We start from the raw sequence: 115,343 nt of genomic DNA on the forward strand, positions 1-115,343 counted from the left end.
GGCAAAGCTCTGGTCCGTGCACAAATGCTCGTCGAGAGTGCGCAGTTTCAGCGTGTGTTCCGGCGCGGCCGGCGTGACTTGCGACGATGCGGATTGATTCACGGCGGCTCCCTCGTTGGTCTGAAATGCCTTTTCGGCATTCTAGCGGAACTCGAGGGGTGCCGGTGCCGCGCCCGGCTGGCGCATTTCCCGGCAACGGGAGCGACATGGTCCGTTGACGGGCAAGCGGCCAGCGTGCGGCCGTGCTGGCGGGAGCGCCGGTGGGCGCGGTCAGGCCGCTTCGATGGTGCTGGTGACGACGCCGACCAGCGCGACGACATCGGCCGATTCCGCCACCTGCAGCAGGACCTGGCCTCGTTCGAAGCCGACATCGAGCAGGTGGACCAGTTCCGATTTCTCGGCCGCGGTCGGGTCGCGGTGCAGGCCGCCATGGAACAGCTGGTCCACGAATGCGGCGTTGCTGACGACACCGGCTTCCGTGGAGGTGGCGAAACCATTGGCGATGCTGCTCATCGAGACACCGTTCGCACGCTGTGCCAGCCAGTAGTTCAGGCCGGCCTCATCCGGCGCACGGTCGAAGATCGTCTGGTACAGGCGCAGCAGCACGCCGATATCGCTATGGTCGAGATCGAGCTTCACCGCCTGCGACAGGTACTCCGGGGAATTGACGAAACCGAGCGCGACGTCGGCGCGGCTCGCACCATTGAGAATCGCGTTGACCCAGAAGGCGCCTTCTCCCTGCGAAGGCGTGCGGCCGAGGATACTTTCATACAGCGCCGTGACGAAACCGGCGATGCCGGAAGTAAGGAACAGCTCGCCGGCTTCCGGCGAATTGATGAACTCCGACGCAACGAATTTCGCCGTGGCGCCACTGTCCAGGACGCCCGCCCAGTAATCGATCTCGAAGGCGTTGCCTTCGCGGCCCAGCACCCCATGGTACAGCCGGGCAACCAGCTCTTCGTATGCGTTGCCCTGCCCGCCCGTGAAGACCAGCGTCTCGACATCGCTCATCTTGACGGTACTGCCGTCGATGGCGGACACGACGAGCGTGCCGTCCACCAGCGTCATCTTGTAATCCGACGCACGGCCCGCCAGCTGCACGGTATCGCTGCCGGCGCCGGCGAGGATCGTGTCGTGGCCTTTGCCCGGCGTGAAGATATCGCTGCCACTGCCGCCCTTCAGGATGTCGTCTGCCGTACTGCCGGTAACGACGGCATCCGGGTCCGTCGTGGCGCCGCCCTGAGGCGCGCCTGCCGAAGGCGTACCTGCGGCCGGCGCTGGTGCGGGAGCCGGCGCTGGTGCGGGAGCCGGGGCCGGTGCTGGTGCGGGAGCCGGGGCTGGTGCGGGAGCCGGGGCCGGGGCCGGTGCTGGCGCCGGGGCCGGTGCTGGCGCCGGGGCTGGTGCAGGAGCCGGTGCTGGCGCAGGAGCCGGTGCGGGAGCTGGAGCCGGTGCAGGAGCCGGCACAGGTTCCGGGGCTGGCGCAGGTGCCGGGGCTGGCGCAGGTGCGGGGGCTGGCGCAGGTTCCGGGGCAGGCGCGGGTACCGGGGCAGGTGCGACCGGCACCGGCGGCAGTTCCGGCGCGGGTTCCGTTTCCGGCACCGTCACATCGCTCGGCGGCGGAAGTGCGATCGGCGCGTCGGCAAACGTCACCACCGCGCTGCCCGTCAATCCCGCTTCCCGGCTGCTCAGCACCAGCACATAGCTGACGCCCGCGCGCAGCGACACCGCGCTCAGTTTCGACAGCAGGTTGCCCTGAGCGCCGTCGCCGGTGAACGCGTCGATATCCTCGTTGGCCGCCACCAGATTGGCGAGCGGATTGGCCGGATCGAAGCTGCCTTCGTACAGCCAGAGCTGGGTATCGGCGTCCTTCGCGTCGCCGGTATAGCTGAAACCCGTCGCGCTCTGCACCGTCAGGTCGTAATTGCCGTCGGCCGGCGCCGTGATGGTCACCCTGGCATAGGCATAGTCGCTGGCATAGCCGCCGAAGTCGTAGTTGCTCGCCCCGTCGTCGCTGAGCCAGGTACTGACGGCGCGCAGATCGGCCCCGCTCCACGTGGCGGAGTAAGCATCGTCGGTGAACAGCAGATCGCCCGGCAACAGCGGCCGGTGAAAGGTCAGCGTACCGTTGGCATTCAGTGAATAGTTGACGCTGTTCATTTTTAGATGCTCCAAGGAAATTTTAGACAATTCTAGCAGAATTATTTCCATGGATCATCGCAAAACTCAATCACGGCAAGAGTTCGCCGATATTGCTGTTCCCGCGCAACATTTTTCAGTTGGCGCGGTTGGCGTAAGCTGGGCATTTTCTCCGAGTACGAAACTATGTCTGCCCGCTGATGTCGATTGTGGCCAGCGCCGTCGCTAGTTTCCCTCCGTCGCGAGCACCAGCGTCTCCTTGATTTCTTCCATGACCACGTAGCTTTTCGACTGTGCGGCACCCGGCAGGTTCAGCAGCATGTCGCCGAGCAGCTTGCGGTACTCGGCCATCTGATGGATCCGGGCCTTGATCAGGTAGTCGAAATCGCCGGACACGAGGTGGCATTCCTGCACCTCGGGAATGCGCAGCACTTCGCGCCGGAACTGTTCGAAGTGGCTGGCGGACTTCTGGTTCAGCGTGATCTCCACGAACACGAGCAGCGTGGCGCCGACCGCCGCGGGATTGAGCCGGGCGTGATAGCCGGTGATGACACCGTCGCGTTCCATCCGCTTGACGCGCTCGATCGCCGGCGTGACCGACAGGCCCACCTGCTCGGACAGATCCTTCATCGAGATGCGTCCATCGTCCTGCAGTATGCGCAGGATCTTGCGGTCGAGCTTGTCCAGGGCCCGCACGGACTCTTTTTGTGTACGCATGATTTTTTCCTGTTTTATCAGCGATATATAGTAACAACCACTACCAAACAAAACTTACCATAGGTGAATTCCCCGGGCAATCAAGCCAGACCAATTCTTATCTCTGAGGCAAGCATGCGCATCGTCATTCTTGGTAGCGGCGTCATCGGTGTCACCACGGCGTATTACCTGGCGCGGGAAGGACATGCGGTCACGGTGCTGGACCGCCAGCCCGGCCCCGCCCTGGAGACGAGTTTCGCCAACGCGGGCCAGATCTCGCCCGGCTATGCGTCGCCTTGGGCCGCGCCGGGCATTCCGCTGAAGGCCGTCAAGTGGATGATGCAGCGGCACGCGCCGCTGGCGATATCGCTCGACGGTTCGCTGTTCCAGCTGCAGTGGATGTGGCAGATGCTGCAGAACTGCAATGCCGACAGCTATGCGGTGAACAAGGAACGCATGGTGCGCCTGGCCGAATACAGCCGCGACTGCTTCAAGGCCCTGCGCGCCGCCACCGGCATCGCCTACGAAGGCCGCCAGGGCGGCACGACGCAACTGTTCCGCACGCAGAAGCAGATGGACGGCGCGGCCAAGGATATCGAAGTGCTGAAGGAAACCGGCGTGCCCTACGAGTTGCTGGGCGCGCGCGAATTGCTGTCGGCCGAGCCGGGCATCGCCAGCGAGCGGCTGGTGGGCGGCCTGCGCCTGCCGAACGATGAAACGGGCGATTGCCAGCTGTTCACCACGCGGCTGACCGGCATGGCACAGGAGCTCGGCGTGCAGTTTCGCTACAACGTCGACATCGATGGCCTCGATGTGGCCGGCGGTGAAATACGCGGCGTGCGCTGCGCCGGCGAAGTCGTGACCGCCGATTCGTACGTGGTGGCGCTGGGCGCCTATTCGACGCCCCTGCTGCGCGGCATTCTCGACCTGCCGGTCTATCCGCTGAAGGGGTATTCGATCACGGTGCCGATCGTCAACGCCGACCGGGCACCCGCCTCGACGATCCTCGACGAGACCTACAAGATCGCCGTGACCCGCTTCGACGACCGCATCCGCGTCGGCGGCATGGCCGAGATCGCCGGCTATGACAGGCGCCTGAACCCGCGCCGCCGCGCCACGCTGGAAATGGTCGTGAACGACCTGTTCCCCGGCGCCGGCGATACCGCGCAGGCCAGCTTCTGGACGGGCCTGCGCCCGATGACGCCGGACGGCACGCCGGTGGTCGGCCGCACGCCGCTGCCGAACCTGTTCGTCAATACGGGCCATGGCACGCTGGGCTGGACGATGAGCTGCGGTTCGGCACAGCTGCTGGCCGACATCATGTCGGCCAGGCGCCCGGCGATCCGGGCGGACGATTTGTCGGTGGAGCGCTACCACCGTAGCGCCGGCACGCGCCAACCGCAGCTCGCCGGCGCCTGAACGCCGCGCGGCGGGAAGGCCCGCGCGGCCCTGCCCCGGCCTCCTGCCCGCAGCCTGCGGCCGCGCTCCTCCCGGGCTCAATTGTGCGGGGAGAAGCGGGTGCGTATAATTCCGTCATGAATAAACTGGAAGCCTTCGGGCATATCGCGGCGCTGGCGATCCGGGGAGATCTGGTATTTCCCACCAGCGTCAACGCAGCGTTACGTGTGCAGCTGGCGCTCGAGAACCCCGACACCCCGATCGACGAGGCGATCCGCCTCGTGCTGGCCGAGCCGCAACTGGCCGCTCGCACTGTCGCGCTCGCCAACTCGGCCATGTTCAACCGCAGCGGCAACACCGTCACCAACGTGCGCGCCGCGATCACGCGCGTGGGTTACCACAACCTGTATGCACTGGCCGCCGCGATGGTGGTGCGCCAGTTCGGCGCCAAGATCACCGACCCGGTCGTGCGCGCCAAGGCCGAACAGCTGTGGCAGCACAGCGTATATGTGGCCTGCCTGGCCCGCATCATCGCCCGCGACGTGACCGAGGTAAACGGCGATACCGCGCTGTTCGCCGGTATCGTGCATGAAGTGGGCGGCTTCTACCTGCTGTCGCGGGCCGACGAGTTCCCCGGCCTGCTCGATCCCGATCCGGACAACTGGCAACCCGCCAGCGAGGAGATCATCATGCGCGAAGTGATGGCGAAGCTGGCGATTCCCGAAGAAGTCGCCACGGCGATCGAAGGCCTGCGCGACGGCTTCCTCGGCGTGCCGCCGGAAAGCCTGCTCGACACGCTGCTGCTGGCGAACCACTTCGCCCCCGTCGATTCCCCGCTGGCGCAGCCGCGCGAGGAAACGCCCCAGTCCGAATCCGTCGTCGACCTGTTCATCGACGAGCAGATGGCCGCGGAGATCCTGGACGAGGCCGAGCGGGACGCCACCTCGATGACCGCCGCGCTGCTGGTCTGAGGGCGGCGCAGGTGCCTGCGGCGCTTACGCCAGCGCGGCGGCCGGGCCGAAGAATTCGTGGTACGTCTGGCTTTCAGGCACGCCCAGTTCGCGCAGCGATTTCCTGACAACCTTCATGAACGGCTGCGGGCCGAGGAAATACGCGTCCACGTCGCGGCTTTCCGGCAGCCAGGCCGCCAGCAATTCACTGTCGAGCAGGCCCACCGCGTCCGGCGCGGCATGGCCCGCGTCTTCCGCATACAGGTAGTGGCGGCGCAGTTGCGGATGGCGGCTGGCCAGCGCGTCGACATGCGCGCGGAACGCGTGCACGCCGCCATGGCGCGCGGCGTGGATGAAGTGCACGTCGCGCCCGCTGGCCAGCGCCGCCGGCAGCATCGCCAGCGTGGGCGTGATGCCCACGCCGCCGGTGATGAACACGATCGGCCGGCTGGCGTGCGCGGCCAGGGTGAACACGCCCGATGGCGGCAGCAATTCGACCACGTCGCCTTCGTTCACCGCATCGTGCAGGTGGTTCGACATCGCGCCACCCCGCTCGCGCTTCACGCTGATCTGGTACGTGGCGCCGTCCGGCGCGGCCGACAGCGAATAGTTGCGGCGCTGGTCCACGCCGTCCACCACGGCGCGCAGGCCGATGTACTGGCCGGGCTGGAAATCGGCCACCGGGCCGCCATCTTCCGGCCGGAACACGAAGCTCGTGATCTCGTCGCTCTCGCGCCGCTTGCCGGCCACGACGAAGCGGCGCAGGCCGTTCCAGCCGCCCGGCGCGGCAGCCAGCGCGTCATAGGCCCGGCCTTCGGCACCGGCCAGAATGCCGGCCAGCTGGCCGTACGCCGCGCCCCACGCCTCGATGACCGCATCGGTCGCCACGTCGGCACCGAGCACTTCGCGGATCGCCTGCAGCAGGCTCGCGCCCACCATCGGGTAATGTTCCGGCCGGATGTCCAGCGCCACGTGCTTGCTGACGATCTGCCCCACCAGCGGGCCGAGGGCTTCCAGCCGGTCGATGTTCTTCGCGTACATCAGCACGGCGTTCGCCAGCGCGCGCGGCTGGGCGCCGTCGCTCTGGTGGGTCTGGTTGAAGTACGGTTTCACCTGCGGGTAATCGCGGAACAGGATCGGATAGAAGTGACGGGTCAGTGCCTCGCCGCCCTGTTCGAGGATGGGCACGGTGGCGGAAACGATGGCGCGGTGTTCGGCGGATAGCATGGCGGTTCTCCTTGGCTTGGTTGACTTGAAACTACCTTCGTTAAAACTTGCATTCAGTATGCATGTTTAAAAAAACGACGGGAACTGGACAAAATGTCCCAGGCAGGAACCGTGGTGTACCGTGCGCCGGGCGCCCCGCCGGCCGTCAGGAACCGGGGCGGCGCTCCGGCATGTGCAACAGGATGGCGTGCTCCTGGCGGCGTGCGCCGGGCAGCAGGTCGGCCAGTGTGACGCCGTCGAGCACGGCAAGGAAGGCTTCGGTGGCTTCGCGCAGCTTGCCCTGCAGGCCGCAGGCCCCGGCGAAGGCGCAGCCGGGCGCGGCAGCGTCGAAACACTCGGCCATGTGGAAATCCGGCTCGCTGGCCCGTACCACGGCGCCGATATTGATGTCGGCGGGTTCGCCGCGCAGGCGCAGGCCGCCGTTGCGGCCGCGCACCGTCTCGACCAGTCCCGACATGCCCAGCTGGTGGATCACCTTCGTGAGATGGTTCTTCGAGATGCCGTGCAGGTCCGCGATATCCTGGATCGTGGCCAGGCGGTCGCGGTGCATGCCCAGGTACATCAGGGAACGCAGCGTGTAGTCGGTGAAGGTGGTGAGTCGCATGATATCCAGGGCAAACGGCTGCGCCATTATAACGGCGGGGCGGCCGCGGCCGGGCGGCGGCGAGCGCTTCAGCGCCTGCGCTCGTATTCGTCGCGCACGTGGCGCGCGATGAACGTGGCCAGCCCCCTGCCCGCCCCGGCCAGCGCCTTCATCGTCTCCACGCGATCGCGGCCGGTGGCGCGGTAGGTGTAGTCGTACACCTCGCCGCTGGCGAATTTCACGGCGATTGCTTCGGGTCCGATGTCGTAGGCCACCACGCCCGAGTGGCCTGCGAGGTTGCGATAGCGTTTCATCGCGTCAGTCTAGCGCGCCGGATTTCTGCCGTGCGCACGGATGCGCCGGCCGCTCATCTGCATGCTCATTGCACAGTATCCGGCGTCAGCAACGACAGCAGATGCACCAGTTTCGCCGTATCCATCGGCTTCACGAAATACTGGTCGAAGCCGGCGGCGATCGATTTTTCCTGGTCCTCCTTGCGGCCATAGCCGGTCACCGCCACCAGCTGCGCGTCGGCCGTTTGCGGCAGAGCGCGCAATTGCCGGGCGAGCTGGTTGCCGTCGATGTCGGGCAGGCCGATATCGAGGAAGCACAGCTGTGGCGCATGCGCGCGTGCCAGCTCCAGCGCCTCGGTGGCGCGGTACGCCACGTGCACCAGGTGCCCGCCGGCCTCGAGGAACAGCGCCAGCGTCTGCGCCGCATCGACGTTGTCGTCCACCACCAGGCAGCGCAGCTTGCCGGGCCGGACGGCGGCCGCGCCGGCGGGCTGCGCGCCGCCCGGACCCGCCTGGACCGGCGTCTCATCGTAAGGCAGTTCGACGGTGAACGCGCTGCCCTGGTCCGGGCCGGCGCTCTCGGCGCGCAAGGTGCCGCCGTGCAGCGTCACCAGCGTGCGCGCCAGCGCCAGCCCGAGGCCCAGCCCGCCCTGCGAACGGTCCGACGTGCGCTCGGCCTGCGTGAACAGCTCGAACACACGCGCCACCAGCTCGGGCGCCATGCCGATGCCGTCGTCGGCCACCACCAGCCGCACGAGCGCCCCGTCGCGCTGCAGCGCCACGCGGATGTGACCGTATTCCTGGGTGTACTTGGCCGCGTTGTTGAGCAGGTTCGCCACCACCTGCACCATCCGCTTGTGGTCGGCATTGATGCCCATCGGCGCGTGCGGAATGTCCAGCTCGAGTTGCTGGCGCTTCGACTTGAACAGCGGGTAGGCCTGCTCCACCGCGTCCTCGACCACCGTGCGCAGGTCCAGCGGCTGCCGGTTCAGCTTCACCAGGCCGCGCGTCACGCGCGACACATCGAGCAGGTCGTCGATCAGCCGCGTCATGTGCTCGACCTGCCTGGCAATGATCTCCGCCGTGCGGGCGATCGCCGGGTTATCCGCGTGCGCCATCTTCAGCACCTGGGCGCCCGAACTGATCGGCGCCAGCGGGTTGCGCAGTTCGTGCGCCAGCATGGCCAGGAATTCGTCCTTGCGTCGGTCCGCCGCCTGCAGCGAGGCCGCCGCCGCGTCGCGTTCCACTTCCTTCTTCTGCAGTGCCAGCGCCATCTCGTCGAGCGAGCGCGCCAGCCCGCTGATCTCCTCGTCCTCGTAGCGCATGCCGGTGCGCGTATCGAGCGAACCGCTGGCGATGCGGTCGGCGGTGCGCACCAGCGCCTGCATGCGCCGCACGATCATCAGGTCGCCGCCGAACCACGCCGCCAGCAGCGCCAGCGTGATCGTCACCACCAGGCCCACCACCGCGATCAGCTGGTCCTGGGTGGCGGCGGCCACGATCTCGTCGTAGGGGATGCCGATCACCACGGTGTACTCGGAGATGTCGGGCTTGCCCACGCGCGCGAACGCGTACAGCCGCTGGACGCCGTCGTCACCGGTCAGCAGCACCGGCACCTTCGGGCGCGTGGCCAGCGCCGGCCGCAGCTCGGCGGGGATGGGCTTGCCGAACCAGCTGGCGGGGTCGGGCCGGCGCGAGATGATCGTGCCGCCGGCGTCGACCGTCCACAGCACCGAACCGGGGGACAGCTGCACGTCGAGCACGAACTTGTCGAGTTCCACCAGGTCCATGGCGGCGAACAGCACGGCCTTCACGTCGCCGTTCTTGATGACCGGGAAAGTCAGGTTGATCGTGTGCTTGCCGATCACGCGGCCAAAGATGTAATTGCCCGCGATGAAGCGGCGCTCGGCGATCGCGCGCCGGAAATGCGCCCGGTCGGCCAGGTTGACCATGCCGACCGACGACACGGCGCTGCACGTCACGTCGCCGTTGAGCTGGATCAGGCCGAAATTCACGTAATCGGTGTTCTTCGACAGGATGTCCGACAGCAGCACACTGCAGTCCTCCTGGTTCTCCAGCAGGTCGGGAATGCTGGAAAGGTCGCGCAGGATCTGGCGCGCCCCTTCGATGGACTGGGCCTCGTTGGCCGCCGCCAGGTTGGCGACCCGCTGCAGGTTCTCGCGCGCGACGTCGATCGCATGCTCGCGTTCGCGCACGCCGGTAAGCACCGTCATCGCCGCCATCGGCGCGATCGCCAGCGCAACGAGCAGGATCAGGCGGCCGCGCAGGCTGTTCAGGCGTGGCACCGGCGGCTCCTCAGTCCGCTGCCCGGACGGACGGGCACCGTGCCGGCGGTGCCGTGTCGCGCGCGCCCGCCAGCCGGTTGCCCAGCGCGATGACGGCCGCCACGCCGCGCCGCAGCGTGGCCTCGTCGTCGGCGATGTAGCCGATGCGGATGAAGCCGGGGCAGCCCAGCGCCTCGCCCGGCATGATCGCCACGCGGTACTCGTCGATCAGGGTTTCGGCAAATGCCGCGGTATCATTCGTGAGGCGCGAAACGTCGCCCCACAGGTAGGGCCCCGAGGCCGGCGCCGCCATCGCGATCCACGGCACCGGCGCGAACATGTCCACCACCAGGTCGCGGCGCGCGCGGTAATCGGCCAGCAGGTCGGGCACGGCGCCGATGGCGAACGCCGCTCCGGCCGCGACCTGGGTCAGCGCCGGCACCGCCGCCGTGATGGGCCCCTGCAGCGCTTCCATCGCCTTCATCCATGCGTGCGGCACACAGGCGAAGCCGGCGCGCCAGCCCATCATCGCGTAACCCTGCGACGCCGAGAAGATCGTGACGATGCCCAGCGCTTCCCAGTCCGGGCAGGCGGCCAGGCTGTGGTGCTCGCCGTCGAAGACCAGCTTTTCGTAGCTCTCGTCGACGATGCACGCCGTGCCCCGGCTGCGCAGCCAGGCGCGGATGCATGCCAGTTCCGCCGGCATGTACACCTTGCCGGTCGGGTTGTGCGGGTTGTTGACGATCAGGACCCGCGCGCGTGGCAGGCCGTCGAGGAACGCGGCATCGATCACGTCCGGCTGGTCGGCCAGCACGATGTTCAGGCCCAGCAACTGGGCTGTCGCCACGTAGGCGGGCCAGTGCGGGCGCAGCACGATCACCGTATCGCCCGGGTCAGCCATCACGAACAGCGACTGGTACAGCGCCTGCTTCGCGCCGTTGGTGACGATCACGTGCCGTGCCGCGGCTTCGATCCGGTTCTCGGCTTGCAGCTTGGCGGCGAGCCTGCCTCGCAGGTCCGGCAAGCCACCCACCGCCGTGTATGGCAACAGCGGCTCCTTGAGCGCGGTGCGCACGGCCGCGCGCACCTGGGCCGGTGCCGGGAAGTGCGAGATGGCGATCGAAAAGTCGATCACCCGCTTGCCCTGCGACTTCAGCAGGTCCACCCTCTCATGCATGGCGGTGGTCGCCAGGGGGCAGGCTGCCGCGATGCGCCGCGAAACCCCATGCCGGCATGGGCCATGGTTCGGCCGTCCCCGGGTCGACTGGTCCGGGGTCGACTGGTCCCGTGGTGTCTCAGCCCGAACCGACTGGTCCCGCGCTGATTGCTCCGCTGTTTGCTCCATGATCGCTATCTTTCTTATAGTTGACGGCAGCTTTGGCAGTCCGGATATTTTACCAAGATGCAATTTTTTATTGTACCGCCCATTCGTATCGTGCGCGTTTGCCGCCGCGCGGGGCGCCCGGCCACGACCGTCGCCGTGTGCTTTGCGCGGGCACCGCCGTGCCGCTAAAATGCCGCCATCGCATGGAGGACAGATGAACCGATATCTCGCGGGCACCGCCGCCGCTGCCGCGGTTGTGCTGGCGGCGCTGGCCGGCTGGGCGCTGTTCGGGCCGGAGACCGCGCCGCCGGCCGCGCCGGACGATACCGCGCAGCCGGCCGCGGAGGCTGTCGCGCAATATGGCCGCAACCTCGGTCGGGACGTGAAAGGCATGCGGTATGTGGGCATGGAAGAAGTTCTGGCGCGGCCGCGGCAGGGCTACCGGGTCACGTTCGCCACGGCCGACCCGCAACCGGCCACGGTGCGGGACGACGCCGCCAACGCGGCGCGGCAGGCTGACTGGCAGCGCCGCTTCTGCAGTGCGCAGCTGAAGGAGCAGATGGCTGCCCGGGGCGTGCACGTGGTCACCGGGCGCGTGGTGGACGGCGGCGGGCGCACGCAGTACGTGGCCGATTGCGTGGCCGGCCAGCCGCCTGCGCCGGCCGGTCCCGGCGGGCCGCTGCTGTAGGCGACGGCGTCGCATGCTGCATTGCCTGCATCTTCACGCGAGCATGCGCAGCGCCAGCATCGCGCCGATATCGTCGGGCGGCACGGGCTTGCTGAAAAGATAGCCCTGCATCTCGTCGCAGCCGTACTGGGCAAGGAACTCGCGCTGCTGCTCCGTTTCCACGCCCTCGGCGATCACGCGCATCTGCAGCTGGTGCGACAGCGAGATGATCGCGCGCGCGATCGCCTGGTCGTCCGTGCTGTGCGCCAGGTCGCGCACGAACGACTTGTCGATCTTCAGGCGGCTGATCGGGAACGACTTCAACGCCGCCAGGCTCGAATAGCCGGTACCGAAATCGTCGATCGACAGCGCGATCCCCATCGTCTCGAGTTCGCGCATCTTGTCGACGGCCTGCTGCACGTCGCGCATGATCAGGCTTTCCGTCACTTCCAGCTCGAGCCATCGGGCATCGAGTCCTGCCTCGGCCAGCGCGGCGGCCACCCGGCCCACCAGGCGCCGGTCGTCGAACTGGCGCGGCGACACGTTGACCGACATGCTGATCGGCGGCAGGCCCGCATCCTGCCAGCTGCGCGCCTGCCGGCACGCCTCGCGCAGCACCCATTCGCCGATCGCCACGATCATGCCGCTCTCCTCGGCCAGCGGAATGAACTGGTCGGGGCGCACCATGCCGCGCTCCGGGTGCTGCCAGCGCACCAGTGCCTCGACGCCGAACACGCGGCCGGTGACCAGGTCCACCTTCGGCTGGTACAGCAGGCGCAGCTGGCTTTCATCGACCGCGCGGCGCAGCCCTTCCATCAGCGCCAGCTTTTCCTCCAGCGACGCATTCATCTCGTGGGCATAGAACTGGCAGTTGTTCTTGCCCAGCTCCTTGGCGCGGTACATCGCCGCATCCGCGTTCATCATCAGCGTGTCGCGGTCGCGGCCGTCGGCCGGGTAGACCGCCGCGCCGATCGAGCAGCTGATCTGCACTTCCTGCCCGTCGAGCATCACCGGCCGCACCACCGCCGCCAGGATCTTGTCCAGCAGCGCCGCGCGGTCGGCATCGCCGGCAAGCGCCTGCGGCAGCACCAGCACGAACTCGTCGCCGCCGAAGCGCCCCACGGTGTCGCTCTTGCGCACGCACTCGCTCATCCGGCAGGCGATCGTCTTCAGCAGTTCGTCGCCGGCCGTGTGGCCCAGCGTGTCGTTGACGAGCTTGAAACCGTCCAGGTCCACGAAGGCCACCATCACGTGCTGGTCTTCGCGCGCGGCATGCCGGATCGACTGGTCCAGCCGGTCGCCGATCAGGCTGCGGTTCGGCAGCCCCGTCAATGCATCGTGGTGCGCCATGTGCACGATGCGGGCCTCGTCGCGCTTGTGCTCGGTGATATCGCGCAGGATCGCCACCACGCCGCCTTCGACGCCCACGACCTGCCAGTGCATCCACTCGGCGTCGAATTCCGGCATGTCGTTGTGCCACTCTTCCTGGTACACGCCGCCGGCCACCGTGATGCGGCACAGGCCGTCGAACATGCCCACCTCGCGCGCGCGCGGCAGCCACTGCAGCAATGTATTGTTGCGCATCTGTTCCTTGGTTCGCCCGGTGATCTGTTCGGCGCGCGTATTGACCGAGACGATGCGGAAATCGGTGATCCGTTTCTGCTTGTTCCATACTGCACGCAGCACGAAGAACGCATCGAGGTTCGCTTCCGACGCGGCGGCATACGTCTCCTGCGCGCGGCGGATGCGGCGGCGCGCCTTCGCGCCCTGCCATGACCAGGCCCACACGAGCGCGATGATCAGCAGCAGCACGGCCGAGGCGACGCCGGCTTCCCACAGGTGGGTACGGCGGCCCGCCTCGAAGGACGCCATCTGCTCGGCTTCGGCCAGCCCGACCATGGCGACCAGGCCATACGTGCGCAATGTGCGCATGGCGGTGTGGCGCGGCACGCCGTCCAGCGTGGACATCCACGGCTGCGCGGACGGCCGTTCCCAGGCCGCCAGGTCGACGTGCTGGCCCCAGGACGTGCGCTCGCCGATCCGCACCGAACGCATCACGCCGTCGGTGCCGGCGATGGCAAGCAGCCCCAGGTCCCCCTGGCGCGAGCGCTCGTAGCCGATGGTGAAATATGCCGGATCCACTTCGACGATCACCGCGCCGGCGAACAGCCCGTCCGGTCCGTTCAGGCGGCGCGTGAAGTGGATATGCCAGTCCGGGCGTGCCGCGTCGCGCGCGGTCTCCGTCACGAACGGCTGGCCGGTGTCGCGCTGGCGGTGGAATTCGAAATAGCGCTCGCCGGCCACCGACTGCCCGGGCGCCGCCGGGCTGCTGGCGATCACGCGGCCGGACGCATCGGCGATGCTGACGGCGAACACCACGCCGGGCGGCAGCAGGCCTTCCTGCGCCAGTTCCGGCAGCGCGGCGCCGGCGCCCTTGCGCTCGGCCGCGTACTTGATCAGCTTCAGCGTCTGGTCGATGCCGTTCAGGTTGCGCGCCACCTGCGCCTCGTACGTATCGAGCAGCTCCATCACGGAGTCGCGCGCCGCCGTTTGAGCGGCGGTCCGCTCGTTGCCGATGAAGTGGAACGTGGCGGCCCAGATCACGCCCAGCAGCAGCAGCATGAACAGCGGCAGCGAAACATAGGTCTCGAGGCCGAGCCGCAGCCAGCGCATGCCGCGCGGCTCGGAGCGCAAGGTGGAGTGCGAACTGGCGCGCAACCGGGCGCCCATCAGCGCACCATCAGCACCGGGCGCACGGTCGGGTCGAGCGCCGAGCGTTCGATGTAGCCGATCATGCCGGGATTCTCGGCCACCAGCTTGCGCACGGCGGCGCTGCCGGCCACCTCGCGCGGCGGCTGGGCGCGGCCGGTAAAGATCATCTTGGTCCAGTAGGCCTTCATCAACGCGGGCGAGCGGTGCGCCACCCTGTCGTAGAATTCGTCGCGCTGCGACGAGCCGATGTTCTGGTCGACCGCGATGGCCTCGCTGCCGTCCGGGAAGCGGTTCACTTCGGAGAGGAAGATATCGGCGACCTGGTCGGCACGCAGCGCCGTCACCGGCGCGCGGGCCGAGACGATGACCACCAGGTCGGCGGCATGCGCACTGCCGGCCGCCAGGGCGAAAGCCAGCGCCAGCGCATGGCGGAGTGTTCGTTTCGTCATCTGGGCCCCGTTCAGAACACGAAATCCACGCCGGCGCTGACCACGCCGAACGCACGGCCGGAACGGAAGCCCGGCTGCACGTTGATGAGCGTGCCTTCCGAGCCGCCGCGTGGCGTGACCCGGTCGAGCTGCAGCTTGAACGCATAGTTCGGGGCGAAATCCCAGCGTACGCCGGCGCTGACGGTATCCTGGATGCCGATCCGGCGCAGCCGGTGATTCAGCTCGTCGTTCAGGAACATCGCCATGGCGGCGGCCTGCGGCGGCAGGCCGGCGACCGGCAAGCCCGCCACCCGGTTGGCCATGTTCGCATCGACGCGTGCATAGGTGAGATACGGCGCCAGGTTGCCGGTTCGGTAGCCGGCCGAAAGGTAGGCCGCGGTCTGGTCGCCCAGCATCGAACGCGTGTCGATGCGGCCGACCTCGCCCATCAGGAACCAGTTGCCCGGGTCGTAGCTGAAGCCGGCGCCGAACACGCGCACGTTGCGCTTGGCGATGTCATAGCGGTCGGCCAGGGCCTGGCCTGGCGGTCCGAAGCTGCGGAAGGCATCGAAGAATGGCTCCGCGCCCTCGATCTCCAGCATCGAACGGGCCAGGGTGGCGCGCATGGTCAGCGCGCCGGCGGTGGCATTGTGCGTGAGGCCGATGACATTCTTGGTCTTGCCCCTCGCCTCCGCGCTCAGGCGCACCGATGCCCTGCCGATCGATATCTGGGTTTCATGCTTGAAACCGGCCGCGTGCCAGCGGTAGCTCGCATCGATGCCGTCGCTGTTCGAGATCGGCATCAGGCTGTACAGCTCGACCGGCGTGCGCAGCCACGGCAACGCGTAGCTGGCCTTGCGGTAATCGGCCGCCAGGAAAAGCGGCAAGGCGATGCGCCCCGCCCGCACGGACAATTCCGGCGTGACCTGGAATTTCACATTGGCCCAGTTCAGCGAGGGCCCGTACGAGTCCAGGCCTTTTTCCTGCACCACCTGGACGATGGCCGACCAGCGCTTGTCGAACTGCACGCCAAGCTGCGCGCCGATCCGGCTGTCCACGTCGAACGCCCATGCCTTGCCGTACCCGGCCCGGCCGGTCGAAATCGGGCTGGCGGAGTAGTCGGCCTGGTCCTCGGCCGAATGCACCGCCGCGAGGGTGCCGAAGCCGCCGAACGTCCACTTGGCCTGCGCATGGGCGCCGCCGTGCGCGCATGCGAGGGCGGCCGCCAGCGCGGCAGCGGGAAGGACGCCGCGGCGGCGCGGTGCATGGAGCATCGATGACATGTTTTCCTGGACCATGTGCGGTTGGTGCCGGTTGGCGGCAATGGGTTCAACGGGACGGCGAATCACGGCTGGCTGCTTCGGCGTGAACTGGCCGGATGGCGGTACGAGGATGGGGGACCGCGCGAAGGTATTACTTTAGTACAGAGTCTTGATGCCTGTCGACAAGTTTCCTAGAGGAACTAGCCCAAATCTTCAATGCAACGGGCTTTTGCAACAGTAAAATAGGCTTTTACCCATGGATTGGATGGCAATTGGATATTTCTTGCGGCACCTTGATCGTCGACGCGGCGGGCCGGCTGCTGCTGTGCCACGTGACCGGCACGAAGCATTGGGACATCCCGAAGGGATTGCGGGACGCCGGCGAGACGCCGCTGCAGGCGGCGCGGCGCGAACTGTTCGAGGAGGCGGGGCTCGAGATCGACGCCGGCCGTTTCACCGACCTGGGCGCATTCGATTATCGCCGCGACAAGCGGCTGCACCTGTTCCGCGTTGCCGCCGGCGACGACCTGTGCACGCTCGACCACCTGGTCTGCACCAGCTTCTTTCCGCATCATGTAACGGGCGTGCCGACGCCCGAGACCGACGCATTCCGCTGGGCCAGCCGCGACGAGGTACGCACGCTGTGCTGGCCCCGGATGGCCCAGCGCCTGCTGGCGCTGGACTGGTGAAGGCCGCGGCGGGCGCACTGCCGCCGCGAACGACGGCCGGGGGCCCGGTCAGTCCCTGTCGCGGCGCGACAGGAAATACCAGGCGACGCCGGCCACCGCCGCGCCGATGGCCACCTTCTGCGCCAGCCCCTTCTTGTTGTGCTGCCACTCGGCCTTGATGCCCATTTCGCCGAGGATATTGGGCACGTGGCCGCGCGCCAGGTCATCGACCAGGCCTTCGACCACGTCGATGCGGTCGGCCAGCATCAGCAGCAGCCAGTGCCGGATATCGTTCTCGGTTTCCTTGAACGCGGCGCGCCGTACCATGCCCGATACGCCGCGCGGCGGATTCGGGCTGCCGAACAGCGGCGTGATGTGCGGCCGCTCGAGCGACACCAGCACCTCCACGTTGCGCGGCTGCTGTTCGGGCTGCGTCAGCGGCGCGTCGATGCGGGGCGGCGTGCGCTCCATCGGGTAAGCGGGACGGTTCTTGTGGTCCAGGTCGGCGCCCCAGCCCTGGATCGACGAGCGGTCCACCGGCGGGCGGCCGTGCTGGAACACGGCCAGGTCGCTGCCATGGTCGTGGTTGCCGTCATGCTCATGCTTGTTGTCGGATTCGTGGGCCATGATGGTCTCCTCAATTCTTGGCGGTGGACGTGACGGCGCGCACCTGGTTCGCCGATGGCGGAATCAGCACCGTCTTGATGCAGTTGTCCAGCTTGGACGAGAAGATGTGGTAGGCGTCCGACACTTCTTCCAGCGGCACGCGGTGCGTGATGATCTGCTTCGGATCGATCCGTCCGGCCTGGATATGCTCGATGAGCCGCGGCAGGTGGCGCTTCACGCTGGCCTGGTTCATCCGCAGCGTGAGGCCCTTGTTCAGCGCATTGCCGATCGGAATCGCGTTGAAGGTAGGGCCATACACCCCCACGATCGACACGTTGCCGCCCTTGCGCACCGAGTTGATGCACCAGTGCAGCGCGGTGGCCGAGCCGGCCTGCATCATCGTATAGACGCCGGTGATCGTCTGCGCCGCGCTGCCGGCCGCCTCGCAGCCGACCGCGTCGATGCACACGTCCGCGCCCAGCCAGTCGGTCATCTTCTTGATGTGCAGCGCCATGTCGTCGACTTCGCGGAAGTTGACCACCTCGCACTGCGCATAGCGCCGCACGAAGTCGAGCCGGTATTCCACATGGTCGACGACGATCACGCGCCCCGCCCCCAGCAGCCATGCCGACTTGGCGGCAAAGATGCCCACCGGGCCGGCACCGAACACGACAACGGTATCGCCTTCGGAGATGTCGCCCATTTCGGCGGCCTGGTAGCCGGTCGGCAGCGCATCCGTCAGCAGCACGGCGTCGTCCTCGTCCAGGTCCGGCGGAATGACCGTCGGGCCGATGTCGGCCATCGGCACCCGCACGAACTCGGCCTGCCCGCCGTCGTAGCCGCCCGCGGTATGCGAATAGCCGTAGATGCCGCCCACGGCCGACGCCTGCGCGTTGGTGTTGTGGCAATTGCCGTACAGCTCCTTCTGGCAAAAGAAGCAGGAACCGCAAAACACGTTGAACGGTACCAGCACGTGGTCGCCCACCTTCAGCTTCTTCACCTGCGAACCCACTTCCTCGACGATGCCGACGAATTCGTGGCCGAAGGTGGTGCCGACGCGGGTATCGGGCACCAGGCCGTGATACAGGTGCAGGTCGGACCCGCAGATGCAGGACCGGGTCACGCGGATGATGGCGTCGCCGGGGTGTTCGATGACGGGATCGGGTTTGTGGTCGGCACGGACGCGGAAGGGTCCGCGGTAATTCATCGCCAGCATGGTATCTCCTGTTGCGGTTGATTACGAGGAATTGCGATCGCGCTACAATGACCTGCGACTTGCGCAAATGAGCGCAAAAAAGCCGCCTGGGGGCGGCTTCGCGACGTCACGGTCAGCGGGTCGGCAGCGGCGGCGTGGTGGTGCCGGTGGTGCCCGTTCCTGTCGTGCCGGTGGTGCCGGTACCGGTCTTGCCGGCGCCCGAGCGGGTCATGCCGGTGCCGGACGTGTCGGAACTGCCCGGCGAACCGGTAGCGCCGGTCGTGCCGCTGCCCGAAGTGCCCGACGTGGCCGAACTGCCGGAGGTGCCGCTTTCCGACGAGCCCGACGTGGCCGAACCGCTGGCGCCGGAAGTCGCCGAAGGTGGCGTGCTGTTCATGCCGCTCGTGCCGCTGGCGCCGCGCCACGAATCGGTGCCGCCGGTGCTGCCGGCGGCGCTCGTGCCGGACGCGCCCGATCCGCTGGTGGCGTTCATTTCAGTCGAGCTCGAGCCTGCCGTGCCGCTGGCGCCGGACGTGGTGGTGTCCTGGCTGCCGGTGCTGCGCTGCGTGGACTTGGTGGACTTGTGTTTCTTGTCCGTCGACGTCTGCTTGTCCGCGCCCGCGGCGTGCGAGCCGGTCGAGGTCGATTGCGCTGCCACACCTGCGCTGACGAGCATTGCTGCGAGAAGTACCGTGAGTTTCGTTTTCATGAAATTCTCCTTGTGCTTACCGGTGCATACGGCGAATTGAAATTCTGGCATCGACGGCAGGGGGATGACGTAGGAGAACGCGCCGTGCGGCAGTCGGAACTGCCCCAAGCAAAATGAAAATATTTCCAGGTTTTACCGCTTTTACCGCCTGAACCACCAGATCAGCAGCGATGGTGGATACAACGATGCGATCGACACGACGATGCAGGTGACGATCGGAAAGTGGAAGCTGAACCCTTCACGGACGACGTGTACGTCCCCGGGCAGGCGGCCCAGCGGCAGCCTGCGCAGCCAGGGCCAGGCGAGGCCGGCCGCCAGCAGGACGGCGCCGAGAACGATCAAGAGCTGTCGCATGGCATTTATCGCATGGCCGGTGGAAAAGCGCAGTGTAGCGCGGCGCCGCCCCCACCGGCGCCCGCCCGCCATGCGTTCGCTACACCCACAGCATCAGCGTGTTGGCGCTGGCCTGCAGCGCGGGAACGCAGCGGGCGGTCGCTTCGGCACGCGACACGCTCGAGATCATCATCGACACGGACAGCGCGCCGATCGGCCTGCCATGACGGTTCTTCAGCGGCACCGAGATGCCGCGCAGGCCCACCTCGTACTGGTTTTCCGTCACGCCGAAGCCCTGCTCGCGGATGACGTCCAGTTCGCGCCGCAGCACCTCCTTGTCGAGCACCGTCATGTGCGTGTAGGGCACCAGTTCGACGCGCGCCAGGTACGCGGCCAGTTCGCTTTCCGGCAGGCCGGCCAGCAGCACCCGGCCCGCCGTCGACGTGTAGGCGGGCAGCCGCGTGCCGGGCTCGAAACCCGGAGTCAGGTGGCGCGGCGCATTGACACGGCTGACATACACCACGTCGTCGCCGTCGAGCACCGAGTAGTTGGTGGATTCCTGCAACTGCGCCGTCAGGTGCTGCAGGTACGGCACGATGGCGCGCGGCAGCCGGGCCGAGTCCAGGTAGGAATGGCCCAGCGTCAGCACCTTCGGCGTCAGCCAGAACTGGCGGCCGTCGGTGGCCGCCATGCCCGTGTGCACGAGCGTGAGCAGGTAGCGGCGCGCCGCGCTGCGGCTGATGCCGATGCGTTCCGCAAGCAGGCTCGGTGTCAGCCGGGCGGTTTCGTCGTTGAACGCGGTGATCACGGCGATGCCGGTGACCAGCCCTTCGATGATGTCGCGCGGAGCGACGGCGATATCGGTCAGTGCCGGCTTTTTCATGGTCAAAAAAAGGATGTTTTGTGCGCTAATCGCGCACTATGAGCGATTGTCGCATTTTTGGCGGTTTGGCGGTGTTTTTTTGCTCACGGTGCCTTCCTATACTCGGACCATCGTTTCACACCAAGGAATGCCATGAGCCAGTCCCAACTGTCCGCCGACCCCGCCCGCCAGGCGGCTTGCCTGCCCGGCAATCCGCTCGGGATCGACGGCATCGAATTCATCGAATACGCCACCACCCAGCCGCAGGCGCTCGGCACGCTGCTCGAATCGATGGGCTTTGCCGCCGTTGCCCGCCATCGCTCGCGCGAGGTCACGCTGTACCGCCAGGGCGGCATGAACGTGATCGTCAACGCCGATCCGCGCACGCTGCCGCTGCTCGACACCGAGCCGCAGGCTACCGTGATCGGCGCCATCGCCCTGCGCGTGCGCGATGCCGACGCGGCCTACCGGCGCGCCGTCGACATGGGCGCCTGGCCGATCCCCACCCGTGCCGGCGTGATGGAACTGAACATCCCCGGCGTGCACTGCGCCGGCGATTCCATCCTGTATTTCGTCGACCGTTTCGGCGATTTCTCGATCTACGACGTGGACTTCAAGCCGATTCCGAACGTTCCCGCGGGCCTGTCGACCCAGCCGCCGGCGATCGCCGGCCTGCACTTCTTTGGCGTGGTGCAGGCAATCGGCGCCGGCCGCGCGCCGGAATGGACGGATTTCTACCGGCAGATGCTGGGGTTCCAGCCGCTGGCCGAGGGCCGCTGGTTCGGCGTGGTGCCGAAGGGCACGCTGCTGGAAAGCCCGTGCCAGCGCTTCTACATCCAGCTGGTCGAGCCGCCGGAAGGCGCCGGCGGCCTGCAATGGGAAGAACAGATGATCCGCGTGGGCCTGGGCACGCCGGATGTCGGCGACGCGGTGCGCGCGCTGAAGGAGCGCGGCATCGTCTTCCTCGATCGCGAACCGTCGCAGCGCGGCGCCCTCACCCAGCTCTACAAGGGCGGGGTCAGTTTCGAACTGGTGGCCAGCGACCTCGAAAAGAACAGGAACGGAGGCATCGATGAGTGAGATTTCCGGCACCACGCGCATTTTCCCGGTGATCGGCTGGCCGGTCGAACAGGTCAAGGCGCCCACGCTGTTCAACGCGTTCTTCGCGCGCCACGACATCGATGCGCGCGTGATCCCGCTGAAGGTGCCGCCCGAACACTACACGGCCGCGGTGCGCATGCTGATGGCGATGGAAAACGTGGGCGGCATCTTCGTGTCGATCCCGCACAAGCCGATGAGCGTGACCGCCGTCGACGAAGCGAGCCCGCGCGCCCTGCTGGCCGGTGCCTGCAACGCGATCTACAAGGGCAAGGACGGCCGCATCATGGGCGACCTGATCGACGGCGAAGGCTTCATCCGCGCCTTCGACCGCACCTGCGGCGACACGCCGTTCCCGTGGCGCGACGCTGGCGCGCTGGTGGTCGGCAGCGGCGGCGTGGGCTGCGCGGTGGCCGAGGCACTGGCCACGCGCGGCATCGCCCGCCTGGCCGTCTGCGACACCCGCGCGGAACAGGCCGATGCCCTGCGCGAGCGCCTGCAGCGGGCATTTCCCGCTGTCGAAGTCTCGGTCGGCACGCCGCACGCGGCTGGCCACGACGTGGTGGTCAACTGCACGCCGCTCGGCATGCATGCGGACGATCCGCTGCCGGTCGACCTCACGGGCATCGCGCCATCGGCCATCGTCGCCGATTGCGGCATGAAGATCGAGATGACGCGGCTGCTGCGCACGGCGCAGGAACTGGGCTGCCGCATCCAGAAAGGCAAGGAAATGATGATCGAACAGTCGCCGCTGTACCTGGAACTGTTCGGCTGGCACGGCATATCGGCGGACGAGTTCCGCGCACTGGGGGCATTATGAATCTGTCGAACTTCGGCATGGACACGATCACGCTGGGCGGATCGCTCGAATCGAAACTGGCCGCTTCGCGCGCCGGCGGCTTCACGCAGATCATGTTGTGGGCACGCGACCTGGCCACCTACCCCGGCGGCCTGGAAGCCGCGGTGGCGCTGGTGAAGGGCAGCGGCGTGCGCGTGACGGGCATCCAGGTGATGCGCGACTACGAAGGGCTGTCCGGCGCGCTGCACGAGTACAAGCTCGATATCGCGAAACAGATGCTGCTGGTGGCCCGCGCGGTGGGCGCGCCGCTGTTGATGGTGTGCTCCAGCACATCGAAGCACGCCAGCGGCGACATGGCGCACATCGCCCGCGACCTGGCCAGGCTGGCCACCCTGGCGGTGCCGCTGGGCGTGCGGATCGGCTACGAGGCATTGTCGTGGGGGCGGCATGTCAACGGCTACACGCAGTCGTGGGAGGCGGTCGCGCTGGCCGACCACGCCAACCTCGGCGTGATCCTCGACTCGTATCACATGCTGGCCAATGACGCCGACCTCGACGGGCTGGAGGAAATCCCCAGCGACAAGATCGCGCTGGTGCAGCTGTCCGACTACATGTGGCGCGACCTGCGCAACGCCGAGGAACGGCTGGAGACGGCACGCCACCTGCGCGTGTTCCCCGGCGAAGGCGCGCATTCGAAGGAGCTGTCGGACATGCTGCGCCGCCTCGACCGCGCCGGCTACCGGGGCGACTTCAGCTTCGAAGTCTTCAACGACGATTACGTGCAGCTGCCCCAGACCTTCGTGGCCCGGCGCGCCCTGGCCGGCGCGAAGTGGGTGACGGACCAGGTATTGCGCCGCAGCCTGCCGGTGCTGCGCGCCACGCCGCATCACGCGGCGATGGCCTGATGGCCGCGGCAGCGAAGGACATGGGATGAAGACGATCATGGTGCTGAACGGCCCGAACCTGAACCTGCTGGGCCGCCGCGAACCGGGCATCTACGGCGCCCACACGCTGGGCGACGTGGAAAGGCTGTGCGCCGAAGCCTGCGCGCGCGAAGGCTACGCGCTCGACTTCCGGCAGTCGAACCACGAAGGCGTGCTGCTCGACGCGCTGCACGAAGCGGGCGCCGCGCAGGCGGCCGGCACGCTGGCCGGCGTGGTGCTCAACGCCGGGGCCTACACGCATACATCGGTGGCACTGCACGACGCGATCAAGGGCGCCTCGGTGCGCGTGATCGAACTGCACATCTCCAACGTGCATGCGCGCGAGCCGTTCCGGCACCATTCGTTCATCGCGCCGGCCGCCGAAGGCGTGATCGCCGGCCTCGGGGTGCGCGGCTATGCGCTGGCGATCCAGGCCCTGGCGGGTTCGGTCCTGGCAAAATCGGCCCCTGCCGGACAACGGACCGCATGACCATGCCGCAAGCGCCGCTGCCCGTCGACCGGCACCCGGCCGGTCCAGGGTCGCCCGGGCCCCAACCGGCCGTGCCGCAGGCGGTCTTGCTGACGCTGCTGCTGGCGGCGCAACCGGTCGCCACCGACCTGTACCTGCCGGCCCTGCCGCATATCGCCTCGGGCCTGGGCGCCGCGGCGGGACATGTGCAGGCCACGCTGACGGTGTTCATCCTCGCGTTCGGCGTCGCGCAACTGGCCGCAGGGCCGCTGGTCGATCACCACGGCCGGCGCCGGGTGCTGCTATGGGGGCTGGCGCTGTACGTGCTGTCCGCGGGTGCCGGGGCGCTGGCCGGATCGCTCCCGCAGCTGCTGGCGGCGCGGGCCGTGCAGGGCATCGCCACGGCGGCCTCGGTGATCGCGGCGCGCGCCATCATCCGCGACCGGCACGCGGGGCCGGCCGGCATGCGCATCATGGCCAGGAGCCTGACGGGCCAGAGCGCCATCGGCGTGGCCTGCCCGCTGGCCGGCGGCCTCGCCGCCCAGTACCTGGGCTGGCAGGCCACGCTCGGCATGGTGGCGGGTTTCGGCGTGCTGGCCTGGGTGGCCGTGTACGCCGGCTACCGCGAGACCTGGACCCGGCCCACGGCGACAAGCCGCGCCGGCTGGCGGACCTTCCTGTCGAACCCGCAGTTCGTGGCATGCGCGCTGCTGGCGGGCCTCTCTTTTTCCGGGGCGCTGTGCTTCCTGATCCTGTCGCCGTTCGTGTTCATCGGCGAGTTCGGCATGTCGCGCCTGGCGTATGGCGCGTTGCCGGCACTGTGCTCGCTGGCGTTCCTGCTCGGCACCGTGCTGTGCGGCCGGCTGCTGCGGCACTGGAGCGTGCCGCGCGTGGTGCGGCTGGGCGCCTGCCTGTCGCTGCTCGGCGGCGCCGGCCAGGTGCTGCTGTGGCACGGCGGCGTGCATACCGTGTGGGCACTGGCCGTGCCGCAGTGCGTGTACATGCTGGGGCATGGTTTCCATAACCCCTGCGGCCAGGCCGGCGCGGTGGCGCCGTTCCCGGCCCAGGCGGGCCGCGCGGCCGCCCTTTCCGGCTTCGTGCTGACGGCGACCGGTTTCGTCAGCGGCCAGCTGGCCACGGCCAGCGGCGCATCCGCGTCGGACACGCTGGTGGGGGCGATGGGCTGCATTACCGCCCTGCTGGCCGCGGTCGCGCTGGTGTTCGTGCCGTTCGCGTATCGCGGCGGGCCGGTACTCCGCTCCGCGGGCAATTAGAACAATCCAGAACAATATTACATAACGGAGACAACATGAACGCGAAAAACCTCTTCGCATGGGCCACTGTCGCCTTCCCTGCCCTGGCGGGAGCGCAATCGGCCGGCGTTACGCTGTACGGCAATTTCGACGAATACATCGGCCACGTGCGCAGCAGCAGCGGCGCCCACGTCACGGGACTGAACGACGGCGCGATCCTGCGCAGCCGCCTCGGCGTGCGCGGCAGCGAAGACTTGGGCGACGGCCTGCTGCTCAAGTACAACCTGGAACTGGGCCTCAACGCCGATACCGGCACCGGCGCCGACAGCAGCCGGCTGTTCGACCGCCAGGCCTGGATCGGCCTCGCCACGAAGGCCGGCGAGTTCCGCGCGGGCCGCCAGAACACCGAGATCTTCATGATCGGCGGCGCCATCGACTACACCGACCGGACCACCTTCGGTTCCGTCATCAATACGTTCGGCATTCCGTCCCGGTACGACAACGACTTTTCGTACCGCACGCCGCGCATCGGCGGCGTGGAACTGACGCTGCATTACGCGTTGCCCGAGAACGGCGGCGGAGTCGGGCAACAACCCGCGCGGGGCAACGATCCGCTGGTGCAGCTGGCGCTCGACTACACGCGCGCGCCGTTCCGGTTCGGCTACGTGGGCCTGCAGGCCAGCCCGAACGATGCCACCGCCACGGTGCACGAGAAGGTGCGCTATCACAACGTGTACGCCAACTACCGCTACGGCCGGGGCACGCTGTACGCGGCCTTCGTGCGCAGCAATAACTCGACGGCCAGCGCCAACGGCAACAACGCCGCCACCATCCTCAGCAATGTGTCGATCCCGAACAACCACTTCGCCGGCACCGACCTGAACGCGGCACGCTACTACAACATCTGGCAGGTGTCGGCCGACTACCGCGTCGATGCGCGGCTGCGCGTGGGCGCCCTGTATGGCGCGATCCGCGACACGTCGGGCGGCAACGCCGGCGCGCGCGGCGCCAGCGTCGGGGGCTTCTACGACCTGTCGCGGCGCACGTCGCTGTTCGCCTTCGCCGCCTGGCTGAAGAACGACCCGGCAGCCGGCTTCCGCTTCAGCAGTTCGGCCGGGCCATCCGCCAACCTGGCCGGCGACGACGTCAACGGCCGGCGGCTGACCGGCCTGCAGCTGGGAGTGCTGCACAAATTCTAGAAGCACCAGTTCCGCGAAGAGAACGCATTTTCAGATCGCGCCCGAGGGCGCACACTAATACCTGGAGGAAGATATGTCGACTGCAATGAATATCAGAAATATCCCGGCAAGAAATACCAACGATCGGGGGCAGCCATGAAATCGCAAGCCAGAAAAGCCACGTGGAGCGGATGGATCGGGTCCGTGCTGGAGTACTACGACTTCTTCATCTACGCCACCGCGGCCACGCTCGTGTTTCCGCAAATCTTTTTCCCGTCGACCGACCCGAAGACGGCCATCGTCGCGTCGCTGGCCACGTACGGCGTCGGCTACATCGCGCGCCCGATCGGCGCGTTCATGCTGGGCCACTGGGGCGACACGCGGGGACGCAAGTACGTGCTGCTGATGTGCATGTTCCTGATGGGGATCTCGACGATGGCCGTGGGCCTGCTGCCCACGTATGAACAGGTGGGCGTGCTGGCGCCGGCGCTGCTGGTGCTGCTGCGCCTGGTGCAGGGCTTCGCCGTGGCGGGCGAGATTTCCGGCGCCAGCTCGATGATCCTGGAACACGCGCCGTTCGGCCGCCGCGGCTTCTTTGCCAGCTTCACGCTGCAGGGCGTGCAGGCCGGGCAGATCCTTGCCGCGGCGGTGTTCCTGCCGCTGGCCCACTTCATGCCCGAGGCGCAGTTCAATTCGTGGGGCTGGCGCATTCCGTTCCTGCTCAGCGCCGTGGTGATCCTCGCCGGCTACCTGATCCGCCGCAACGTGCACGAGACGCCGGCGTTTGCGCAGGAAAACAAGCGCGCCAAGGCGCCGATGGTGGAAGCCGTCACGGAAAGCTGGCGCGACATGCTGCGCGTGGTGTGCATGTCGTTCATGAACGTGATCCCCGTGGTGACGTCGATCTTCGGCGCCGCGTACGCGGTGCAGGCCGGCTACGGCATCGGCTTCTCGAAGGATGTCTACCTGTGGATTCCCGTGCTGGGCAACTGCCTGGCCGTGCTGGTGATTCCGGTCGTCGGCACCCTCGCCGACAAGTTCGGCCGCAAGCCGCCGATCATCGCCGGCGCCCTGCTCTCTGGCCTGCTGTCGTTCGGCTACCTGTACGCGATCAGCATCCACAACGTGCCGCTGGCGATCGCGATGTCGCTGCTGATGTGGGGCGTCGTCTACCAGGGCTACAACGCGGTGTTCCCCAGCTTCTACCCGGAGCTGTTCCCGACCCGCACCCGCGTCTCGGCGATGGCCATCTCGCAGAACCTGGGCACGCTGGTGACGGCGATGCTGCCGGCGGTCTTCGCCTTCGTGGCGCCGCCAGGCGCCAACGACATCCCGCTGAAGGTCGGCGCGATCACGTTCGGCGTGACCGTGATCGCCGCGCTGGCCTGCATGTCGGCGCGCGAAACCTACCGGATCAGGATGGAAGACCTGGGCAACCCGGATGCGGTGCCGATGCCGAGGGAAGAGTACCAGCGGCTGCGCAAGGCCAGCGCCGCACCCGTCAAGGGCCGGCAGGAGGCAGGCACGGCGCATGGCGTCGGAACCTGACGCTCCTACGATTTGATATCGCGCAGACGATGTCCTGGGGCCTGGCCCCAGGACATTTTTTGATGAAACACAAACCGCGCGCAAGTTGCGCGCGAATCCTCCCGCTTCAGAACGCGCCGACGTAGTTCTCCGCCAGTGCCTGCGCCAGCGCGCGCGAACCGACCACGTTCTCCAGCTCCGCCCGCTGCATCTCACGCTCGAACGGCGTGGCTTCGGCGAACGTGTGCAGCATGCGCGTCATCCACCACGAGAAGTATTCGGCGCGCCAGATGCGCTTGAGCGCACGTTCGCTGTAGCCGTCCAGCAGCCCGGTGCTGCCCTGCTTATAGAAACTGTCCAGCCCCTCGGCCAGGAATTTCACGTCGGACACTGCCAGGTTCATGCCCTTCGCGCCGGTCGGCGGCACGATGTGCGACGCATCGCCGGCCAGGAACAGGCGGCCGTGCCGCATCGTCGTGCAGACGAAGCTGCGCATGCCGATGATGCCCTTCTGGAAGATACGGCCTTCGTTGACCCGCCAGCCGTCGTTCGTTTCCACGCGGGCATGCAGTTCCGCCCAGATACGGTCGTCGGACCAGTTGTCCACGTGGTCAGTCGGGTCGCACTGGAAGTACAGCCGCTGCACTTCGGGGGTACGCGTGCTGATCAGCGCGAAACCCCGTTCATGCTGCGCATAGATCAGCTCTTCCGACGACGGTGCCGATTCGACGAGGATGCCGAACCAGCCGAACGGATAGGTGCGCTGGAATTCAGTGCGCGACGCTTCGGGCAACGTCTTCCTCGACACGCCATGGAAGCCGTCGCAGCCGATGACGAAGTCGGCATCGATGCGGCCGCGTTCTCCGCCATGGGTGAACGTGACCGACGGCGCGGTGCCATCGATGCCGTCGATGGCCACGTCCGATACCTCGAACAGGATCTGGCCCTGCGCCGCCAGGCGTGCGGCGACCAGGTCCTTGATCACTTCGTGCTGCGGGTAGACCGTGATCGCCTTGCCCGTCAGGTCCGTCAGGTCGATGCGGTGGCGGCGGCCGCCGAACGCCAGTTCGATGCCGTGGTGGAGCGCGCCGAGTTCGCGCATCCGTTCGCCCACGCCGGTGTCGTTCAGGATGTCCATCGTGCCCTGCTCGAGCACGCCGGCGCGGATCGTCGATTCGATGTCCTCGCGGCTGCGGCTCTCGATCACGATGGATTCGATGCCCTGCAGGTGCAGGAGGTGGGACAGCAGCAGGCCCGCGGGGCCGGCGCCGATGATGGCTGCCTGGGTACGCATGATAAGTCTCCGTCTGGTATTAATTGGAATGGTACTAAGTTGATGCGGTAGACGGATCGTAATGCTGCGGTCACAATAAAAAAATGGATGAAGCGCGAAAATACTTGTACTATTTTGCAAAGCCGATGTCCAGGACGTGATGAAAACGCTGCCCAACGAGATTCCCCAGTTCGCCCTGTATGGCGACAATACGCCGATCGACAACGCCGAGTTCGTGCACATCGAGCTGATCGAAACGCGCAGCCGCTTGCACGACTGGCACATTGGCCCGCACACGCACCGTGGGCTGTTCCAGGTGCTGTTCCTGATGGCCGGCCACGTCAGCGCACAGGTCGAGACCATGCTGTGGGAATGCGACGGCCCGACCGTCATCACGATCCACCCCAGCGTGGTGCACGCCTTCGATTTTTCCGAGGAAGCCCAGGGCTACGTGCTGACGATGGACCAGAACGTGGTGCTGTCGGTCGACCTGTTCGCGCCGCTGTTCCTGCGCCCGCAGGCCATGCGGCTGCACGAGAATCCCGTCGTGCAGGATCGCCTGGCCGCGCTGCTGCACCAGCTGATGCAGGAAGCGTTCGGCCCCCGCTACGGGCAGGCGCTGATGGTCGAGTGGCTGGCGCGCAGCGTGCTGCTGCTGCTGGTGCGGCTGGAAACCGAACGGCGCCTGGCCGACCAGTCGGGTCACGTGGAATTCGAACTGTTCAGCCGCTTTCGCGCGCTCGTCGAAGAACATTTCCGCCAGCAGTGGCTGGTGGGCCGCTACGCGGACGAGCTGCACGTCACGCCGGTGCGCCTGAACCGCCTGTGCATGAAGCTGGCCGGCAAATCCGCCTTTGAAATGGCGCAGGACCGGCTGATGCTGGAAGCCTGCCGCAAGCTGACTTACGTGCCCACGTCGATCGCGACGATCGGCTACGAACTGGGCTTCCAGGACCCCGCCTATTTCAGCCGGCTGTTCCGCAAGCGCATCGGGCTTACACCGAAGCAGTACCGGGAGCAGTCGCGCAGCGGCACGGCGACGAACCCTGAATTGTTCGTTGCGCCGGCGCCGCCGATTTAGGCCACAGGGCAAGGCGCATCGTCGAAGAGCGTACTTCAGAACATCTGATATGAAAGCAAATGGCGTACGCTGAGCCATTGCGACTGGCCACTCTCGGCTGGGGCAGACGCATGGCAGGATCACCTACAGGTTCAACGCGACAGCCAAATCAGTGCGGCCAATAAATATCTTTTGCCTCAAGGCGCAGTCAGAGAACTTTAATCAGCGATCTGGCGTGGCACCGATCGGCCATTGGTGACAGTTCACGACTTTTCCAGCTCGGCGATCTGTTACGCTCAACCGAGCGGCCGCAATCGGTCTATTGTGTTGAAAAACACAGGAGCAGTTCTCACTGGCAATGAAAGATCGATAACTCGGCTTTTCAGAATGCTCATCATGGCCTGATTATGGATCGGTTGGAGCGTCGACGTGAAAAAGATTCGCTTGAACATTTGTCGGGCGACTTTTCCGACAGGATAGGCCAGAAGCGGCCAAAACATACCCACGAGCGGAGCCTGAGGCGTGAAAGCAATGGAACGCATTGACACCCTGGAAAATTTGGAGAAGTTCCTTGAGGTGGACCTAGGATGGTACGCACTGAAACCAAGAATTGACCATCCTGGAATCCGCATATCTGACACATGCGATAACATCGCGCGGTATATCAAGAAAGGCGACAGAGACGCAGCAAGAGTTGGGTATCAAATAATCGCGAGAGACCCGCACCTTCCCTTCGGAAAGCTCATAAAAAGCGGAATTGCGCGCGCATTGAGACAACATATCGATCTGATGTCTCCGATGGAAAGAGCCGGATTTACTAAAAAAACATCGGATCTTCTGAATCTTCCGTTCTGCCCTCGCGAGACTGAGGACTACTGCAAGGTCGTGAGGAAACTTGGACCGGAAGCCATGCGATTCGTTGTAGAAAATACGCACGCAAAAAATGAAAAATCCATGCGGCTTTTGGTATACCTGAGTCAATCAAGTACATTGTGGGAAGGCATGTAATTTCGTAGGTAAAAGTCCGCCATTACAAGACGTTAATGTCCGAAGTGCGACGCGTCCGGTGGCATGTTGCCACGCCAAGTGCAGCAATGGATGGCATGCCAGCCTACGAGGAGACCGCCTCGTAACGCAAGTAACAAGACGGGATGGCGGTTGGTGGCCGCTGTCTCTGCAACCTGCCCCAGTCATGAACCGCTGCCGGCAAGATCACCGTTCCTTTCCTTGCTCCAAGTAACGCGGTAACAGATCCTGTGCGAGCGCACGGCTGATAAGCCAAGCCGATCGTGAAGTACCTACAGCAGCGCCGACAATTCAGCCTGTATTTTCACCATCGCCGGCAGGCACCGCTCCACCAGCGCATCGAGCGGCATCCGTCCCTCGTGCACGCTGACATTCATCGCGGCCACGATGTCGCCCCTGAAATTGCGCAGCGGTACGGCGATCGCCCGCAGCCCCAGCTCCAGTTCCTGGTCGACCACCGCGTAGCCCTGCTCGCGCGCCCGCGCGATTTCCAGCGCCAGCCGTTCGCGGTGCACGATCGTGTGCGCGGTGATCCGCTCCGGCTCGACGGTGGCCAGGTAGCGCTCCACTTCGCCTGGTGCCAGATACGACAGCAGCACGCGGCCGTTCGCGGTGCAGTAGGCGGGCACGCGCGTGCCCGGCTGCAGCGTGGTCGATACCAGCCGCCCGGCGCTGACGGCCGCCACGCAGACCAGTTGCCCGTCGTCGAGCACGCCGCACGATGCCGCCTCGCCCAGCGAGTAAGCTAGCCGGTACAGCAGCGGCTGCGCAATGCGCGGCAGGCGCGCCGAATGCAGGTAGGACTGCCCCAGCCGCAGCACGGCCGGCGTCAGCGAAAACAGCTTGTTCTCGTGCCGCATATAGCCCAGGTGTGTCAGCGTGATCAGGTAGCGGCGCGCCGCGGCGCGCGTCAGGCCCGTATGCTCGGCCACTTCGGCGATCGTCAACCGCGCACGCTCCTGGTCGAATGCCTCGATCACCTGCAAACCTTTTTCCAGCCCGGCGACGAGGTCGCGCGGATGCGGTACTGCCTGTTCCATCAGAAATCTCCTGTTTTGTGCGAGTATCGCACATAGTGTGCGCACTGCGGATGGCACTGTGTTCGGCTGGCTTGAACGATTGGGAGGCAACGCCATAAGATGGCTGCACTCAACCCCGCATCCATTACAGTGCGCAATGCGCACGAGGAGACCCCAGTGAAATTCGATTCCGTCCCATCCGGCGTGTATCCGGAACTCGTCTATCCCGAATACAAATCCACCGTCAAGCGCGGCCCGTTGCAGCCGCTGCTGCGCGTGGACGCGGCGCTGCCCGTCACGGAAAACATCGCCACGCCGCCCGCGCTCCTGCTGCCCGGCGACATCGACCTGACCCGCCCCGAAGGCTGCGACGGCGAGGCCATCGGCGAGCGCATCGTCGTGACCGGCCGCGTGACTGATGAAGACGGCAAGCCGGTGCGCAATTCGCTGGTCGAAGTCTGGCAATGCAACGCGGCGGGCCGCTACCGCCACAAGAAAGACCAGCACAACGCGCCGCTCGACCCGAATTTCAACGGCTGGGGCAAGATGCTGACGGACGACGAAGGTCGCTACCGCTTCGTCACCGTCAAGCCCGGGCCGTACCCCTGGGGCAACCACCACAAGGCGTTCCGTCCGGCGCACATCCACTTTTCGCTGTTCGGCAACGTATATGCGCAGCGCCTGGTCACGCAGATGTATTTCCCGAACGACCCGCTGTTCGACTACGATCCAATCTTCCAGAGCGTGCCGGACGAAGCCGCGCGCCAGCGCCTGATCTCGCGCTTCTCCATCGAGGAAACGATGCACGAGCACCTGCTCGGCTACGAATTCGACATCGTCCTGCGCGGACGCGACGCCACCCCGATGGGCCTGTAAGGAGACAGACATGAACGCACCTGCAAACGCACCTGTAAACAAGATCACCACCTCGCAAACCATCGGCCCGTTCTCGCACGAAGCGTGGCAATGGAGCGTCGACCTCACCGCCAATGTCGAGACGACGGCGCCGACCGTCACCGTGCGCGGCGTCATCTACGACGGCGACGGCACGCCGGTCAACGACGCCCAGCTGGAAGCCTGGAACCCGCATGCCCTCGAAGCCGAGGCACAGGTGGCGATCCCGGGATTCCGCCGCGTGCCCAGCGGCGAAGCCGGCGGGTTCGAGTTCCGCCTGTCGCGCCCCGCCGACGCGCCCGCCGACGCACCCGCCGCCTTCGTCACGATCTTTGCCCGCGGCCTGGTCAAGCACCAGTTCACCGCCGTGTTCCTGGAAGACGCGCCGCTGTCGCCGATCCTCGCGCAGGTTCCCGAAGCGCGCCGCGGCACCCTGCTGGCGCGCCGCCAGCCGGACGGCAGCTACCGCTGGGACATCCGCATGCAGGGCGACGGGGAGACCGTGTTCTTCGATTACACGTGAGGGCGGCATGAGCGTATCGATCTTCGACAGCTTCCTCACGACACCCGGGATGATCGCGGTGTTCGACGATGCCGCGATCGTCCAGGGCATGTTCCGCTTCGAGCAGTCGCTCGCCGCCGCGCAGGCGGCCGAGGGGCTGATTCCGGCTGCCGCGGCGCGCGCCATCGCCGGCGTCTGCAATGCGCAGCTGTATGACATCCCGGCGCTGATCGCGGCCAGCCGCCGCGCCGGCAGCCTGGCCATCCCGCTGGTCAAGGAGCTCACGAAAACCGTCGCGCTGTACGACAAGGACAGCGCGGCCTTCGTCCACTGGGGCAGCACCAGCCAGGACGTGGTCGATACCGCGCTGGTGCTGGCCACCCGCGAAGCACTGAAGCTGATCGACGACGGCCTGGCGCAGTTGTCCGCCAGCCTGCTGTCGCTTGCGGAAGCGCACGTGGATACGCCGGTGCTGGCGCGCACGCTGATGCAGCCGGCGCAGGTAACGAGCTTCGGCTGGAAAGTGCTGGGCTGGACCGCGCCTCTGCTGCGCGCGCGCGAACGGCTGCGCGATGCCGCGGGCCGCGCGCTGCAATTGCAGCTGGGCGGCGCCGTTGGCACGCTGGCCGTGATGGGCGAGCACGGCGATGCCGTCGCACGCCGGCTGGCGGACGACCTTGGCCTGAAAGTGGCGGACGCGCCGTGGCACACGCAGCGCGACGAATGGGTGCGCCTCGGCCTCGAAGTGGCGGTGCTCACGGGCAGCCTGGGCAAGATCGCCACCGACCTGTCGCTGATGGCGCAGGGCGAGGTCGGCGAGCTGGCCGAACCGTCCGGCAACGGCCGCGGCGGCTCTTCGGCGATGCCGCACAAGCGCAATCCCGTGTCGGCGATGATCGCGCTGGCCGCCGCCGCCCGCACGCCACAGCACGCGGCATCGCTGCTGGGCGCAATGGGCCAGCAACACGAGCGCGGCCTGGGCAACTGGCAGGCCGAGCTGGCCGAGTGGCCGCAGCTGTTCATCAGCGCGCACGGCGCACTGCAGGCCCTGAACGACGCCTTCGCCGGCCTGACGGTCGATACCGGCCGCATGCTGCGCAACATCGATGCGCTGCAGGGGCTGATCTTCGCCGAGGCCCTGTCGATCGCGCTGGCCGAATTCATCGGCCGGCCCGCAGCGCATGAATTCGTCGAGGGCCTGACACGCCGCGCGGTGGCGGAAAACCGCCACCTGGCCGACCTGCTGCCGGAAGCCGTGCTTGCCAGTGACTCGCTGCGCGGGCGCTGCGATCCCTCAACCCTGCTGGCCCTGTTCGATCCGGTCGCCGCCGCCGCCTCGGCACGCCGGCTGGCCGGACGGCAGCTGGCGGCGCTGCGCCGGCAGGCCACATCCTTCACCACGGAATCCAGATAATGACCTACGATCCTTTCGATCACGACTTCGAACGCGGCCTGCAGAACCGCCGCACCATCCTGGGCGACGAATGGGTGGACCGCTCGCTGAACAACGCCAACGCGTTCAATGCCGATTTCCAGAACCTGATCACGCGCTTCGCGTGGAACGAGATCTGGGGCCGCCCCGGCCTCGAATACAAGACGCGCCGCGCCATCGTGCTGTCGATCACCATCGCGCTGGGGCGCTGGGAAGAATTCGAGCTGCACGTGCGTGCCGCGCTGCGCGCCGGCGCCACGGGCGGACTGACTCCGGATGAAATCAAGGAAGTGCTGATGCAGTCCGCCATCTACGCCGGCGTGCCGGCCGCGAACACCGCGTTCGCGCACACGCAGCAGATCCTGCGCGAGACCGGCGACGCCGCCGCCGGCACGCTGGCACCCACGCAGCCGGGCTCGGTGCCGCACCCCGGCATTGGCCGCGCGGGCCGCACGGCCAGCCGCCCTGCCCTGCACTACACGGTGCGCGAGCCGCGCAACGGCCAGGCGCCGCGCCGCACCGTTGTGCTCAGCCATGCACTGGGAATGGACCTGGCGATGTGGGATGGCCTGGCCAACCTGCTGGCCGAAGACAGCCGCGTGATCGCCTACGACCACCGGGGCCACGGCGGCTCGGAGGCGCCGGAAGGCGCGTACGACATGGCCGCGCTGGCCGACGATGCCGCCCGCCTGCTGCTGGAACTGGGCACCGGGCCGGTCACCTGGATCGGGCTGTCGATGGGTGGCATGGTCGGGCAGGAACTGGCGCTGCGCCATCCGGCCCTGGTGGAAGCGCTGGTCATCGCCAACTCGTCGTCAGGCTACCCGGAAGCGGCGCGGGAAGGATGGCAGCAGCGGATCGCCACAGTGCGCGAACAGGGCATCGAAGCGATCGCCGACACCGTGATGGGCCGCTACTTCCACGAAGCGTTCCGCGGCACGCACGGCGGCACCGTGGCACGCTGGCGGCGCCGGCTGGCCAGCACCGACCCGGTGGGCTACACGGGCTGCTGCCACGCCGTCGGCAATGTCGACACGACCGCGCGCCTGCCTTCGATCGCCGTGCCGACGCTGGTCATCGCCGGCAAGCTCGACCAGGGAGCACCAGTGGCGATGTCGCAAACCATCGCCGACGCGATTCCCGGCGCACGGCTGGTCGTGCTGGCCGACGCCTCGCACATCGCGGCAATCGAGCAGCCGGCCGCCTTCGCCCGCGCCGTGCAGGCGTTCCTGCAAGAGCAGTGACACTACAAGAAGCAGCCTGGTGTCGGATGTAGCAGCAGCCTGGTGTTGGACACCATTTCTGGACGGGTCATCCGGAAATGGTGTCCGACACCGGTTTTCGCCCGCTCCAGACTTTGCTACACCCCCGGATCGGCGAAATCCTCCACCTTGTCGAACTCCACATTGAACATCCCCCCGTCGACCTTGCCCGCCTTGCGGATGTAAACGGTCTGCACGATGTCGCGGCTGCCGGCGTCGATCCGCACCGGGCCGCGCACGCTGTTCCACGCCAGCCCTTTCATCGCCGCGAGCAGCTTCGCGCCATCGGCATCGCCGTTCGTTTTAGCCAGCGCCTGGTACAGCAGGTGCATGCCGTCGTATGCGCCCACCGAGTGGAAGTTCGGCCGCATGCCCTTGTTCGCCGCCATGAACGCGGCGACATAGGCCTTGTTGTCCGCCGACGGATGCGCGGCCGAGTAATGGTGGCTGCTGACGACGCCACCGGCGGCGCCGCCGATGCCGGCCATCAGGTCGTCGTCCAGCACGTCGCCGGTGCAGATCAGCCGGATGCCGGCGGCGGCCAGGCCGCGGTCGTTGAACTGCTTCAGCACCGCCGCGCCTTCGCCTGAGGGAACGAACACGAACAGCGCGTCCGGCTTCGTGTCCTTCACGCGGGCGAGGAACGGCGCGTAATCGGGATTGCGCAGCGGCGCGCGCAACGTCCCGGCCACCTTGCCGCCGCCGGCCGTGAAGCGCTTGACGAACACTTTCTCCGCGTCGAGCCCCGGGCCGTAGTCGGCCACCAGCGTCATCACGCTGCCGATACGGTTCTTCGCCGCCCAGTCGGCCAGCGGCGCGGTCACCTGCGCCAGCGTGAAGCCGGTGCGCACGATGAATGGCGAACGCTGCGGAATGATCGACGTGGCCGCGGCCATCACGATCATCGGCACCTTCGCCTGCGTGGCGACCGGCGCCGCGGCCAGCGCCAGCGGCGTGAGGCCGAATCCGGCCAGCACGCTCACCTTGTCGCGCGCGACGAGTTCCTGCGCCATTCGCTTCGTCACGTCCGGCGCCACGCCGCCGTCATCCTTGAGGACGATCTCGATCTTGCGGCCGGCAATGCTGTCGCCATTCCTCTGCTGGTACAGCTTGACGGCCGCCTCGATCTGCCGCCCGGTCGACGCGAACGGGCCGGACATCGGCACGATCAGGCCCACTTTCAGCGGCTCGGCCGCGAACGCGAACGACGGCACAAGGCTGCTGCCGGCGGCAACGGCCGCGCCGGCCAGCAGGGTACGGCGCTTCGGTTGATGGTGTGTCATGGTCTCCTCCTTGTTGTTGTAGTGGATGTTGCGGCGGACTACAGGTCCAGTACCAGCAGCGCGGATTTCGCCCGCGAGCAGCATGGGGTGAACTGGTCGTTGGCGGCCTGCTCTTCTTCGGTCTGGTACAGGTCGCGGTGCTCGGGCACGCCGTCGAGCACGCGCGTCAGGCAGGTGCCGCACACGCCCTGTTCGCACGACACCGGAACATCCACGCCGTGATCGGCCAGCACCTGCACCACCGTGCGGCCGGGCGGCACCGTGTACGTGCAGCCGGTGCTGGCGACGCGCACGTCGAACGCGCGCTCGCCTTCTTCATTCGCCACCGGCGCCGCGCCGAAGTACTCGCGGTGCAGGCGGTCGTCGCTCCAGCCCAGCATCCGCGCCGTGGCCAGCACGTGATCGATGTAGCCGGCCGGACCGCACACATACAGATGCGTGCCCGGCGGACAGTCCGGCAGCGCGGCCGCGACATCGAGCCGCGTGCCTTCCTCGTCGATGTGCAGGCGAACGCACGACGCGAACGGCGTAGCCTCCAGCCGCTGGCGGAATGCCGCACGCGCCGCGCTGCGCACGCTGTAGTGCAGCGTGAACGGCAGGCCCCGCGCATGCAGGTGCTCGGCCATCGCCAGCAGCGGCGTGATGCCGATGCCGCCCGCGAACAGCACGCTGTGATGCGGGCCATCGGCGAGGCCGAAATGGTTGCGCGGCATGCTCACCTGGAACTCGGCGCCTTCGGCGATCCGGTCGTGCATCGCGCTCGAGCCGCCGCGCGACGCCGGCTCGCGCAGCACGCCGATCAGGTAGCGGTGCGTCTCGTGCGGCGCATTGCACAGCGAATACTGCCGCACTATACCGTCGCCAACGTGCACGTCGATGTGCGCGCCGGCCGTGAACGGCGGCAGCGGCGTGCCATCGGCGGACACCAGTTCATAGCTGCAGATACCGTCGGCCTCGCAGGTTTTCCGCGCGACCTTGACGGCGAAGGTGTCGGACATGCCCACGGTGCTCATGCCGTCACCTGCGCCGGAGCCTGTGTCTGCGCAGCTGCCTGTGCAGGTGCCTGTGCCTCGCGCGCCAGCCAGCGGTCGATCACCTTGCGCGACTGCACGCCGCCGGCATCGATGTTCAGCATCAGCAGCCGCCGTTCGGGATGGCGCAGGATGTTGGCCTGCTGCTGCTCCAGCATGGCGCGGTCCTCGCCGAAGATCTTGCCCTGGCCGGTACGGATCGTATCCGTCAGCGCATTGTCATGCGCCTTGAAGTTGCGCGCCATGCCCCAGAAATACCAGTGCGTGGTGTCGGTCTCCGGCGTGATGAAGTCGACCACGATCGACGAGGCCTTGAATTCGGCCGGCGCGTCGTAGCCGCCCTTGCCGGCCAGCGCCACGCCAACCTCGATCAGCACGTGGCTCGGCGGCGTGAAGTGGCAGATCTGCCAGCGGTCCACCGGCTGGTCGTCGGGCAGCCCGTTGCCGCGCAGCGCCGCCTGCCAGAACGGCGGCGGCAGCACGTTTTCCATGAAGCGGCTGGTGATCACCTCGTCGCCCGCCGTCCTCGTGGTGACGGGCGCCTCGTCGATCTCCTTCTGGCCGATCGACGAGGCATGCACGTAGGTCTCGTGCGTCAGGTCCATCAGGTTGTCGATCATCAGCCGGTATTCGCAGCCGATGTGATACAGGCCGCCGCCGTAGGCCCATTGCTCGTCCACGGCCCAGTGCAGGTGCGGGATCGTTGCCGGGTCGGCCAGCGCCGCGTCCCCTGGCCAGACCCAGATGAAGCCGTAACGCTCGGCGACGGGATAGCTGCGGATGCACGGGAAGCCGCGCACGCGCTGGCCGGGCATCGCCACGGGCTTGCCGTCGCAGCCCATCTGCAGGCCGTGGTAGCCGCACACCAGCGTGCCGTCGCGCACGAAACCCAGCGACAGCGGCGCGCCGCGGTGCGGGCAGAAATCCTCGACGGCGGCCACGCCCTGCGCGGCGCGGTAGAACACGATCTTTTCGCCGCAGACCTGGCGGCCCAGCGGCTTGCCGTCGATTTCGTCGGGCGTGGCGGCGACGTACCACGCGTTTTTCGGGTACAGGGGGGCATTCATGCGGTCTCCTTTGTTTTACTTGGTAGAATCAATATTCAGTACACTGAATATTAGAAAGAGTCGGCACCGAAGTAAACTGTGTTCGACAAATATTTATCGACGAGCCATGGACAACGCGAACAATCACGACAGCGAGCTGCTGGACCTGCACGAACACCCCGGCCACCTGCTGCGCCGCGCGCAACAGATCTCGGTATCGATCTTCCACGATGAAATCGACGGCGAGCTGACGCCGGTGCAATATGCGCTTCTGCGCACACTCGCCGCCCGCCCCGGCATCGACCAGGTCACGCTGGCCGGGCTGGTGGCGATCGACACGTCGACCGGCGCCAGCGTGTGCGCCCGCCTCGAGGAAAAGGGACTGCTGGAGCGGAAAGTCATCCCGCACAACCGCCGCCAGCGCGCGCTGACGATCACCGCCGAAGGCGCCTGCCTGCTCAAGCGGATCGACCCCGCCGTGCTGCGGCTGCGCGAACGGCTGCTCGCTCCCCTGACGGAGCGGGAGCAGCAGCAGTTCATGCGGCTGCTGAACAAGCTGGTGGTGGAGAACAACGGGCAGAGCCGGGCGCCGCTGGCGCGGCCGGATGCCGCCTGACGGCGCATGCACGGCTGGTGTGCATCCGCCGCTTCGGCTACGCCACCGCCACGAGCCGGTCCAGCTTCGCCCCGTCATCGAGCAGCTCCCGGCTGTCGGAATCGTGCACGATGCAGCCGCGGTCGAGCACGATGGCGCGCTGCGTCAGCGACAGCGCCAGCCGCGCGTGCTGTTCGACGACGATCACCGACAGCCCCTCGTCCCGCACCAGCTTGCGGATCACGCCCAGCAGTTCCTGCACGATGATCGGCGCCAGGCCTTCCATCGGCTCGTCCAGCAGCAGCATGCGCGGGTTCGTCATCAGGGCTCTGGCGATGGCGACCATCTGCTGCTCGCCGCCGGAAAGCTGGTTGCCCATGTTGGTGCGCCGTTCCTGCAGCCGCGGGAAGACCTCGTAGATCTTCTTCACGTCCCAGCGGCCCGGCCGCGCGACCACGGTGAGATGCTCCTCGACGCTCAGGGATGGATACATGTGCCGCTCCTGCGGCACCCATCCGAGCCCGGCGCGGGCACGCTTGTACGGCGCGACACGGGCGATGTCCTTGCCCGCCCAGCGGATGGCGCCCTTGTGCAGCCGCGTCAGCCCCATCAGCGTGGTCAGCAGGCTGGTCTTGCCCACGCCGTTGCGCCCCAGCAGCGCCAGGCTGTCGCCCTCGTCCAGCGCGAACGACACGTCTTCCAATACCACGGATTCGCCGTAACCGGCCGTGACCCGGTCCACCGCCAGCAGTTCAGTCATGGCCACCCTCCCCCAGGTACACTTCCTTCACGCGCGGGTCGGCGGCGATTTCCGCCGGCGTCCCTTCGGTCAGCACCTTGCCGCCGACGAGCACCGTGATGCGCTCGGCGAACTTGAACACCAGTCCCATGTCGTGCTCGATGAACACGATCGTCACGTCGCGCGGCAGGCCGGCAATCACCTCGAACAGCTCGCGGCTTTCCGCCTGCGGGATGCCGGCGGCGGGTTCGTCGAGCAGCAGGATCTTCGGCTGCGTGGCCAGCGCCAGCGCGATTTCGACCAGCCGCTGCTTGCCGTAGGCCATGCTGCGCGTGATGCTGTTGGCCTGGTCCGCCAGGCGCAGCGACTGCAGCAGCGCCATCGCCTCGTCGACCATGTCGCGATGCTGTGCGACCGTTTTCCACCACACGTTCTGCAACCCGCGCCGCTCGCCGATCGCCAGCACCACCGATTCGAGCACCGTGAGGCCCGCGAACAGCGTGTTGATCTGGAATGTGCGCGTCATGCCCCGTTTCACGCGCTGGTGCTGGGGCAGCCCGGTGATGTCTTCGCCGCCCAGGAACACGCGGCCGGCGGTCGGCGCGAAGCCGCCCGTGAGCAGGTTGATGAAGGTGGTCTTGCCGGCGCCGTTCGGGCCGATCAGCGCATGCCGCGCGCCGGGCGTGAACGTCAGCGAGACATCGCTGTTGGCCTTGAAGGCACCCCAGCTCTTCGACAGGCCTTCCGTCCGCAATGTCGTATCCATTGTCGTGCTCATTTCACTTCCTTCCGTTCCCGCATGCGTTCCAGCAGGTTTGCGCAACCGCCCACGATGCCGCCCTTGGCGAACATCACGATGCACACCAGCAGCAGCCCGATCCAGAATTGCCAGTAGGTGGGATTGATGCCGGCGATCTTGTCCTGCGCGATCATGAACACGGCCGTGCCGATCAGCGCGCCGTACAGGCGCCCGGTGCCGCCCAGCACCAGCATGATCAGCAGTTCGGCCGAGCGGGGGAACCCAAGCATGTCCAGCCCGACGAACTGCGTGGTCTGGGCCAGCAGCGCGCCGGCGATGCCGGCCACCACGGCGCCGACCGTGAACACGGCGCGCAGGCGGCTGTTGACGTCCGCGCCGATCGCCGGCATGCGCCGGCCGCCTTCGCGGATGCCGCGCAGGCCCAGGCCGAACGGCGAGTTCACCAGCCGCCGCAGCACCAGGAACACGAGGAACAGCACCACGTAGCTGTACACGAAGCCGGTCTTGCCTTCCAGGTCGAACTCGAACACGCCCAGCAGGCTGCCGACCATCATGCCGGACAGCCCGTCGACGCCGCCGGTCAGCCACGATGCCTTGTTGGCCGCCTCGAACAGCATCAGGCCGATGCCCAGCGTGACCATCAGCCGCGTCAGGTCCTGGCCGCGCACGACGAGGAAGCTGACGATCCAGCCGAAGATGCCGGCCACGGCGGCGCCGGCCAGCAGGCCGCTGACCGGTTCGCTCCAGCCGTGCACGGACAGCAGCCCGGCCGTGTAGGCCCCCAGGCCGAAGAATGCCGCGTGCCCCAGCGACACGATGCCGGCATAGCCGAGGATCAGGTCCAGCGACAGCGCGAACAGCCCCACGATCATGATCTGGCTGGTCAGCACCAGGTACTGGGGGAACAGGAACCAGCTGGCCACCGGCAGCAGCCAGAACACGAATTCCAGCGCGTGCCAGCGGCCATCGGGCAGGCGCGGCACGGGCGGTGCCGCGGCCGGCCGCGCGGGGGCATCCGGCGCGGCAGTCGGATCCACCGCCTTCGATATTGCGTTCATGCTTTCCTCCTGACCAGGCCTGCGGGGAACAACAGCAGCAGCACGACCATCAGCGCGTAGATGACGAACGCGCCGATCTCGGGCACATAGTACTTGCCGGCCACGTCGAACACGCCCAGCACGATCGCGGCCAGCAGCGGGCCGGTGATCGTGCCGGCGCCGCCGACGGCGACCACGAGCAGGAAATACACCATGTACTTGATGGGGAAGCTGGGGTCGAGACCCAGCACGTCGATGCCCAGGCCGCCGCCCAGGCCGGCCAGGCCGGAACCGAGCGCGAACGTCAGGCTGAACACGCGGCTGACATTGATGCCCAGGCCTTCCGAGGCGGTGGCGTTGTCGACGGAAGCGCGGATCTGCGCGCCGAAGCGGGTACGCTCGATTAGCAGGCCGAGCAACGCCGTGACGACGACGACCACGCCGATCAGGAACAGCCGGTAGCTGCCCACTTCCAGGCCGGACAGCGACACCTGCCCGCGCAGCCACTCGGGCAGGCTGACAGGCTGTTGCGTGGGACCGAAGAAGTACGTGGCGCCGGCCACCGCCATGAACGTGAGGCCGATCGAGAACAGCACCTGGTCCAGGTGGCTGGCCTTGTACAGGCGCCGATAGAGCGTGCGCTCCAGGATGAAGCCGGCCAGCGCCGATGCGATGAACGCCAGCGGCAGGGTGGCGAGAAACGGCACGCCGGCGCGATCGAGCAGCATCACGCAGACATACCCGCCCAGCATCGCGAACGCGCCGTGGGCCAGGTTAATGAAGTTCATCATGCCCATCGTTACCGACAGGCCGACACTGATCATGAACAGCAGGCTGCCGTACGCCACGCCGTCGAACAGGACGCCGATCATCGCCGGCCTCCGGGGGATATTGCCATGGTTGTCTCCTCGATACTCCAAGATCGTCCGCGCGGCCGCCGCTCTTTGTCGGCTGGCCGCGCTGTCCGGTACTGCTCACATCTTCATCACACCCGTTCGATCACGATGGCGATGCCCTGCCCCACGCCAATGCACATGGTACACAACGCGAAGCGCCCGCCGCCGCGGTGCAGCTGGTTCACCGCGGTGGTCACCAGCCGGGCGCCGCTCATGCCGAGCGGGTGGCCCAGCGCGATCGCGCCGCCCCACGGGTTCACACGCGGATCGTCCTGGGAAAGGCCCAGCTCGCGCAGCACGGCGATGCCCTGCGACGCGAACGCCTCGTTCAGTTCGATGATGTCGAACTGGTCGAGCGTCATGCCCAGGTTGGCCAGCAGCTTCTGCGTGGCCGGCGCCGGGCCGATGCCCATCACGCGCGGCGCCACGCCGGCCGTGGCCATGCCCACGATGCGCGCCCGCGGCACCAGACCGTGGGCGGCGGCGGACTTCTCGTTGGCCAGCAGCAGCGCGCAGGCGCCGTCGTTGACGCCGGAGGCGTTGCCCGCGGTGACGGTGCCGTCAGGGCGCACGACGCCCTTCAGCTTGGCCAGCGCTTCGAGCGTGGTCGCGCGCGGGTGCTCGTCGCGCGCGAAGACGACCGGCTCGCCTTTTTTGACTGGAATCGTGACCGGCACGATCTCGGCATCGAAGAAGCCCGCTTCCTGGGCCGCGATCACGCGCTGCTGGCTGGCCAGCGCGAAACGGTCCTGGTCTTCGCGGCTGATGCCGAAATCGGTGGCCACGTTCTCCGCCGTTTCCGGCATCGAATCGGTACCGTACAGCTTTTTCATCAACGGGTTCGGGAAGCGCCAGCCGATCGTCGTGTCGTAGATCGCCGCATTGCGCGAGAAGGCGCTGTCGGCCTTGCCCATCACGAACGGCGCGCGCGTCATCGATTCCACGCCCCCGGCGATCATCAGCGACGTGTCGCCGGAGCGGATCGAGCGCGCGGCGAGGCCCACGGCATCCATGCCGGAGCCGCACAGCCGGTTGACGGTGGTGCCGGGCACGCCCTGCGGCAGGCCCGCCAGCAGCGTCGACATGCGGGCCACGTTGCGGTTGTCCTCGCCCGCCTGGTTGGCGCAGCCGTAGATCACGTCGTCGATGGCTTCCCAGTCGACGGTGGGGTTGCGGCGCACCAGCTCGGCCAGCGGCAGCGCGCCAAGGTCGTCCGCGCGCAGGTCCTTCAGGGCGCCGCCGTAGCGGCCGATCGGTGTGCGGATGGCGTCGCAGATGAATGCTTCGGTCATTTCGTGTTCTCCTTGTGCAGCGGAATCAGTGGCGCGCCGGTGCGCTTCTGCAGTTCCTCGAATGTCAGCCCTTCGACCATTTCACGGACAACCAGGCCGTCCGGTGTGACGTCGATCACGGCCAGGTCGGTATAGATGCGGTTCACGCAGCCGATGCCCGTCAGCGGGTAGCTGCACTGCTCGACGATCTTGCTCTCGCCGGATTTCGTCTGGTGGTCCGTCATCACGAACACCTGCCGCGCGCCGATCGCGAGGTCCATCGCGCCGCCGACTGCGGGAATCGCATCCGGCGCGCCGGTGTGCCAGTTGGCCAGGTCGCCGGTGCCCGAGACCTGGAAGGCGCCCAGCACGCAGATATCGAGGTGGCCGCCGCGCATCATTGCGAACGAGTCGCCGTGGTGGAAGTAGGCGCCGCCCCGCAGCAGCGTGACCGGCTGCTTGCCGGCGTTGATCAGGTCTTCGTCTTCCTCGCCGGGCGCCGGCGCCGGGCCCATGCCCAGCAGGCCGTTCTCGCTGTGCAGGAAGATCTCGCGGTCCGGCGGCAGGTAGTTCGCCACCATCGTCGGCAGGCCGATGCCCAGGTTGACGTAGGCGCCCTCGTGGATGTCCTGCGCCACGCGTTTCGCCATGGCGTCGCGGCTCATTTTCTGGATGGTCATTGTGCTTCCTCCTGCACCACGCGCTGCACGAAGATGCCCGGGGTGACGATGTGTTCGGGGTCGAGCTCGCCCAGTTCGACGATGCGCGTGACCTGCGCGATCGTCACCCTGGCGGCGGTGGCCATGATCGGGCCGAAGTTGCGCGCCGTCTTGCGGTAGACCAGGTTGCCCCAGCGGTCGCCGTGCAGTGCCTTGATCAGCGCGAAGTCGGCGTGGATCGGCGATTCCAGCACGTAGTTCTTGCCGTTGATCGTGCGCGTTTCCTTGCCTTCGGCCAGCAGCGTGCCGTAGCCGGTGGGCGAGAAGAAGCCGCCGATGCCGGCGCCGGCGGCGCGGATGCGCTCGGCCAGGTTGCCCTGCGGGGTCAGTTCCAGCTCGATCTCGCCGGCGCGGTACAGCGCGTCGAACACCTGCGAATCGGCCTGGCGGGGAAACGAGCAGATGATTTTCCTCACCCGCTTCGCCTTCAGCAGCGCGGCCAGCCCGGTTTCGCCGTTGCCGGCATTGTTGTTGACGATGGTGAGGTCGCGCGCGCCCTGCCCGATCAGCGCGTCGATCAGCGCCGCCGGCATGCCGGCATTGCCGAAGCCGCCGATCATCACGGTCGCACCGTCATGAATGCCGGCCACGGCCTGCGCCATGGTGTCGATAGTCTTGTCAATCACGATTGTTCCTTACGCTTTTAATTAAACCCTGAATGTTCGATAATCGAACTATAATCTGTTAATCGAACAATGTCAGTGTCGCACCGGTGTCCGGGAAGGTCAAGCGGAAATCGGTGGATGAGCTGCAAACGGGCAGCGGACAAGCAGCAGCCAGGCGGCGATACCGGTTGTTCGAGCGGGTGTTCCATTACAATCGCACCACTTCATCAAAGACCGTCATGACTACAACAACCAGCAAGGCCCCCCAGGCCGAACGCGAACCCACGATCGCCGAACAGATCGATGCGCTGACCGATCCCAGCTTCATGACGTCGCTGGCGCGCGGCCTCGCCGTGCTGCAGGCGTTTTCCGACTCGCGCCGCAGCCTGACGATCGCCCAGATCAGCCAGAAGACCGGCATTCCCCGCGCCGCCGTCAGCCGCTGCCTGTACACGCTCAAGCAGCTCGGCTATGCCGAGTCCGACGTCAACAACTACTCGCTGCGCCCGAAGGTGCTGACGCTCGGCTATTCCTACCTGTCTTCCACGCCGCTGACCGTGTCGGCCCAGCCTTACCTGAACGCGATCAGCCGCACGCTGAACGAATCGTGCTCGCTGGCGGTGCTGGACGAGAACGAGATCCTGTATGTCGCCCGCTCCGCCACCTCGCGCGTGATGTCCGTGGCGCTGAACACCGGCAGCCGGCTGCCCGCCTACTGCACGTCGCTGGGCCGCGTTATGCTGGCCCACCTGCCGGAAGCGGAGCTGCAGGCCTACCTCGACAAGGTGCGCCTGAAGCCGCTCACCGAGCACACGGTCACCACCCAGAAGCAGCTGCGCGCGGTGCTCGCGCAGGTGCGCGAACAGGGTTACGCGATCAACAACGAGGAACTCGAAGTGGGCCTGCGGTCGATCGCGGTGCCCGTGCGCGGCGCTTCCGGCATCGTGCACGCGGCGCTGAACGTCGGCGCCCAGGCCGGCCGCGTCAGCGCCCGCCAGATGGAAGAGCAGTTCCTGCCGGTGCTGCTGCAGGGCGCCCGCGAGCTGGCGGTGCTGCTGCCTTGAACCGGGGCCCGTCGCGCCAGCCGTTCAGAAGTGGTGGCGCAGCCCCGCCATGATCCCCTTCTGCGCCTTGCCGGCACCGGCCGTGCCGCCGGCGTCCAGCGCGATGGCGGCGGCGCCATCGTTGTCCATGATGCCCAACGCGCCGTAGAGGGCGGTACGCGTCGACAGGTAATACGTCAGCCTGGCGACCGCCATGTTCGTATCGTCGCCGCTGCGCTTGACGTTCTTGCGCGCCACCTGCGCATCGAGCGTCAGCAGCGGATTGAGCGGGTGGCTCACGCCTAGGTAATACAGTTCGGATTCCGTGACGCCGGTGGCGGCATCGGTCTTGCGGTCGACCACGCCGGCGCCCAGCCTGGTGCCGCCCAGCATCCAGTAGCCGTTGACGGTCACGCGACGGTCGTAGTTGCTGCTGCTGGTCAGGCCGTTGGCCGCGCCGGTATTCCCGTACAGTTTGTCGTATGACGCGTTGATGCCGTACGCCTTGATTTCGTAGCCCAGCAGCGCCGTCACCTGGCGGCAGGCTTTCGAGTCGACGGCCGACTCGCCCGCGCAGCCGGTGGCGGCCGGGCCGCCGGCGGACGATGCGTCGCGGCCGAAGCTGTACGTGGCGCCGGCGACGATGCCGTCGAAGTTGCCCAGGTAGCCGATGGCATTGTCGCTGCGGGCATTCGGCAGGTAGGCGTCGATGCTGCCGATCGCGAACAGGTTCGGGCCCAGCACGTCGGCCTTCTGGGTGGCGATATATGTCATGTTGATTTGCCGGCCCAGCGTCAGCGTGCCCCACTTGCCCTTCAGGCCCACGCTGGCCTGGCGGCCGAACAGGCGGTTGCCCTGGCCCATCGCGCCGGTGTCCGGGCCGAAGCCGCTTTCCAGCGTGAAGACGGCGGACAGGCCGCCGCCCAGGTCCTCGGTGCCGCGAAAGCCGATCCGCGACGGGAACGATCCCGTCAGCGACGGCATCTTCGTGACCGAATCGCCGTTCGCGTTCGTGTTGTCCACGTGCGCCACGGCGCCGTCGATGATGCCGTAGATCGTGACATTGCTTTGCGCCTGCGCCGCGCCCGCCGCCAGCAGCGCCAGCGCGCCGGCCGCCGCCATCCGCATGCCACGGCCGCGCGCCATCCCGTCGATATTGACTGCGTTCATGCTGTCTCCTGTGTTGTTTTATATGTGTAGTACCGGCCAAATAAGCGTTGTTCGGTGATCGAACAATCGATTGCTTATCGAACGATGAGTCGATACTATTGCCGTTGTCCGGGCCTTGTCAAGAATCTCAAGTAGCCTGATGATGTCCAATGTAGACAAAAACCAATGGAGACAACCATGAAATTCACGTACAGCACCATCGCCGCCCTGCTGGCCGGCACGCAACTGCTGGCAATGCCGCTGGCACAGGCCCAGGAAACGATCAAGGTGGGCGTGATCGCCGCATTTTCCGGCCCCTTCGCGGACTACGGCAAGCAGATGGAAGGCGGCATCAAGGCCTACATGGCTCAGCACGGCGATGCGGTGGCCGGCAGGAAGATCCAGCTGATCCTCAAGGACACCACCGGCCCGTCGCCGGAAATCGCCAAGCGCCTGGCGCAGGAACTGGTGGTGCGCGACAAGGTGGACTTCCTGGCCGGCTTCGGCCTCACGCCGGAAGCGCTGGCTGTGGCGCCGGTCGCGCAGCAGGCGAAGAAGCCGATGATCATCATGAACGCGGCCACATCGTCGATCACGACCAAGTCGAACTACATCGCGCGCTTCTCAATGACCTTGCCGCAGATTTCGGCGCCGATGGGCACCTGGGCGGCGAAGAACAAGCTGAACAAGGTCGTCACGCTGGTGGCCGACTACGGCCCCGGCCTCGATGCCGAGGCGGCTTTCAGGAAAACGCTGGAAGCCGGCGGCGGCAAGGTCACGGAATCGATCCGCGTGCCGCTGCGCAACCCCGAATTCGCGCCGTTCATCCAGCGCATCAAGGATGCGAAGCCGGATGCGATCTTCGTGTTCGTGCCGGCCGGCGAGCAAAGCATCGCGTTCATGAAGGGTTACCGCGAGCGGGGCCTGGCGGCCGCCGGCATCAAGGTGATCGCCACCGGCGACCTGACCGACGACCACGTGCTGCCGGCCATGGGCGATGCGACGCTGGGCGTGATCACCACGTTCCACTATTCGGCCGCGCACGATTCGCCCGAGAACAAGGCGTTCCTGAAGAGTTTCGCGGCGGCGAACCCGGGCGGCGGACGCCCGAACTTCATGGCCGTGGGCGCCTACGATGGCATGGCCGCCATCTATGAAGTGGCGCGCAAGCTGAACGGCAAGATCGATGGCGACAAGGCGATGGCCGTGCTGAAAACGATCAGGCTGAACAGCCCGCGCGGCCCGATCGCCATCGACCCGGCCACCCGCGACATCGTGCAGACCGTCTACGTGCGCGAAGTGAAGAAGGTCGGCAACGAGGTCTACAACATCGAATTCGACAAGTTCGCGGACATGAAGGATCCCGGCAAGCAGTAGAAGGCAAGCGAAAGGCAGGCAGAACCGCCGCCCGGCGGTTCTGCCGCCGGCATCGGCGTCAGGCCACCGGTGTCGGCAGGGGCCGCCCTTCGAAATGGGCCAGCAGGTTGTCGACGACCAGCTGGCCCATCGCGTGCCGGGTTTCTACGGTCAGGCTGCCCACGTGCGGCGTCAGCACCACGTTCGGCAGCGCGGCCAGCGCGGCGGGCACCGACGGTTCTTCGGCGAACACGTCCAGCGCCGCGGCGCCCAGCCGCCCTTCCGCCAGCGCGGCGATGAGCGCCGGCTCGTCGACCAGCGAGCCGCGCGCGATGTTCACCAGCGTGCCTTCCGGCCCCAGCGCTTCCAGCACCGCCGCATCGACCGTGCCCTTCGTGGCGGCCCCGCCCGGCGCGCAGACGACCAGGTAATCGCTTTCGCGCGCCAGTGCGAGCAGCGAATCACTGCGCGGCACGTCGACCCCGGCCTTCACGTTCGGCTGCCAGTAGCGCAGCTGCAGCCCGAACGCGGCCAGCCGCGATGCGACCGCCTGGCCGATGCGCCCGAATCCGTAGATGCCGGCGACCTTGCCGCGCAGCGCGCGCGTCGGCCTGACGGGCACGCCGGCCTGCCATTGCCCCGCGCGCACATAGCCGTCGAGCGCCGGCACACGGCGCGACACCGCCAGCAGCAGCGCCACCGCCAGATCCGCCACGTCGTCGGTCAGCACGCCGGGCGTGTTCGTCACGCGGATGCCGCGCGGACGCAACGCGTCGAAATCGACGGCATCCACGCCGATGCCGTTGACGGCCACGATCTCGAGCCGCGGCAGCTGCGCCGCGAGTCCCGCGCCGATCCCCGCCATGCCGGTGGTGGCCACGCCGCGCACATCCGGGGCAACACCGGCAATGAAAGCGGCGCGGCCGTCCATCGGTACCTGCCACACGTGGTGGCAAACGAAATGCTGTTCCAGCTGCGCCATCACGGACGCCGACGGGCTGGCCGCCATCACGAGGATTTCCGGTTTCATGTGCTTTTATACATTAGTGAATGTTTGGCTATTCTAGGCCGGCGGGCGTCTTCCCACAATTTCTTCGGCTGCAACCTGCACGAGGTATCGCCCCGCAACCGTCGGAAAATTTTACAGTTGAGCTTGCCGCGGCCAATTCTTAGCGTACCGAACTGTCCAGTAACTTGAGCAATATCAGCCACTTGCGCTGTTATGGCTGACCTGCGGCATGAATCTTGCATATATTTGTGCAAAAAATATCATTGCAGTCCCAACCTCTTACAACTTGGAGTAACCCGTGAATACGATCAAAAATGCCCTGCTCGGTATGGCAGTAGCGGTTTCGACAATGGGTGCGGCCGTGGCGGCGCCAGTGAACATCGGCGGCGTAACGTTCGATCCGGACTACGCGCTGGACTTCGCTTCGTCGTCGGTGCAGATGCACCAGATCTTCGAGGCGGACGGTTCCGTGCGCGGCTACGGCATCATTTCGACGATCAACGGCCTGGGCCAGAATCAGTTCTGCGACGGCTGCGAACTGACCGTGGTATATGGCGGCTACACCCCGACCAGCACGGTCGGCAATACCGTTCTCTACACCGGCGGCACCGTCAAGATCTTCCTGAACGATGGCCCGTCGACGATCAACCCCAACGATCCGCTGACGATGAACGACAACAATGTCGGTCTCGGCACGCTGTGGCTGAGCCTGGAAGGCCACGAGTACAACGGTTCCACGCTGCGCGGCACTGTCAACTCCCAGCGTCCGCCGAACCTGAGCGGCCTGGGCCAGCTCGACGTCGTCGGTGGTGTCGCTGCGCAATATTTCGACACCAACCAGCAGATCGGTGGCGCGGACCTGGCCTTCTCGGCCAGCTTCACCCAGCCATACCCTGGCTCGAACGGTTCGCACGTTGTCGGCACCGGCAATTTCTACGGCGTCTCGGCCGTTCCGGAACCAAGCACGTACCTGATGCTGGGCGTCGGCTTGCTGGGCCTGGCCGCACTGCGCCGCCGCAAGGCCTGATCGCGCATGTGAACGCAGCGGCAACGGTGTTGCCGCGCAGACCTGCCGCATCGCTTTCTGTATTGAACTGTCGAGAAATTTTACAGTCGGGTCTTCCGCCCGGCTGTCTCGCAGCCCCGCATCAGCGGGCCGCCGCGCCCCGGATGAACTGCACCGTCAAATCCGGCTGCGCCACCGGCAGCATGTGCCCGCCATCCACCACTTCCAGCACCGCATGCGGCACCTTGCAGGCCAGCGCCTCACCGTGCTCGCGCCATGGCAGGATCCGGTCGTCCCGTCCGAACAGCACCGCCACCGGCATCCGCAGCTCGGCATAGCGGCTGCTGTAGCCGGGCAGTTGCTCCGTTAGCGCTCCCATGTCATCGGCCGCGGCAAGGAACTGGCCCGGCCGCAGGCTGAGCAATCCACCGCCGCGCGTGGCGAAATCCGGCGGCACCGGGTCCGGGGCGAATACCTCCCCCAGCATGGCAGTGCCGCGCGCGATCGCGCCGGGTGTCGCCACCGTCCAGGCCAGCAGGCGCCGCAGCCGTGGCGAGCGCATGGCCAGCGCACCGAACGCGGCCGGCACTTCGTCGGGCAGGTGCGTCAGCGGCGCCAGCAGCGAAAGCCCGGCGATCCGGTCCGGATAGTCCAGCGCCAGCGCCAGCGCCACGGCGCCGCCCAGCGAATGGCCGACCACGAGCGGCTGCTCCAGTTCGAGCCGGTCGATCAGCGCGGCCAGCACCGCCGCCTGCTCGCGCAGGCCGGCCGCGGCGCCGCGCCGCCGCGTGGAATAGCCGGAGCCGGGCCGGTCCACCGTGATCACGCGATGGTGGTGGGCAAGCTGCCGCGCCACCTCGTAGGTGAAATGCGCCATCTGCCCGCCCAGCCCGTGCACCAGCAGCAGCGCCGGCCCCTGGCCCTGTTCGCGCACGTGCAGCCGGGCGCCCGGCACCTCGATGAAGATGCCCTGCGGCGGCAGCGCCGCCTCCACCTTGCGTTCGACGTAGCGCGTGAACAGCGCGAGGGCGCCGGCCGTGGCGGGCACGGCAAGGCCGGCCGCGACGGCCGCGATCGTTGCCAGTGCCGGCATCAGCCCGGCACCATGGCGCGGCCGATACCGCTGGCGGCGCCGGTCACCACGGCGCCTCGTCCCTGTAGGATCATGTGTGCTTGCTTGGTCTTTCTCGCGCGCGCCGCGGTGACGCCGGCCGGCGGTTATTATATTGTCGATGGGTTAACCTCGACACTGTATCCCGTCGCTTCGCGCAATGCAACGCCGCATGGCATGTTCCGGTGGCCGGGCGCGATCCGCCAGGGCGCGCGCGTGCAGCATTTGCCGTGCCGCGCGTGTACACTGATGTTTTTCAGCCAATGTCACCGATGTCCATATTTTCCAAAGCCGCGATCAAGCACGAGGCGGACGTGGCCGCCGCGCAGCAGGCCCAGCAGGAACAGGATGCGCGCCAGGCCCGGCTCGACTTTCGCGAACAGTACCGCACCACGCTGGAAGGCGTGATCCGCCCGCAGCTTGCCGCGATGCGCAAGCAGATGTACGAGCACGACTACGACGGCAAGATCGAGGAAGGCAACGACGGCTGGAACGATTTCGTGCGTCTGACATTCGTGCCAGACAAGAACCGGCTGGCCGCCCATGCCGGCCGCGACGCCTGCACGCTGACCTTTACCGCCATCGAGAACAGCTGCCTGCTCGAGTGGGAAAGCGCGTTCGATCGCCATGTCCGCGACGGCTCCGGCAAGGAAGGCGGCACGATCGGTTGCGCCCAGTTGACCGCCGAACGGCTGGAACAGATGCTGTCGAGCTTCTTTGAAAAGTCATTCGAGGCGCGGCGGGTGCGGCGGCTGTCCTGACCGGCGCACCCGCCGCCCTGCCTCAGCCGGCCTGCCCGCCCGACCGCCCCGGCGCCCGTTCTTCGCCTGGTCTTCTCTCGATCATCGCTCGATCAGCACCGGGATCTGCTTGAACGCCGGCGTGTTCGAGCCGCGCGCCACCAGCGCGGGCGACAGCAGCGGCGTGAGCTCGGGGAAATAGCCGAACACGTCGTCGCCGTCCAGCGCGGCGGCCGCCAGCCGGATGCCGTCCACGTGCCGTTCGATGCCGTCCGGCGAAGCGGCGCGCACACGCACCACGTCGCCATCCGCGAAGCCCAGCCGGGCCAGCGCTGCGCGGCCGACGAACAGCACGTGGCGCGTGCCGTGCACGCCGCGGTAACGGTCCACCTCCCCTTTCGGATCGCGGTAGACCGTGGTGTTGTACTGCCGGTGCGCACGGATCGTGGCCAGGCACAGCACCCGGTCGCCATGGCGCGCGCGGGCGCGCGCCATGATCGTGTCCGCCGGCAGCGGGTGGGCGATGAAGCGGGCCTTGCGCACGGCCGTGGCCCATTCGCGCCGCCCCGCGCCGTTCGGCAGGTGGAACCCTTTTTCCGCGCGAATCCGTTCGTTGTAGTCCGCGAAACCTTCGACGGCACCTTCGGCCACGCGCTCGATCAGCGCGCGGGTGGCATCGTAGTCGGTGCCGATCGTGTGCCAGTCGATGCCCATGTCCGGCAGTACATGCTGGGCAAGGCGGCTGACGATGAACGGCTCCGAGCGCAGCAGTTCGCTGGCGGGCCGGTTGCGCCCCATCGACGCATGCACCATCGATGCCGTATCCTCCACGCTGACGAATTGCGGGCCGGACGGCTGCACATCGAGTTCGGTGCGGCCGATGCACGGCAGCAGCAGCCCGGTCTGGCCAGGATACAGGTGGGTGCGATTGAGCTTGGTGGCCACGTGCACCGTGAGCTTCGTGCGCGACAGCGCTTCCAGCACGCGCGGCGTATCCGGGGCGGCCACGGCGAAATTGCCGCCGAGCGCCACGAACGCCTCCACCGTGCCGTCCACCAGGCCGTGGATGGTGCCGATCGCATCGAGCCCGGGTTTCGCGGCCGGCACGAAGCCGAACACCCGCTGGAGCCCGGCCAGCCAGGCCGGCTTCGGCCGGTTCGTGATGCCCATCGTGCGGTCGCCCTGCACGTTCGAGTGGCCCCGCACCGGCATCAGCCCGGCGCCCGGCTTGCCCACGTTGCCGCGCAACAGCATCAGGTTGACGAGCGACTGGATCGTTTCGATCGCGAATTCGTTCTGTGTCAGCCCCATGCACCAGGCCGCGATCGTGGCCGGCGAGTCGATGTAGAAGCCGGCCGCTTCCTCCAGTTGCGCGCGCGACAGGCCGCTGGCCTGTTCGATCTCCGGCCAGGCCTGACCGGCCGCCAGCTCGCGGAACGCGTCGAAGCCGTCGGTGTGCGCGGCGATGAACGGCGCGTCGACGGCGCCCCGCTCCAGCACGGCTTTCGCGATGCCGGTAATGGCCGCCAGGTCGCCGCCCACGCGCACCTGGTAATACGCATCGGCCAGCTGCGTGCCGGCGCCGCCCAGCAGTTCGCCGGGCGATTGCGGATCGGCGAACGCTTCCAGGCCCCGCTCGCGCAGCGGGTTGAAGATGATGATGCGGCAGCCGCGGCGTTTCGCTTCGCGCAAGTCGCCCAGCATGCGCGGGTGGTTCGAGCCCGGATTGTGGCCGAAGCTCATGATCAGCTGCGTGTCGGCGAAGTCGGCCCGCGTGACGGTGGACTTGCCGACGCCGATCGATTCGGTGAGCGCCATGCCGGACGACTCGTGGCACAGGTTCGACGAATCCGGCAGGTTGTTCGTGCCGAACGCGCGCGCGAGCAGCCCGTACGCGAACGCGGCCTCGTTGCTGGTACGGCCTGACGTGTAGAACACCGCGCGGTCCGGGTCGTCCAGCGCGCGCAATGCCGCGCCGGCCAGCGCGAACGCGGTGTCCCAGCCGATTTCGCGATAGGTGTCGCTGCCGGCGTCGTACAGCATCGGCGCGGTGAGGCGGCCGGCCGCTTCCAGTTCCCAGTGATCCTTCGCGCGCAGCGCGGTAACGGTATTGGCGGCGAAGAATGCCGGCGTGGCGCGCGCCTTGCCGCCTTCGTGCGCGATGGCCCATGCGCCCTGCTCGCAGAAATCGACCGACTTGCTGTCCGGCGAATCGGGATAGGCGCAGCCGGGGCAATCGACGCCCTGCGGCTGGTTCAGCCGGGGCAGCGTGGCCAGCGCCGGGTAGGAGCCATTGCCGAGCAGCGCCTTGGCGGTGCCGTGCAGCGAACCGAGGCCGCCGGCCGGCTTGTCATAGGGACGGAAGGGGATGGTCTTGGTCATTGCTGTCGGGGCTGTTTCCGGGGCCGTCATTGTAGCGTGAGCCCGGCCGTGAAGTGAGCGGCTGCCTCAGATCAGCTCGCGTGCCCGCAATTCGTCCTTGACGTAGGCATACAGCACGGGCGCGGCGATCACGCCCGGCACGCCGAACACGGCTTCGGCGAACAGCATCGCCGCGAGCAGTTCCCATGCCCGGGCATTGATGTGGGAGCCGATGATGCGGGCGTTCAGGAAATACTCCAGCTTGTGCACGACGATCATGAACACCAGCCCGGCCACGGCCACGTGCAGCGAGTGCGACAGGCTGACGACCACCAGCACGGTGTTCGAGATCAGGTTGCCGATCACCGGCAGCAGGCCGGCCAGGAACGTGATCGCCACCACCGTCTTCGACAGCGGCAGGTGCACGCCGGCCAGCGGCAGGATGACAAACACGAAGATCGCCGTGATCACGGTGTTGATCGCCGAGATCCATACCTGCGCGAACACGACATTGCGAAAGGCCCGGGCCAGGAAACGCGCGCGCTGCAGCATCGCTTCGGCGAACGGGCGGTGCGGCGCGCCATCCTTGCTGGCATCGTGAAGCGAGGCCATCAGCCCGATCACCATGCCGAGCAGGATCCGCGTCAGCGTCTTGCCCACCTCGGCGCCGGCCGCCTGCGCCGCGCCGGCATGCTCGCGCAGCCACGCGGTGACCGCTTCGCGCAGCGCATGGGCATCCACCGGCAGGTGCTCGCTGATCCACGGCGGAATCTGGTCGCGCGAAGCATCGATGATGTCGGCCATCCGCACGAACAGGTGGGTCACGCTGTAGGCGTCGAGGCGCAGCAGCACGACCAGGCCCCATGCCGCCAGCCCGATCAGCCCGACCAGCAGGGCCCCGATGGCGGCGGCGGCCACCATCCGCGCCCGCGCGTCGCTGATGCGCCGGCCCAGCGCCGGCGCGATCGCATGGATCAGCGAGAACATCAGCAGGCCGGCGAACAGCGCGCCCAGCAGGCCGTTTTTCAGGACCAGCAGCAGGAATGTGGCGATCAGCAGGTAGGAGGCGATGACGCTGTAGCGGGCTTGTGGGTTCGTCGGCATGATGGCGTGGGCGGTTGAGCCGGCATTATGCCTCAGCGGGGCGGCAATTCCGTCAACATTCCAGCCTTGTCCAGCGCATAGCGCGCCAGGTCGCGCGCCAGGAACAGGCTGCCGCCATATTCCGCGCGGGCTTCGGCCTCGATATCGGCCAGCGTCAGCGGGCCGCGCTCATCCTGGTAGCGGGGGCTGAAATGCGTCAGCAGCAGGCTGGGAATGGCCGCCTCGCGCGCGAACCGCGCCACGCGCAGCGCGGAACTGTGCTGCGGGCCGGGGCCGATCTTTTCCAGCACCGCCTCGGTGTACGTGGCCTCGTGCACCAGCACGTCGGCGCCCTGCACCGCCTGCGCCAGCAGTTCCGGCATGTCGTTGTCGCCGGCGATGACGATCCGGCGCGGCCGGCGCGGCGGCTGCAGCACATCGGCCGAGCGTACCGGACTGCCGTCCGGCAGCGTCACGTCGTTGCCGCCCTGCAGCACTCCCCACAGCGGGCCGCGCGGCACGCCGGCGGCGGCCAGCATTGCCGCATCGAGCCTGCGCTCGGTGACCTTTTCAGTGAAACCATACGCGTACGAGGCGATCCGGTGCGACAGCGGGGCCACCGTCACCGCGAGGTCGTCCAGCAAATCGGCCGCGGCGGCGTCGGCCACGTCGATGAACCGCACCGGGTACGGCAGCTGCAGCGCAGTGGTTTCCATCACGCCGCGCACGTAGCGCTCCAGTGGCTGCGGGCCCACGATCGCCAGCGGCGCCGTGCGGTTCAGCAGCCCGGCGCTGGCCAGCAGCCCGGGCAGGCCGTAGCAATGGTCGCCGTGCAGGTGCGTGACGAATACCGCGCGCAGGTCGTGCGGCGACAGGTTCGTGCGCAGGATGCGGTGCTGCGTACCCTCGCCGCAATCGACCAGCACCCAGCCGCCGGCCGAGCGCAAGGCCGTGCCGGACACGTTGCGCGTCTTCGTGGGGGTGCCGGATGAGGTGCCGAGAAATTGCAGTTCCATGGAGTGTCCGCTGTCGCCGAGCCCGGATTATCGGCCATTACCGCCGGGCGCGGCGCCTGGAACAACGCCTTACTGCCGAGACCGTGGCAAGGGGTCAGGCACCATGACACGGCCTCGGCCTTGACGATTCGGCGGATTTACTGCTTGACCAGCTCCACGCGCCGGTTCTTCTCGCGGCCCGGCTCGGCATCGTTCGAGGCGACCGGGGCGTACGAGCCGACGCCCTTCGCGCCCAGCCGCTTCGCGTCGATCCCGTAATCGGCGGCCAGCGTCCTGGCGACGGATTCGGCGCGCTTCTGCGACAGGTCCATGTTGTGCGCCGGCGAACCCTGGTTGTCGGTGTGGCCCACGATGTGCACCTTCAGGTTCCTGTCCTGTTGCAGCAGTTTCGCCATTTCGGCCAGTGCCTCCTTCGATTCCGGCTTCACGGCAGTCTTGCCGGTATCGAAGTGCACGCCGTACACCGCCACTTTGCCCTCCGCGGCGATGCTGCGGGCCATGTCGCCGGCGTTCAGCGTGGCGGCCACCTTGCCCGTCTCCATCGGCTTGCCCTCGACGACCTGCAGGAACACGCCGCCGAAGTCGCCCCGCGCGGGTGGCACCACGTACACCGCCACGTGAACCGCCGAGCCGTCCGCCTGGGTGCCCTTCGCCACCAGGTAGCGCGGCTCGCTCCCGCCGGAATAGAGCGAATTGCGGTAGCCGCCCTGGATGAAGCCATCCTTGTCGAGATGGGTGCGCAGCATGTAGCTGTCCAGGTTCGGGCCGCAGGCCTGCAGGGCGCACGAATACACGGTCTTCAGGCCCGCCTTTTCCAGTGCCGCCTGGTAATTGCGCAATACTTCCAGCGACGACCGGTCCTTGTCGTAGACGTAGGCGATGCGCGTGTATCGGCCTTCCGCCTTCAGTGCGCTGTCGAGCACCATCTCGTTGTTCTTGTAGTACGGCTTGCCGGTCACCAGCGTGGCTTCGTCGTATTGCCGCTGGTCGTAGGCGACCATCTTCGAACCTTCGAAGCGGGACAGCAGCGGATGGTCCTTGCCGTTCCTGACGGCGTCGCCGCCTTTCAGCTGCGCATGGGCCGGGACCGCCACGGCGGCACAGAGAGCGAGAGCGGAAAGTCGATGGACACGCATGATGATCCCGGAACGAGTTGAAGTACCCGGGATTCTATGGAGAAAATGCCTTTTAAACAACATCAATCCCGATCGCGCGGCGGCCACGTTGTTATAATGCCGCCCTCGACCACGTTCCAGATGCCATGACCGCCGACTTCCCCTTCGATCCGCCGTACAAGCTCGCCATCGAATCCCCCGCCGGAAAACGCTGGGTCGAGGTACAGCCCGACGGCAGCCGGATCGACACGACACCGCCCGCCACCACGCTGCCGCCGGAAGGCACGCGCGTCGACAACACGCGGGTCGACAACACGCGCAGTGCGCCGCGCGGCGGGGCACCGGCCAAGGCGCAGGTGTTCCTGAAGGTGCCGTTCGCGGAAAAGGACGAAGCCAAGCGCCTGGGCGCCCGCTGGGATGCCGCCAGCAAGAAATGGTATGTGCCCAACGGCGTGGATGCCGCACCGTTCAGCCGCTGGACGGCCTGACGGCGATTCAGATCGGATCGAACATCCGCTTGTCCACGTAGCACCAGCCCCACGTTTCGCCGCGCTCCTGCGAGCGCATCATCGCATGCCCCGTTTCATGGAAATGCCGCGTGGCGTGCCGGTTCTTCGACTGGTCGCAGCAGCCCACGTGGCCGCATGCGAGGCAGGTGCGCAGGTGCACCCACGTATCGCCCGTCTTCAGGCATTCCTCGCAGCCGCTGGTGCGCGGTTTATAGGTGTGGATCTGGTCGAAATGGCCGCACTGGTCGCTCATCGTGTTCTCCCGAATGAATGCCCAAGCTTACCGCCGGGGTGCGTGCGGCGCCCCGCCCCGGGCGGGCGAGCCGCGCCTGCCCCGTTCGGGAGAGGTCAGCCCAGCACGGTGACGACCACCGTGCGCCGGTGCTGCGCCGTGCGGTGTTCCCACAGGTAGATGCCCTGCCACGTGCCCAGCAGCAGCCGGCCGCCGCCCACCGGCACGGTCAGCGCCGTATCGGTCAGCATCGTGCGGGCATGGGCGGCCATGTCGTCCGGCCCTTCCGCATCGTGCCGGAAGGCCGGGTCGCCGTGCGGCGCCAGCCGCGCGACGATCGTCTCGAGATCGCGCCGCACGTCCGGATCGGCATTTTCGGTGATCGTCAGCGAACAGCTCGTGTGCTGCACGAACACGTGCGCCACTCCGCAGGCAATACCGGATTCGCGCACCGCCCCGGCCACGGCGTCCGTGATATCGCGCGTGCCGCGCCCGGCGGTGGAAAATTCGAGGATTGCCTGATGAGCCAAGACCATGTTCTCCAGCAGGATGGTGGTTGTCGTGCGCCGCCATCTGAAGGATAATTGGCGCCCATGAACGATACCACTCAACGCCCCGACCTGCCGGACCATCTGTCGACCGACCCGCGCAGCTCCTTCCACGTGCCCGCCGTGTTCGAACACGACGTCGGCATCCGCTTCAACGACAAGGAACGCTTCGACGTTTCCGAGTACTGCATCAGCGAAGGCTGGATCAAGGTCCCGTCCGGCAAGGCGCTGGACCGCAAGGGCCAGCCGATGCTGATCAAGCTGAAAGGCAAGGTCGAAGCGTTCTACCGCTGACCTGTCATTTCACCGGCAGCCATGCCGGTTTCGTCTCCGTAAACAACTCACGCTCGACAGGGCCGTCGTAAGGCGGCTCCAGCGTGCCCAGTGTGACCGCGATGCTCTCGGGCGACGCGGTGCTGCGCCAGAACAGCGTGGACCCGCACACGCGGCAAAACCCGCGCCGCCCCTGTCCGGACGACGCATACTCCACGACCAGTTCCGCGCCGCGCTCGATCGCGAATCCGGCACTGCCCACGTTCGCATACGAGCCGGCACCGGCGCCATGCTGCTTCTGGCACATCGTGCAGTAACAATGGCTGGCATGGTGGACCGGACCCTCGGCCCGGTAGGCTACCCCGCCGCACAGGCAACTTCCCCTCAGCATCGCGCGCTCCCCCGTTCAGTCGCTCACTTCGACGACAGGTTCATGGTCTGCCCCGCCAGCAGCCTGCACCGGCCGTCCACGTTCACGTAGGTGCGCATGAACTGGTAGCGGTTGGTTTTGAAAGTGGTACCGTCCGCGTTCCACTGCTCCACGATCGACACGCCGTGCAGCACCACCGTATCGCCCAGCGCGCGTGCCTGCACGTCGCCCGTCGTGCGCGATTTGAAGCGCGTGGGCTTTTCCATCCGCGCCAGCAACGCCGGCTTCGTTTCGAGCTCGGAGCCGAGCGTGTGCACCCAGATATAGTCGTCGGCCAGCAGCTCGCGCAGGAAAGCCACGTTTCCTGAACCGAGCGCGGCTTCGTACTGGCGGTCGCGTTCGACCAGCTCCTCGGCGGGCAGGCAGGCCGCCAGCGCCTGCAAGGGCAGCGCGCAGCAGAACAGCAGCAGGTGTTTTTTCATGGGGCTTCCGGCGATGGGCGGGGCCCCAGTGTACGCCGAAAACACCCCGCGGTCACCCGCCGGGCGGGTGCGCCGGCGCCGGCGCCTCGGGCAGGAACAGCAGCACGACCAGCGCGGCCAGCACGATCGCGGCACCGGCGCCGAAGATGCCGGCGATCGCGTGCCGGTACACGGCCACCGCGCCCGCCTGGAGCGCCGGGGCGGACGTGCCCGCGGCGGCGATGCCGTGGGCATGCAGCTGGCGCGCGAGGATCGCGCCGGAACCGGTCACGCCAAGCAGGCCGCCGAGCGAGCGGAAGAATGTCAGCATCGCCGTGCCGACGCCGCGGCGGGCGGGCGGCAGCGCATTCTGCACCACCACGGTCATGTTCGGCATCACCAGGCCCAGGCCGAAGCCGAGCGTGAAGATCGCCGGTTCGAGCACCGCGTAGCCGAGGCCCGCATCCATGGCCCATGCCAGCACGCCGAACGACGCCGTGGCCACCGCGAGCCCCGCGACCTGGGCGCCCTTGTAGCGGCCCGAACGCGCCAGCACGCGGCCGTTCAGCATGGACGACAGGATCATGCCCGCCATCATCGCCATCGTCATCAGCCCGGATTGCGCGGGCGTATTGCCCATGACGAGCTGGAAGAACAGCGGGAAGAACACGCTGGCACCCATCAGGCCCACGAATGTCAGCAGCATCACGCCGCTTGCGATGTTGAACACGCGGTTGCCGAACAGGTCCGGCGGCAGCACCGGTTCGGCGGCGCGGCGGACGTGGACCACCAGCCACGCGCCCAGGCCGGCGGCCAGCAGCGCGCACACCCGGAGCTGCGGCGCTTCCCAGGGCCACTCGGTGCCGCCCAGCGCCAGGACGATTAGCAGCGCCGTGATCGACCCCGTCAACAGCACCGATCCCAGGTAGTCGATGCGGTGCGCGTGCGTGGCGGCGGGCCTGCGCAGCGAGCGGGCCAGCGCCCGAAAGGCGACGACGCCGATCGGCAGGTTGATGAAGAAGATCCAGTGCCACGACAGCAGGTCCGTCATCACGCCGCCCAGCACCGGGCCGACCACGCTGGCGGCGGCGTACAGCATCGCGATCGAGCCCTGGCGCCGGGCCCGCTGCGCGGGCGGCACGATGTCGCCGATGATGATCTGCGCCAGCGGCATGAAACCGCCGGCGCCGAGCCCCTGCACGGCGCGGAAGGCGATCAGCTGCGTCATGTCCTGCGCGAAGCCGCACAGCACGGAGCCCGCGAGGAACAGGATCAGCGCCGTGAAGATCATCGGCCGCCGGCCGTACTGGTCGGCCAGCTTGCCGTACAGCGGCATCACGGCCGTGGATGCGAGCACGAACGCGGTGACGACCCATGACAGGTGCGCCATGCCGCCCAGGTCCGCGACGATGCGCGGCAGCGCGGTGGCAACGATGCTCTGTTCGAGCGCGCCCAGCCCCAGCACCGTCAGCAGCGCGAGGTAGACGGCACGGACCTCGTGGTCGGTCACGGGAGCGGCCGGGTCGGAAACGATCGCCTGGTTCATGGCCGGGCGATGATGGCGAGAGGTTCGATGGCCGCTTCCAGCGCATCGAGCTGGGCGGGCCTGAGGCGGGCCACGCGTTGCGACAGCCAGTCCAGGCGCCCGGCACGCATGCGCCGCAGGTGTGCCGCGCCGGCGGCGCTCACCTGCAGGCCGCTGCGCCGCCGGTCTTCCGGAAACGGCGCGCTGCGCTCGACCAGGCCCGCTTCCTCGAGCGCCTTGACCTGGCCGCTCATCGTCGGACCGCGCACGTTCTGCAGCCGCGCCAGCTCGGCAATGCCGATGCCGGGATGTTCTTCCACCGCCCACAACAGATAGGCCTGCATCAACGACAGCCCCGATTCGTCGCCCGCCGCGTCGCGCCGCATCTCGCGCACCAGCAGCTTCAGCGCGTTGCGCAACTCCTCGGAGAGCGCCTGTACCCGTTGCGTCATCTTTCACCTTCAACATAGATAGCCTACCTATCTATGTTGGCCCTGCCGGCCCGTTACCGCAAGTCCGGCGCTCGAACTGCCGGCCACGCCGTGCCGGCCCGGCGCAAGCTCACCGGCCTTGTTTGCCGCCCTGGCCCGCGCGCCACTTGTCATACGCGGCCAGCGCCGATGCCGGGCCGCTGCCATACCAGCCGTAACCGTCGCGCCGCTCCTTCGTCAGCTCGTTGACGTCGGTGTGGATGGTGCCGTCGCGGTCGCCGAAGACCGGCTGCATCGTGTCGATGTCGTACATCCGCGCCCACAGCGGTCCGGCGCCGGGCCGCGCTTCGAGGAAGCGGCCGTTCTCGCCCTTGGCCGTCCAGCCGACGTTGTAGACCGCCACGCGCTTGAGCCAGGCGGCGGCGCCGTCGATGGCCGCGGTGACCTGCGCAGTCGGTTGCGGCAGCCGCATCAGCAACGTCAGCAGGCGCGACGTCTCGGAACTGGACAGCGCCACCGGCTCGAAATTGCGCGCGCCCACCGGCGCCAGCGTCAGTGCATCGTGTTGCTGGCACCAGCCGGTGAGCTGGCCGTTCACGCGGATCTGGCTGGCGAGCAGCACGCCGATCGCGCGGCCGTGCGCAACCTGCGCGCGCGATGCCAGTGCCGGCGCCACGAACGCGTAATCGCCCTGCCTCCCGGCCACGAGGGCCAGCAGGTCGGCGACCTGGGCGAACGCGTTGTCGTTGTAGGTGATCGCGTCGTGGTAACCGCCCTGCAGCGGATACACCTGCGGGAAGCCGCCGTTCGGATATTGCGCATCGAGCAGGTAGCCCACGCCCTTGTCGAACGCCTTGCGGTAGGCCTCGCCCGGCGCGCCCGGCAGCGCCGCCTGCACGCGCGCCAGGAAGCGCAGCTCGGTCGTCGTCGCATCGTTGTCGATCGTGCCGACATAGTTCCAGCCGGCGGCGGCAACGATCACGCCGCCGGACGGGTCGTCGTCGATCGGCGCATAATGCTCGCCCTTTTGCCGCACGTGCCCGGTACGGTCGACGTTCTTGCCCCAGCCGCCGGCGGGCGTCTGGAAGCTGACGATATTGTCGGCCACATGGCGCGCTTCCGGCGACGCATACCACGCCGGCGGCTTGTCCAGCGGCATGCCGGAATCGCCGTGCAGCCGCGCCTGTGCCTCCGGCGGCGCGGCGCCGGCTGCCCGTTCCGTTGCCAGCGCGGCCTTGTCGCGCGCCATCAGCGCGCGCGAACGTTCCAGGTAGCCGCGCCATGCGGCCCGGTCCGCTTCGGCCAATGCCGCGATGCGCGCTTCCGTGACCGGCTGCGCGCGTGTCATCGTGCCGATCACCGACGCGTGCGCCGCCGGCAGCCCCAGGCCCAGCGCGAGCGCCAGCGCGATCGCCGCTTTTTTCAGATGCATGTTTCCTCCATTCCCAAGATAGATGCGGCGGCCGTCAGCGCACCCGCACGATCCGGACGGCCATGTACGGCCGGCCCGGCAGTGCGATGCTGCGGCCATCCTTGTCGGCGAACGTGTAATCGTCGCGTCTTTTGATTTCAAACGTGCCGTCCACCGGCGTGACCGTCATGTTCCATGTGTCGATCACCTCGGCCCGGAACTTCATGCCGTCCCGCAGCCCCGTCTTGAACAGCACGAACGGCCACGCGGCGGGCTTGTCCCGGTTGAAATAGCCCAGGTAATACTCGGCGTGTTTTCCCGCAAAGGGATGGTCTTGCCACTTGTCGATCGGCTCGAGGCCTTCGTGCGGACTCTCGGCCAGGATCCTGCGGAAGAACGCCAGCCGCGGCGGGCTTTGCCCCTTCAGCGTGCCGCCCTTGCCCAGCCAGATCTCGCCGCCGGGATCCTTGTAGATCTCGCTGTGCCCCACGTACGAGCCGGCGATCGCGCCGTTCCAGAAGCGCAGCACCATCTCTTCCGGCGTGAGCTGGCCCCAGCGCTTGACCCAGTCGCCCTCGTACTTCACTTCGTCGTAGACGACCGGCTTGTTGTAGACGTCGCGGTACAGCACCGCGCGTTCCGGGTCTTCCGTGGCCGCGCCGTGCTGGATGCTCGCGTGCGTGACCCACGGCTTCGTGTGGTTGTAGAGCCGGAACGCGTTGTGGATCGAACGCAGGTGGCCGTACGGGTCGGCCGCCTGCACGAGCTGGAAGTAATGGTCCCAGTCGTCCATCGTCTTCTCGGTGAGGAAGTCGAACTCGTTGGCCATCGACCACCACACGTTGCGGTAGGCCGCCAGCCGGGCCACCACGTAGCGCAGGTAGCGGTCGTTGACGGCCCCCGGCATGCGGTCGAAACCCCACTTGCCCTTGTCGTACGGGTGAAACAGGATCAGGTCGGCCTCGATGCCCAGCGCGCGCAGCTGCGCCACGCGCCGGTCCAGGTTGCGGAAGAAATCCACGTCGAAGCGGCTGAAATCCCAGCCATGCGGCGGCTTGCCGGGGAACGGAAAACGCTGGTGCGCCAGTGCGTCGTCGTTGTTCGGAAAGACCGCCATGCGCAGCTTGTTGAACGGCGCCATTGCCAGCGTGCGCAATGTCCGCTCCTGCAGGGCGTCGGGCTGGTGCGTCCACGCGTAGCTGGTGGTGCCCACCTGCCAGAACGGCGAACCGTCCGCGTAGCCGAAGTGAAAGGTATTGCGCACCGAGACGGGGCCGCGGTTGCCGGGGGCCGCCTGTACCGCGTCGAAGCGGCCGGTCCTGCCGCGCAGTTCGGCGCGGTTGCTGCGCGTTTCCCACGTCCACGCGCCGGCCGTATCGGGCATGAAGCGGATCTTGTAGCGGCCCGCGCCATCATAGAAGCCGTCGACGGCGATTTCGCGCGCGCCCTGCCGGAACACGGCCGACAGGGCGACGTCCACGAACGGATTGCCTTCCGCCGGCCCCGCCAGGTCGATTTCCAGCATGCCCCAGCGTTCGACCGGACCGGCGGCGAGCGCGGCGCCGTATTCGTTCACCGGCACCTGTGCGTACGCGAGGCCGGCGCACAGCGCCGCCGCCAGCACGACAAAGGTTCGCCTTGCGAGACGCACGGGCTTACCCGGACAGTTTTTCGTTGTAGCGCTTGCCGCCGATCGTCACGTTGCGCAGCGTGACGCCCTGCGCATTGTGGACGAACCACGGCGCATCGGCCTTGACCGCGTTGCCGAAATCGCAGTCCGAGATCGTCACGTTGCGCACCGGGAGCACCGGCCGGTCCGCCGGGCCGTTGTAGCTGGTGGCCACCGGCCCGAGCACCACGAACGCCTGGTAACAGCCGAAGCTGCCTTCGGGCGTATCGACGTTCGTCACCCTGATGCCGGAAATATGCACGTCCGACACTTCCGGCGGCCGGCTGCGCACCAGGTCGAACGACGGCGTGTAGTCGCAGTCGAACGTGATGACGGCGCCGCCGCCCGTGGGCACGGTTTTCGCCGGCACCGGGCCGCCCGGGATCGGCGTGTAGAAACCGGGCTTCAGGCGCACGCCGTTCGGCAGCTTCAGGTCGCGCACGTAGAAATGGCGCAGGTAGCCGCCGCGGTTCATGTTGGTTTTCAGGCGCACCACCGTGTTGATCGGATCGGTCGCGTAGTGGGCGTTGCGCACGTCGATATTCTGCGCGTACACGTGTTCGATCCCGGCCGACATCTCGCTGCCCAGCGTGATGCCGCCATGCCCGCTGTTCATCACCGAGTTCTGGATCACCACGTTGCGCGTGGGACCGTAACCCACGTCCGCGTTCTTGCCGGCCTTGATGGCGATGCAGTCGTCGCCCGTGTTGAACCAGCAGCCGTCGACCAGCACGGTGTCGCACGATTCGGGATCGAAGCCGTCCGAATTCGGGCCGATCGATTCCATCCGCACCTTCGAGAAATGCACGTTGCGGCACTTGACCGGATGGTGGATCCAGAACGGCGCGTTGACGGCCTGGTAGCCCTGCATCAGCACGTTTTCGCAATCCATGAACTCGACCAGGCACGGGCGCAGGTAGTGGCCCAGGCCGAAAATGCGTTTCTCGACCGGCACGCCGGCCTCGGACAGCGCCGGCAGGTATTTCTCGTCGGCGCGCGCGTTCGGGCGGTCGCCCACGATGCGCGCCAGCGTGGCCGCGTCCAGGTGCGGCGCCACCGTGGCCAGCGGCGGATTGGCGGGGTTGTCCACGCCCTGGTGCAATGCCCCCTTTTCGGCGCCTTTCTGGTTCATGCTCCACCAGCCCGGGCCGCTGCCATCCTCGTACGGCACGCCGGCCTGGCCATCCAGGATGCTGGTCCAGTCCTCGCCGGTGATCGCGATGTTCTTCTGGCCGCGCGCATACACCAGCGGCGCGAAATTGAAGCAGTCGTTGCCCTGCCAGCGCGACAGCACCAGCTTGCCGTTGGCGCCGCAGTCGACCGTTTGCGCTTCCGGGCAATCGCGGGCGTAGTCGGCCGGGCTGGCGCTGAAGTACACGTGCGCGCCTTTCGCCAGGTGCACGTGCACGTTCGACAGCAGCACGATCGGGCCTTTCAGGTACCAGTCGCCGGCCGGGACCAGCACGCGGCCGCCGCCCGCCTTGTGCGCGGCGGCGATCGCGGCGCGCAGCGCCGGGTGGCTGTCGTGCGAGCCCGGCACCGGGGTCGTCACCTGCCCCTTCGCCCGGATCGTCGGATAGCCCGCCACCTTGTGCACCTTGCAGGGCTTGCCGCCATACGCCGTCACCGGGAAATCGCGTTTCGGGAACGGCAGTGGTTTCGCGAACACGCCGGCGATTTCCTTCGCGCGCGCCCATGGATCGGGCGCCTGCGCCAGGGCCGGCAGGCCCATGAAGGATACGGTGCCCAGCGCGGCGGTGCCCTTGATCAGCCGGCGGCGTTGCAGGAAGGTCTTGTTCGTCATCTGGTTGGTCACATTCTAGCTGTCAGGTTGCAGGGCCGGGCCGGTGCGGCCGCGTCGAATGCGGCAAGGCCGGCGCATGGCCGGCCTTGCCGCGATACGGCTGCGTCAGAACTTGTACTCGACCGAAAGGCGCGCCACGCGCCCCAGCATGTCGGCCATGCTCGTCACGTAGCCGCCGCCGTAGGTGCTGTTGGCGGTGAGCGGCGGCCATTCCTCGGTGATGTTGTTCACGCCCAGGCTGATCGTGGTGTTCCGGATGCCGGTATAGCGCACGTTCACGTTGAACTGGCTGTAGTCGTCCACCTTCGTCAGCGTGGAGCCCGTGCGGGGCGTCAGGTCCGTCACGCCGCGCTGGTAGCGCTGCGACAGCGTGGCGCGCCAGGGTCCTTGTCCCCAGCTGAACGACGCCGTGTGCTTCCAGCGCGGATTGATCTGCGGCGCGCCGGCCAGGCCGGCGTTCGGGCCCGCGCCGCCGAAGCGGCCGTCGTTCGAGATGATGCCGATGTTGGTGAACCACGGGCCATCCTTCTCGGCCTGGAATTCATACTTGTGATACCAGGTGCCGTCGACCTTCGCGTCGAAATTGCCGTAGGTGGTTGCCGGGAAGCGGTAGCTGGCCGACATGTCGGCGCCGCGGATGCGGCTCATGCCGCGGTTGGCCTGGCTGGCGATGATGTAGTCGATCGTGCCGTTGGCGCGGCGAATGATCTGGTCCGTGTATTTCGCGGGGTTCTGCTGGATCTCGGCGATGGTGACCGCGCCCAGCACGTCCTTGATCTTCAGGCCCCAGTAGTCGACCGTGAGCGCCAGGTTCTTCACCGGCTCCCAGGCGAAGCCGAACGAGAAGCCGCGCGATTTTTCCGGCTTCAGGAAACTGTTGTTCGGCGACTTCGTCCAGTAGTTGGTGACGATGTTGCAGACCTGCTCGGCGGTGTAGCCGGCCACCGGCGTGCCGCTGCCGGCCACCGTGGGCTGTGCGCTCGGGCACAGCACCGGGTCGTCCATGTCCTGCGTGCGCACTTCGGGCGTGGGATTCTGGATATCCATGATCGACGGCGCGCGGAAGCCCGTCGACAGCGAGCTGCGCAGCAGCAGCCTGTCCACCGGCCGCCAGCTGGCCGCCAGGCGCGGGTTCACCGTGGTCTGCTTCAGGTCCTCGTAGTAGTCGGCGCGCACCGCGCCGTTGATCGACACCGTCTCGGTGACCGGCGCTTCCACTTCGGCCAGCAGCGAGGCGATATTGCGGGAGAGGCGGCGCGCCACGCCCTGCGGCGATTCGCCGACCAGGTCGTGCACCACCACGTTGCCGGAGGCATCGATGTTGTAGCTGCCGTCGGCCTTCAGGCCGATGTAGTCGCGCGGCGCATCGTAGGTGCGCGCGGCGTCGCGGCGCAGTTCGGCCGCCACGGCCACGGTCAGGTCGCCGCCCTTCAGCGCCATGACGCCCTTCGACAGCGTCACGTCCACGCTCTTGTTGTAGGCCTTGTTCAGGCGGTACGTGTAGTTGCGCGCCTCGATGCTGCGCAGGTATTCGAGGCCGGCTTCGTCCTGCAGCCCGAACGGGTTGAGAATGCCGTTGGTAAAACCTTGCTGCGCCTTCGAATACAGGATGTAGCCGCCGCCCGCCTTCGTGTCGCGCTTGCTCATGCCCCAGTTCACGCCGGCGCGGTAATCCCAGCCCAGCACCTCGCCCTCGGCGGTGAGCACCACGCGGTCGTTGACCTGCTCGTCGTTCCGGTAGGCCGAACCCAGTTCGCCCGGGCCCCACTGGAAGTAGGCGGTGCGGCCGTTCATGTTCAGGTTGCTCACCGCGCCCGGCGTGATCGTGCCGTTCACGTACATCGCCGGCGTGTTGGTGCCGGTATTGCTGCCCACGACCGGCACTGCCGGCGTGATGCCGTTGCCCGGGTAGAACCGGCTGCTGGCCGGCAGCGAGTACGTGGTGGCCGGATTGCTGGTGCCCGGCGACTGCATGCCGCGGAATTTCTGCACGGTGAACTTGGCGTGCAGGATGTCGATGTCGATCTTGTGGCCGCCCGGCAGGTTCCAGCTGGCGCGGCTGGAGATGTTGGTGATCTCGCTGCCGTCCGTCACGGCGTTGTAGAACAGCGGGTTGCGGTAGCAGCCCGGCGCGTAGACCGGCGGCGTGTTCGCGCTGGCGTTGCCCAGCGTGGGCCGCGAGTAGGGATCGAGGCAACCGCTCGCATAGGCGGGGTTGTAGTTGGCGTTAGCGGCGCGCGTGAAGCCGAAGTTGGCCGTGGGGCTGGCGTTGCGGCCCTCCGGCAGCAGGCCCAGGCCCAGCGTGCGCAGGATGTCGGGATCGTGCTGCTCGGCGCGTTCGCCCTGGAACAGCGGCGTTTTCTTCTGCTGGTCGACGGCGAAGTAGATGTTGAAGCCATCCTTGCCCAGGTTGCCCCAGCCGGCGATGGCGCCGAAGCTGGTGGTCTTGCCGCCGCCGCTCTCTTCCGGCCGCGCATATTCGGCCTTGACGGCGATGCCCTGGTAGCCGCGCTTGGTCCAGAAGTTCTGCACGCCGCCGATCGCATCGGCGCCGTAGGTGGACGAGGCGCCGCCGGACAGCGTTTCGACGCGGTCGAGCGCCATGCGCGGGATCACGTTGACCGACACGTACTGGTCCTGCAGCGGCTCGTTGGCCATGCGGCGGCCGTTCAGCAGCGTCAGCGTGCGCATCGGGCCAAGGCCGCGCAGGTTCGTCATCGGGCCGGCGGCGCCCGAATTCGTGCCCAGCGACAGCGACTGCGGCTGTTCCAGCACCAGGTCCTTCAGCTCGGTGTGCCCGCGGGTTTCCAGCTCGGCGGCCTTGATGACCGTCAGCGGCGTGGCGCCTTCGTCGGCCACGCGCCGGATCAGGGAACCGGTCACGACGACGGCCTGCACCGGTTCGGCCTGGGCGCTGTCCTGTGCACTGCTCTGGGCATGCGCCTGGCCGGTCATTTCGCCTATGGCAATCGCCACGGCGAGTGCCATCGTGGCCCGGCGCAATACGGGTTGTTGGGTGTGCATCATGTGTCTCCTCCGCCTGTCTTTTTTTGAATTGGCTAGATCACTTACCAGTACTGGTAGACCAGTCCTCGGATTGGCCGGACCAGTTGATGCGAGTATGCGCCCACAGCCGTGCTGGCGTCACGGGCAACGTGCATCATCGTTGTGAAATTGCATCAACCATGAAACGCTCAACAAGTTGAGCACCGGCCGTGTTTGTGGAACGGTGGATCTCCGTTCGCGCAGCGGGAGGTGGAGCGAAAAGCGGAGCGAAGAGAACCGTCGGCGGGCGCGGCCCGGTCACTGGGGCGATGCGCTGCGACAAGCTCGATTACACTGGCGTTACGTCCTCGACTACCTGTTGAAGTGAGGGAAGCCATGCTGTTCAATCTCGCAGGAAAAACGGCGCTGGTCACCGGCGCCAACACGGGCATCGGCCAGGCCATCGCGATCGCGCTGGCCGAAGCCGGCGCCGACATCGTCGTGGCCGGCCGCAGCGAAGCCGCGGAAACCGGCGCCGGCGTGGCCGCGCTCGGCCGCGGCTTTCTCGACGTGCGCGCCGACCTCTCCAGCACGGAGCCGGTGCGGCGCGTGATGGACGAGGCGCTCGCGCTCAACGGCCGCCTCGACATCCTCGTCAACAACGCCGGCATCATCCACCGCGCGGACAGCCTCGACGTGGTGGAGGAAGACTGGGATACCGTCATGGACACCAACCTGAAATCGGTGTTCTTCCTGTGCCAGGCGGCGGCCCGCCACATGGTGCGCAGCGGCGGCGGCAAGATCGTCAACATCGCCTCGCTGCTGTCGTTCCAGGGCGGCATCCGCGTGCCCGCCTACACCGCCAGCAAGAGCGCGCTGGCGGGCCTGACGCGGGCGCTGGCCAACGAATGGGCGGCGCATGGCATCAACGTCAACGCCATCGCGCCGGGCTACTTCGATACCGGCAACACGGCCGCGCTGCGCGCCGACCCCGCCCGCGAGCGGGCGATCCTGGCACGCATCCCGGCGGAACGCTGGGGCCAGCCGGACGACCTGGCCGGCGCCGCCATCTTCCTGGCCAGCCGCGCCAGCGACTACGTGCACGGCATCGTGCTGCCGGTCGATGGGGGGTGGCTGGCAAGGTGACGCAGCCGGCGATCTACGGCCGGGACCGTGTCCACCATGGGGGCAACCCCGAAAGTGGACACGAGCTGAACTTTACATTGGCCGAGCCCGTGTCCGAAAACGGGGTTGACCCCGAGGTAGACACAGACTCATCGTTAGCTCCTGGTGCTTACCGCTTCGGTGACAGCGTGAACGAATAGGTGGCCGGCGCCAGCGGGATGCGGTACTTGACCAGCGGCCGCCCGTTGGGGCTCCAGCCATCGTCGCCACCGACGCCGGCCTGGGCCAGGTCGATCAGCACGCTGCCGTTGCCATGGGGCCGGATCTCCGAGCTCTTCCACGTGCCGCGCGGGCGCAACTCAAGATCTTCGTACGGGAACGCCAGCGCGTTGAAGGACAGCGGTTTTTCACCACGCACCGCAACGCCGGGCGCGCCGTCGCCGCGCAGTTCGAACCAGCGCACGTCCGTCTTGTTGCCGGTTTCCTGGGGCCGCATGTAGCCGTGGTGCTGGTCCGCCACCTTGCCGGTGTGGATGCCGAGCGCCGCGCCGGTCTTGCGGTCGGCATACGACTCGTGCGGACCGCGGCCGTACCAGCTCACCGTGTCCAGCTGCGGCGCGCTGTCGAAGCGCAGGCCGAGGCGCAACGGGTCGGGCAAATCATCCCGCAGCGGCGTGAACGTGGCCTGCACGTCGACGCTGCCGTCGGAACGCATCCGGTACACGTTCTCCCAATGCGCCGCGCCGGCGCCGAACGAATACAGCACCCTGACCGCGCCGCCGTCGATCCGCACGTCGCGCACCTTGCGCGCCTTCGTGAATTCACCCCAGACCGCATTGGTCTTCATGGTGCCGGTGCCTTCGTCGTTGTCCGTCAGGCCGCGCCAGAAGTTCGGCGTGCCGCCCGCCAGGACCGGCTTGCCCGCCACGCTGTAGCCGACGGTACCGGTCTTCGCATCGATCTCGAGCCGTGCCGATGCACTGGCCAGCGCGATCGTGTCGCCGCTGCGCTGCGGCGCGACGCCCGCGGCAACCCGCGGCGTAGCCGGCTTGCCGGCCGATGGCAGCACGAATTGCGACCAGCCCACGACGGCGCCGGCGGCCATGCCCTGCTCCGCGGCGCGCAGTCTGGCCCGAACCGTCAACACATATTCCCCGCCGCCATGCGGGCGCGAAGGCAGCGCCAGCTTCACATCCTGCCGCGCACCGGCCGCGACTTTCACGCCATCGATCCGGCCCTGTTTCACCGCAATGCCGTCGCGCAGCAGTTCCCAATCGAAGTCGAGGTGGTCGAGCCCGCGGAAATCGTAGCGGTTGACGACGGTGACGGTTCCCTTCCCGGGGGTGCCCTCGAACACCACCGGCGAGTAGACCTTCTGCAGCTCGTAGTACTCCGGGTCCGGCGTGCGGTCGCCGCGCACCACGCCGTCGCCGATCACGCTGTTGTCGCCCCGCTCCGGGTTCAGGTCGAAGCCGGATGCCCAGTATTGCCGCCCCTGCGCATCGCGGGCGAACACGCTCTGGTCGACCCAATCCCAGATGAAGCCGCCCTGCAGCTTGCGGTGCGCCCGGATCGTGCTCCAGTAATCCTCCAGGTTGCCCAGCGAATTGCCCATCGCATGCGCATACTCGCACTGGATCATCGGCTGGCGGAACGCCGGGTCCTGCGCGTAGTCGACCATCTTCGTGATGTCGTCGTACATCGGCGCGTAGATGTCCACGTAGTCGTTGGGCTTGTGCACCTCGCCCAGCGTGCCGTGGCCGAGGTAGCTGATCAGGCGGGTCGGATCGGCTTTCCGGATCCAGGCCGCGGCCGCCTCGAAGTTCGGGCCCGTGCCGGCCTCGTTCCCCAGCGACCAGAAGATGATCGACGGGTGGTTCTTGTCGCGCTCCACCATGCGGCTGACCCGGTCCACGTGGGCGATGCGCCAGTGCGGCTTGTAGCCGAGCTGGATCTTCGCGCGGCTTTCCGCGTCCGGCGCCCGGTCGCCCCTGTCCATGTACTCGTGCGATTCGATGTTGGCTTCGTCCATCACGTACAGGCCGTATTCGTCCGCCAGGTCGTACCAGCGCGGGTCGTTCGGGTAGTGCGACGTGCGCACCGCGTTGACGTTGGCCTGCTTCATCAGCTCGATGTCGCGCCGCATCGTTTCCATCGACATCACGCGGTAGGTGACCGGGTCGTGCTCGTGCCGGTTCACGCCGCGCATCATCACGCGCTTGCCGTTGACGCGCACCTCGCCATCGGCGATTTCCACGGTGCGAAAACCGATGCGGCGCGACGTGGCCGACAGCAGCCTGCCCTGCCCGTCCACCACCTCCACCAGCAGCGTGTACAGGTTCGGCGTCTCGGCCGACCACGGCTTCACGGCCGGCACCGTGCCGCCCAGCACCGCCTTGCGGTCCGCACCGGGCGTGCCTTTCAGTTCCAGCACGGGCCGCGTGCCGTCCAGCACCCGCGCCCGCACCTCGACCGCGGCCGGCTGGCCGGCCACCTCCGCCGCCAGCTCGAAGCGGCCGTCGCGGTATGCCTTGTCGAGCGACGCGGTCACCCTGAAATCGCGCAGCCGCGTCTTCGGCTCCGCATACAGGTAGACGCTGCGCTCGATGCCGGAGACGCGCCAGAAATCCTGGTCTTCCAGGTACGACGCATCGGCCCAGCGATACACCTCGATGGCCACCGTGTTGCGGCCCGGGCGCAGGAAACGCGTGACGTCGAACTCCGACGGCAGCTTGGAATCCTCCGAGTAACCCACCTTTTCCCCGTTGACCCACACGTAGTACGCCGCGCCCGCGGCGCCGATGTGCAGGAATACGTCGCGCCCCTGCCAGTTCGCGGGGATGTCGATGTCGCGCCGGTACGAGCCCACTTCATTGAGTTCGTGCGGAATGAACGGTTCGTTGGCGGGGAACGGATACTTGATGTTGGTGAAGATCGGCTTGCCGTAGCCCTGCGCCTGCATCATGCCGGGCACCTGCACGGTGGCCCACTTGCCCGTGTCGAACGACGGCTTGTAGAAGTCCTTCGGCCGCGCTTCCGGCGTCGGCGAGTACGCGAACGACCAGGCGCCGTCCAGCGACCGGAACCAGCCGGACGCGGCCTTGTCGCCGGCCAGCGCCTTGTCGGCCGATTCGAAGTTGAAGAAGGTGGCCTTCATCGGCTCGCGGTTCACGGCCACCACTTCCGGCTGTTCCCATTCGGCGCGTTCCCGGTCGGCCGCCATGGAGGGGAATGCGAGCGCCAGCGCGATCGCCGCGGACAGGGTTGTTCGCTGAAGCATGTGTCTCCTTTATGGTATCGTTGTCAGAGACGTTAGCTTAACGGAAACAATTGCAAAAAAACCGGCGGCGCGGCAGGAAATTTTCGGCGCATGCCCGGCAACTGCGAAGCGCACGAGGGCATGGGGGCAAACCACCTCCCCCGTGCACCGGTTTGCGCGCAAACGCGCCAGGAACAGGAGCCTGTCTCCGGCCGTGCCGGCGTCAGGCCTTCAGCGCGATGCGCCGCTTTTCCCGCGCCGACTGGTAGACCGCCTCGATGATGCGGATGTCGCGCAGGCCTTCCTCGCCCGGCACGACCGGTTCGCGGTTTTCGATCACGCACTGCGACAGGTGATCGAGCTGGCCGGCGAACTGGTTCCTGCCCGGGCCCGGCGGCGGCTGGATCTCGTTCTCCCGGCCCCGGCCCACCCACAACCGCTGGCCGCTGTAGCCGGTGGCGGGCTCCATCTCGATGCGGCCCTTGTCGCCCATCAGCAGTACCTGGTTCCGGTTGGCGCTGTACATCGACATGCACGAGCCGATCACGCCGGACGGGAATTCGAGCTGGAACTCGATCATGTCTTCCACCTCCCTGAAGCGCGGATCGTTGCGGTCGGTCGTCTCCTTCGCATACACGGCGACCGGTTCCTCGCCCGTCATGTAGCGCGCAGCCTGCAGCGCATAGATGCCGATGTCCATGATCGACCCGCCGCCCGACATCGCCTTCTTCAGGCGCCATGCCGTCGGGTCGCCGGCCGTGTAGCCGTGCTCGGAGCGGAAATAGCGCAGCTTGCCGATCTCGCCGGCGCGCGCGCGGCGGATCGCTTCGAGATTCGTCGGCTCGAAATGGCAGCGATAGCCGATCATCAGCTTCTTGCCGGCCTGCCGGCACGCGGCGATCATCGCTTCGCATTCCTTCGACGACAGCGCCATCGGCTTCTCGCACAGCACGTGCTTGCCGGCCTTCGCCGCGCGGATCGTGTATTCGGCGTGCATCGACACCGGCAGGCACACGTAGACGATGTCGACTTCCGGATTGTCGCGGATCCTGTCGAAATTGTTGTAGTCGTAGATGCCCGACGGCGGCACGCCATACTCTGCCGCCACCCGCTTCGCCTTGGCCGCATCGCCGCTGACCAGCGCGACCAGCCTGCTGTGCTGGCAGTTCTTGAATTGTGGAATGATCTGGCCCAGGCCGTAACCGCCCAGGCCCACGATCGCATATCCCAGCTTGCGCCCCGCCGGCTGCGCCAGGGCGGACCCGCCGATGGCCGATGCCGCGATGGCGCCGCCGGCGGCAAGAACAAAACCACGTCGATCCAGATGCACGGTCATGCCCAGCTCCTCTCAATGTTGTGACAACGATTTCAGGTTGCGGGTGATTCTATAGCAATGGAAACGGCGTGGCACACGGCTGGGACAACTTTGATCTATCGCAGGTTTTGTCCTGGGGCCTGGCCCCAGGTCATTCCTTGATCTGGCACAGGTTTTGTCCTGGGGCCTGGCCCCAGGTCATTTTTTGATCCGGCACAAGCTTTGTCGCGTGACAGTTCTGCCGCGCTGCCCGGTACCGGCAGATGTGGACGGAAACGTCAGCCCTGCCCCGCCGGCCTGGCATGCAGCCAGCGCGCATGGGCGGCGCGGGCCAGGTAGTCGAGCGCGTAGCCCAGCAGGCCGATCAGGATGATCGCGGCCGTCAGCTCGGAGTAGGCGAGCCTGTCGCGCGTATCGAGGATGAAGTAGCCCAGGCCGGCCGACACGCCCAGCATCTCTGCCGGCACCAGCACGATCCAGATGATGCCGATCGCGAGGCGCACGCCGGTGAGGATGTGCGCGGTGATGCCCGGCAGGACCACGCGCCACACGATCTCGAAGCGGGTGGCCGACAGGCTGCGCGCCAGCAGCATCCAGTTCGGATCGAGCTGCGCCACGCCGGCCACCGTGTTCAGCATCAGCGGCCACGTGGCGGCGAACGCCAGCAGGAAGTACACCGGCGCGTCGCCGACGCCGAGGGCCATCACGGCCAGCGGCATCCACGACAGCGGCGACACCATCCGCAGCAGCTGGAACAGCGGCGTGCTGGCCTGCGCGAAGCCGCGCGACAGCGCCACCAGGATCCCCAGCGGCACGCCCACGACGATCGCGCATAGCAGCCCGATGCCGACACGCTTGAGGCTCGTGGCAACGTGCACCCAGATATCCGGCCCTTGCACCATGTCGATAAACGCGTGTGCGGTGGCCAGCGGCGCGAAGGCCGCGGCGATCGGCGTGCGCGCCTCCAGGAACGACACGCCGAGCGACCACAGCACGACAGCCAGCGCGATGCCGATCACCGGCAGCAGGAACCTTGCCGGCATCGTCAAACGGCCACCGTCTCGGTCCGCAGCAGGTTGGCCGGCAGGCCGAATGCGGCCGGGCCGCCGGCCGCGGCGATCGACTTGCGCACGAAGCGGTCGTCGACCAGGTCGCGGGCGACGAATTTCGGATCGAGCCCTGCCAGGAATTTCGCGTCGCCCTCCACTTTCGTCTGCACCAGCGCGCGCACCATCTCCTCGGTGTACGACGCGAACGGGAACGGCTGGAAGTCGATGCGCCGCTGCTGCCACTGCGGGTGCGCGATGATGCCGCGCTTTTCATAGTCCGAATAGTCGGTCACGGCGAGCACCTTGGTAAGCGGCTGCAGCTGGTGCGGCGTGTAGCGGTTCGGACCCGACGCCGACAGCATCTTCGCCGTCTCCACCTGGTTGGAGCGGGACCACAGCTGCGCGTTGACGATCGCGTTGGTCACGCGCTGCGACCATTCCGGCTTGTCGGCCAGGTCGCGCTCGGCCAGGAACGTCACGCAGCAGGCGTGGTTCTTCCACACGTCGCCGGAGAAGCGCAGGATCTTGCCCACGCCGGCAGTCTCGGCCAGCGCGTTGAACGGCTCGGCCACGATGTAGCCGGCGATCGATTTCGACGCCAGCGCCGACACCATCTCGGACGGCGCCATCACCACCAGGCTCACTTCGTTCTTCTTCAGTTCCGCGCCGCGGCCGCGGGTGACCACCGTCAGCTTGTGGGCCGCCAGCAGCTTTTGCAGCAGGATGTTGTGGATCGAATACCAGAATGGAATCGCCACGGTCCTGCCGCCCAGGTCGGCCACCGAGTTGATCTCGTTGAGCACCGTCAGCCCCGAACCATTGACGTGGTTCCATGCCACCACCTTCGCCGGGAATTTCGAGCCGTAGCGCACCCACAGCGTGGCCGGCGACAGCAGGTGGATCACGTTGACCTGCCCGGAGACGAACGCCTCCACGATCTGCGCCCAGCTGCGGAACAGCCGCGGCGTTTCGGTCTTCAGGCCCTGCGCCTCGAACAGCTTGCGGCCGTGCGCCACCAGCAGCGGCGCCGCGTCGGTGATCGGCAGGTAGCCGATCTTCACCGGCTGGTCGTCACCCTTGAAGGCCTGTGCGCGCGCATCGCCGGCGAACATCAGCGGCGCGGCCGCGCTGGCCGTGGCCAGCGCGGACATGCGCAGGAAGTCGCGGCGCGTCATGCCGCAATCGCAGTCGGATGCGGCGCAGATATGGATGTTTTCGTTGTTGTTCATAGGGGTTATCCAGCAAGGTTGGTGGCGTCGCGCAGCGCGGCGACGATTTCCAGGCGCAGGCGCACGATCTCGTCGCCGTGGTCCTCCCGCGGCCGGGGAATGTCCACGCGCCATTCGCGCGCGATGCGGCCGGGGCGCCCGGCCAGCAGCAGGATGCGGTCGGCGACGAGGATCGCCTCGTCGATATCGTGCGTGACCAGCAGCACGGCCGTGTGCCAGCGGTGCACCAGGTCCACGAGCAGCGCCTGCATTTCCGCCCGCGTGATCGCATCGAGGGCCGAGAAGGGTTCGTCGGCGAACAGCAGCTCCGGCTCGCGCGCCAGGGCCCGCGCCAGCGCAACGCGCTGCGCCTGCCCGCCGGACAATTGCGCCGGGTAGGCCCGGGCGTGCGAGGCCAGGCCCACGGCTTCGATCGCATTGGCGATGCGCCGCTCGCGCGCCACCCGGTCGATCGCCGGCTGGCGGGCGAAATCGAGGCCGAATCCCACATTGGCGCGCACGTCGTGCCACGGCAACAGGCTCGGTTGCTGGAACACCAGCGCGGCGCGCGGATGGGGCGCCAGCAGCGGCTGGCCGAGGAAGCTCACGGTACCGTCCTCCGGCACCGCCAGCCCGGCCAGCCCGCGCAGCAGCGTGGACTTGCCGGAGCCGCTGCCGCCCAGCAGGCAGACGATTTCCCGTTTGCCGATCGCCAGCGACACGCCATCGACCACCGGCTTGCCCAGGTAGCCGAACCGCAGGTTCCGCGCGTCGAGCGCGGGGCCCGCCACCGCCGGATCCTGCGCCGTCATGCGGCGCCCGCGGCGGCGGCCTGTTTCTGCAGCGCCAGCTGCAGCTGCGTAAGACTCGGCGTGACGATGGGGATGAACGCCGCCTCGCGCCAGCGGCGCGCGAAATTGCGGTCGTGGTTCATCAGGTAGGCGCGCCCGCCGCTGCCCTGCAGTTCGAGCATGACCGCCTGCTGCACGATCTCGGCCAGCGAGATGCGCAGCCGGAACAGCGGCGCGGCGGCGGTCTTGAAACGGCCATCCTGCACGCCGGCCTGCATCTGTTCGACCGCGCGGGCCAGTTCGCCCTGCAGTGCCTCCACGCGGCCCAGCAGGCCGCTGCGCGTGGCGGTGCACAGGCGATGCGCGGCAGCGAGGCTGGCCCGGGCCAGGCCGACCGACATGCCGCACTGCATTCCCAGGAAGGCGGGCCGCACGGCCGGCAGCCAGGCCAGCGCGTCATGCGTGATCACGTCGGCCTCGTCGATACGCACGCCTTGCAGTTCCACGGCCGCGGTGTTGCTGGAGCGCAGCGCCAGCAGGTCCAGGTCGCCGCTGCGCACGACGCCGGCCGCGGCGCTGGCGAACGCGATCACCGCCGGCGGCGCACCCGCGGCGGACGTCACGGCGGCGGCGGCCACGAACCCTTCCTTGCGCAGGTTGGTGATCCAGGCCAGGCCACCATCGAGCTGCCAGCCGTCGCCGGCCGGCGTGGCGGTGATCTGCAGCGCCTCGATTCCGCCCAGGAACTTCATCGCGTTCGACAGCCCCGTGGCGCCGGCGATCTCGCCGCTAAGCAGCGGCGCCAGCCAGCGCTCGCGCAGCTTCGCGTTCGGGCTTTGCAGCACGTATTCGATGAACGTGCGGTGGCCCCAGAATACGAAGGAGGCCGTCAGCGAACGCTCGGCCACGGCGGCGATGGCTTCGATGGCATCGCGCACGTCGCCGCCGCTGCCGCCCAATGCGGCGGGCACGCCGATGGCGAACAGCCCCGCTCCGGCCAGCCGGGGCACCACCTCGGCCGCCAGCTCCTGCGTGGTATCGAGCCGGTCGGCGTGGGTGGCGAGCCAGTCCGCCAGCGCGGCCGGCAGTTCGATGGCACGTGCGCCGCCTGTCATCAGATGGCTCCGGGCGCGTAGGCCTGCAGTTCGGGATTGATCGCGCTGCCGGCCAGCGTGTTGGCAAAGTTGCACAGCGTGGCCAGCGCGATGCCCAGCACCACTTCCAGCGACTGCTGTTCGTTGTAGCCGGCGCCCAGGAACGCCTGGAGCGCCGCGTCGTCGACCGCGCCGCGGGTGGCGATCACCGCCTTCGCGAACGCGGCCACCGCGTCCAGTTTCGCATCGCCGGTGGCATTGCCCTGCTGCAGGGCGCGCACCGTGTCCGTCGGCAGCTGCGCCTTCTTCAGCGCCACGGCAGTGTGACCGGCCACGCAGAAGTCGCAGCCATGGATGCGCGCGGCCGTGATCTGCACCACTTCGCGTTCGGCCAGCGTCAGGCTGGTCCTGGCATTGATTCCGGAGACCGTCATGTACATCTCCAGGGCCTGCGGCGAGTTGGCCAGCACGCCGATCAGGTTCGGCAGGAAGCCATTGTTGGCCAGGGCTTTCTCGACGAACGGGCGGCTCGCTTCGGGCGCGGTATCGACGGTATGCAGCGTGAGACGGGACATGATGGGCTCTCGGTAAGAAGATGACCTGCCATTATAGGAGGCTGGATCGCATACGAAAAGACGCGTTCGTCGCGATTTCATGCTTATCCGTCCATATCCGGCATCGGCCTGGCGCAATCGCCGGCGTGCCGTCCGATGAGGCCCGCGAGCCGGCTCAATTCAACTGCGTCGCCGTTTCCCGGGCGCGCCGCTGGCGCCGGAACGCGCCCGGGTGTTCGCCGATCACCTTGTGGAACGCGCGCGAAAACGCCGCGTGCGAGCGGTAGCCCACGTGTTCGGCGGCGCGTTCGACCGTTTCGCCATGGTGCAGCCGCTGCGCCGCGATCTTCATCCGCAGCAGCAACAGGAACTGGGCGGGCGGCTGGCCGCTGGCATCGACGAAGTGCTTGTAGAAGCTCGATCGCGACATGTGTACCGCGCGCGCCATGCTTTCCGTCGACCAGTCGTGCCCGGGCTCGGCCATCAGGCGTTCGAGCAGCACGGTGAATTCCGGACGCCGCGCCAGCGCCAGCAGGCCGGACAGCACTTCGCGCCGCCGCGCCACGTGGCGTGTCACGTAGAAGAACAGCAGTTCGGCCAGCCGCGAAATCAGCGGCGGTGGCAGGTCGGGGTCGCCGCCCGCCTCGGCCAGCATCAGGTCGAACACCGTGCCGGCGGCGCGGATCGACGCGTCGTCGGCGCGCAGTTCCACCACGTCCGGGAACGAATCGACGATCAGCGTGCTCAAGGTTCCGCGATAGCGGAAGAAGCCGCAGGCGATGCCGGTCATGCCCGGGCCCTCGCCGGCCAGCGGCTGCATGCCGCCGGCCGGCAGCGGCGCCGCCGGATCCGGATCGGGGCTGAGGAAGTGGGGGATGTCGCGCAGCAGGAAGACACCGTCGCGCGGGCCGAGCCGCAGCGGCGCGCGGCCCTCCACGTGCAGCCAGCAGGTGCCATGCAGCACCAGGTGGAAACTGCCCAGGCCGCGGCCCGCCGTCGATGCGCGCCACCGGCCGCAATACTGGCCCACGTGGAAGGCGGCCGCTTCCAGTTCGATGCTGTCGATCAGCCAGTGCACCAGGCGGTCGGTATCGGCTGCACTGTCCATGGGTTCCGCTTCTGCTAAAAATAGGGGCGCCCGATTATGCCCGGCGGCGCCGTGCATGGCCACGATAAAAACCGCATAAGCAAATACCCGCGCCGCCGGCCGGTGGCCGGGCAGGTTCGCCGCCCATCCGTTAAACTTCGCCTTTGAACCAATGGCAACGAATGGCAACGAATGGCAACAACGGGAAATGCATGCGCTGGCGCTGGTGGATATTGACGGTACTGCTGCTGCCGGTCGTGGCGGCGGCGGCGCCGGCCGACGGCATCAGCCATCACATGCAGCGCTGGACGCAGGCGCAGGGCGCGCCGCTGTCGTCGTACGATATCGCGCAGACGCCCGACGGCCTGCTCTGGTTCGGCAATATCGGCGGCCTGTTCGATTTCGACGGCGTGCGGTTCCGCCGGCGCGATGCCGTGTACGGGCACCGGCTGCCCGCCAACAACATCAACCGGGTGAAGGCGCTGGGGAACTCGCTGCTGCTCGGCTACCAGACCGGCGGCGTCACGCTGCTCTCCCCCGGCCGGTCGCGCGACTGGCGTCCCGGCGAGGACGGCCTGCCGGCCGGCTCGGTCGGCGGCTTCGCCGTGGACGCCGACGGCGGCATCCTGGTGGGCACCACGACCGGCATTGCCCGCCTGTCGGGGGGCCGCTGGCACAGGCTGCGCGGCAACGCCGGCAACACCGGCACCCAGTACCTTGCCTTCGACCGCGACGGCACGCTGTGGGCAAAGACCAATAACGTGCTGCATGCCCGCGTGCGCGGATCGGATACATTCCACGGCGTGGCGAAAATGCCCGACGCCGGCAATCCGATGCTGGTCGATGGCCGCCTGACGATCGCCGTGCGCGGCCGCGGTTTTCTCGAACTGTCGGGCACCGGCCGGCACCGCCCGCTTGCGGTCGAAACGCCCGGCCGCTACAGCGACCCCCTGTTTTCCGGCCCTGGCGGGACACTGTGGACGATGCGCAAGGATGGCGTGGTGCGGCTGGAAGCGCGCCACGACGGCACGCTGCGGGCGGCGGAACTGTTCGACAGCGGCGGCGATATCGCCCGCCTCGTGGTCGCCTCGACGATCGACCGCGAAGGCAACCTGTGGGTTTCCACGCTGGGGGGCGTGGAGCGCTACCGGCCGCACCGCATCCGCAGGGCCGCATTGCCTGATCAGATGGCGCAATTCCTGGCGCAGCGCGGGATCGGCGACGAGATGTGGATCGGCGGTTCGCTCGGAGTGGTGCAGCGCATCGGCGCGGACGGCGCGCGCGGCACGCTGCCGCTGGTCGGCGCTTCCGCCATCCACCGCACCGGGGCGGACCTGGTCTGGGCCGGCAACGAGCAACAATTGTGCGCGGTGCGGACCGCGGCGCGCCGCTGCTGGCCGCTGCCGCCTCCACTGCGCGGCAACGACGTGCAGGCCATCACCGTGGACCGCGCCGGCCGCGTGTGGGTATCCGTCGTGCGCTTCGGCCTGTTCCGCTTCGACGGCGCGCGCTGGGTCCGCGATGGCGGCCTGGCGGGGATGCCGGCAATCACGCCGGTGACGATGCTGACCGGCGCCTCCGGCCGTACCTGGATCGGCTATACCGAAGGGCGGCTCGGCGAGCTGACCGAAGCCGGCATCCGGATGCTGCCGGCCGCCGGCCGCACGATCGGCAACGTGCTGGCGATGCACGAAGCCGGCGGCCGGCTGCTGGTGGGCGGCGACAACGGCGCGGGCTGGCTCGACGGCGATACCGTCCGGCCCCTGCGGCCGGCCCGCACCGACGCGCTGCGCGGCGTGGCCGGCATCGTGCAGGACCGCGCGGGCGACCTGTGGCTGCATGGCGCGGAAGGCCTGATGCACATCGCCGCCGATGAGCTGGCGGCCTGGTTCGCCGATCCGGCGCGCCAGCCGGAGTGGGAAATGTTCGATTTCGCCGACGGGCTGCTGGGCCAGGTGGCCCAGTTGCGCCCCCTGCCCTCGCTCGCGCTCGGGCATGACGGCAGGATCTGGTATGCCACCGCATCGGCGGCCGGGTGGATCGACCCGGCCGCCATCCACCGCAACCCCTTGCCGCCCACGGTGCTGATCCGCTCGCTGCGCACGCCCCGCGGCGAGCACGCCGCCGTCGATGGCGCGCCGCTGCCGGAACGGACAACAGAAATCGACATCGCGTTCACCGCCACCGCGCTATCGATTCCCGAACGGGTGCGGCTGCGCTACCGGCTGCAGGGCGTGGATTCCGGCTGGCGCGAAGTCGAACACGAGCGACAGGCCCACTATACCAACCTCGCACCCGGCAGCTACCGCTTCGACGTGATCGCCGCGAACGAGGATGGCGTGTGGAACCGGTCCGGCGCCACGCTGGCGTTCACGATCGCGCCGACCGTCTGGCAAAGCACATGGTTCCGCGCGGCGTGCGCGGCGGCACTGGCGCTGGCCGGGTGGCTGGCCTATCGCTGGCGGCTGGCGGCGGCGACGCGGCTCGTTGCCGAGCGCGCCGCGGCCCGTATCGACGAACGGGAACGCATCGCCCGCTCGCTCCACGACAACCTGCTGCAGGCCGTGCATGCACTGATGCTGCATTGCCAGGTGGCGCTGCTCAGGCTGCGCAACGGCACCCCGGCGGCCGGCGCCCTGGAAAAGGCGCTGGCCGATGCCGACGCGCTGGTGGCGAGCACGCGCGACGAAGTGATGGCGCTGCGCGGCGAAACCACGCCGGACGAGCTGCTGGCCGGGCTGCGCGCCACCGTCGAGGCGCTCGATCCGGATGCCGCCGGCCGGCTGCACGTGGCCTTCGCCGGCCGTGCCGTGGCGCTGCGCGGCGAAGCCGCCCTGGAGATCGGCCACGTGCTGCGCGAGGCGGCACTGAACAGCTGCCGCCACGCGCACGCCAGCCGCATCGTGGTGCGGCTCCGGCTGGGTCCCCGGGCACTCGAAGGCAGCGTATGCGACGACGGCCGCGGCATCGACCGCACCGTGGCGCGCCGGGGCCGCGTGGGCCACTGGGGCATCGTCGGCATGCGCGAGCGGATCGGGCGGCTCGGCGGCACGCTCGACATCGGCGCCGCCCCTGCCGGCGGCACGCTGGTGACGTTCCGCATTCCCGCGCACGCGGCGTATGCCGATATTGGACGGAGCACTTCGGGCCGGCTTCGCGCCTTCGTCCTGCGCGCCCTTGCCCTGCGTATTCGCGGCCGCTGAAGCCAGGCGTTAGTACCGCGCGGAACGGCACCGCGCGGGGCAGCACTGCCGCTGAACCTTCCGGCTATACCAGTCCGGTCAGGTAATACACGGCGATCACGAAGAACACCGCCGCGGTCTTGATGACGGTGATGCCGAAGATATCCTTGTACGACTGCTTGTGCGTCAGCCCGGTAACGGCCAGCAGCGTGATCACGGCGCCGTTGTGCGGCAGCGTGTCCATGCCGCCGCTGGCCATCGCCACCACGCGGTGCAGCACCTCGAGCGGGATGCCGGCGGCGTTGCAGCCGGCGATGAAGCTGTCGGCCATCGCCGCCAGCGCAATGCTCATGCCGCCGGACGCGGAACCGGTGATGCCGGACAGCGTGGTGACCGAAATCGCCGCGTTCACGAGCGGATCGGGAATCCTGCGCAGCGATTCGCTGACGGCGATGAAGCCCGGCAGCGCGGCGATCACGCCGCCGAAGCCGTATTCGGAGGCCGTGTTCATCGCCGCCAGCAGCGCGCCGCCGACAGCCGCCTTGGTGCCTTCCGCGAACGAAGCGCGAATGCGCCGGAACGCCGTCACGCACACCAGCAGGATGCCCAGCAGCAGCGCGCCCTCCACCGCCCAGATGCCCACCACCGTCTTGATCGGCGTTTCCACCGGCGCTTTCAGGCCCGGCAGCAGGTCGGCCGTCAGCGTGTAGCTGGTGCCGTAGTGCTGCGCGATCGCGGCGGTCAGCACGTAGTTGGCGACGCCCACCAGCACCAGCGGCGCGACCGACAGCAGCGGATGCGGCAGGTCGGCGGCCGCCGGGCCGGCGCCCCCACCGCTGTCCTTCTCGCCTTCCTTGTCGTCCTTGCGGTCGTCCACGCCATACCCCTCGCCCGTCGCCATCACCGAGCGGCGCCGCCACTCCAGGTAGAACATGCCGGCGATCACCGTGGCGATCGCGCCGACGATGCTGAGCGATGGCGCGGCCCAGCCGGTGGTCTGGAAGAACGTGGTGGGGATGATGTTCTGGATCTGCGGCGTGCCGGGCAGCGTATCCATCGTGAACGAGAACGCGCCCAGCGCGATCGCGCCCGGCATCAGCCGCTTCGGGATGCCGCTCTGGCGGTACAGCTCCGCGGCGAACGGGTACACGGCGAACACCACCACGAACAGCGACACGCCGCCATAGGTGAGCAGCGCGCACACGGCCACGATGACCGCGTTGGCGCGGCTGCTGCCGATGTAGCGGATCGCGGCATGCACGATCGATTGCGAGAAGCCGGCCATCTCGACCAGCTTGCCGAAGACGGCGCCGAGCAGGAACACGGGGAAATACAGTTTCACGAAGCCGACCATCTTTTCCATGAAGATGCCGGAGAAGACGGGAGCGACGGCGGCCGGTTCCGTCAACAGCACGGCGCCCAGCGCGGCGATGGGGGCGAACAGGATGACGCTGTAGCCGCGGTAGGCGGCGAACATCAGGAAAACCAGGGCGGCGAGAACGATCAGGAAGGACATTGGGGGGCTATCGTTGGGTTGGCATGCCCCCATGCTAACGAATTCCCCTGCTTCGCGTGCACACGGCTGGCCGCCGGTGCACGGTGCCGTCCGGAGGCGTCAGTGGAAGATGCCGACCGCCAGTTCCGCCCAGATCGTCAGCAATGCCAGGGCGATGGCCGTGCCGGCGATCAGCCGCGAGGAACGCGTGCGCAGCTTCGCCATCGCCAGTTCGAACGCCAGGCCGCTGCCTGCCAGGAGAACGGCGGCGGCGGCGAAGTCGACCACCCCCCAGCGGAATTCCCCGCCGGACAGCGTCGATACGGCGGGAACCAGCAACAGCGCTCCCGTCACTGCGAGCACGCGCAGTACCTTGCGGGCCGAAAACGGTTTTGCCGGATGGCTGTGCGTGACGGTTTTCATGGATCGCTCCCGGCTCGATGTGCGAACCGCCATCGTAGCACCGGTATTGCGGCATATGCATGGCGATTGTGACAATGTGCGACATTTCACCGCCTGCCGGTCGCGTATAGTCGACAGACCGACTTCCGAGGAAACAGCATGAAAAGCCTTGCCGCCGTTGCGCTCACCGTGATGCTGCACTGCCATGCCGGCGCCGAACCCCTGCGCATCGAACGAAGCGTGGCCACGGATGCCAACACGGCCGGCGACGTGGTCGGTGAAACCCGGTACAGCGACGGCACGCGCCGCGCCGTGCTGTCGCGCGACGGTGTCGTGTCCGAGCTCGGCACCCTCGGCGGCGGCGAGAGCTACGCCACGGCGATCAACGAGCAGGGCACGATCATCGGCGCCTCGCTGACGGCGGCAAACGAGTGGCATGCGTTCGTCTACCGCGTGGGCCACGGCATGCGCGACCTGGGCACGCTGGGCGGCCGCGGCAGCCACGCGGTGGCGCTGGGCCGCAAGGGCCACGTGGCGGGCTACGCGGATACCGCGGATGGCTCGTACCAGGCATTCGTCTGGCACGACGGCCGCATGACCGGTCTCGGCACGCTCGGCGGCAAGAACAGTTACGCCACCGCGGTCAACGCGCTGGGCCACGTGGCTGGCGCCGCGCACAATGCCGAAGGCTACCGGCGCGCCTTCCTGTACCGGCCGGAGACCGGCATCGTCCAGTTACCCACGCTGGGCGGCCGCGCCAGCGTGGCCACGGCGGTCAACGACCATGGCGTCGTGGTCGGCGCCGCGGAAACGGCGGACCGGCGCTGGCACGCCTTCCTGTACGACGGCACGCGGATGGTCGACCTCGGCGCGAAAATCTCCCGCGGCGACACGTTCGCCACCGGCATCAGCCGCGACGGCAAGATCGTCGGCACGATCCGCGTCAACGAATACAAGTCCTACAGTTTCGTGCATGACAAGGGCGCCACGCGCATCCTGCCCAACCTGCGTGCCGACGGCATCGTGGCGAAGATCACCGACGACGGGCAGTTCGTCGGCGCATCGAGCCTCGGCCGCAAGTTCCAGGCCAGCGCCATCCGCAGCGGCGAGCCGTCCGCAGCGATGACGGAGCGGGAGAAATTCGACCTCTTCATGTACACGCTGCTCGCGCTCTCGTTCACGGCATGGGCGCTGTGGCACGTGGGGCCGGACGTGCGCACGTGGTGGCGGCATCGGCAGCAAACGCGTCGCCCCGCCGTTGCGGGGCAACCCGGCCTGTAGGCGCCGCGCCCGTCGCATTCGGCCATGCCGCCCGCCGGCGCAGGTTGGCCGGCATGCCCGGCCGTGACGGCGAGCGCATCATCGTGTTGCAAAAACCACATTCGCCACAATCGTTTTCGCTCCGCACAAACTGATAGCGCTATCAGTTTCAGCCCTCTCCTCAGAGGGAGAGACGCACTCCCCGATGTAATGAACGAACAATGACCTGACTGCGTTATGCTGCAATGCAGCACAAACAACGCTTTACGGAACGGGAAATTCGGGAAGATGATAGCGCTAACTAGCCAATTCGATAACCTGGAGACCCCGATGACACAAACGATCGCCCCGCCAACGCCTTCCGCCAGCACGGCCCGCTGGGTCGTCATGGGTGTCTGCGGTTGCGGCAAGAGCACTGTCGGCAATGCCCTGGCGCGGCGCTTTGGCGTGGCCTTCATCGAAGGAGACCAGTTCCACCCGGCGGCGAACGTTGAAAAAATGTCGGCCGGCGTGCCGCTGGACGACGACGACCGCGCCGGCTGGCTGCAGGCGCTGGCGGACCAGATCCGGCAGGCGCGCGAAAGGAACGCGGGCCTGGTGGTGTCGTGCTCCGCGCTGAAGCGCCGCTACCGCGACCTGCTACGGCAGGCCGATCCCGGACTGCGGTTCGCGCACCTGCACGGCCCGCGCGAACTGATCGCCGCGCGGCTCGGCGGGCGCGCCGACCATTACATGCCGCCGGCGCTGCTGGACAGCCAGCTGCGCGACCTCGAACCGCTGCAGCGCGATGAAGGCGGCCTTGCCCTCGACATCGCCCTGCCGCCCGGGGAGCTTGTGGAACGCATCGCCGGACAGGGCTGAACCGGCCGGCGAGCCGCATCGTCATTGCAAACAAGGCCGCGCCCTCCGAGCGCGCCGATCGTAAAAGAGTGGAGACAACCATGCGTACACCGACACAACGAACCCTGATCAACCTGGCGGTCGCCAGCGCATGCGCGCTGCTGGCGGTACCGGGCCATGCCCAGCAGGCCGCGGGCACGCCGCCCGGCGGCAATCAAAGCAACGGCAGTGTAAACGGCAACACCGCGGGCGCCAGCGGCGCCGACGGCAGCACCGGCGCCGGGGCCGAAACCGCCCCGGCACCCGCGCAGGAAGCGGTCTCCGTGCCGGCGCCGGCATCCACCGGTACGGAAGCGCCGGGCGCGCCCACCCAGGTTGTGCAGGTCTCGGGCACCCGCATCGCCGCGCGCGGCTTCACGCAGCCCACGCCGACCACCAGCCTTTCCACCGCCGACCTGGAACGGGCCGCCAAGCCGAACCTGTTCAACACGCTGGCCGAACTGCCGGCGCTGCAGGGCAGCACGGGCCGCACCACCAGCACCAACAGCACCAGCAGCGGCATCCAGGGCCTCTCGTCCCTGAGCCTGCGCGGCCTGGGCACGATCAGGACGCTGACGCTGCTGGACGGCCAGCGCGTGGTCGGCGCCAACGTGACCGGCGTGACGGACGTGAGCCAGTTCCCGCAACTGCTGGTCAAGCGCGTGGACGTGGTGACCGGCGGCGCCTCGGCCTCGTATGGCTCGGATGCGATCGGCGGCGCCGTCAACTTCATCACCGACAAGAAATTCAAGGGCTTCAAGTTCAACGCCGAAGGCGGCCAGACGAAATACCACGACGACGAACATGGCACGCTGCAGGCCGCATGGGGCGGGAGCTTGCTGGACGACCGCCTGCACGTCACGCTCAGCGGCGAATTCATGAAGGAAAACGGCATCGATTCGCCGGGCTTCGGCGAAGTGGGCCCGAACGGCCGCACATGGTTCAAGAACTCCGCCTACCAGGTGCGCCCGCTGGGCCAGACGACCGACGGGCGCCCGCAGTACACGGTGATCCATCATGCGCAGCAGTACCAGTACTCGAAATACGGCCTGATCACCAGCGGCCCGCTGCAGGGTACCGCCTTCGGCGACGGCGGCGTGCCGTACCGGTTCCAGTACGGCTCGGGCGGCGTGCCCACCGGCACCGGCGCCGTGACCAATTGCGTGAACCCGTTCTGCGTCGGCGGCGACCTGTCGGGCAGCGTGGGCGCCGGCACCAACCTGGCGATGGACCTGAAGCGCAAGGTGGCCTACACCCGCGTATCGTGGGACCTGAACCCCGACAACGAGATCTACTTCACCGCCAACTGGGCGCAGGTCAAGTCGCACTTCTCGCCGAACCCCGGCGCGGCCAAGAACGCCAACCTGACGATCCAGTGCGACAACCCGTTCGTGCCCGCGTCGATCCAGGCCGCATGCGCCGCCAACAACATCACCAGCTTCCAGTACGGCACGGCCAACGCCATCTTCCCCGCCAATATCAACGTGCACCCGACCCGCACCCAGCGGCGCTTCGTGATCGGCGCGGACGGCAAGGTGCCGCTGTTCGGCAGGGAATGGTCGTACGACGCGTATGCGACGCGCGGCGAGAACACCACCACCATCAACGTCCACGACATCACGCTGAACGCGCGCTACAACGCCGCCATCGACGCGGTGCGCACGCCGGCCGGCAATATCGTCTGCCGCAACCCGGTGGCCGCGGCCTCCGGCTGCGTGCCGCTCAACATCATCGGCAACAACCCGGTCTCCCCTGGCGGGTGGGCCTACATCGCGCCGCCGAACGGCCCGCGCCAGCACACCACGCAAAGCCAGGACGTGGCCAGTTTCAACATGAACGGCGAAGCGCTGGAAGGCTGGGCCGGCCCGGTACTGATGGCGTTCGGCGCCGAGTACCGCCGCGAGAAGTACCAGGTGCGCGGCGATGCGTACGGCGCCGGCGTGGACGAACTGTCCCCCAACACCGCCCTGCACCCGGCAGATCCGCTGCTGAACACGACTGTCGGCAACAACTGGTACGCGGGGAACTATCACAACGGCGACGGCAGCTACAGCGTGCGCGAAGCCTATGTGGAATTGAACATGCCGCTGCTGAAATCCGAACGCTGGGGCGAAATCAACCTGAACCTGGCCGACCGCCCGATGAAATACAGCACGGCGGGCAGCGTCAACACATGGAAGGCCGGCGCCACCTGGCAAACGCCGGTGGACGGGCTGCGGCTGCGCGCGGTCACCTCGAAGGACGTGCGGGCTCCCAATCTTTCCGAGCTGTTCGCTGCGCCGGTAGTCATCAACAACGTGGTGCAGTACCAGGGCAACACGATCTCCGTGCAGCAGCGCACCGTGGGCAACACCAACCTGCGGCCGGAAGTGGCGCGCAACAATTCGTTCGGCGTCGTACTGTCGCAACCGTCGTGGGCGCCGGGCTTCTCGGCATCGGTCGACTACTTCGACATCAAGGTCACCGATGTCATCTCGTCGCTGAACGCGCAGCAGGAAGTGGACCTGTGCGTGGCCGGCAACCAGGAAATCTGCTCGGCACTCGTGCTGAACAACCCGGGCAACAACTTCGTCACGCTGCAGAACTTCAACCTGGCGTCGCTGCACACCAAGGGCGTCGACCTGGAAGCCGCATACCGCACCAGCCTGGCCAGGCTGAACGTGCCGGGCCGGTTCACGGTCCGCGCGCTGGCCACCCGCACGCTGCACTTCATCACCAACACCGGCGTGGTCGGCACGATCCCGTCCGAGGGCGCGGGCGTGAACCTGGGCGGCACGCCGAAGTGGAAACTGCTGGCGCAACAGACGTGGGAAAACGACAAGGCGAGCCTCACGCTCAGCGAGCGCTGGTTCAGCGACGGCGTGTACAGCAACGAGTTCATCGAATGCCAGACGGGTTGCCCGGCATCGACGATCATCCACCCGACGATTTACGACAACAGGATGAAGGGCGCCACGTACGTCGACTTCGGCGGCAGCTACAACATCTCCAAGCAGCTGCAGGCCTACTTCAAGATCGACAACCTGGCCGACCGCGATCCGGAGCCGGCGCCGCAGGCCAACGCCAGCTTCGCGATCAACCCCACGCTGTACGACGTGGTGGGCCGCACGTACCGCATCGGCCTGCGCGGCACCTACTGACAGGCCCGGTCAACGTGCTGAACCTGCTTTCCGTGCTGCTGGCGGTCGGCCTGCTGACGCTCCTCATCGCGTGGGGCAAGGTGCAGCCGCTGCTGGCCTTCGTGGTGGCCGCGCTGGTGGCCGCCCTGCTGCTGGGCGTGCCGCCGGCGCGCATCCCGGCGCTGATCGAGAAAGGCATCGGCGACCTGCTCGGCTCCCTGGTGGTGACCATCTGCCTGGGCGCCGTGTTCGGCAAGCTGATCGCCGACAGCGGCGCCGCCCGGCGCATCGCCACCTGCCTGATCGATTCGCTGGGCCCGCGCCGGCTGCCGGTCGCGCTCACGATCACCGGCTTCGTCGTCGGCATCCCGCTGTACTACAACGTGGGCTTCGTGCTGCTGGTGCCGCTGATCTTCTCGCTGGTGGTCCAGTCGGGCCGGCCGGCGGTGGCGCTGGCGATTCCGGTACTGGCCGGCCTGTCGATCGCGCACGGTTTCCTGCCACCGCACCCGGCACCGGTGGCGCTGGTGGCGGCGCTGCACGCGGACATGGGCACCACGCTGCTGTACGGACTGATCGTGGCAGTGCCGACGCTGATCCTGGCCGGTCCCCTGTTCGCGACGACCCTGAAGCGCATCCGTGGCGAGCCGGCGGCGATCTTCCGGGGCGCCGACGTGCCGGCCAGCGACCTGCCCGGCGTCTTCAACAGCTTCGCCACGGCGCTGCTGCCGGTCGTGTTGCTGGGCGCGACGACGCTGCTGACGATGGCGCGGCCGGCGCTGGCGCAGCCGCTGGCGGTGCTGTCCAACCCGCTGATCGTGATGCTGCTGTCGTACGCGGTGGCCATCGTCACGCTCGGGCTGGCGCGTGGCTGGAAGCTCGCGCGGGTGATGCAGGGCCCGCAGGAAGCGATGCGGGAAATCGCACCGATCCTCCTGATCATCGCCGGCGCCGGGGCGCTCAAGCAGGTGCTGGTGGAAACCGGCGTCGGCGCCCAGCTCGGCACCCTGCTGGCGGGAACCCCGGTGCCGCCGCTGGTGCTGGGCTGGCTGGTCGCCACGCTGATCCGCATCTGCCTGGGCTCGGCCACGGTGGCCGGCGTGACGGCCGCCGGCATCGTCGAACCGCTGGTGCACAGCACCGGCGCGAACCCGAACCTGATGGTGCTCGCAGTGGGCGCCGGCAGCCTGATGTGCAGCCACGTGAACGACTCGGGCTTCTGGATGTTCAAGGAATACTTCGGCCTGTCGCTGCGCGACACGTTCTGCTCGTGGACCCTGATGGAAACGCTGGTCGGCGTGTTCGGGCTGCTGTTCGTGCTGCTGCTGTCGGCGGCGCTGGGGTGACAAGGATTACTGCCGAGGCCGTGTCATGGTCCCTGACCCCATGACACGGCCTCGGCAGTAGCATGAAATTCACAGATAACAATACGAGACAAGCGATGAAAACCCACCTGTTACTGGCCGCCACGCTGGCGGCTTCGGCGGCGCAGGCCGCTTCGGTTTCCGCCTACCAGGCGATGCCCGACGATCCCCGCGCCATCGTCGCGCATGCAAAAGGCGACGGCGCGACGGACGACACGGCCGCGCTCCAGGCGGCGATCGACAAGGCCGCGAACGACGAGCAAGGCGGCATCGTCTTCCTGCCCTCCGGCCGCTACCGGCTGACGCGCACGCTGACGATCCCGCTGGCGGTGCGCGTGTACGGCGTGGGCGCCACCCGCCCGGTGTTCGTGCTGGCGCCGAAGACGCCCGGTTTCCAGAAAGGCGTGGCGAACATGGTGATCTTCACCGGCGGCGACCAGTACCGGGTCGGCAAGGTGCCGATGCCGGTGCCCAGCGCGGTGCCGTTCAGCCCGCAGGACAAGCCGGTGCGGGATGCCAACTCGTCGACGTTCTACTCGGCGCTGTCGAACGTGGATTTCGAGATCGGCGCCGGCAACCCGGCCGCCGCCGCGGTGCGCATGCACACGGCGCAGCACTCGAACCTGTCGCACATCGATTTCCACACCGGCTCGGGCCTGGCCGGCATTTACCACGTGGGCAATGTCGGCTACAACCTGCGCTTCTACGGCGGCCGCTACGGCATCCTGGCCGAGAAGACGTCGCCGGCGTGGCAGTTCACGCTGATGGATTCCACCTTCGAAGGCCAGCGCGATGCGGCGATCCGCGAGCACGAGGCCGGCCTGACGATGGTCAATGTCGAGATCCGCGACACGCCGGTGGGCGTGGAGATCGACCGCGGCTACGGCGACTGGTTGTGGGGCAAGGACGTGCGCTTCGAGAACGTGTCAAAGGCGGCCCTCGTCGTCAGCAACGAGAACAATGTCTACACGCAGGTGGGCTTCGAACAGGCCATCGCCCGCAATGTGCCCGTGTTCGCGCGCTTCCGCGACAGCGGCAAGGTCCTCCGGGGCAATGGCCGCGATTACCGTGTCGACGAATTCAACCACGGCCTCACGCTGAAGCAGCTTGGCGAACCGGGCCGGTTCGCGACCAACTACAAGACCGCCACGCTGCCCGCCGGCACGCCGGCGCCGCAGCGCGCGCTCCGTCCCCTGCCGCCGTCGCAGGAGTGGGCCAACGTGCGCACCTTCGGCGCGGTGGGCGACGGCACCACGGACGACACCGCGGCGCTCCAGAAAGCCATCGACAGCCGCCGCGTGGTCTACCTGCCGCTGGGCTTCTATGTCGTCAACGACACGATCCGGCTGAAGGCCGACACCGTGCTGGTCGGCCTGCACCCCGGCCTGACGCAGCTGCTGATCCCGAACGGTTCGCCGAAGTACCAGGGCGTGGACGGCCCGAAGGCGCTGCTGGAAAGCGCGCGCGGCGGCGATGCCATCGTCTCGGGCATCGGCCTGGCCACCGGGGAAGTCAACGGGCGCGCCGTGGCGCTGCTGTGGCGTGCCGGCGAGCGGTCGCTGGTGGACGACGTGCGCATCCAGGGCGGCCACGGCACCCGCCTCTACGACGGCAGCCGCCCGGATCCCTACAGGAAGGACGGCAAGTTCGACACCACCGCCCACTGGGACCGCCAGTACCCGAGCGTGTGGGTGACCGACGGCGGCGGCGGCACGTTTTCCGGCATCTGGTCGCCGAGCGGCTATGCGCAGGCCGGCTTCTACGTGTCGAACACGAAGACGCCGGGCCACGTGTACGAGCTGTCGGCCGAGCACCACGTGCGCGCCGAGATCGTGCTGGATGGCGTGGAAAACTGGGAATTCCTCGCGCCGCAGACGGAAGAGGAAGTGCGCGACGGCATGGATGCGGTATCGATCGAGATCCGCAATTCGAAGAACCTGCTGTTCGCGAACTACCACGGCTATCGCGTGACGCGTTCGCTCAAGCCCATGCCGGCGGCGGTGACGATCACGAACTCGTCGGACATCCGCTTCCGCAACGTGCACGTCAATGGCGAGAGCGGCTTTTCCACGTGCGACGAGAACGGCTGCGCCACCTACCTGCGCGCCTCCAAGTATCCGTACGAAAACGCGATCCGCGACGTGACGAACAAGATCGACGTGCGCGAGCGCGAGTTCGCGGTGCTCGACTACTCGGGACTGCAAAAGAGCGCGCCTTCGCCGCTGGGCAAGGTCGACAAGCTGGAAACGGGCTTCTGGTCGATCGCCGGCGCGGCCGTCGATGCCGCGGGCAAGCTGTACTTCGTTGACCGCCACTGGCGCCGCATCTATGGCTACAGCGCCGACCGCGGCCTGGAAGTGATCCGCGATGCGCCGCTCGACCCGGTCAACCTGGCCATCGACGGCAGCGGCAACGTGATGGTGCTGTCGTCGTACGGCCCGCAAGCTTCGGTGTATGCGTTCAGGCCGGGCACGCCCGGTACCGAGGTCACGATGATCAAGCCCACTGCGGCGGGACCGCGGCGGGATGCGCGCGTGGCGGTGCCCGTCAATTTCTGGCAGAACGGCGAGTTCAGGGACCAGCTGGACCCGCACACCTACGAGTTCACCACGCTGGCCGAAATGTTCGCCCGCGATGTGGCGCTGCCGAAGCCGCAGGAGTACGTGTCGCCGGACGGCTCGCTGGTACTGCCGGCCTGGCGCGTGCTGCGCCAGGGGCCCACGGATCACCTGGGCTTTCGCTGGTCGGACACGCTGGACACGCACGGCTTCACCAGCGCCCGCATCGGCGAACGGGTGGTGTTCACCAACGGTTCCGAGAACCGCACGTTCAGCGGCGTGCTCGGCGCGGGCGGCGCCATCACCGGCCTGAAGCAGGTGGCCGACCGCGGAGGGGAAAGCGCGACCGTGGACGGCGCGGGCAATATCTACGTGGCCAACGGCCAGGTCTTCATCTACGCGCCCGACGGCACGCAGACGGGGCGCATCGACGTGCCGGAACGCCCGCTGCAGCTGATCTTCGGCGGGCCGGACCGGCGCACCCTGTTCATCCTGACCCACCACAGCCTGTATTCGACAAGGATCTGACCATGCCCAAGCAAGCCGGTTTCGCTGCCCTGCCCGCCTTTGCGCTGGTCTTCGCCGTTCTTGCCTGTCCTGCCGCGCCCGCCCAGGAAGCCGCCATCCCGTTGTGGCCCGACGGCGCGCCCGGCGCCGGGAAGCGGCACGGCGAACCGGAAACCGTGAAGGAAGGCGTCTACTTCAGCAACGTGCATGACCCGTCGTTGACCGTCATGCGCGCCGACCCGCGCCATGCGAACGGCGCGGCGGTCATCGTGGTGCCGGGCGGCGGCCACCGGATGCTGGTGTTCCAGAACGAAGGCGTGGCCGCCGCGAAGAACCTGAACCGTATCGGCGTGACGGCTTTCGTGCTGAAGTACCGGCTGGCGCGCGAGGAGGGTTCCGGCTACACGATCGAGGGCGATGCCGCCGCCGACCTGCGCCGCGCCGTGCGATGGGTGCGCACCCACGCCGCGGGATACGGCGTCGATCCGGCGCGCATCGGCGCGATGGGGTTCTCGGCGGGCGGCGAGCTGGTGTCGCTGGTGGCGGACAACCCGCCACCGCCGGGGTTCGTGCCACGCGATGCGGTGGACAGCGCCAGCGCGCGGCCCGATTTCCAGGTGCTGGTCTATCCCGGCCCGCTCGGCGTGCCGGCCGGCGCCGCCGGGCAGGCGCCGCCGGCATTCCTGGTGGCCGGCTCGCGCGACGCCTGCTGCATGCCGCCGACTCTCGCGCTGTACCAGCAACTGGTGGCGGCCGGGGTCTCCGCCGAGCTGCACCTGTACGCCGATACGGATCACGCATTCAACGTGGGCCAGCGCGGCGAGCGCGTCTCGCTGCAGCACTGGCCCGACCGGCTGTCGGACTGGCTGGCCGATGGCGGCTGGCTGGTCGCGCGGGACGGCCGGCCGGGCCGCCCGCCCGAAGGCGTACCCGCCCCCTGAGCCGCAACGCGTCCCCGACATCGAGGAGCTTCCGTGAAACCTTTTTTGATCACCGTGGCCGCGGCCACGGTATTGGTGGCCGCCGGCGATACGCACGCCGACAGCCAGTTCAAGCTGCTCGTGCTGGCCATGCCGGGCAAGTACCACTACGAATACATCCCGATCGCACGCGACAGCCTGGAACGGCTGGCGAAACTGCACTCGTTCGAAGTCACGTATACGAACAAGCCCGGCGTGTTCGACGGCGATCTGGCACAGTATGGCGCCGTGATGTTCCTGAATACGCCCGGCGAGGAACTGAACCCGGCGCAGCGTGCGAAATTCGAGGCGTACATGCGCGGCGGTGGCAACGCTGTCGTCGTGCACCGCGCCGCCATCACGCCGCCAAACGGATGGGTGTGGTACGAAAAACTGGTGGGACGGAGCGTCGGGCCGCATCCGATGCTGCAGACCGGTGTCGTCACGGTCGTCGACAAGGGTTTTCCCGCCGCGTTCGGCCTGCCCGACCGGTGGATCTGGAGCGACGAGTTCTATGTGACCACCAATCCCTACGATGTGAAGATCAACACGGTACTGGGTGTCGACGAGAGCAGCTACGATCCGACGAGGATCTGGCCGGGACAATCGGTGCAGCCAATGGGCAAGGATCATCCGATCGCCTGGTACCACCACGTGGAAAAGGGCCGCGTGTTCGTCACGACGCTCGGGCACAACGGCGAAATGTATCGCGATCCGCAATACCTGGGGCACCTGGTGGGAGGGATCTACTGGGCGGCGATCGGCAAGGGGCAGGTCGGCGGCGCTGTCCGGCAATGAATTCGTGCGTCGTTCCGGCACCGTCGCGCGCGCCCGCAATGTGCACCTCGCATCAGGTTATCCTTGTTAAGATCTCCTTCGGCGCGCAAGCAATTCCATTTCCCCGAACGCAAAGACCCGATGCCCCAACTGCACCCCTGCCCGGACGACGACGGCAACCCCGTCGTCATCCGCATTCCCTCCACGCCGACCGCGCCCGCATCGTGGCTGGACCCGGCCCGGCTCGCGACGGTATTGCCTGGCGGCGCCCTGCCGGACGCGGTCAACGGCATTCCCCTGGCACCGTGGACCGCCGTGCCGGACACGCCGGCCGGATGGACGGCGCTGGCCGACCGCTCGCTGCTGGAAGAACCGCCCTTCGTTCCGCCTGCCGGCATGTGCGCGGCGGCCGGCACGGTGATCGTCGAGGATGACGGGCGCGTGTGGCTCGTCGCGCCATCGAACCGCTATGGCGGCTACAGCGCCACGTTCCCGAAAGGGCGCGCCGATTCCGGCGCCGGCCTGCACTGCACGGCGCTCCGCGAGACCTTCGAGGAGGCGGGCTTGCAGGTCCAGCTCGTGGCCTTCCTGGCCGACTGCCGGCGGACACTGACCTTCACGCGGTACTACATCGCCCGACGCCTCGGCGGCACGCCGGCCGCGATGGGCTGGGAAACGCAGGCGGTACACCTGGTGCCCATCGCGCAGCTGGACCGGGTGGCGGTACACCTGAACGATTATCCCGTGATCAAGGCGGCGCGGGAATGGATCGAATCGCACCGGCGCTGATGGCGGAAGCGGTCCGGGGCGGCAACAGGTCGCAAGCCGCCGCGCCGGTCACCGCACCACGAGCGCGACGCGGCGCACCGCCGCGCGCCAGGGACCGTTGGCCACCCCGACGGGCACGAACGTGACCGCCAGCTCGCGGGGATCGAGCCCGGCGAGGTAGGCGCGGGTATCGTTGCGCAACACGAAGCTGATATCCCTGCTTTCCGGCCCGTCCGGCCCGTGCCCGTCGTTCCCGTCGTGCCCCTCCTGCCCATGCCCGGTTTCCAGCCCGAAGAAATGCAACTGCCCGATGTGCGCCGGGGTTCCCGGCTTCAGCGGGCCGTTGCGGGTGCCGTGCAGGTAGACGTTGAAGGCGACCGGCACGAAACCGGTGGCGGTGCGTCCCTCGATCGACACGATGACCTGGGCGCCGGGCCGCCGCCACGGGGCCTGCGAGCCGGGCGGCTCGCGGTCGAGGGCGGCGCCGGCGACCAGCGCCACGGTCGCCGGCGCGTTGCCGATATCGATGTTGCCATCCACCCCGGCCTCGTTCGTCTCCAGCGCGGCCGGCTGTTTCTGTTCCGCGTCGAGGCTTGCCGCCCCTGGCTTGCCGCGCCCTGGAAAGGCAGGCTTCCCGGCGGACGGCTCAGGTAGGTATCGTAAGCGGCCGCGGGCACGGAAACGGCGTCGCGGATCTGTGTTTCGGCCCGCGTGCCGCCGCCGTTGGCAAACACGAAGGCCTTGTCGAGGAATGCCGGATCGGAGGGATTACGACCGCCCAGGCGGTTCCAGCTGGCCCAGATGCGGTCGATATTGCAGTGGTGAACCCAGAATACCGGATCGCTGGCGGCCCAGGGCACGGTGGCCATGCCGAGCTGCGTGCCGATATCGAGGTGGGCCGCGCCATGCACCATGCCGTCGATGTTCGCGCAAAAGCCGGCGTCGCCATTGAAGGGGTTGTAACTGCCCGACTTCATGCAGTCGAGATTGAGGCCGAACCCGGCCCGGCCCGCGGGCAGCGGCGTGCCCGCATTGATTTCCGGATACCGCTCCTCGCGGTACAGCGCGCCCCAGCGGGGATGGAAGCGTTGCCTGAATTCGACGGGCAACGCCTGCTGCGCGGGATCGGTGTAGTCCCAGTAAGGCATCGTGAAACACGGATCGCCGGAAACCGCTCGGACGATTTCCTCCAGGTAACGGAGATACATCCGGTGCCATGGCAGGAAGTATTGTTGCGGCTGCCCGAGATGCGACTGGCAGGTGTTCCACATTTCGTTGGCCAGCGCCATCGCGGTGCCGCCGAGGGGATAAACCCGGCTGAGCTCGGCAGCCTTGCCGCGGTCGCCGCGCACCATGTGCGTGTACCACTGGAACATCCAGGAACGCGGGCTCGCTTCCGGTTGCGTCAGCGGATTGTTCATCCGCCAGACGCTGTCCGCATAGGTCTGGAGCATCCGCCTGCCCTTGTTGCTGGCGAGGCTGTAACGTGTCATGACGCAGTTCTGCGCCGCGGCGCCCACGGAAGGCAGCAGCACGAGGCCGGCAGCCAGCCCGCCCGTCTTCAGGAACTCCCGGCGCGAAAATGTCGACATATCACCCCCTTCGCAGTCGCGACTGTTGGGAGCCCGATGCCGCCGCGCGCGGCCGGGCCCTGTGCCCATGATCGTCCGTGGATACCGGCATGCAAGGTGAGCAAAATGCATATCGGCACGGGGTTACGGCACGATCAAACTTCCGGGGTGTAATGCATTGACATCAGGCGCCGGGTATGGTCGTTCCCGGGGAAGCGGCGGATGGTCCACGGGATCGGCTCGACAGCCGGTCGAGCAGTTCGATCCAGTGCCCGACCGGCATCGCCGTGCCGCCCTGCAGATGGCTCTGGCAACCGATATTGGCCGACACGATCTCGTCGGCTCCGGTGGCATGCAGCGCCGCCAGCTTGCGCTCGCGCAGCTGGCCGGACAATTCCGGCTGCAGCAGCGAGTAGGTGCCGGCCGAACCGCAGCACAGGTGGCTGTCCGCGCACAGCCGCACGTCGATGCCCACCGCGCGCAGCAATCCTTCCACCTTGCCGCGGATCTGCTGGCCGTGCTGCAGCGTGCATGGCGGATGAAACGCTACCTTGTGCTCCTGCCCGGCACCGGTCCGCCCGTTGATCAGCTCCACCAGCGCATCCTGGAAGCCGCAGAGGATTTCGCTGACGTCCTTCGTCAGCGCGGAAATGCGGCCGGCCTTGCCGGCATACGCGGCGTCGTGCCGCAGCAGGTGTCCGTATTCCTTGACGGTGGCGCCGCAGCCCGATGCCGTCATCACGATGGCTTCGGCGCCCGCCTCCACCAGCGGCCACCACGCATCGATGTTGCGCCGCATGTCGTCCAGCCCGCCGGCCTGGTCGTTCAGGTGGTAGCGGATGGCGCCGCAACAACCCGCCTTCGGAGCAATGACCAGCTCGATACCGAGCGCATCGAACACCCGTGCGGTAGCCGCATTGATGTTCGGCGCCATCGACGGCTGCACGCAGCCATCGAGCAGCAGCATCTTGCGGGCGTGGCCGGAGCGGGGCCACTCCCCCGCCGGGGCCGGGCGCGCGACCTTGGCGCGCAGCGCGGCGGGCAACGCCGGCCGCAGCCATTGGCCCGCCCGCATCAGGGGTTTGAACACCAGCGCGCGCGGCAGGACTTCCCGCAGCAGCGTGCGGGCGGCGCGCTGCGCGGCCGGCCGCGCCACCTGCCGGTCGACGAGATGACGCCCGATGTCGAGCAGCCTGCCGTACTGCACGCCGGACGGGCACGTGGTTTCGCAGTTGCGGCACGTGAGGCAGCGGTCCAGGTGCAGTTGCGTGGAAGGCCCGGGCGTGGCGCCTTCCAGCACCTGCTTGATCAGGTAGATGCGGCCGCGTGGGCCGTCGAGTTCGTCGCCAAGCAGCTGGTAGGTGGGGCACGTGGCCGTGCAAAAGCCGCAATGCACGCACTGGCGCAGGATCGCTTCGGCTTCCTGCCCTTCCGGCGTTTCCCTGTATTGGGGAGCGAGATTCGTTTGCATGATCACAGGTCTCCGTACATGCGGCCGGGGTTGAAGATGCCGGCCGGGTCGAATGCTTTTTTCAGGTTGCGGTGGATCGCGTGGATGGCCGGCGCCAGCGGATGGAACACGTCGTGCCGCGCGGCGCCGCGGTACTGGGTGGCATGGCCGCCGTGCTGCGCGGCCAGCGCGCGGATGGCTTCCGGTGCATCGTCGGCTCGCAGCCAGCGCTGGCCGCCGCCCCATTCGATCAGTTGCGGGCCCCCGTGCGCCAGCACCGGGGCCGCGGTGGGCACCGACAGCCGCCACAGCGGCGCGGCGGGGTCGAAGAAGGCGTGGCGCTGTTCGCGGATATCGCGCCAGAATGCTTCGGCCGCCGCCGCGGGCAGCGCCTCGCCGCCGAGGCGGCGCGCGGCCGCTTCCACGGCCGCCCCGGCGCCGGACAGGCGCACGGCCAGCATGCCGTCGTGCCAGGCACTGGCCGACAGCGGCAACGGCTGCCCCGCCCAGGCGTTCAGGTGCCGCAGCGCGGCTTCCTGGTCGAGCGCCAGGCGCAACGTGCTTTCGGCCGCGGGCAGGGGCAGCACCTTCAGCGACACCTCCAGTATCAGCCCCAGCATGCCCAGCGATCCGGCCAGCAGGCGCGAAACGTCGTAACCCGCCACGTTCTTCATGACCTGGCCGCCGAACCGCAGCACTTCGCCGCGCCCATCCATCAACGTGGCGCCCAGCACGAAGTCGCGCACCGCGCCGGCGGCCTGGCGGCGCGGCCCGGCCAGGCCGCTCGCCACCACGCCGCCGATGGTGGCGGGGCCGAAGTGCGGCGGCTCGAAGGCCAGCATCTGCCCCTGCCCGGCCAGCACCGCCTCCACCTCGGCGAGCGGCGTGCCGCAGCGCGCGGTGATCACCAGCTCGGTCGGCTCGTAGCTGGCGATGCCGCGGTAGCCGGCCGTTTCCAGCAGCGCGCCTTTGGGCGGGCGGCCGTACCAGTCCTTGCTGCCGCCGCCGCGCAGGCGCAGCGGCGCCCTGTCCCGCCCGGCGCGCAGCACGCGTTCACGAAAGCTGTCCAGAATGTCGTCCATGCCTAACTCCTTTCCTGCTCCTGTGCGTAGCATGCCGATGGCGCCCGGGCGAACTGGAACAACCCGGCATCCACCTTGCGCCTGCCGTACTGCGCGCAGCGGTCCAGCGTGGGAATGGCCTTGTCCGGATTGAGCTGCCGTGCCGGGTCGAACGCCTGCTTGACGGCGATGAACGCGGCGATCTCCTCCACGGTGAATTGCCCGCACATCGCATCGAGCTTCTCGACACCCACGCCGTGCTCGCCCGTGACGGTGCCGCCGGCCGCCACGCACAGCGCCAGGATCGCTTCGCCGAAGCGCTCCGCGCGGGCGAATTCGCCAGGCACGTTGGCATCGAACAGGATCAACGGATGCAGGTTGCCGTCGCCGGCATGGAACACGTTGGCGCAGCGCAGCCCGTATTCGAGCGCGAGCGCATCGATTCCGGTCAGCACCCCGGCCAGCCTGCGGCGCGGAATGGTGCCGTCCATGCAGTAATAGTCGGGCGAGATGCGGCCAGCGGCGGGAAACGCGTTCTTGCGGCCCGACCAGAAGCGCAGGCGCTCCGCTTCGTCGCGCGACACGGCAATGGCGGTCGCGCCCGAGCGCGCCAGCACCGCGCCCATGCGCGCGATCTCGTCATCGACTTCTTCCGGCAGGCCATCCGATTCGCACAGCAGGATGGCGGCGGCCTCGGTATCGTAGCCGGCCCGCACGAAAGGCTCGACCATGCGCACGCTGGTGCGGTCCATCATTTCCAGCCCGGCCGGGATGATGCCGGCGGAGATCACGCTGGCCACCGCGTCGGCGCCCTGCACCACGCTGTCGAACGAAGCCATGATGACGCGTGCCTGCGGCGGCTTCGGCACCAGCTTCACGGTTGCCTCGGTGACCACGCCCAGCATGCCTTCCGAGCCGATGAACACGGCCAGCAGGTCGAGCCCGGCCGCATCGGGCGCGCAGCTGCCCAGCTCCACGATGTGGCCATCGGCGTCGACCATGCGCACGCGCAGCACATTGTGCAGGGTGAGCCCATACTTCAGGCAGTGCACGCCGCCGGAATTCTCGGCGATATTGCCGCCGATGGTGCAGGCGATCTGCGACGAGGGATCGGGCGCGTAGTACAGGCCATGGCCGGCGGCGGCCTCGGAAATGGCCGCGTTGCGCACGCCCGGCTGCACGGTCGCCGTCCGCGCGGTCGCATCGACGGCGACGATGCGGTTCAACCTGGCGGTGGACAGCACGATGCCTTCGGCAACGGGCGTGGCCCCGCCCGACAGGCCGGTTCCCGCGCCGCGCGGCACGATGGGCACCCGCAACGTGCCGCATGCCCGCAGCACGGCCGCCACCTGCGCCTCGTTTTCCGGCAGGGCCACCGCCAGCGGCAACTGGCGGTAGGCGGTCAGGCCGTCGCATTCGTAGGGACGGGTATCTTCTTCGCCGGACAGGATGCAGTGCGGCGGCAGCACGGCGTGCAAGGCGGCGACCGTGGCGCTCCGGCGCGCCGCGGTCGAGGCAATATCGTGATCGGGTGCGTTCATGAGGTTGGCTTCCTGCTGGCTGGTTCGGTGTTCGGGCTGGAACCAGTGTAGCGGCAGGCCGCCCCTTCAGGCGGTGAAAAGAATTAACCGCTGCATCCGATATTTTTCATGGAACGGACCGCAGACCGGGCGCGCTGCGAACGCAGCTGACGTACCGCTCATGTACCCCTCATGTAGCCGAATACGCCGCCAGCAGCCAGTCGATGAACAGCTGCACTTCGGGGCGCCGTTTCGCGCCCTGCTCGTACACCATGTAGTACGCGTGCGGCGGCGACGCCAGGCGGATGTCGAACAGCTCGACCACCTCGCCCCTGTCGATCATTTCCTGCGCGAAGTGCTGGCGCGTGAGGCCGACGCCCTGGCCGAGCCGAACGGCTTCCAGCAACAGGCCGAGATCGTCCACGCGCAGGCCCGTGGCGGGCTCCTGCCAATCCAGGCCGGCCACCTCGAACCACGATTTCCACGGTTCCAGCGCCGAGCGCAGCAAGGTGGCCTTCGACAAGTCCCGCGGGCTGGCGATGCCGCCGATACGTTCGAGGTAGGCGGGACTGGCCACCGGAAAGGCCGGCTCTTCCATCAGCTTGACGGTTTCCAGGTCGGGATACCTGCCGGCGCCGAAGCGCACTTCCAGGTCCGATTCGGACAGGCTCAGGTCGTACAACGGCACGGACAGGAACACGTCCACCACGATGTCCGGATGCGCGGCGGTAAAGCCGGCCAGCTTCGGCAGCAGCAGGTAGCGGGCGAACGTGGGCGGCACGGTGAGCTTGATGCGCGGCTGCGCCGGCGAGGCGCGGCCCGGCATCGGGAAATCGGTCAGGGTTTGCAACGCCGTGCAGACGACATCGAGATAGCTGCGGCCGAACGGCGTGAGCGCCGGCGCCCGGCCATCGCGGATGAACAGGCGATCGCCGACGAATTCCTCCAGCAGGCGGATACGGTGCGACAGCGCGGACGGCGTGATGCACAGCTGGTTGGCCGCCACCGCGAAGGAGCCGGAATGCGCGGCGGCCTCGAAGGCGACCAGCGCATGGACAGGTGGAAATCGTTTTGGCATGTGCGCTCGGGTCTCGTGTACTTTGTTGTGCCTTCTGAAACGCCGCGACGCCCGTCCTCGCGGGCACGGGCGTTGCGCGCCGGACAAGCCATTCTAATGTGGAATCATCCCCGTGAACACATAGGCCTGCAACATCGTCATGATGCCGACGATGACCGCGAACATCAGGCTGTGCCTGAGCGTGAAGCGGAACAGTTCCGATTCGCGGCCCACCAGCCCCGTCGCCGCGCACGCCACGGCGATGGACTGCGGCGAGATCATCTTGCCCGTCACGCCGCCCGTGGTGTTGGCGGCGACCATCAGCGTATCGGATACGCCGATCTGGTGGGCGGTGGTGCTTTGCAGCGAGCAGAACAGCGCGTTCGACGACGTGTCCGAACCGGTCAGGAACACGCCGAGCCAGCCGAGGAACGGCGAGAAGAACGGGAACGCGACCCCGGTGCCGGCCAGTACCAGGGCCAGCGTGGACGACATGCCGGAATAGTTGGCGACGAATGCGAATGCCAGTACCAGGCCGATCGACAGCACGGGACGGCGCAGTTCCACCAGCGTATCCCTGAAGGCGCGCAGGCCGTCGGCCGGCTTCATGCCCAGCAGGAGCATGGAGATCACGCCGGTGATCAGGATCGGCGTGCCGACAGCCGACAGGATGTCGAGCTTGTACACGGCTTCGTATGCCTTCGGCGCGGTCACGATGGGCGCGGTCTTGATGACCAGCTGGTCGAGGAACGGCACGGGCACCTTCAGTACCGTCCAGGCCAGCGGGCCCTTGGCGAACAGCGCCTTGAATACCGGCAGGCTCCAGAGCGTGACGATCGCCGTCAGGATGCCGAACGGCGCCCAGGCGCGCACCGTCCGTGCCAGCGTGTAGGGGGAACGGGTACGCCCGGCCGGCTGTCCACCCGCCGCCGCGCCGCCGCCGAAGCCGGACAACGCGGCCGCGCCGCCCGCCGTCACCATGCCGCGGGCGGCGTTCTTCGCCGTGGCCGGCTGCCAGACTTTCAGCAGCAGCGTCAACGACACCAGGCTGACCAGCGCGGACGTGATGTCCGGCAGTTCCGGGCCGATGAAGTTCGAAGTGAGGTATTGCGTGACGGCGAAACTGCCGCCGGCGACCAGCGCGCCCGGCCATACCTCCTTCACGCCGCGCAGGCCGTCCATCATGAACACGAGCCAGAACGGCACGAACAGCGACAGCAGCGGCAACTGGCGGCCCGCCATGGCGCCGATGTGCATCGCGTCGATGCCGGTGACCTGCCCCGCCACGATGATGGGAATCCCCATCGCGCCGAACGCCACCGGCGCGGTGTTGGCGATCAGGCACATGCCCGCCGCGTACAGCGGATTGAAGCCCAGGCCGACCAGCAGCGCGGCGGTAATCGCCACCGGCGCACCGAAGCCTGCAGCCCCTTCCAGGAAAGCGCCGAAGGAAAAGCCGATCAGCAGCATCTGCAACCGCTGGTCGTCGGTGATGGCCAGTATCGACGCGCGGATCACCGCCAGCTGGCCGGTGCGTTCGACCACCTTGTACAGGAACACCGCGGTGATGATGATCCAGGCAATCGGCCACAGGCCATAAGCGAAGCCGTAGCCGGCCGAAGCCAGCGCCTGCGGCACCGGCATGTCATAGGCAAGGACGGCGACGGACAGTGCCAGTGCCAGCGTGATCGCGCCGGCCACGTGGCCTTTCATGCGCAGCACCGCCAGCGCGGCAAAGAAGAAGATGATGGGTACCGCCGCCGCCAGCGCCGACAATCCCAGGCTGCCGAGCGGCGCGTAGACTTGATTCCAGGCCTGCATGATGTTCTCCTCCAGAGGGTTGGTTTCTTGTCATCCTGGAGGAAAGTGTAAGGGGCGCACCGGCGGTAAAACCGTCGCCGCCGGTTGAAATGAATTGACTGCATGCGTGAAAAACTTTCACCGCGGCGGCGCGGTGGTTCCGCTCAGGTGCTTCGGCTTATCCTGCCTGCGGATCGTGCTCCGGGATGGGCCGCACCACGAGGAACAGGTACGACATGGCGCCCAGGAAGGCGATGCCGGCGCCGGTGAGCAATGCCGGCACGAACGACCACGTTTGCGCGATGTAGCCGGTCAGCACCGGCGCCAGCGCGCCGCCGAGGAAGCCACCGAAGTTCTGCAGCGCGCCGAGCGATGCGACGCCGCTCGGCGGCGCCGCCACCGTGGCGAGCGACCAGGCACAGGCCGACGACGCGTTGGCGAGAAAGATCACGATCGAGATGCAGGCGATGGCCACGGCATTGCTCTCGGCCAGGGCCGCGGGAATCGTGAACGCCACCATGCCGAGCGTAGCCACCACTACCGCGTTGCGGCGGCCGGTGACCGGCGAAGCCGCGTGCCGGGCCACCCGGTCGGAAGCCCAGCCCGCCACCAGCGCGCCGACGAAGCCGCACAGGAAGGGAATCGACGCGGCGAGGCCGGCATAGGCCAGCTCCATGTGGCGTTCGGTGCGCAGGTAGCCCGGCAGCCATGTCAGGAATACCCAGTTGAGATAGACCGAACCGAAGAAGCCGAGCATCATGCCCCAGGTCGTCCGGTAGCGGAACAGCGCACGCCATGACGCAAAGCCCGATGCCGGCGCGGTCTTGCCGGCTTCGTCGATCTCCAGGTAGGCCCGCTCGGCGGCATCCAGTTCCGTGCGAACGGGATCGCGGTAGACGCCGATCCAGACGACTGCCGCGACGATGCCGAGCGCGCCGGTGGCGAAGAATGCCCAATGCCAGCTCGTCGCGGCGATCAGCGGCGGCAGGCACAGGGGCGCCAGGGCCACACCCAGCGGCGATGCCGAATTGAAGATCCCCGTGGGCGTGCCGCGCGAGCGGATCGGGAACCAGTTGCTGACGACCCGCGCCGCCGCCGGGAACTGCGGCGCTTCGCCGATGCCCAGTGCGATCCGCACGATCAGGAACCAGCCGAACGTGGAAGCCAGTCCGCCGGCGGCCTGCGCGAGCGACCAGACGACGAGGCCGCTGCCGAGCAGCCAGCGCGGCCCGACCTTGTCTACCAGTGCGCCCACCGGCAACTGGCACAGCGCGTAACTCCACGAAAACGCCGACAGCAGCACGCCCATCTCGCCAAGCGACAGGCCGAGGTCGGCGCGGATATATTCGTTGGCCACGGCCAGGGTGGCGCGGTCCAGGTAATTGATGACGCCGCAGATGACCAGCAGCGCGAGCGAGACGGCCTGGCTGCGGCGGATGCGGGGCGGGATGGCTTTGTTGGCCGGGTGATTGTGCATGTCGAAACGCAGCCTGCCGCCGTTGCGGACGAGCTGCCTGATAGGGAAAATGACGGCGAGTATAGTTCACCGGGGTTTGCGGGAACAAAAGAATTAGCGCCGTATGGTCGCCCCTGCGACCTGCAACGATCAATTCATATCGGCGCGATTAATCAGCAATGCCCGGCGGAGCACAAAACCCATGGACAGCGAGCCCAGTCCGCAGCGCCCTGCTGAAGCAGCGCCCCAAAGCAAAAAACCCCCGCCAGATCACTGGACGGGGGTTTCTCTATATAACAGCCTGACGATAACCTACTTTCACACTGGTTGCAGCACTATCATCGGCGCAAAGTCGTTTCACGGTCCTGTTCGGGATGGGAAGGGGTGGGACCGACTTGCTATGGTCATCAGGCATGACTTGTACGTAGCGTCGCTCCCTGCTGGGCAGCGCAGCTACTAATCTGGAAGAAGTAAAGTTAGGGTAGTTCAAGCTGCATCGTCAAACACAGGCAAATGCTCCATAACCGTCAAGGTTATAGGGACAAGCCTTACGGGCAATTAGTATCAGTTAGCTTAATGCATTACTGCACTTCCACACCTGACCTATCAACGTCCTGGTCTCGAACGACCCTTCAAAGAGCTCAAGGCTCTGGGAAATCTCATCTCAAGGCAAGTTTCCCGCTTAGATGCTTTCAGCGGTTATCTCTTCCGAACTTAGCTACCCGGCAATGCCACTGGCGTGACAACCGGTACACCAGAGGTTCGTCCACTCCGGTCCTCTCGTACTAGGAGCAGCCCCCTTCAAATTTCCAACGCCCACGGCAGATAGGGACCAAACTGTCTCACGACGTTTTAAACCCAGCTCACGTACCACTTTAAATGGCGAACAGCCATACCCTTGGGACCGGCTACAGCCCCAGGATGTGATGAGCCGACATCGAGGTGCCAAACTCCCCCGTCGATATGAACTCTTGGGAGGAATCAGCCTGTTATCCCCAGAGTACCTTTTATCCGTTGAGCGATGGCCCTTCCATACAGAACCACCGGATCACTATGTCCTACTTTCGTACCTGCTCGACTTGTCGGTCTCGCAGTTAAGCACGCTTATGCCATTGCACTATTAGCACGATGTCCGACCGTACCTAGCGTACCTTCGAACTCCTCCGTTACACTTTAGGAGGAGACCGCCCCAGTCAAACTGCCTACCATGCACTGTCCCCGATCCGGATGACGGACCAAGGTTAGAACCTCAAATGAACCAGGGTGGTATTTCAAGGTTGGCTCCACGAGAACTGGCGTCCCCGCTTCAAAGCCTCCCACCTATCCTACACAGATTGATTCAAAGTCCAATGCAAAGCTACAGTAAAGGTTCATGGGGTCTTTCCGTCTAGCCGCGGGTAGATTGCATCATCACAAACATTTCAACTTCGCTGAGTCTCGGGAGGAGACAGTGTGGCCATCGTTACGCCATTCGTGCAGGTCGGAACTTACCCGACAAGGAATTTCGCTACCTTAGGACCGTTATAGTTACGGCCGCCGTTTACTGGGACTTCAATCAAGAGCTTGCACCCCATCATTTAATCTTCCAGCACCGGGCAGGCGTCACACCCTATACGTCCACTTTCGTGTTTGCAGAGTGCTGTGTTTTTATTAAACAGTCGCAGCCACCATTTTATTGCAACCCTTTCACCCTCATGGAGTAAACCATTCAAGCTACCGGGGCGTACCTTTTCCCGAAGTTACGGTACCAATTTGCCGAGTTCCTTCTCCCGAGTTCTCTCAAGCGCCTTAGAATACTCATCTCGCCCACCTGTGTCGGTTTGCGGTACGGTCTCGTATGACTGAAGCTTAGAGGCTTTTCTTGGAACCACTTCCGATTGCTTCGCAGCACATGGCCGCTCGTCCCGTTCCCTTGAATTACGTGCCCGGATTTGCCTAAGCACCTTCTATGAAACAGAAACTGACTATTCCAACAGTCAGACAACCTTCCGCGATCCGTCCCCCCATCGCATCATACGACGGTGCAGGAATATTAACCTGCTTCCCATCAGCTACGCATCTCTGCCTCGCCTTAGGGGCCGACTCACCCTGCTCCGATGAACGTTGAACAGGAAACCTTGGGCTTACGGCGTGCGGGCTTTTCACCCGCATTATCGCTACTCATGTCAGCATTCGCACTTCTGATACCTCCAGCATCCTTTACAAGACACCTTCGCAGGCTTACAGAACGCTCTCCTACCATATCTATTGCTAGATATCCGCAGCTTCGGTGACTGGCTTAGCCCCGTTACATCTTCCGCGCAGGACGACTCGATCAGTGAGCTATTACGCTTTCTTTAAATGATGGCTGCTTCTAAGCCAACATCCTGACTGTTTTAGCCTTCCCACTTCGTTTTCCACTTAGCCAATCTTTGGGACCTTAGCTGGCGGTCTGGGTTGTTTCCCTCTTGACACCGGACGTTAGCACCCGATGTCTGTCTCCCAAGCTCGCACTCATCGGTATTCGGAGTTTGCAATGGTTTGGTAAGTCGCGATGACCCCCTAGCCATAACAGTGCTCTACCCCGATGGTGATACTTGAGGCACTACCTAAATAGTTTTCGGAGAGAACCAGCTATTTCCAAGTTTGTTTAGCCTTTCACCCCTATCCACAGCTCATCCCCTAATTTTTCAACATTAGTGGGTTCGGTCCTCCAGTGCGTGTTACCGCACCTTCAACCTGGCCATGGATAGATCACTTGGTTTCGGGTCTACACCCAGCAACTAGCGCCCTGTTCGGACTCGATTTCTCTGCGGCTCCCCTATTCGGTTAACCTCGCTACTGAATGTAAGTCGCTGACCCATTATACAAAAGGTACGCCGTCACGGAACAAGTCCGCTCCGACTGTTTGTATGCACACGGTTTCAGGATCTATTTCACTCCCCTCCCGGGGTTCTTTTCGCCTTTCCCTCACGGTACTGGTTCACTATCGGTCGATTACGAGTATTTAGCCTTGGAGGATGGTCCCCCCATGTTCAGACAGGATTTCTCGTGTCCCGCCCTACTTGTCGCATACTTAGTACCACCGGTCTGATTTCGCGTACGGGGCTATCACCCACTATGGCGCCTATTTCCAGAGGCTTCCACTACCAGTCCGACTATCATATGCAGGCTCATCCCATTTCGCTCGCCACTACTTTGGGAATCTCGGTTGATTTCTTTTCCTGCAGCTACTTAGATGTTTCAGTTCGCCGCGTTCGCCTCACACACCTATGTATTCAGTGAGTGATACCCTAAAAGGGTGGGTTTCCCCATTCGGAAATCTTCGGATCAATGCTCGTTTGTCAGCTCCCCGAAGCTTATCGCAGACTTCTACGTCCTTCATCGCCTGTAATCGCCAAGGCATCCACCATGTGCACTTATTCACTTGTCCCTATAACCTTGACGGCTATCGGTATCAAGCATTTACTACTGTGTTTTGATGAGCTTTATTACTACCCTGAACATGCGATGTCTCGCACGTTCAATAAAACTTTACTTCTTCCAGATTGTTAAAGAACGAAACAGCAGTAGTCTCTAAAAGACTAAACATAAAAGTGAACTCGTCACGCTTACGTTTAATATCTTGAGTAGATGCGCTGGTGGAGGATGACGGGATCGAACCGACGACCCCCTGCTTGCAAAGCAGGTGCTCTCCCAGCTGAGCTAATCCCCCAGGGATTTTCTTGTGCCTGATACGTGGTGGGTCTGGTTGGGCTCGAACCAACGACCCCCGCGTTATCAACACGGTGCTCTAACCAACTGAGCTACAGACCCGCGCTACAACACGATTGCGGTACTACTGTTTCTTCTTCATTCGACAGTCGATAAGTGTGGACGTTTGGTGAGCAAGGATTCCGAAGAACCGTGCCTACTCTAGAAAGGAGGTGATCCAGCCGCACCTTCCGATACGGCTACCTTGTTACGACTTCACCCCAGTCACGAATCCTACCGTGGTAAGCGCCCTCCTTACGGTTAAGCTACCTACTTCTGGTAAAACCCGCTCCCATGGTGTGACGGGCGGTGTGTACAAGACCCGGGAACGTATTCACCGCGACATGCTGATCCGCGATTACTAGCGATTCCAACTTCATGCAGTCGAGTTGCAGACTACAATCCGGACTACGATACACTTTCTGGGATTAGCTCCCCCTCGCGGGTTGGCGGCCCTCTGTATGTACCATTGTATGACGTGTGAAGCCCTACCCATAAGGGCCATGAGGACTTGACGTCATCCCCACCTTCCTCCGGTTTGTCACCGGCAGTCTCATTAGAGTGCTCTTTCGTAGCAACTAATGACAAGGGTTGCGCTCGTTGCGGGACTTAACCCAACATCTCACGACACGAGCTGACGACAGCCATGCAGCACCTGTGTTACGGTTCTCTTTCGAGCACTCCCAAATCTCTCCGGGATTCCGTACATGTCAAGGGTAGGTAAGGTTTTTCGCGTTGCATCGAATTAATCCACATCATCCACCGCTTGTGCGGGTCCCCGTCAATTCCTTTGAGTTTTAATCTTGCGACCGTACTCCCCAGGCGGTCTACTTCACGCGTTAGCTGCGTTACTAAGTCAATTAAGACCCAACAACTAGTAGACATCGTTTAGGGCGTGGACTACCAGGGTATCTAATCCTGTTTGCTCCCCACGCTTTCGTGCATGAGCGTCAGTCTTGACCCAGGGGGCTGCCTTCGCCATCGGTGTTCCTCCACATCTCTACGCATTTCACTGCTACACGTGGAATTCTACCCCCCTCTGCCAAACTCTAGCCTTGCAGTCTCCATTGCCATTCCCAGGTTAAGCCCGGGGATTTCACAACAGACTTACAAAACCGCCTGCGCACGCTTTACGCCCAGTAATTCCGATTAACGCTTGCACCCTACGTATTACCGCGGCTGCTGGCACGTAGTTAGCCGGTGCTTATTCTTCAGGTACCGTCATGAGGCACGGATATTAGCCGTACCCTTTTCTTCCCTGACAAAAGAGCTTTACAACCCGAAGGCCTTCTTCACTCACGCGGCATTGCTGGATCAGGGTTGCCCCCATTGTCCAAAATTCCCCACTGCTGCCTCCCGTAGGAGTCTGGACCGTGTCTCAGTTCCAGTGTGGCTGGTCGTCCTCTCAGACCAGCTACTGATCGTCGCCTTGGTGAGCCTTTACCTCACCAACTAGCTAATCAGATATCGGCCGCTCCAGGAGCACAAGGCCTTGCGGTCCCCTGCTTTCATCCTTAGATCGTATGCGGTATTAGCGTAACTTTCGCTACGTTATCCCCCACTCTTGGGCACGTTCCGATATATTACTCACCCGTTCGCCACTCGTCAGCGGAGCAAGCTCCCTGTTACCGTTCGACTTGCATGTGTAAAGCATGCCGCCAGCGTTCAATCTGAGCCAGGATCAAACTCTTCAGTTTAATCTCTGT

Annotated in this window: 97 protein-coding genes, 2 tRNA genes and 3 rRNA genes (1 of these 102 running past the window's edge); 34 read left to right on the plus strand and 68 right to left on the minus strand. The window is 67.0% G+C overall.

Features of this window, described 5'->3' with window-relative positions; translation table 11 throughout:
• The 3 genes from GJV26_RS01675 to GJV26_RS01685 all read right to left on the minus strand — a co-directional run.
• On the minus strand, positions 1-102 hold the 5' portion of the coding sequence (locus GJV26_RS01675) for a hypothetical protein (protein WP_155707111.1). 1,479 nt of this gene lie to the left of the window's left edge; 102 of the gene's 1,581 nt are visible here — the first part of the coding sequence; its start codon is at positions 100-102; the stop codon falls past the left edge of the window.
• 168 nt (positions 103-270) lie between these two features.
• Complete coding sequence (locus GJV26_RS01680; RefSeq protein WP_155707113.1) at positions 271-2,157, minus strand: DUF4214 domain-containing protein; 1,887 nt, start codon at positions 2,155-2,157, stop codon at positions 271-273.
• Between the two features lie 204 nt (positions 2,158-2,361).
• A complete protein-coding gene (locus GJV26_RS01685) occupies positions 2,362-2,853 on the minus strand; it encodes an Lrp/AsnC ligand binding domain-containing protein (protein ID WP_155707115.1) in 492 nt (163 codons plus the stop codon).
• A 114-nt stretch (positions 2,854-2,967) separates the two neighbouring features.
• On the opposite strand from GJV26_RS01685, the gene GJV26_RS01690 reads away from it, so the two are divergent.
• Entirely contained in the window at positions 2,968-4,251 is a 1,284-nt protein-coding gene (locus GJV26_RS01690; RefSeq protein ID WP_155707117.1) for a D-amino acid dehydrogenase, read from the plus strand.
• Between the two features lie 116 nt (positions 4,252-4,367).
• Positions 4,368-5,201: an HDOD domain-containing protein gene (locus tag GJV26_RS01695; protein WP_155707119.1), complete on the plus strand. Its 834-nt coding sequence runs from the start codon at positions 4,368-4,370 to the stop codon at positions 5,199-5,201.
• Between the two features lie 24 nt (positions 5,202-5,225).
• Here GJV26_RS01695 and hmpA read toward each other — a convergent pair whose 3' ends face one another.
• The 5 genes from hmpA to GJV26_RS01720 form a co-directional block, all read right to left on the minus strand.
• Positions 5,226-6,407 (minus strand): NO-inducible flavohemoprotein, encoded by a 1,182-nt coding sequence (hmpA, locus tag GJV26_RS01700; protein WP_155707121.1) that lies wholly within the window; start codon positions 6,405-6,407, stop codon positions 5,226-5,228.
• Between the two features lie 145 nt (positions 6,408-6,552).
• Complete coding sequence (locus tag GJV26_RS01705) at positions 6,553-7,011, minus strand: RrF2 family transcriptional regulator (RefSeq protein ID WP_155707123.1); 459 nt, start codon at positions 7,009-7,011, stop codon at positions 6,553-6,555.
• 68 nt (positions 7,012-7,079) lie between these two features.
• Positions 7,080-7,304: a hypothetical protein gene (locus GJV26_RS01710; protein ID WP_155707125.1), complete on the minus strand. Its 225-nt coding sequence runs from the start codon at positions 7,302-7,304 to the stop codon at positions 7,080-7,082.
• Between the two features lie 65 nt (positions 7,305-7,369).
• Positions 7,370-9,589, minus strand: coding sequence for a hybrid sensor histidine kinase/response regulator (locus GJV26_RS01715; protein ID WP_229427934.1), 2,220 nt, complete (start codon positions 9,587-9,589; stop codon positions 7,370-7,372).
• A gap of 10 nt (positions 9,590-9,599) precedes the next feature.
• Positions 9,600-10,745, minus strand: a complete 1,146-nt coding sequence (locus tag GJV26_RS01720; RefSeq protein ID WP_155707127.1) for a pyridoxal phosphate-dependent aminotransferase — start codon at positions 10,743-10,745, stop codon at positions 9,600-9,602.
• Between the two features lie 361 nt (positions 10,746-11,106).
• On the opposite strand from GJV26_RS01720, the gene GJV26_RS01725 reads away from it, so the two are divergent.
• On the plus strand, positions 11,107-11,580 hold the full coding sequence (locus tag GJV26_RS01725; protein WP_155707129.1) for a hypothetical protein: 474 nt from the start codon (positions 11,107-11,109) through the stop codon (positions 11,578-11,580).
• 33 nt (positions 11,581-11,613) lie between these two features.
• Here the strand turns inward: GJV26_RS01725 and GJV26_RS01730 are convergent, their stop codons facing one another.
• From GJV26_RS01730 to GJV26_RS01740, 3 genes are read right to left on the minus strand one after another with little or no spacing between them, the layout of a single operon-like run.
• Positions 11,614-14,289: a bifunctional diguanylate cyclase/phosphodiesterase gene (locus GJV26_RS01730; RefSeq protein WP_155707131.1), complete on the minus strand. Its 2,676-nt coding sequence runs from the start codon at positions 14,287-14,289 to the stop codon at positions 11,614-11,616.
• On the minus strand, positions 14,289-14,720 hold the full coding sequence (locus tag GJV26_RS01735; RefSeq protein WP_155707133.1) for a type 2 periplasmic-binding domain-containing protein: 432 nt from the start codon (positions 14,718-14,720) through the stop codon (positions 14,289-14,291). Before GJV26_RS01735 ends, GJV26_RS01730 begins: the two co-directional genes overlap by 1 nt.
• Before the next feature lie 11 nt (positions 14,721-14,731).
• A complete protein-coding gene (locus GJV26_RS01740) occupies positions 14,732-15,982 on the minus strand; it encodes a porin (RefSeq protein WP_229419139.1) in 1,251 nt (416 codons plus the stop codon).
• A 251-nt stretch (positions 15,983-16,233) separates the two neighbouring features.
• Between GJV26_RS01740 and GJV26_RS01745 the strand changes: the two genes are divergently transcribed.
• Positions 16,234-16,650: an NUDIX hydrolase gene (locus GJV26_RS01745; RefSeq protein WP_155707135.1), complete on the plus strand. Its 417-nt coding sequence runs from the start codon at positions 16,234-16,236 to the stop codon at positions 16,648-16,650.
• A 48-nt stretch (positions 16,651-16,698) separates the two neighbouring features.
• Here GJV26_RS01745 and GJV26_RS01750 read toward each other — a convergent pair whose 3' ends face one another.
• From GJV26_RS01750 to GJV26_RS01770, 5 genes are all read right to left on the minus strand, one after another.
• A complete protein-coding gene (locus tag GJV26_RS01750; protein ID WP_229419140.1) occupies positions 16,699-17,256 on the minus strand; it encodes a hypothetical protein in 558 nt (185 codons plus the stop codon).
• A gap of 10 nt (positions 17,257-17,266) precedes the next feature.
• Positions 17,267-18,451, minus strand: coding sequence for a zinc-dependent alcohol dehydrogenase (locus GJV26_RS01755; protein WP_155707137.1), 1,185 nt, complete (start codon positions 18,449-18,451; stop codon positions 17,267-17,269).
• A gap of 112 nt (positions 18,452-18,563) precedes the next feature.
• Positions 18,564-19,139 (minus strand): hypothetical protein, encoded by a 576-nt coding sequence (locus GJV26_RS01760; protein ID WP_155707139.1) that lies wholly within the window; start codon positions 19,137-19,139, stop codon positions 18,564-18,566.
• 141 nt (positions 19,140-19,280) lie between these two features.
• Positions 19,281-19,493 (minus strand): DUF2905 domain-containing protein, encoded by a 213-nt coding sequence (locus GJV26_RS01765; protein WP_155707141.1) that lies wholly within the window; start codon positions 19,491-19,493, stop codon positions 19,281-19,283.
• Positions 19,494-19,572: 79 nt separating this feature from the next.
• Positions 19,573-20,355, minus strand: coding sequence for an IclR family transcriptional regulator domain-containing protein (locus tag GJV26_RS01770; protein ID WP_155707143.1), 783 nt, complete (start codon positions 20,353-20,355; stop codon positions 19,573-19,575).
• A 132-nt stretch (positions 20,356-20,487) separates the two neighbouring features.
• Here GJV26_RS01770 and GJV26_RS01775 point away from each other — a divergent pair, with 132 nt between their 5' ends.
• The 7 genes from GJV26_RS01775 (at position 20,488) to GJV26_RS01805 (ending at position 27,602) form a co-directional block, all read left to right on the plus strand.
• On the plus strand, positions 20,488-21,414 hold the full coding sequence (locus GJV26_RS01775) for a 4-hydroxyphenylpyruvate dioxygenase (RefSeq protein ID WP_155707145.1): 927 nt from the start codon (positions 20,488-20,490) through the stop codon (positions 21,412-21,414).
• Positions 21,407-22,252, plus strand: coding sequence for a shikimate dehydrogenase family protein (locus tag GJV26_RS01780; protein WP_155707147.1), 846 nt, complete (start codon positions 21,407-21,409; stop codon positions 22,250-22,252). Before GJV26_RS01775 ends, GJV26_RS01780 begins: the two co-directional genes overlap by 8 nt.
• Positions 22,249-23,136: a sugar phosphate isomerase/epimerase family protein gene (locus GJV26_RS01785; RefSeq protein ID WP_155707150.1), complete on the plus strand. Its 888-nt coding sequence runs from the start codon at positions 22,249-22,251 to the stop codon at positions 23,134-23,136. The genes GJV26_RS01780 and GJV26_RS01785 overlap by 4 nt, the downstream gene beginning before the upstream one ends.
• 25 nt (positions 23,137-23,161) lie before the next feature.
• Positions 23,162-23,644, plus strand: coding sequence for a type II 3-dehydroquinate dehydratase (aroQ, locus tag GJV26_RS01790; protein WP_155707152.1), 483 nt, complete (start codon positions 23,162-23,164; stop codon positions 23,642-23,644).
• Entirely contained in the window at positions 23,641-24,897 is a 1,257-nt protein-coding gene (locus GJV26_RS01795) for a multidrug effflux MFS transporter (RefSeq protein WP_155707154.1), read from the plus strand. Before aroQ ends, GJV26_RS01795 begins: the two co-directional genes overlap by 4 nt.
• A 35-nt stretch (positions 24,898-24,932) precedes the next feature.
• Complete coding sequence (locus GJV26_RS01800) at positions 24,933-26,075, plus strand: porin (RefSeq protein WP_155707156.1); 1,143 nt, start codon at positions 24,933-24,935, stop codon at positions 26,073-26,075.
• Between the two features lie 135 nt (positions 26,076-26,210).
• Complete coding sequence (locus tag GJV26_RS01805; protein ID WP_155707158.1) at positions 26,211-27,602, plus strand: MFS transporter; 1,392 nt, start codon at positions 26,211-26,213, stop codon at positions 27,600-27,602.
• 106 nt (positions 27,603-27,708) lie between these two features.
• Here the strand turns inward: GJV26_RS01805 and GJV26_RS01810 are convergent, their stop codons facing one another.
• Positions 27,709-28,875 carry a 4-hydroxybenzoate 3-monooxygenase gene (locus tag GJV26_RS01810; RefSeq protein WP_155707160.1) on the minus strand — a complete coding sequence of 389 codons (1,167 nt, stop codon included), beginning with the start codon at positions 28,873-28,875 and terminating at the stop codon, positions 27,709-27,711.
• Positions 28,876-29,014: 139 nt separating this feature from the next.
• On the opposite strand from GJV26_RS01810, the gene GJV26_RS01815 reads away from it, so the two are divergent.
• Together GJV26_RS01815 and GJV26_RS01820 are read left to right on the plus strand one after the other, a co-directional pair.
• Positions 29,015-29,935 carry a helix-turn-helix domain-containing protein gene (locus GJV26_RS01815; RefSeq protein ID WP_155707162.1) on the plus strand — a complete coding sequence of 307 codons (921 nt, stop codon included), beginning with the start codon at positions 29,015-29,017 and terminating at the stop codon, positions 29,933-29,935.
• Between the two features lie 501 nt (positions 29,936-30,436).
• Positions 30,437-30,922, plus strand: coding sequence for a hypothetical protein (locus tag GJV26_RS01820; protein WP_155707164.1), 486 nt, complete (start codon positions 30,437-30,439; stop codon positions 30,920-30,922).
• A 290-nt stretch (positions 30,923-31,212) separates the two neighbouring features.
• On the opposite strand, the gene GJV26_RS01825 is transcribed toward GJV26_RS01820, so the two are convergent.
• The gene (locus tag GJV26_RS01825) at positions 31,213-31,980 is read right to left on the minus strand and encodes an IclR family transcriptional regulator domain-containing protein (protein WP_155707166.1); all 768 of its coding nucleotides are present in this window, start codon (positions 31,978-31,980) and stop codon (positions 31,213-31,215) included.
• Positions 31,981-32,136: 156 nt separating this feature from the next.
• On the opposite strand from GJV26_RS01825, the gene pcaH reads away from it, so the two are divergent.
• Genes pcaH through pcaCD form a run of 4 tightly spaced genes read left to right on the plus strand, consistent with a single transcriptional unit; the run spans position 32,137 to position 36,031 of the window.
• Positions 32,137-32,835: a protocatechuate 3,4-dioxygenase subunit beta gene (gene pcaH / locus GJV26_RS01830; protein WP_229427933.1), complete on the plus strand. Its 699-nt coding sequence runs from the start codon at positions 32,137-32,139 to the stop codon at positions 32,833-32,835.
• A 10-nt stretch (positions 32,836-32,845) separates the two neighbouring features.
• Entirely contained in the window at positions 32,846-33,376 is a 531-nt protein-coding gene (locus tag GJV26_RS01835; RefSeq protein WP_155707170.1) for a peptidase associated/transthyretin-like domain-containing protein, read from the plus strand.
• Between the two features lie 7 nt (positions 33,377-33,383).
• Positions 33,384-34,769, plus strand: a complete 1,386-nt coding sequence (gene pcaB, locus GJV26_RS01840; protein WP_155707172.1) for a 3-carboxy-cis,cis-muconate cycloisomerase — start codon at positions 33,384-33,386, stop codon at positions 34,767-34,769.
• Positions 34,769-36,031 (plus strand): bifunctional 4-carboxymuconolactone decarboxylase/3-oxoadipate enol-lactonase PcaCD, encoded by a 1,263-nt coding sequence (pcaCD, locus tag GJV26_RS01845; RefSeq protein ID WP_155707174.1) that lies wholly within the window; start codon positions 34,769-34,771, stop codon positions 36,029-36,031. The genes pcaB and pcaCD overlap by 1 nt, the downstream gene beginning before the upstream one ends.
• Before the next feature lie 116 nt (positions 36,032-36,147).
• Here pcaCD and GJV26_RS01850 read toward each other — a convergent pair whose 3' ends face one another.
• Genes GJV26_RS01850 through GJV26_RS01860 form a run of 3 tightly spaced genes read right to left on the minus strand, consistent with a single transcriptional unit; the run spans position 36,148 to position 39,418 of the window.
• Positions 36,148-37,332 carry an ABC transporter substrate-binding protein gene (locus GJV26_RS01850; RefSeq protein ID WP_155707176.1) on the minus strand — a complete coding sequence of 395 codons (1,185 nt, stop codon included), beginning with the start codon at positions 37,330-37,332 and terminating at the stop codon, positions 36,148-36,150.
• A 38-nt stretch (positions 37,333-37,370) separates the two neighbouring features.
• Complete coding sequence (locus GJV26_RS01855) at positions 37,371-38,345, minus strand: PDR/VanB family oxidoreductase (RefSeq protein ID WP_229419141.1); 975 nt, start codon at positions 38,343-38,345, stop codon at positions 37,371-37,373.
• Positions 38,342-39,418 carry a Rieske 2Fe-2S domain-containing protein gene (locus tag GJV26_RS01860; protein ID WP_155712184.1) on the minus strand — a complete coding sequence of 359 codons (1,077 nt, stop codon included), beginning with the start codon at positions 39,416-39,418 and terminating at the stop codon, positions 38,342-38,344. Before GJV26_RS01860 ends, GJV26_RS01855 begins: the two co-directional genes overlap by 4 nt.
• 118 nt (positions 39,419-39,536) lie before the next feature.
• On the opposite strand from GJV26_RS01860, the gene GJV26_RS01865 reads away from it, so the two are divergent.
• The gene (locus GJV26_RS01865; RefSeq protein WP_155707178.1) at positions 39,537-40,025 is read left to right on the plus strand and encodes a MarR family winged helix-turn-helix transcriptional regulator; all 489 of its coding nucleotides are present in this window, start codon (positions 39,537-39,539) and stop codon (positions 40,023-40,025) included.
• Positions 40,026-40,062: 37 nt separating this feature from the next.
• Here the strand turns inward: GJV26_RS01865 and GJV26_RS01870 are convergent, their stop codons facing one another.
• The 7 genes from GJV26_RS01870 to GJV26_RS01900 form a co-directional block, all read right to left on the minus strand.
• Positions 40,063-40,764 (minus strand): ABC transporter ATP-binding protein, encoded by a 702-nt coding sequence (locus GJV26_RS01870; protein ID WP_155707179.1) that lies wholly within the window; start codon positions 40,762-40,764, stop codon positions 40,063-40,065.
• On the minus strand, positions 40,757-41,521 hold the full coding sequence (locus GJV26_RS01875; RefSeq protein WP_155707181.1) for an ABC transporter ATP-binding protein: 765 nt from the start codon (positions 41,519-41,521) through the stop codon (positions 40,757-40,759). The genes GJV26_RS01870 and GJV26_RS01875 overlap by 8 nt, the downstream gene beginning before the upstream one ends.
• Complete coding sequence (locus tag GJV26_RS01880) at positions 41,518-42,561, minus strand: branched-chain amino acid ABC transporter permease (RefSeq protein ID WP_155707183.1); 1,044 nt, start codon at positions 42,559-42,561, stop codon at positions 41,518-41,520. The genes GJV26_RS01875 and GJV26_RS01880 overlap by 4 nt, the downstream gene beginning before the upstream one ends.
• Positions 42,558-43,412 (minus strand): branched-chain amino acid ABC transporter permease, encoded by an 855-nt coding sequence (locus GJV26_RS01885; protein WP_155707185.1) that lies wholly within the window; start codon positions 43,410-43,412, stop codon positions 42,558-42,560. The genes GJV26_RS01880 and GJV26_RS01885 overlap by 4 nt, the downstream gene beginning before the upstream one ends.
• A gap of 113 nt (positions 43,413-43,525) precedes the next feature.
• Positions 43,526-44,728, minus strand: coding sequence for a 3-oxoadipyl-CoA thiolase (gene pcaF, locus GJV26_RS01890; RefSeq protein WP_155707187.1), 1,203 nt, complete (start codon positions 44,726-44,728; stop codon positions 43,526-43,528).
• Complete coding sequence (locus GJV26_RS01895) at positions 44,725-45,387, minus strand: CoA transferase subunit B (RefSeq protein WP_155707189.1); 663 nt, start codon at positions 45,385-45,387, stop codon at positions 44,725-44,727. The genes pcaF and GJV26_RS01895 overlap by 4 nt, the downstream gene beginning before the upstream one ends.
• A complete protein-coding gene (locus GJV26_RS01900) occupies positions 45,384-46,052 on the minus strand; it encodes a 3-oxoacid CoA-transferase subunit A (RefSeq protein WP_189441877.1) in 669 nt (222 codons plus the stop codon). The genes GJV26_RS01895 and GJV26_RS01900 overlap by 4 nt, the downstream gene beginning before the upstream one ends.
• Positions 46,053-46,270: 218 nt before the next feature.
• Between GJV26_RS01900 and GJV26_RS01905 the strand changes: the two genes are divergently transcribed.
• Entirely contained in the window at positions 46,271-47,095 is an 825-nt protein-coding gene (locus tag GJV26_RS01905; RefSeq protein WP_155707190.1) for an IclR family transcriptional regulator domain-containing protein, read from the plus strand.
• Positions 47,096-47,119: 24 nt separating this feature from the next.
• Here GJV26_RS01905 and GJV26_RS01910 read toward each other — a convergent pair whose 3' ends face one another.
• Complete coding sequence (locus tag GJV26_RS01910; RefSeq protein ID WP_155712186.1) at positions 47,120-48,202, minus strand: porin; 1,083 nt, start codon at positions 48,200-48,202, stop codon at positions 47,120-47,122.
• Between the two features lie 219 nt (positions 48,203-48,421).
• Here GJV26_RS01910 and GJV26_RS01915 point away from each other — a divergent pair, with 219 nt between their 5' ends.
• Positions 48,422-49,600 (plus strand): ABC transporter substrate-binding protein, encoded by a 1,179-nt coding sequence (locus GJV26_RS01915; protein ID WP_155707192.1) that lies wholly within the window; start codon positions 48,422-48,424, stop codon positions 49,598-49,600.
• Positions 49,601-49,658: 58 nt separating this feature from the next.
• On the opposite strand, the gene GJV26_RS01920 is transcribed toward GJV26_RS01915, so the two are convergent.
• Positions 49,659-50,609 carry a 2-hydroxyacid dehydrogenase gene (locus GJV26_RS01920; RefSeq protein ID WP_155707194.1) on the minus strand — a complete coding sequence of 317 codons (951 nt, stop codon included), beginning with the start codon at positions 50,607-50,609 and terminating at the stop codon, positions 49,659-49,661.
• 277 nt (positions 50,610-50,886) lie between these two features.
• On the opposite strand from GJV26_RS01920, the gene GJV26_RS30040 reads away from it, so the two are divergent.
• Positions 50,887-51,615 (plus strand): PEP-CTERM sorting domain-containing protein, encoded by a 729-nt coding sequence (locus GJV26_RS30040; protein WP_229427932.1) that lies wholly within the window; start codon positions 50,887-50,889, stop codon positions 51,613-51,615.
• 121 nt (positions 51,616-51,736) lie between these two features.
• On the opposite strand, the gene GJV26_RS01930 is transcribed toward GJV26_RS30040, so the two are convergent.
• On the minus strand, positions 51,737-52,687 hold the full coding sequence (locus GJV26_RS01930) for an alpha/beta fold hydrolase (protein WP_155707196.1): 951 nt from the start codon (positions 52,685-52,687) through the stop codon (positions 51,737-51,739).
• A 290-nt stretch (positions 52,688-52,977) separates the two neighbouring features.
• Between GJV26_RS01930 and GJV26_RS01935 the strand changes: the two genes are divergently transcribed.
• Positions 52,978-53,466, plus strand: coding sequence for a hypothetical protein (locus GJV26_RS01935; protein ID WP_155707198.1), 489 nt, complete (start codon positions 52,978-52,980; stop codon positions 53,464-53,466).
• A gap of 81 nt (positions 53,467-53,547) precedes the next feature.
• On the opposite strand, the gene GJV26_RS01940 is transcribed toward GJV26_RS01935, so the two are convergent.
• The 4 genes from GJV26_RS01940 to GJV26_RS01955 form a co-directional block, all read right to left on the minus strand.
• Positions 53,548-55,827, minus strand: coding sequence for an FdhF/YdeP family oxidoreductase (locus GJV26_RS01940; protein ID WP_173346114.1), 2,280 nt, complete (start codon positions 55,825-55,827; stop codon positions 53,548-53,550).
• 66 nt (positions 55,828-55,893) lie between these two features.
• Positions 55,894-56,910 carry an AI-2E family transporter gene (locus GJV26_RS01945; RefSeq protein ID WP_155707202.1) on the minus strand — a complete coding sequence of 339 codons (1,017 nt, stop codon included), beginning with the start codon at positions 56,908-56,910 and terminating at the stop codon, positions 55,894-55,896.
• Between the two features lie 32 nt (positions 56,911-56,942).
• A complete protein-coding gene (locus GJV26_RS01950; RefSeq protein ID WP_155707204.1) occupies positions 56,943-57,905 on the minus strand; it encodes a ribonuclease Z in 963 nt (320 codons plus the stop codon).
• Positions 57,906-58,042: 137 nt separating this feature from the next.
• The gene (locus GJV26_RS01955) at positions 58,043-59,041 is read right to left on the minus strand and encodes an OmpA family protein (protein ID WP_155707206.1); all 999 of its coding nucleotides are present in this window, start codon (positions 59,039-59,041) and stop codon (positions 58,043-58,045) included.
• A 125-nt stretch (positions 59,042-59,166) separates the two neighbouring features.
• On the opposite strand from GJV26_RS01955, the gene GJV26_RS01960 reads away from it, so the two are divergent.
• Positions 59,167-59,508: a DUF5710 domain-containing protein gene (locus GJV26_RS01960; RefSeq protein ID WP_155707208.1), complete on the plus strand. Its 342-nt coding sequence runs from the start codon at positions 59,167-59,169 to the stop codon at positions 59,506-59,508.
• 7 nt (positions 59,509-59,515) lie between these two features.
• Here GJV26_RS01960 and GJV26_RS01965 read toward each other — a convergent pair whose 3' ends face one another.
• Together GJV26_RS01965 and GJV26_RS01970 are read right to left on the minus strand one after the other, a co-directional pair.
• Positions 59,516-59,782 (minus strand): UBP-type zinc finger domain-containing protein, encoded by a 267-nt coding sequence (locus GJV26_RS01965; protein ID WP_155707210.1) that lies wholly within the window; start codon positions 59,780-59,782, stop codon positions 59,516-59,518.
• A gap of 95 nt (positions 59,783-59,877) precedes the next feature.
• Complete coding sequence (locus GJV26_RS01970; RefSeq protein WP_155707212.1) at positions 59,878-60,297, minus strand: secondary thiamine-phosphate synthase enzyme YjbQ; 420 nt, start codon at positions 60,295-60,297, stop codon at positions 59,878-59,880.
• A 57-nt stretch (positions 60,298-60,354) separates the two neighbouring features.
• Here GJV26_RS01970 and GJV26_RS01975 point away from each other — a divergent pair, with 57 nt between their 5' ends.
• Complete coding sequence (locus GJV26_RS01975) at positions 60,355-60,603, plus strand: DUF3297 family protein (RefSeq protein WP_155707214.1); 249 nt, start codon at positions 60,355-60,357, stop codon at positions 60,601-60,603.
• Between the two features lie 4 nt (positions 60,604-60,607).
• On the opposite strand, the gene GJV26_RS01980 is transcribed toward GJV26_RS01975, so the two are convergent.
• The 8 genes from GJV26_RS01980 to GJV26_RS02015 all read right to left on the minus strand — a co-directional run bounded on the left by GJV26_RS01980 (position 60,608) and on the right by GJV26_RS02015 (position 71,280).
• Positions 60,608-60,973: a GFA family protein gene (locus GJV26_RS01980; protein WP_155707216.1), complete on the minus strand. Its 366-nt coding sequence runs from the start codon at positions 60,971-60,973 to the stop codon at positions 60,608-60,610.
• A gap of 23 nt (positions 60,974-60,996) precedes the next feature.
• Entirely contained in the window at positions 60,997-61,434 is a 438-nt protein-coding gene (locus GJV26_RS01985; RefSeq protein ID WP_155707218.1) for a nuclear transport factor 2 family protein, read from the minus strand.
• A gap of 52 nt (positions 61,435-61,486) precedes the next feature.
• Positions 61,487-62,959, minus strand: coding sequence for an MDR family MFS transporter (locus GJV26_RS01990; RefSeq protein WP_155707221.1), 1,473 nt, complete (start codon positions 62,957-62,959; stop codon positions 61,487-61,489).
• Positions 62,956-63,390, minus strand: a complete 435-nt coding sequence (locus GJV26_RS01995) for a MarR family winged helix-turn-helix transcriptional regulator (RefSeq protein ID WP_155707222.1) — start codon at positions 63,388-63,390, stop codon at positions 62,956-62,958. The genes GJV26_RS01990 and GJV26_RS01995 overlap by 4 nt, the downstream gene beginning before the upstream one ends.
• A 109-nt stretch (positions 63,391-63,499) precedes the next feature.
• The gene (gene pelA, locus GJV26_RS02000; protein ID WP_155707224.1) at positions 63,500-64,801 is read right to left on the minus strand and encodes a pectate lyase; all 1,302 of its coding nucleotides are present in this window, start codon (positions 64,799-64,801) and stop codon (positions 63,500-63,502) included.
• A gap of 34 nt (positions 64,802-64,835) precedes the next feature.
• Complete coding sequence (locus GJV26_RS02005) at positions 64,836-66,431, minus strand: DUF5060 domain-containing protein (RefSeq protein ID WP_229427931.1); 1,596 nt, start codon at positions 66,429-66,431, stop codon at positions 64,836-64,838.
• A 4-nt stretch (positions 66,432-66,435) separates the two neighbouring features.
• Positions 66,436-68,253 carry a glycoside hydrolase family 28 protein gene (locus tag GJV26_RS02010; RefSeq protein ID WP_173346115.1) on the minus strand — a complete coding sequence of 606 codons (1,818 nt, stop codon included), beginning with the start codon at positions 68,251-68,253 and terminating at the stop codon, positions 66,436-66,438.
• Between the two features lie 105 nt (positions 68,254-68,358).
• On the minus strand, positions 68,359-71,280 hold the full coding sequence (locus GJV26_RS02015) for a TonB-dependent receptor plug domain-containing protein (protein ID WP_155707226.1): 2,922 nt from the start codon (positions 71,278-71,280) through the stop codon (positions 68,359-68,361).
• A gap of 354 nt (positions 71,281-71,634) precedes the next feature.
• Here GJV26_RS02015 and kduD point away from each other — a divergent pair, with 354 nt between their 5' ends.
• Entirely contained in the window at positions 71,635-72,384 is a 750-nt protein-coding gene (gene kduD, locus GJV26_RS02020) for a 2-dehydro-3-deoxy-D-gluconate 5-dehydrogenase KduD (protein ID WP_155707228.1), read from the plus strand.
• Positions 72,385-72,532: 148 nt separating this feature from the next.
• Here kduD and GJV26_RS02025 read toward each other — a convergent pair whose 3' ends face one another.
• From GJV26_RS02025 to GJV26_RS02060, 8 genes are all read right to left on the minus strand, one after another.
• Positions 72,533-75,643 carry a glycoside hydrolase family 2 TIM barrel-domain containing protein gene (locus GJV26_RS02025; RefSeq protein WP_155707230.1) on the minus strand — a complete coding sequence of 1,037 codons (3,111 nt, stop codon included), beginning with the start codon at positions 75,641-75,643 and terminating at the stop codon, positions 72,533-72,535.
• Between the two features lie 202 nt (positions 75,644-75,845).
• Positions 75,846-76,958 carry a Gfo/Idh/MocA family protein gene (locus tag GJV26_RS02030; RefSeq protein ID WP_155707232.1) on the minus strand — a complete coding sequence of 371 codons (1,113 nt, stop codon included), beginning with the start codon at positions 76,956-76,958 and terminating at the stop codon, positions 75,846-75,848.
• Between the two features lie 257 nt (positions 76,959-77,215).
• Entirely contained in the window at positions 77,216-77,980 is a 765-nt protein-coding gene (locus tag GJV26_RS02035) for an ABC transporter permease (protein WP_155707234.1), read from the minus strand.
• A gap of 2 nt (positions 77,981-77,982) precedes the next feature.
• Positions 77,983-79,215, minus strand: coding sequence for an ABC transporter substrate-binding protein (locus GJV26_RS02040; RefSeq protein ID WP_155707236.1), 1,233 nt, complete (start codon positions 79,213-79,215; stop codon positions 77,983-77,985).
• A 5-nt stretch (positions 79,216-79,220) separates the two neighbouring features.
• On the minus strand, positions 79,221-80,006 hold the full coding sequence (locus GJV26_RS02045) for an ABC transporter ATP-binding protein (RefSeq protein ID WP_155707238.1): 786 nt from the start codon (positions 80,004-80,006) through the stop codon (positions 79,221-79,223).
• On the minus strand, positions 80,003-81,100 hold the full coding sequence (locus GJV26_RS02050; RefSeq protein ID WP_155707240.1) for an acyl-CoA dehydrogenase family protein: 1,098 nt from the start codon (positions 81,098-81,100) through the stop codon (positions 80,003-80,005). The genes GJV26_RS02045 and GJV26_RS02050 overlap by 4 nt, the downstream gene beginning before the upstream one ends.
• Complete coding sequence (locus GJV26_RS02055; protein WP_155707242.1) at positions 81,100-81,654, minus strand: carboxymuconolactone decarboxylase family protein; 555 nt, start codon at positions 81,652-81,654, stop codon at positions 81,100-81,102. Before GJV26_RS02055 ends, GJV26_RS02050 begins: the two co-directional genes overlap by 1 nt.
• A gap of 154 nt (positions 81,655-81,808) precedes the next feature.
• Positions 81,809-82,741 (minus strand): AraC family transcriptional regulator, encoded by a 933-nt coding sequence (locus GJV26_RS02060; protein ID WP_173346116.1) that lies wholly within the window; start codon positions 82,739-82,741, stop codon positions 81,809-81,811.
• A gap of 161 nt (positions 82,742-82,902) precedes the next feature.
• Here GJV26_RS02060 and GJV26_RS02065 point away from each other — a divergent pair, with 161 nt between their 5' ends.
• The gene (locus tag GJV26_RS02065) at positions 82,903-85,923 is read left to right on the plus strand and encodes a sensor histidine kinase (protein WP_155707244.1); all 3,021 of its coding nucleotides are present in this window, start codon (positions 82,903-82,905) and stop codon (positions 85,921-85,923) included.
• A gap of 64 nt (positions 85,924-85,987) precedes the next feature.
• Here GJV26_RS02065 and GJV26_RS02070 read toward each other — a convergent pair whose 3' ends face one another.
• Positions 85,988-87,418: a GntP family permease gene (locus tag GJV26_RS02070; protein WP_155707246.1), complete on the minus strand. Its 1,431-nt coding sequence runs from the start codon at positions 87,416-87,418 to the stop codon at positions 85,988-85,990.
• Positions 87,419-87,517: 99 nt separating this feature from the next.
• Positions 87,518-87,820 carry a hypothetical protein gene (locus GJV26_RS02075; protein ID WP_155707248.1) on the minus strand — a complete coding sequence of 101 codons (303 nt, stop codon included), beginning with the start codon at positions 87,818-87,820 and terminating at the stop codon, positions 87,518-87,520.
• Positions 87,821-87,958: 138 nt separating this feature from the next.
• Between GJV26_RS02075 and GJV26_RS02080 the strand changes: the two genes are divergently transcribed.
• From GJV26_RS02080 to GJV26_RS02115, 8 genes are all read left to right on the plus strand, one after another.
• Complete coding sequence (locus GJV26_RS02080) at positions 87,959-89,080, plus strand: HAF repeat-containing protein (protein WP_155707249.1); 1,122 nt, start codon at positions 87,959-87,961, stop codon at positions 89,078-89,080.
• A 309-nt stretch (positions 89,081-89,389) separates the two neighbouring features.
• On the plus strand, positions 89,390-89,920 hold the full coding sequence (locus GJV26_RS02085) for a gluconokinase (protein WP_229419142.1): 531 nt from the start codon (positions 89,390-89,392) through the stop codon (positions 89,918-89,920).
• An 80-nt stretch (positions 89,921-90,000) separates the two neighbouring features.
• Complete coding sequence (locus GJV26_RS02090; RefSeq protein ID WP_155707251.1) at positions 90,001-93,078, plus strand: TonB-dependent receptor plug domain-containing protein; 3,078 nt, start codon at positions 90,001-90,003, stop codon at positions 93,076-93,078.
• Between the two features lie 14 nt (positions 93,079-93,092).
• On the plus strand, positions 93,093-94,403 hold the full coding sequence (locus GJV26_RS02095; RefSeq protein ID WP_229427930.1) for a gluconate:H+ symporter: 1,311 nt from the start codon (positions 93,093-93,095) through the stop codon (positions 94,401-94,403).
• A gap of 95 nt (positions 94,404-94,498) precedes the next feature.
• Positions 94,499-97,507 (plus strand): glycosyl hydrolase family 28-related protein, encoded by a 3,009-nt coding sequence (locus tag GJV26_RS02100; RefSeq protein WP_155707253.1) that lies wholly within the window; start codon positions 94,499-94,501, stop codon positions 97,505-97,507.
• Positions 97,508-97,509: 2 nt separating this feature from the next.
• The gene (locus GJV26_RS02105; RefSeq protein WP_155707255.1) at positions 97,510-98,427 is read left to right on the plus strand and encodes an alpha/beta hydrolase; all 918 of its coding nucleotides are present in this window, start codon (positions 97,510-97,512) and stop codon (positions 98,425-98,427) included.
• A gap of 33 nt (positions 98,428-98,460) precedes the next feature.
• Positions 98,461-99,243 carry a ThuA domain-containing protein gene (locus tag GJV26_RS02110; protein ID WP_189442371.1) on the plus strand — a complete coding sequence of 261 codons (783 nt, stop codon included), beginning with the start codon at positions 98,461-98,463 and terminating at the stop codon, positions 99,241-99,243.
• A gap of 120 nt (positions 99,244-99,363) precedes the next feature.
• On the plus strand, positions 99,364-100,011 hold the full coding sequence (locus GJV26_RS02115) for an NUDIX hydrolase (RefSeq protein ID WP_155707257.1): 648 nt from the start codon (positions 99,364-99,366) through the stop codon (positions 100,009-100,011).
• Positions 100,012-100,059: 48 nt separating this feature from the next.
• On the opposite strand, the gene GJV26_RS29750 is transcribed toward GJV26_RS02115, so the two are convergent.
• From GJV26_RS29750 to GJV26_RS02175, 13 genes are all read right to left on the minus strand, one after another.
• Positions 100,060-100,407, minus strand: coding sequence for a hypothetical protein (locus GJV26_RS29750; RefSeq protein ID WP_173346117.1), 348 nt, complete (start codon positions 100,405-100,407; stop codon positions 100,060-100,062).
• Positions 100,323-101,582 carry a tyrosinase family protein gene (locus GJV26_RS02120; RefSeq protein ID WP_173346118.1) on the minus strand — a complete coding sequence of 420 codons (1,260 nt, stop codon included), beginning with the start codon at positions 101,580-101,582 and terminating at the stop codon, positions 100,323-100,325. Before GJV26_RS02120 ends, GJV26_RS29750 begins: the two co-directional genes overlap by 85 nt.
• Positions 101,583-101,745: 163 nt before the next feature.
• On the minus strand, positions 101,746-103,032 hold the full coding sequence (gene glcF, locus GJV26_RS02125; RefSeq protein ID WP_155707261.1) for a glycolate oxidase subunit GlcF: 1,287 nt from the start codon (positions 103,030-103,032) through the stop codon (positions 101,746-101,748).
• A gap of 2 nt (positions 103,033-103,034) precedes the next feature.
• The gene (glcE, locus tag GJV26_RS02130) at positions 103,035-104,093 is read right to left on the minus strand and encodes a glycolate oxidase subunit GlcE (protein ID WP_155707263.1); all 1,059 of its coding nucleotides are present in this window, start codon (positions 104,091-104,093) and stop codon (positions 103,035-103,037) included.
• Positions 104,094-104,095: 2 nt separating this feature from the next.
• Positions 104,096-105,613: an FAD-linked oxidase C-terminal domain-containing protein gene (locus tag GJV26_RS02135; protein WP_155707265.1), complete on the minus strand. Its 1,518-nt coding sequence runs from the start codon at positions 105,611-105,613 to the stop codon at positions 104,096-104,098.
• Between the two features lie 169 nt (positions 105,614-105,782).
• Complete coding sequence (locus GJV26_RS02140) at positions 105,783-106,670, minus strand: LysR substrate-binding domain-containing protein (protein ID WP_155707267.1); 888 nt, start codon at positions 106,668-106,670, stop codon at positions 105,783-105,785.
• A 93-nt stretch (positions 106,671-106,763) separates the two neighbouring features.
• On the minus strand, positions 106,764-108,470 hold the full coding sequence (locus GJV26_RS02145; protein ID WP_155707269.1) for a lactate permease LctP family transporter: 1,707 nt from the start codon (positions 108,468-108,470) through the stop codon (positions 106,764-106,766).
• A 157-nt stretch (positions 108,471-108,627) separates the two neighbouring features.
• The gene (locus GJV26_RS02150; protein ID WP_155707270.1) at positions 108,628-109,926 is read right to left on the minus strand and encodes an MFS transporter; all 1,299 of its coding nucleotides are present in this window, start codon (positions 109,924-109,926) and stop codon (positions 108,628-108,630) included.
• Positions 109,927-110,204: 278 nt separating this feature from the next.
• Positions 110,205-110,317: ribosomal RNA gene (rrf, locus tag GJV26_RS02155) — 5S ribosomal RNA — on the minus strand.
• Positions 110,318-110,442: 125 nt separating this feature from the next.
• Positions 110,443-113,317, minus strand: a 23S ribosomal RNA gene (locus GJV26_RS02160).
• 206 nt (positions 113,318-113,523) lie between these two features.
• Positions 113,524-113,599, minus strand: a tRNA-Ala gene (locus GJV26_RS02165).
• A gap of 24 nt (positions 113,600-113,623) precedes the next feature.
• Positions 113,624-113,700 (minus strand) — tRNA-Ile (locus tag GJV26_RS02170).
• Positions 113,701-113,803: 103 nt separating this feature from the next.
• Positions 113,804-115,334: ribosomal RNA gene (locus tag GJV26_RS02175) — 16S ribosomal RNA — on the minus strand.
• The 16S, 23S and 5S rRNA genes sit together here with 2 tRNA genes alongside, the layout of an rRNA operon.
• Positions 115,335-115,343 lie beyond the last annotated feature (9 nt).

The sequence above is a fragment of the Pseudoduganella dura genome, assembly GCF_009727155.1.
Taxonomy (GTDB): Bacteria; Pseudomonadota; Gammaproteobacteria; order Burkholderiales; family Burkholderiaceae_D; genus Rugamonas; species Rugamonas dura.

Coding starts and splice junctions, on each gene's coding strand:
- GJV26_RS01680 (WP_155707113.1), bottom strand. CDS start 2,157: ATGAACAGCGTCAACTATTCACTGAATGCCAACGGTACGCTGACCTTT.
- GJV26_RS01685 (WP_155707115.1), bottom strand. CDS start 2,853: ATGCGTACACAAAAAGAGTCCGTGCGGGCCCTGGACAAGCTCGACCGC.
- GJV26_RS01690 (WP_155707117.1), top strand. CDS start 2,968: ATGCGCATCGTCATTCTTGGTAGCGGCGTCATCGGTGTCACCACGGCG.
- GJV26_RS01695 (WP_155707119.1), top strand. CDS start 4,368: ATGAATAAACTGGAAGCCTTCGGGCATATCGCGGCGCTGGCGATCCGG.
- hmpA (WP_155707121.1), bottom strand. CDS start 6,407: ATGCTATCCGCCGAACACCGCGCCATCGTTTCCGCCACCGTGCCCATC.
- GJV26_RS01705 (WP_155707123.1), bottom strand. CDS start 7,011: ATGCGACTCACCACCTTCACCGACTACACGCTGCGTTCCCTGATGTAC.
- GJV26_RS01710 (WP_155707125.1), bottom strand. CDS start 7,304: ATGAAACGCTATCGCAACCTCGCAGGCCACTCGGGCGTGGTGGCCTAC.
- GJV26_RS01720 (WP_155707127.1), bottom strand. CDS start 10,745: ATGCATGAGAGGGTGGACCTGCTGAAGTCGCAGGGCAAGCGGGTGATC.
- GJV26_RS01725 (WP_155707129.1), top strand. CDS start 11,107: ATGAACCGATATCTCGCGGGCACCGCCGCCGCTGCCGCGGTTGTGCTG.
- GJV26_RS01730 (WP_155707131.1), bottom strand. CDS start 14,289: ATGGGCGCCCGGTTGCGCGCCAGTTCGCACTCCACCTTGCGCTCCGAG.
- GJV26_RS01735 (WP_155707133.1), bottom strand. CDS start 14,720: ATGACGAAACGAACACTCCGCCATGCGCTGGCGCTGGCTTTCGCCCTG.
- GJV26_RS01740 (WP_229419139.1), bottom strand. CDS start 15,982: ATGTCATCGATGCTCCATGCACCGCGCCGCCGCGGCGTCCTTCCCGCT.
- GJV26_RS01750 (WP_229419140.1), bottom strand. CDS start 17,256: ATGGCCCACGAATCCGACAACAAGCATGAGCATGACGGCAACCACGAC.
- GJV26_RS01755 (WP_155707137.1), bottom strand. CDS start 18,451: ATGCTGGCGATGAATTACCGCGGACCCTTCCGCGTCCGTGCCGACCAC.
- GJV26_RS01760 (WP_155707139.1), bottom strand. CDS start 19,139: ATGAAAACGAAACTCACGGTACTTCTCGCAGCAATGCTCGTCAGCGCA.
- GJV26_RS01765 (WP_155707141.1), bottom strand. CDS start 19,493: ATGCGACAGCTCTTGATCGTTCTCGGCGCCGTCCTGCTGGCGGCCGGC.
- GJV26_RS01770 (WP_155707143.1), bottom strand. CDS start 20,355: ATGAAAAAGCCGGCACTGACCGATATCGCCGTCGCTCCGCGCGACATC.
- GJV26_RS01775 (WP_155707145.1), top strand. CDS start 20,488: ATGAGCCAGTCCCAACTGTCCGCCGACCCCGCCCGCCAGGCGGCTTGC.
- GJV26_RS01780 (WP_155707147.1), top strand. CDS start 21,407: ATGAGTGAGATTTCCGGCACCACGCGCATTTTCCCGGTGATCGGCTGG.
- GJV26_RS01785 (WP_155707150.1), top strand. CDS start 22,249: ATGAATCTGTCGAACTTCGGCATGGACACGATCACGCTGGGCGGATCG.
- aroQ (WP_155707152.1), top strand. CDS start 23,162: ATGAAGACGATCATGGTGCTGAACGGCCCGAACCTGAACCTGCTGGGC.
- GJV26_RS01795 (WP_155707154.1), top strand. CDS start 23,641: ATGACCATGCCGCAAGCGCCGCTGCCCGTCGACCGGCACCCGGCCGGT.
- GJV26_RS01800 (WP_155707156.1), top strand. CDS start 24,933: ATGAACGCGAAAAACCTCTTCGCATGGGCCACTGTCGCCTTCCCTGCC.
- GJV26_RS01805 (WP_155707158.1), top strand. CDS start 26,211: ATGAAATCGCAAGCCAGAAAAGCCACGTGGAGCGGATGGATCGGGTCC.
- GJV26_RS01810 (WP_155707160.1), bottom strand. CDS start 28,875: ATGCGTACCCAGGCAGCCATCATCGGCGCCGGCCCCGCGGGCCTGCTG.
- GJV26_RS01815 (WP_155707162.1), top strand. CDS start 29,015: ATGAAAACGCTGCCCAACGAGATTCCCCAGTTCGCCCTGTATGGCGAC.
- GJV26_RS01825 (WP_155707166.1), bottom strand. CDS start 31,980: ATGGAACAGGCAGTACCGCATCCGCGCGACCTCGTCGCCGGGCTGGAA.
- GJV26_RS01835 (WP_155707170.1), top strand. CDS start 32,846: ATGAACGCACCTGCAAACGCACCTGTAAACAAGATCACCACCTCGCAA.
- pcaB (WP_155707172.1), top strand. CDS start 33,384: ATGAGCGTATCGATCTTCGACAGCTTCCTCACGACACCCGGGATGATC.
- pcaCD (WP_155707174.1), top strand. CDS start 34,769: ATGACCTACGATCCTTTCGATCACGACTTCGAACGCGGCCTGCAGAAC.
- GJV26_RS01850 (WP_155707176.1), bottom strand. CDS start 37,332: ATGACACACCATCAACCGAAGCGCCGTACCCTGCTGGCCGGCGCGGCC.
- GJV26_RS01855 (WP_229419141.1), bottom strand. CDS start 38,345: ATGAGCACCGTGGGCATGTCCGACACCTTCGCCGTCAAGGTCGCGCGG.
- GJV26_RS01865 (WP_155707178.1), top strand. CDS start 39,537: ATGGACAACGCGAACAATCACGACAGCGAGCTGCTGGACCTGCACGAA.
- GJV26_RS01870 (WP_155707179.1), bottom strand. CDS start 40,764: ATGACTGAACTGCTGGCGGTGGACCGGGTCACGGCCGGTTACGGCGAA.
- GJV26_RS01875 (WP_155707181.1), bottom strand. CDS start 41,521: ATGAGCACGACAATGGATACGACATTGCGGACGGAAGGCCTGTCGAAG.
- GJV26_RS01880 (WP_155707183.1), bottom strand. CDS start 42,561: ATGAACGCAATATCGAAGGCGGTGGATCCGACTGCCGCGCCGGATGCC.
- GJV26_RS01885 (WP_155707185.1), bottom strand. CDS start 43,412: ATGATCGGCGTCCTGTTCGACGGCGTGGCGTACGGCAGCCTGCTGTTC.
- pcaF (WP_155707187.1), bottom strand. CDS start 44,728: ATGACCGAAGCATTCATCTGCGACGCCATCCGCACACCGATCGGCCGC.
- GJV26_RS01895 (WP_155707189.1), bottom strand. CDS start 45,387: ATGACCATCCAGAAAATGAGCCGCGACGCCATGGCGAAACGCGTGGCG.
- GJV26_RS01905 (WP_155707190.1), top strand. CDS start 46,271: ATGACTACAACAACCAGCAAGGCCCCCCAGGCCGAACGCGAACCCACG.
- GJV26_RS01910 (WP_155712186.1), bottom strand. CDS start 48,202: ATGCGGATGGCGGCGGCCGGCGCGCTGGCGCTGCTGGCGGCGGGCGCG.
- GJV26_RS01915 (WP_155707192.1), top strand. CDS start 48,422: ATGAAATTCACGTACAGCACCATCGCCGCCCTGCTGGCCGGCACGCAA.
- GJV26_RS01920 (WP_155707194.1), bottom strand. CDS start 50,609: ATGAAACCGGAAATCCTCGTGATGGCGGCCAGCCCGTCGGCGTCCGTG.
- GJV26_RS01930 (WP_155707196.1), bottom strand. CDS start 52,687: ATGCCGGCACTGGCAACGATCGCGGCCGTCGCGGCCGGCCTTGCCGTG.
- GJV26_RS01935 (WP_155707198.1), top strand. CDS start 52,978: ATGTCCATATTTTCCAAAGCCGCGATCAAGCACGAGGCGGACGTGGCC.
- GJV26_RS01940 (WP_173346114.1), bottom strand. CDS start 55,827: ATGACCAAGACCATCCCCTTCCGTCCCTATGACAAGCCGGCCGGCGGC.
- GJV26_RS01945 (WP_155707202.1), bottom strand. CDS start 56,910: ATGCCGACGAACCCACAAGCCCGCTACAGCGTCATCGCCTCCTACCTG.
- GJV26_RS01950 (WP_155707204.1), bottom strand. CDS start 57,905: ATGGAACTGCAATTTCTCGGCACCTCATCCGGCACCCCCACGAAGACG.
- GJV26_RS01955 (WP_155707206.1), bottom strand. CDS start 59,041: ATGCGTGTCCATCGACTTTCCGCTCTCGCTCTCTGTGCCGCCGTGGCG.
- GJV26_RS01960 (WP_155707208.1), top strand. CDS start 59,167: ATGACCGCCGACTTCCCCTTCGATCCGCCGTACAAGCTCGCCATCGAA.
- GJV26_RS01965 (WP_155707210.1), bottom strand. CDS start 59,782: ATGAGCGACCAGTGCGGCCATTTCGACCAGATCCACACCTATAAACCG.
- GJV26_RS01970 (WP_155707212.1), bottom strand. CDS start 60,297: ATGGTCTTGGCTCATCAGGCAATCCTCGAATTTTCCACCGCCGGGCGC.
- GJV26_RS01975 (WP_155707214.1), top strand. CDS start 60,355: ATGAACGATACCACTCAACGCCCCGACCTGCCGGACCATCTGTCGACC.
- GJV26_RS01980 (WP_155707216.1), bottom strand. CDS start 60,973: ATGCTGAGGGGAAGTTGCCTGTGCGGCGGGGTAGCCTACCGGGCCGAG.
- GJV26_RS01985 (WP_155707218.1), bottom strand. CDS start 61,434: ATGAAAAAACACCTGCTGCTGTTCTGCTGCGCGCTGCCCTTGCAGGCG.
- GJV26_RS01990 (WP_155707221.1), bottom strand. CDS start 62,959: ATGAACCAGGCGATCGTTTCCGACCCGGCCGCTCCCGTGACCGACCAC.
- GJV26_RS01995 (WP_155707222.1), bottom strand. CDS start 63,390: ATGACGCAACGGGTACAGGCGCTCTCCGAGGAGTTGCGCAACGCGCTG.
- pelA (WP_155707224.1), bottom strand. CDS start 64,801: ATGCATCTGAAAAAAGCGGCGATCGCGCTGGCGCTCGCGCTGGGCCTG.
- GJV26_RS02010 (WP_173346115.1), bottom strand. CDS start 68,253: ATGACGAACAAGACCTTCCTGCAACGCCGCCGGCTGATCAAGGGCACC.
- GJV26_RS02015 (WP_155707226.1), bottom strand. CDS start 71,280: ATGATGCACACCCAACAACCCGTATTGCGCCGGGCCACGATGGCACTC.
- kduD (WP_155707228.1), top strand. CDS start 71,635: ATGCTGTTCAATCTCGCAGGAAAAACGGCGCTGGTCACCGGCGCCAAC.
- GJV26_RS02025 (WP_155707230.1), bottom strand. CDS start 75,643: ATGCTTCAGCGAACAACCCTGTCCGCGGCGATCGCGCTGGCGCTCGCA.
- GJV26_RS02030 (WP_155707232.1), bottom strand. CDS start 76,958: ATGACCGTGCATCTGGATCGACGTGGTTTTGTTCTTGCCGCCGGCGGC.
- GJV26_RS02035 (WP_155707234.1), bottom strand. CDS start 77,980: ATGCCGGCAAGGTTCCTGCTGCCGGTGATCGGCATCGCGCTGGCTGTC.
- GJV26_RS02040 (WP_155707236.1), bottom strand. CDS start 79,215: ATGAACAACAACGAAAACATCCATATCTGCGCCGCATCCGACTGCGAT.
- GJV26_RS02045 (WP_155707238.1), bottom strand. CDS start 80,006: ATGACGGCGCAGGATCCGGCGGTGGCGGGCCCCGCGCTCGACGCGCGG.
- GJV26_RS02050 (WP_155707240.1), bottom strand. CDS start 81,100: ATGACAGGCGGCGCACGTGCCATCGAACTGCCGGCCGCGCTGGCGGAC.
- GJV26_RS02055 (WP_155707242.1), bottom strand. CDS start 81,654: ATGTCCCGTCTCACGCTGCATACCGTCGATACCGCGCCCGAAGCGAGC.
- GJV26_RS02060 (WP_173346116.1), bottom strand. CDS start 82,741: ATGGACAGTGCAGCCGATACCGACCGCCTGGTGCACTGGCTGATCGAC.
- GJV26_RS02065 (WP_155707244.1), top strand. CDS start 82,903: ATGGCAACGAATGGCAACAACGGGAAATGCATGCGCTGGCGCTGGTGG.
- GJV26_RS02070 (WP_155707246.1), bottom strand. CDS start 87,418: ATGTCCTTCCTGATCGTTCTCGCCGCCCTGGTTTTCCTGATGTTCGCC.
- GJV26_RS02075 (WP_155707248.1), bottom strand. CDS start 87,820: ATGAAAACCGTCACGCACAGCCATCCGGCAAAACCGTTTTCGGCCCGC.
- GJV26_RS02080 (WP_155707249.1), top strand. CDS start 87,959: ATGAAAAGCCTTGCCGCCGTTGCGCTCACCGTGATGCTGCACTGCCAT.
- GJV26_RS02085 (WP_229419142.1), top strand. CDS start 89,390: ATGACACAAACGATCGCCCCGCCAACGCCTTCCGCCAGCACGGCCCGC.
- GJV26_RS02090 (WP_155707251.1), top strand. CDS start 90,001: ATGCGTACACCGACACAACGAACCCTGATCAACCTGGCGGTCGCCAGC.
- GJV26_RS02100 (WP_155707253.1), top strand. CDS start 94,499: ATGAAAACCCACCTGTTACTGGCCGCCACGCTGGCGGCTTCGGCGGCG.
- GJV26_RS02105 (WP_155707255.1), top strand. CDS start 97,510: ATGCCCAAGCAAGCCGGTTTCGCTGCCCTGCCCGCCTTTGCGCTGGTC.
- GJV26_RS02115 (WP_155707257.1), top strand. CDS start 99,364: ATGCCCCAACTGCACCCCTGCCCGGACGACGACGGCAACCCCGTCGTC.
- GJV26_RS02120 (WP_173346118.1), bottom strand. CDS start 101,582: ATGTCGACATTTTCGCGCCGGGAGTTCCTGAAGACGGGCGGGCTGGCT.
- glcF (WP_155707261.1), bottom strand. CDS start 103,032: ATGCAAACGAATCTCGCTCCCCAATACAGGGAAACGCCGGAAGGGCAG.
- glcE (WP_155707263.1), bottom strand. CDS start 104,093: ATGGACGACATTCTGGACAGCTTTCGTGAACGCGTGCTGCGCGCCGGG.
- GJV26_RS02135 (WP_155707265.1), bottom strand. CDS start 105,613: ATGAACGCACCCGATCACGATATTGCCTCGACCGCGGCGCGCCGGAGC.
- GJV26_RS02140 (WP_155707267.1), bottom strand. CDS start 106,670: ATGCCAAAACGATTTCCACCTGTCCATGCGCTGGTCGCCTTCGAGGCC.
- GJV26_RS02145 (WP_155707269.1), bottom strand. CDS start 108,470: ATGCAGGCCTGGAATCAAGTCTACGCGCCGCTCGGCAGCCTGGGATTG.
- GJV26_RS02150 (WP_155707270.1), bottom strand. CDS start 109,926: ATGCACAATCACCCGGCCAACAAAGCCATCCCGCCCCGCATCCGCCGC.